Raw genomic sequence first — 113,905 nt, forward strand, 5'->3', positions numbered from 1 at the left:
CTGCACGCGCCGGATATCGATGCCGCCCTGGACGAGTCGCGAAGCGCAGGTGTGGCGCAGGATATGCGGCACCACCTGCTCATCGGCGCCGAGACCGACTTCGGCCTTCGCCTCGTTCCAGATGGCGCGGTACTGCGCCTGCGTGAGCTTGGTGAACGGACCCTTTGGCCGGCGGCCTTCGGTGGTCGGCGGCAGCTTGATCACCTCTTTGACCCGTTCGGTCATCGGGATGGTGCGGCTGCGGCCCGACTTTGTGATCCAGAAGCTGACGCGGTGTTCCTGGATGTCGTTCCAGATCAGGCCGAGCGCCTCGCCGAGACGGCAGCCGGTGTCGACCAGGAAGACCGAAAGTCTGTAAGCATCCTCGCTGCGGCTCTTGATGGCGGCGAACAGCCTTGTCTCTTCGTCCCTTTCGAGGAAACGAATCCGTCCCGCCCGCTCCTTCTGGCGGCGGAACTCGGGCAGGCTGTGGATATCTCCCATCTTATGAGCCTTGCGCAGCAGCTTGCTGAGTGCAGCCATCTTGCGATTGATGGTTGCGTTGCTGTTCCCGCGCTGGCGCAAGGTACCGATAAGACTGTCCAGGGTGTTCTGGTCAAAGGTGCTGAAACGCTCTCCCAGTAGGATCTCGTCTATTTCACCAATGAATGAGCTGACATTGTATTTATGCCGCCCATCATCCCAGAGTATATCCCGGTATGCTGTAAAGAGCTCACTGACCCTGTACGATTTTACTTCCCGGATCTTGTTATAGGTGTACCTAAACTTCGAATTCTGAGAAGAAAATACCGCAAAATGACCAGAGGGCTCCCCCTCTTGAATCGCTTCATTCGACATTTTTAGCCACACCCCCTGTGGTTAAGGGACCAGCCCTAACCGCTCGGGAGCATCCTTTCAAGAGTTTTCGAGTCTGGCCTCCGACCCCATCCGCCGCCGGCGGATCCCACAAAGTCGCTCTACAGACCCGATCAGCTTACCGTATCACCCCCATCCTTTCGTTGCGTTGATCCATCGCGAAAAGCAAAACGGCCCGGGCGTAGAGATGCCCGGGCCGGATTTCAGTTGCAGCAGTCCAGCCCTTAGAAGGAGCGCTGGAAGCGGACAATACCACCCCAGCTGTTTTCCTTTTCGGCGCTGGTCCAGTTGGAGTCCGGGAAGCTGCCGGCATGGTTATAGTCAACTTCGGCCGTGACCGTGAAGCCTGGAACCACGTCATAGGCAATGTTAGCAGCAACGCCCACGTTCTTGTCGTCGTCAGCCGACACCTGGAGGTTGAACGAGGTCTTCTCGTTGAACTTGTAGGTGCCGCCGCCCCAGACCGCCCAGTTGCCGCCCCACAGCTTGTACATGCCGCGGCCACCAGCGGGCAGGAAGAAGCCCGGATCATTGTAATTGTCATCGGTACCGTAGCCGGCCATGATGAACAGCGAGATCGCGTCAGTGGCATTCACGTCCAAGCGGACCTTGCCGGCGACTTCTTCGTAGTTGCTGTCATAGGCGACGACACCGGTGATGGCACCCCAACCCTGCGTCCACTTCACGCCACCAACGACATGCGGGACGTAGCTGTCGATCGTGAAGGGACCGTAGCCTTCTTCGAGCGAGACCACTGCCGAGAAGCCGTTGCCAGCATCGAAGTAGTACTGCACGACATTGGTGTCGAAACCACCGTACGGGACCAGCGTATCCTGGATGACGTTGCCGGCATAGCCGATGAACGTGTCGAAGGCCGACTCATCCTTACCGACGCGGAGACCGCCGAGCTGGATCCAGGCGAAATTTAGCGAGACCCCCTTATTGTACGCCCCATTGCCAAAGGCGAATTCATCGGCGGCCGTAGCCGGATCATCCGGAGTATAACGACCGCTGAACCGCGTGTTGCCGAAGTTGAAGCGGGTCTCGGTGTACGTCTTCAACGTGCCGAGCTCGGTTTCCTGGCCGGTCCAGGTCTTCAGCGTGAAGCGGGCATTCTTCAGCCAAGTGCCATTGTCGCTGCCGTCCTCGACGTCAGTCGCACGAGCGCCATCGAACGAGCCGACATCGCCAAAGCCAATGTCGTAGCGGACATAGCCGCCGATGCGCAGGCAGGTTTCGGTGCCAGGGATGTAGAAGTAGCCCGAACCGTACACGTCGCAGATCTTGACGTATTCAGCCGGTTCCGGCTCGGCGACGGTCACCGCGTCGGCGGCGCGAGCACCGGAAACTGCGATCAGGGCCGCAGCTGAGCCGAGAAGAAGGCTCTTGATGTTCATTTTCTGACCTCCAGTCAAAAGTTAAAAAACGGGTCTGGGTATTTTTTGCTGAAGGACAGCGTTCCCTGCCCCATCCCCACTTACCGAAAAAGATGCGCACCGCGCCGCTCCTTCGAACGTGACCTTTACCCAGGCGGCGGCGGCGTTCAACCATGATCGTATCGGCGAAAGCCCAGTCCGGACGCTATCGCCGAACGTTGTTGCACAAATGACACGATTTGGCCTCACTCCGAAAGTTCTCATTAACCATTACGGCCTTGCGACCGGTCGAATCCGGCGATGAGCGGCCGAAATTGCGGCGCCAGCGTGCGAGTCGCCGGGCAGGGAATCGCCATGGAATCGCCGCATGGGAACACTCATCCTGCTGCCCCGCGCGGAATTTTCAGTGATTACGGCGCGGGAATGTTGATTGTGCCGATGCTTTTCTTTATCCAGCGGCGCGACGGAGAGGTGGCCGAGTGGTCGAAGGCGCTCCCCTGCTAAGGGAGTAGAGGTCAAAAGCTTCTCGTGGGTTCGAATCCCATCCTCTCCGCCATCCTGCTTCGCGCTGCGCGCTTCGCAGGACAAGCCCTACAGTTCGTGCGAAGCAGGATGGCGGAGAGGATGCCCTCCGAAGCCTTGGCGAAGGAGGGCCGGTCCGTGTGGTGCGTATACCCGATTGAGAGCGAGGCTTTCGTAGGCGAGCGTTATATCGGCATAACATCGGACCTGCGGCGACGAATTGCTGAGCATAACGCCGGAAAGTCCAGTCACACTTCCAAATTTCTCCCGTGGCGAATCGTGACCTACATGGCCTTTTCAAGCCGAGCAAAGGCGACTTCGTTCGAGCGCTATCTCAAATCGGGATCCGGGCACGCGTTCGCCAGCAAACGTCTGTGGTAGCGGCCACTCGGCAAAAAAATACAGCAATAACAAAGCACTGACACCGGTGACAGTCGAGTGAAATCGACGCTGCCGTTCGATTCTGACTGGAGGTCAGAAAATGAACATCAAGAGCCTTCTTCTCGGCTCAGCTGCGGCCCTGATCGCAGTTTCCGGTGCTCGCGCCGCCGACGCGGTGACCGTCGCCGAGCCGGAACCGGCTGAATACGTCAAGATCTGCGACGTGTACGGTTCGGGCTACTTCTACATCCCCGGCACCGAAACCTGCCTGCGCATCGGCGGCTATATCCGCTATGACGCCGCTGGTGGCGACCTCGGCTCGTTCGACGGCGCCCGCACGAGCGATGTCGTAACCGGCAAGGACCAGGGCACCTGGCTGAAGAACACCCGCTTCACGCTGAAGACCTGGACCGGCCAGGAAACCGAGCTCGGCACGTTGAAGACCTACACCGAAATGCGCATGAACTTCGGCAACCGCAACGCAGATCTGGGCGGATATGACCCCGTTTCAGGCAGCTACCTGCACAACGACGCCGGCAACAAGACCTTCGACCTGCACTTCGCCTGGATCCAGCTCGGCGGCCTGCGCGTCGGTCTCGACGAATCGGCCTTCGACACCTTCGTCGGGTATGCCGGCAACGTCATCAACGACACGCTGGTCCCCTACGGTGGTTTCCAGACCAATGAAATCCAGTACTACTTCGATGCTGGCAACGGCTTCTCGGCAGTGGTCTCGCTTGAAGAAGGTTCGGGTGGTTCCATGACCAATTACAATGGTTATGGTCAGGGCACGATCGACAGCTATGTCCCGCATGTCGTCGGCGGCGTGAAGTACACGCAGGGTTGGGGCGACATCGTCGGTGTGGTTGCCTATGACAGCAACTACGAAAACGTGTCCGGCAAGGTTCGCCTGGATGTGAACGTGACCAATGAACTGTCGCTGTTCGGCATGTTCGGTTACGGCAGCGACGGCAAGCTTGGCGATGTTGGGCTCGCTCGCTCCTTCTACAAGCCATGGGGCGGCCATTGGGCCTTCTGGGCCGGCGGCACTTACAAGTTCAGCGACAAGGCCTCCTTCAACCTCCAGGTGTCGGGCGATCAGTTCAAGAACTACGGCATTGCAGCTAACGTTGCCTACACCGTCGTTCCCGGCCTCACGGTCACGCCCGAAATTGACTTCCTGCACGATGGCAGGTTCGGCGATCTGGACAATTCCAACTGGACCGGTGCCACCAAGAAGAACAGCGTCGGCGGTATCATCCGTTTCCAGCGCGACTTCTAAAACCAAACATTTCTGGGGAGACAGGAAAACCCGGCGGGGGCTACCGCCGGGTTTTTTCTGTTTTGAGTGCCTGTCGAGGTCCCAATCGCTGCGCAGTTTGGGTGTTGCAGCAATGTCCGAGGCGCCTTTGGCGTTCGACACGATATAGGTAGCGGCGGTGGAGAGCTTGTAGATTCCGGCGGGACAGCCGCCCCTGTCCTGCCCGACATCTCTCCAATTGAATCGAGATCGAATTTCACCGCCGCATATGCCAATCGCCAGCATCGCAGCATGGAACGGGATGTCGAAGCTGCCAATCTCGCGACTTGTGGGAAAATGTTCAGTGCGGCCCGCAGTTGCTGCCGAAGGTCCGGCAGGACAAAGGGGGCGCGAACGGTCATAACCGATCCGCCTTTGCGTCGCCGCATTTCCTCGACCAAAGCGACCAAGCCGTCAGTATCTCCCGATCGAGCAACTGGCTCGCCGGGAGCGGCTGCGCCCAGCGATCGAACTCAAACCTCGGCAAGGTCACCCAAGGCTTCAATCAGGGGGGTGATCTCGGCTTCGAAATTCTTCCAGCGTCTCACAGACGAATTGTAGATCGGCTGACGAACCTGCCAGCGGCTGGGGGTGGTAACCGCCCCTTCCCTATCGAAGAAGCGTAGGCATGCGTCATCCCAAGGCAGGCCGAGATAATCGATGAGCCGCCGCGACTGTGCCTCCTGGTTCTCCACAAGTGTCTCATATCGATTCTCGAAGATACGGCCTGGGAACACCTCGTTCCAGTGACGCATCAAACGGTCGTATTCGCGATAGTAGAGGCCTAGCGCCTGCAGGTCCGTATTGTAGCTGTGTGCGGAGCTGAACGGCAGGACATAGCAGGATACGCAGTTGTCGATTGCGTCGCGGCGACAGTGAATGATTCGCGCCTTGGGGAAGAGAAGGCTGAGGAGGCCGATCAATTCGAAATTGTGCGGCATCTTGTCGATGATGCGCTGCGCCGTCGGAGCGCGCTCCCGCAGATAGGAAAGATGCTCTTCTGCCAACGTCTTGGACAAGTCCTCGGTGATTGTCGTGATCGATTTGCTGAAATCGGAGGCAGAGGTTTGCAGACCGATTGCATTCGCCACCCGCCTTAGTTTGCTCAACTCTCCCGCCCCGTGAATCTCGGGATGACTGGCGCATATCTGTTCGGTAAGCGTGGTGCCCGAGCGCGGCATGCCCACCACGAATACCGGCGCTTCGGACGGATTGCCGTAACCGGACCTTGCGGCAAAGACATTTGGCGTGAAAGTTTCAATCGTCAGGTCTATGAAACGACGATACTGATCGATGTCGAATTTGTAACCTTCCGCTTGCTTCGCCTTCTTGAAGTGGTCGAAGGCTTGCGCATAACGCTTGAGGTCGTTCTCCACCTTACCGGCCGCGTAGTTAAGACTCGCTTTAGCCTCCGGCTTAAGCCCCGGACTGTTCAGCTCGCGAAGGATCGACTGGAGTTCGGCGGGCTCCTCAGTGAACTTTCGGGTTTGCATCAGATCGTAGTACGCGGCCGCCACATCGATGCGGCGTTCGATCGCTTCTTCGAGATAGGAAGCGGCCTCATCCATGCGCCCGAGGCCAGCGAGCGCGGCCGCTATTCCGATCCGCGCCTTGGGATGGTCGCGGTTGATCTTCAGCGCCTTTTCGTACAGCGGCAAAGCCAGATCAGGTTTGTCGAACTGTGTGTAGACGCGCCCCAGGGCACAAAGCGCCTCTACGAGATCCGGCTGCACTTCCAAGGCATACTGAATATGATTGATCGCTGCCGAATATTCACTCAGCTTGCTATAGGCCTCGCCGAGGCTGAGATGGTAGTAGGGGTTCTTGGGCTCCTCAGCGATCGCACGTCCGAAATAGCGTAACGCCGCCTCGTCGTCGTAGCCGAGACAAACGGTGCCCATGATGTAGAGAGCCAACGGATGGTTTGGCGTTCGAGCCAGCACCTGGAAGCACAGATCCTGTGCTTCATTGAGTCGTTTGGCTTGTTGACACTCATAGGCTTTCTTCAGCAAAGCGTCGTCGGCCTGTACGCGGGCAAGCGAATTTATCTTCTGGAGGCTCGGCTGCGGCGGACTTGCCTGGGGCCATCGGGGTTTGGGCGTAACGCCAGATTTGAGGTGTTTGGACCAGGCCGGCGGCAGACGATTGTTCATGGCGTCTGCTAGCAAAAAGCACCGACGGAATCCAGTCCAAGCGCTATGTGCGGACGGCGGCTTGCACCCACCCCTCGCTCAAGCTAGCAAGAAGCCTCCTCTCAACCGAGCCATCGCCATGCTTAGTCGCCCTTCCCTTACGCCGATCGTCGGCGCGCTTCCAACCACGGTGCCGTTCGTCGGGCCGGAGGCGCAAGAGCGCGAGCGCGGGCGGCCTTTCCGCGCCCGCATCGGCGCCAATGAAAGCAGCTTTGGGCCCTCGCCGCGCGTGATTGCCCGCATGGAGAGCGTCGCGCGCGACCAGTGGATGTATTGCGACCCCGACAATTTCGAGCTGAAGGTCGCGGCGGCCGCGCATCACAATGTCGGCGTCGAGAACGTGGTGGTCGGCGAAGGCATTGACGGACTGCTCGGCCTTGTCGCGCGCATGTATGTCGCGCCGGGCGACGCGGTGGTGACCTCGCTTGGCGCCTATCCCACCTTCAACTTCCACATCGCCGGCGTCGGCGGCCGGCTGGTGACGGTTCCCTACACCAACGACAAGGAGGACCTCGACGGGCTGGTTGCCGCTGTCGCCAGGGAAAGAGCGCCGCTCGTCTATCTCTCCAATCCGGACAATCCGATGGGAAGCTGGTGGGAAGCGCCGGACGTCGTCGGCTTCATCGAGGCGCTGCCGGAAACCACCATGCTGGTGCTGGACGAGGCCTATGGTGAGCTCGGACCGGCCTCGGCGCTACCGCCGATCGACGTCGCGCGGCCGAACGTCGTGCGCATGCGCACCTTCTCCAAGGCCTACGGGCTTGCCGGCATTCGCTGCGGCTATGCGGTGGCCGAACGGGAAGTGATCCGCGACTTCGAAAAGATCCGCAACCATTACGGCGTCAGCCGCATGGCGCAGATCGCCGGGCTCGAGGCGCTGGCCGATCAGGACTATCTGAATTCGGTGGTGGCGCGCGTGGCCGCGGGGCGCCGGCGCATTGCGGCCATCGCCGAGGAAAACGGGCTGAAGCCGCTGCCCTCGGCGACCAATTTCGTCACCATAGACTGCGGCCGCGACGGCGCCTTCGCGCTGAAGGTGATGCAGGCGCTGCTCTCGCGCGACGTCTTCATCCGCAAGCCGATGGCGCCGCGGCTCGACCGCTGCATCCGGGTCAGCGTCGGCCTCGACCATGAGCTCGACATCTTCGCCGAGGAATTGCCTGGCGCGCTGGCGACGGCGCGGGGGAACTAACGGCGATCCACAGCCGTTGCGTTTGCGCGGCGCCGAGCCGGATTCCGTAAGGCTTCGAAGGCGGAGACGAGCATGGTCGAGCAGAGGAGAACCGTTCGGGCGCGCATCTCCGGCAAGGTGCAAGGGGTCAGCTACCGGGTTTGGGCGCGGGACGAAGCCGTGCGCCTCGGACTGACGGGCTGGGTGCGAAACGAGCACGACGGTTCGGTCACGGCGCTCATCGCCGGCGCCGACGCAGCGATCGACTCGATGGTTGATCGGCTGTGGCGGGGGCCTAGGGGCGCGACGGTCATCAGGATCGAGATCGAAGAACGCACGGACGACAGTGCACCTATCGACTTCAGGATCATCGCCTAGGCAAGTCCGCCGAAATCAGCTTCCATCCACCGATCGGCAAACCGTCCGACATTGCTTCTGGTGCGATACGCACACGATATATGTGCGTATATTCCGATTTGTTACTTTAGCGCCGCATGATGAACATATTTGCTCCATAGCCGGAAAGGCGGGTGACGGAGATCAGGGGGCTCACCAAACAATATCAACGGGGATATCCGATGCCGCAGCACAGTGCCAACGAGCAGTATCTGCTCGAGCTCATCAATGCTGAGCGCGCCAAGACCGGCGCCCAGCCCCTGGCCTTCGACAACGATCTCAGCGAAGCCGCCGAGGGCCACGACAAGTGGATGCTGGCCACCGACACATTCTCCCACACCGGCTCCGGGGGTTCGTCGCCGACGACGCGCATGACGAATGCCGGTTATACGCTGAGCGGCTCATGGGCCACGGGCGAGAACATCGCCTGGGCAACGACCCGCGCGCCGACCGGCTATGTCGACGAGGTCAAGCTTCTCCACACCAATCTGATGAATTCTCCCGGGCATCGGGCCAACATCCTCAATTCCAACTTCCGTGAAGTTGGGCTCGCCTTCGAGGTCGGCGACTACAAGGGCCGCAGCAGCGCCTTCGTCACCGAGGATTTCGCCAAGAGCGGCACGGATCTCTTCCTCACCGGCGTCGCTTTCGACGACAAGGACGGCGACCGTTTCTACGATCCGGGCGAAGGGCTGGGCACCATCACTGTGACCGCCAGGAACTCAGCCGGCCAGACCTTTAAGACCACGACCTCGGCCGCCGGCGGCTATGATCTAGCGCTGAAGCCCGGCACCTATAACGTCACTTTTTCGGGCGCCAATATCGCCACTTCGACGCAGACGGCGACAATCGGCACCAAGAACGTCAAGCGCGACCTGATCGACCCGGCAATGAAATCGGGCACGCTCGCGGCGACGGCATCGGCAGAAGATTCAGGATCCGATTCAAGCCACGCCCCGGCCGCGCCGACCAGCGGACCGAACACGGGCAACGGCACCAAAAACTGGCTCGCCGACTTCTTCGGCAAGCATCCTGTTGGCGACCGGGGCACGCCTGGTCTCACCGACTCCGACGCGCCCAAGCATGATGCGGTGGCCTTGGACAGCGACCAATTCTTGTTCCGTCACGCCTCGCACGCCAATCCGGACAACGCGCCGGATCCGTCGGACCATGTCCAGCAGGCTGTGGAACGGGCAGCAGCGGGGCTGCACGACCACCTGCCGGCCGACAATCCGGTCTTTGCCAACGCGGCCGATGCGGCGCAGTCCGCGATCACCAAGATCCTGGCGCAGATTGCCGGCCATTCCGACCATCAAACGACGGCACTCGTCGGCTGATCTTGACCGCGGGCCGCGCCTCGATCGCGGCCCGCCAACCCGCCTCAAGCCGGGCGCGGTTTTTTCGGGGGTAACCATCTGACACGCTCGCCTTTAGCTGACCTGAAACCTTCCGAGCTTCGCAAGGCGCTCGCCTCCTTCCGCGGCCCGTATGCGGCCGTCGCCGGCCTCAGCGGCCTCATCAACGTGCTGATGCTGTCCGGTTCGCTGTTCATGCTGCAGGTCTATGACCGCGTTCTGCCTAGCCGCAGCGTGCCGACGCTGGTGGCGCTGATCATTCTGGTCGCCGTGCTTTATGCCTTCCAGGGCGTCCTCGAAGCGATCCGTGCGCGCGTGCTGACACGCATCGGCGCCGGCATCGACGAGCTCATCGCCGGCCGCGTCTTCAACTGCCTCGTGCGGCTGCCGCTCAGAACGCCTGATCGCGGCGAAGGCCTGCAGGCGCTGCGCGACCTCGACCAGGTCAGCGGCTTCCTTTCCAGCCCCGGCCCGGGTGCGCTGTTCGATCTGCCATGGATGCCCCTCTATGTTGTGATCTGCTTTCTTTTCCATCCGTGGATCGGCGTCGCGGCGCTCATCGGCGCGCTGCTGCTGATCGCGCTGACGGCACTCACCGATCGCCTGGTCCGCGCCCCGACCAAGGCAATGTCCGGCTTCGGCACAAGGCGCGGCGCGATCGCGCAGGCGAGCGCCCGCAACGCCGAAGTGCTGGCCGCCATGGGTATGGGCGAGAGGCTGGCCGGGCGCTGGAGCCAAGCAAACAACGCCTTCCGCGAGGCGCAGGCGCAGGCGAGCGACCTGACGAGCGGATTGGGTGCGGCTTCGCGCATCATGCGCATGATGCTGCAGTCGATGGTCCTGGCGCTCGGCGCCTATCTGGTCATTTACCAGCAGGCCACGCCCGGCATCATCATCGCCAGTTCCATCCTGACATCGCGGGCGCTGGCACCGATCGAGCTCGCCACCGCGTATTGGAAGCACTTCCTCAGCGCGCGCCAGAGCTGGCAGAGGCTGGTCGATCTGTTTGCCGCCTTTCCGGTCGACGATGGCGGCATGGAGCTTCCGGCGCCAAACGCGACACTCGCTGTGGAAACCGTCGGGGTGACGGCGCCTGGTGGACGGCGCATCCTGCTGGAGGATATCGACTTTTCGCTCGACGCCGGCTCCGGCATGGGCCTGATCGGCCCGAGCGGCTCCGGAAAATCCTCGCTCGTGCGCGTGCTCGTCGGCGTATGGCCCACGATGCGCGGCAAGATCCGTCTCGACGGCGCTGCAATCGAGCAGTGGCCGGCGCAGGCGCTTGGCCGCCATATCGGCTATCTGCCGCAGGATGTCGAATTGTTCGCCGGTACGGTCGCCCAGAACATCAGCCGCTTCGACGAGAACGCCATGCCGGAGGCGATCATCGAGGCCTCCCAGGCTGCCGGCGTGCACGACATGATCCTGCGCCTGCCCGAAGGCTATCAAACCGAGATCGGCGAGAGCGGCGCGGCACTTTCCGCCGGACAGCGTCAGCGTGTAGGCCTGGCGCGCGCGCTGTTCGGCAATCCGTTCCTCGTCGTGCTCGACGAGCCGAATTCCAACCTCGATGCCGCGGGCGACCAAGCGCTGACGCGTGCCATCGAAGGCATCAAAGCGCGCGGCGGCATCGTCATCGTGGTCGCGCATCGTCCCAGCGCCCTCGCCGCGCTCGACCACTTGCTGGTGCTGAATGGCGGCAGGCAGCAGGCATTCGGGCTGAAGAGCGAGATCGCACGGCAGGCTTTGCAGCCGGTGACAAAACCGCTGCATGCGGTCGGATCGGCGGGCTGAGATGAGGTCGGCAACGCCCGATTTCAAAGCCGATGCGTTGCGCGTGGTGCGCGACATCGCATTGTCCGCCAGGGCGCGCGCGATCGCGCTGCTCGACCGCGGTTCGAAGCCGATCGAAGGTGCTTCGCCCCAGCAGCAGCGCTTGCGTCAGGCCATTCGCAGGAACGTCCGGGCGGGAGCGATCGCAGCGGCGCTGCTTGTCGGCGGGCTCGGCCTTTGGGCGGCATCAAGCAGTCTTGCCGGAGCCGTGGTCGCAGGCGGCCATCTGGTCGTCGGCTCGAACGTGAAGTCCGTCCAGCATCCGCAAGGCGGCGTCGTCGGCGCTCTCAACGTGCAGAACGGCAGCACGGTCGAGGCGGGCGACGTCCTGGTGCGGCTGGACGACACGGTGGCGCGTGCCAATCTCGCCATCGTCGACAACGGTCTCGACGAGCTCTCTGCCCGCCGCGCCCGGCTGATTGCCGAACGCGACGGCGCCCAGGCGGTGCTCTATCCCGAGCAGCTGTCGGGAAACGCGCATGCCCCTCAGATCGGTCATCTCATCGACGGCGAGAACAGGCTGTTCGCGCTGCGGCGGCAGGCGCGCGAGGGCAAGATTTCACAGCTACGCGAGCGCATCGTGCAGTTCCGTCAGGAGATCGCGGGTATCGAGGCCCAGCTTAGGAGCAAGCAGCAGGAGATATCCCTCACCAAGATCGAGCTCGAGGGCATGCGGGACCTCTGGAAAAAGAAGCTGGTGCCGATCTCGCGTCTGGCCGATCGCGAACGCGCCGAGGCAAGGCTCGACGGCGAAAACGGGCAGTTGATCGCCGCCGCCGCGCAGACGCGCGGGCGCATCAGCGAGATGGAACTGGCGATCATCCAGATCGATCAGGACCTGCGCAGCGAAGTGGCGGGCGAACTGAGGGAGATCGACGGCAAGATGAGCGAACTGCGCGAGCGTCAGATCGCGGCCGAGCAAACGCTGAAGCAGATCGATATCCGCGCCCCGCAATCGGGCCGGGTGCATCAGCTGGCCGTGCACACGATCGGCGGCGTGATCGCGCCCGGCGAGGCGATCATGCAGATCGTGCCGAGCGCCGACGCGCTGGTGGTCGAGGCGCGCGTCGCGCCGCAGGACATCGACCAGGTGCGCATCGGACAGAACGCCACGCTTCGCCTTTCGGCCTTCAGCCAGCAGATCACGCCGGAAGTCGAGGGCCAGGTTGACCGTATCTCGCCCGACCTCATCGAAGACCAGAAAGCCGGGGTCGCCTATTACGCGGTGCGCATCGTGCTGACGCAAAGCAGCCTCAAACAGGCGGGATCGCTGGAACTGAAGCCGGGAATGCCGGCGGAGGCGTTCCTGAGAACCGGCGACCGCACGGTGCTTTCCTATCTGCTTAAGCCCCTGACCGATCAGGCGAGCCGCGCTTTCCGCGGCGACTAAGTCGCTCCGCTCTACAGATCCAGCCGAGGCTTGCGTCAGACCGATTGCAGGCCATTGCCCTTCGGCCTGAACACCATCGCTTGCCCGCTTGAATTAATTGAACGTTCGTTTTATTATCTGCTTCGCAGAGGCAAACATGGCACGCACCACGGGTTCAGACGGAGAAAAAACCGAGGCGGCCGTTCGCGAGGCGGCGGTCGGGCTGATCGCGCGGCTCGGCTATGAGGCGATGTCGATGCGCCAGCTGGCGACCGAAGTCGGCGTGCAGGCCGCCGCGCTCTATCGCTATTTTCCCACCAAGGAGGATCTGCTGTTCACGCTGATGCGCGAGCATATGGAAGGCCTGCTCAAGGCCTGGGATGACGCGCGCCCGGCACCGGCCGATCCGGCGGCGCGGCTCGCCGCCTATGTCGAGAACCACATTGCCTTCCATATCGAGCGGCGCCGCGCCACCCATGTCTCCAACATGGAATTGCGCAGCCTCTCGCATGAGCGGCTGACGCAGATCCTCAAGATGCGCACGGCCTATGAGAAGGAATTGCGCGCGATCCTGCGCGACGGCGCCGACGCCGGCATCTTCGAGATCGACGATGTCGGCCTGACCGCCATGGCGCTGATCCAGATGATGACCGGCGTCATCGTCTGGTTCCGTCCGGGCGAGCGGCTGTCGATCTCTGAAGTCACGGAGACATATCTTTCGATGACAAGGCGGCTCGTCGGCGCGAAGATCGGCGCCGGCAGCGCAACGCGTCCCGTCCGACGCGCAAAGGAGGCCACGGCACTTTGATTTCGCGCATTATCCTTATCGAAGTCGATTTCGGGGTCATGCGCCGGGAGGAACGCCATGTACACGAATACGCTGAACTTCGGGCTTGATGCCGACATTGAGGCGTTGCGCGATACCGTAAGGCGCTTCGCACAAGACAGGATCGCGCCGATCGCGGCCGATATCGACCGCTCCAACGAATTCCCGGCACATCTGTGGGGGGAGCTCGGCGCGCTCGGCCTGCTCGGCATCACCGCCGATGCCGAGTTCGGCGGCAGCGGTATGGGCTATCTCGCGCATGTCGTGGCGATGGAGGAGATTTCCCGCGCATCCGCCTCGGTCGGCCTCTCCTACGGCGCGCATTCCAATCTCTGCGTTAACCAGATCAACCGCTGGGCAACGCCGGCACAGAAGGAGAAATACCTCCCTGCGCTCTGCTCGGGCGAAAAGGTCGGCGCGCTGGCAATGTCGGAGTCCGGATCAGGCTCGGACGTCGTGTCGCTGCGGCTGCGCGCCGAAAAGCGCAACGACCGCTATGTGCTCAACGGTTCGAAAATGTGGATCACCAACGGACCCGATGCCGAGACCTTGGTGGTCTATGCCAAGACCGATCCGGAGCGCAATTCGCGCGGCATCACCGCCTTCATCATCGAAAAAACCTTTGCCGGGTTTTCGGTGGCCCAAAAACTCGACAAGCTCGGCATGCGCGGCTCGAACACCGGCGAGCTCGTCTTCGAGAATGTCGAGGTGCCGTTCGAGAATGTGCTGCATGAGGAAGGGCGCGGCGTCGAGGTGCTGATGTCGGGCCTCGACTATGAGCGCGCCGTGCTCTCCGGCGGGCCGATCGGGCTGATGGCGGCCTGCCTCGACGTGGCGGTGCCTTACGTGCATGAGCGCAAGCAGTTCGGCCAGCCGATCGGCAGTTTTCAGCTGGTGCAGGGCAAGCTTGCCGACATGTATTCGACGATGAACGCGGCGCGCGCCTATGTCTACGCCGTGGCCGGTGCCTGCGACCGCGGCGAGACCACGCGCAAGGACGCCGCCGGCTGCGTGCTCTTCGCGGCCGAAAAGGCGACGCAGATGGCGCTCGATGCCATCCAGCTGCTCGGCGGCAACGGCTATATCAACGATTATCCGACCGGGCGGCTTCTGCGCGACGCCAAGCTCTACGAGATCGGCGCCGGCACCAGCGAGATCCGCCGCTGGCTGATCGGCCGCGAGATCATGGCGGAGGGAGTGTGATGTCTCCCTCCGTCACCTCAGCCGAACGCCTTGGGCAGGTCGTCGGTCGGCTTGGCGACGATCTGATGCTCATCGCGCCACAGAACCTCACGCTGGCGCCGGGACGTGATCGAGCGCACAGGCAAGCCGCCCTCCTCGATCAGCCAGGCGCAATAGCGCGCACGGCTGATGGCTTCCTTGGCGTTCGGGTGGAACCAGCAGACGCCCCAAATCGACTCACGGCGCTTGAAATGCCGCCCAACCCGGCCAGGAATGGGCAAATGCCGATTGAACCAGTCGAACTGATCCTCCAGTTCGCCATGGATCCAGTCCGGGCAGCCATTCCGGTACAAGTACCAGGACGCATGGAAAAAGCCGCTCTCTACCCGGCTCTTCGGATGGATCAGCGGCGTTACAAACCGCACATACATAGTGACACCCACAGCGCTTGCAGGCGCCGTGTTCCTTTTGCTCGAATCCGGGACGTGGAAAGCCGCCCTTCGGCGGCGTCAGGCCATGGCCGAGGGGAGACATTTGGTGAAACGCATATCGATGCCTTTCATCGTCGCCTCCTGAGGTGTCATTCGTACAAAAGATGCCGCGCTGCGCACGCAGCATCCGGGTGCGGGCTGTTACACTGGTTGCGTTGCGGCATCAAGAGGTGTGAGGAATAACGTGGCCACACTCCAAACCCAAATCTCCCCCTCCTCGGAAAGCTTCGGCGCCAATGCCGAGCGCATGCGGGGGCTGGTCGACGATATCGCCGAGAAGGCGGCGGGCATCGAGCGCGGCGGCTCGGACGAGGCGCGCGAGCGCCACCAAAGCCGCGGCAAGCTGCTGCCGCGCGAAAGATTGGCGCAACTGCTCGACACCGGCTCGCCTTTTCTCGAGATCGGCCAGTTCGCGGCATGGTCGATGTATGGCGAGGATATTCCGTCGGCCGGCATCATCACCGGCATCGGCCGTGTCGAAGGCCGGGAGGTCATGGTCGTCGTCAACGACGCGACGGTGAAAGGCGGCACCTATTATCCGGTGACGGTGAAGAAGCATCTGCGCGCGCAGGAGATCGCGCTGCAGAACAAGCTGCCTTGCGTCTACCTGGTCGACAGCGGTGGCGCCAACCTGCCCAACCAGGACGAGGTCTTCCCCGACCGTGAGCATTTCGGCCGCATCTTCTACAACCAGGCCAACATGTCGGCAGCCGGCATCCCGCAGATCGCTTGCGTCATGGGCTCCTGCACGGCGGGCGGGGCCTATGTGCCGGCGATGTCGGACGAAACGATCATGGTGCGCAACCAGGCGACCATTTTTCTTGGCGGCCCGCCGCTGGTGAAGGCTGCCACCGGCGAGGATGTCAGCGCCGAGGAGCTCGGCGGCGCCGAGGTCCACACCAGGCTTTCCGGCGTCGCCGACCACTATGCCATGGATGACGAGCACGCGCTGGCCATTTGCCGACGCATCGTCAAGAACCTGAATCGGAACAAGGCCGTAAGCCTGAACTTACAGAAACCGGTATCGCCGCTTCACGATCCGCATGAACTCTACGGCATCGTGCCGACGGATTTGCGCCAGCCCTACGACGTTCGCGAGGTGATCGCGCGTCTGGTCGACGGTTCCGAGTTCGACGAGTTCAAGCAGAATTACGGCACCACCTTGGTCACCGGTTTTGCGCATCTGCACGGCATGCCGGTCGGCATCCTCGGCAACAATGGGGTGCTGTTCTCGGAAAGCGCGCTGAAGGGCGCGCATTTCATCGAGCTCTGCTGCCAGCGCGGCATTCCGCTGATCTTCCTGCAGAACATCACCGGCTTCATGGTCGGGCGAAAGTATGAGGCCGGCGGCATCGCCAAGGACGGCGCCAAGCTGGTCACGGCGGTCGCCACGGCACGCGTGCCGAAGCTTACGGTGATCATCGGCGGTTCGTTCGGCGCCGGCAATTACGGCATGTGCGGCCGCGCCTATTCGCCCCGCTTCCTGTGGATGTGGCCGAATGCGCGCATTTCGGTGATGGGCGGCGAGCAGGCGGCAACGGTGCTCGCCATGGTCAAGCGCGAGGGCATCGAGCGCAAGGGCGGTGAGTGGAGCGCCGAGGAGGAAGCGAAATTCAGGAAGCCGATCCTGATGAAATACGAGCATGAGGGTCACCCGCTCTATTCTTCGGCAAGGCTTTGGGACGACGGCATCATCGATCCGGCCAAAACACGCGAGGTGCTGGCGCTCAGCCTCTCGGCGGCGCTCAATACCGGGGTCGAGGAAACGAAGTTCGGCGTGTTCAGGATGTGACGATGAGCGGCGTCAGCGATAGGATCCGCGTGCATACCGGCGACATCACCAGGCTTAAGGTCGATGCCATCGTCAATGCCGCCAATTCCTCGCTGCTCGGCGGCGGTGGTGTCGACGGCGCTATCCACCGCGCCGCCGGGCCGGAGCTGGTCGCCGAATGCCGCACGCTGAACGGCTGCAGGACCGGGGATGCCAAACTGACGAAAGGCTACCGGCTGCCGGCGCGCTATGTCATTCACACTGTCGGCCCGGTCTGGCACGGCGGGGGCGAGAGCGAGGCGGAGTTGCTCGCCTCCTGCTATCGGCGCTCGCTGGAGATTGCCACCGGTAAGGACTGTCGAACGATAGCATTTCCGGCGATCTCGACCGGCATCTACGGCTATCCGAAAGATCAGGCTACCGAAATAGCCGTCGGCACGGTTGCTGTTTTTCTAGGCGAAAACGCCATCCCCGAGACCGTGACTTTCTGCTGCTTCGACGATCTGACTGCCAAACTATACAGCTCAACCGTTGCTGCGATTGGGGGAGCCTGAACTTTATGACAAAGACGTTCCACCCGTTCACGAGATCGAGATTCTTGAGTGACCATCTAGCGACGCCGGCAAATATTCGATATTGCTCATCCTGCATTGTCTCATGGGGATTGGGTAAAAATGACACGAGAATATCTGCGGAAAGCTTCCGCGTCGATACTTGCAGGAATGCTTATATTCGCCTCGTGCGGCGCTGTCGTCGCCGGGTCGCTGGCTGGAAGCGAGGGGGACAAGCGCTTTCCACCTTACATCCCACGCAATCCCAAGGATCCGTGCAACAGGGCGTACAAGGCCTATCTGGCGGCGAGCGGCCATTCAGCCTACGCGACCACGCCTTATGCCCGGATCATGTCGTCTTATATCATCTGTGGTGGACACCTGAATGCGCCGTCCCAAAAGGTTGCGGAAGAGCTGGCGATGAAATCCTGCCTGGCCACGCGCGCGCACTACAAGGTGACTACGGGCGGCGCCTGCGAGATCGCCGCATCGAAGTAGGCCCGCGCCTGCCGAATTGGCGCTGCCCGTCGCAAACTCGGGAGGCTCCATGTTCGGCAAGATCCTGATCGCCAATCGAGGCGAGATCGCTTGCCGCGTCATCCGCACCGCGAGCAAGCTCGGCGCGCGAACAGTCGCCGTCTATTCGGATGCCGACGCGCGAGCGCTGCATGTCGAGATGGCCGACGAGGCGGTGCATATCGGCCCCTCGCCGGTCGGTGACAGCTATCTGCGCGGCGACAGGATCATTGCCGCGGCGCTTGCCACAGGCGCCGAGGCTATCCACCCCGGCTACGGCCTCCTTTCGGAGAACCCCGACTTCGTCGACCAGGTGACGGCAGCGGGCCTCATCTTCATCGGCCCGTCCGCCGCCTCGATCCGCGCCATGGGGCTGAAGGACGCCGCCAAGCGGTTGATGGAAAAGGCCGGCGTTCCGGTGGTGCCCGGCTATCACGGCGAAGCGCAGGAGATTGTGCTGCTTGCCACAAAAGCGCGCGAGATCGGCTACCCGGTGCTGATCAAGGCGCGCGCCGGCGGCGGCGGCAAGGGCATGCGGCGCGTCGACCATCCGGACGACTTCTCCGAGGCGCTGTCCGGAGCGCGGCGCGAGGCCAAGGCTGCCTTCGGCGACGACCGCGTTCTGGTCGAAAAATATGTCGACAAGCCGCGCCACATCGAAGTCCAGGTGTTCGGTGACAATTTCGGCAATGTCGTGCATCTTTTCGAGCGCGACTGCTCGGCGCAGCGCCGCCACCAGAAGGTGATCGAGGAGGCGCCCGCCCCCGGCATGACGCCGGCGCTGCGCAAGGCGATGACGGAAGCGGCGGTGAAGGCCGCCAAGGCAATCAGCTATTCGGGCGCCGGCACGATCGAGTTCATCGTCGATGCTTCCGAGGCCCTCAAAGCCGACCGCTTCTGGTTCATGGAGATGAACACACGGCTGCAGGTCGAGCATCCCGTCACCGAGATGGTCACCGGCGTCGATCTGGTCGAATGGCAGCTTCGTGTCGCCGCCGGCGAAAAACTGCCGAAGGCGCAGAACGAGATCGCCCTTGCCGGACATGCTTTCGAGGCGCGCATCTACGCCGAGGACGCGGCCAAGGGATTCCTGCCGGCGACGGGCACGCTTTATCATCTCAAATTCCCCGACACGCCGCCGGAGGATGCCGCCATGCGCATCGAGACCGGCGTGCGGTCCGGCGATGCGATCTCGCCCTTCTACGATCCGATGATCGCCAAGCTGGTGGTGCACGCCAGGGACAGAACCACCGCGCTTGGCGCGCTGCGCAAGGCGCTGGCCCGAACCGAAGTTGCCGGCTCGACGGTCAACACAGCCTTCCTTGCAGCACTCGCCGCCGACGCCGATTTCGCGGCGGGCGATATCGACACCGGCCTGATCGGCCGGCATCAGGACGCTCTTGTCGCTGTTCCCGCGCCAAGCGATGAAGCGATCGCCGCGGCGGCGCTGGCAGCGACCGACGCAAGCACGGCGGGTCCGGCCGCCGATCCGTGGTGCTCGCTCGCCGGCTATGCGCATTTCCATACGCTGGCGCGCCGCACCCGGCTGCGTTACGGCGAGGAGAACATCCTGGCCCGGGTTTCGGCGCGGCCAGACGGCCGCTTCCAGGTGGCGCTGGAGGCGCCGCATGACGCGCTCAACGCGCACGACCTCAGGAGCATGCCGCGCAGCGCGCGCTGGCCGGGCCATGTCACGGTGTTCGAAGGAGCGGTCGGATATACATTCACGGTGCCGGATCCGCTGGCCAAGGCGGATGAGGCCGCGGCCGCGTCGGACAGCCTGCGCGCGCCGATGCCGGGATTGGTCAAGCTGGTGCGCGCGGCAGCGGGCGATGCCGTGATCAAGGGCCAGCCGCTCCTGATCCTCGAGGCGATGAAGATGGAACATACGATCGCCGCACCCCATGACGGGGTGATTGCCGAGATCGCGGCCGAAGGCGCGCAAGTGAGCGACGGCACGGTGCTGGTGCGGTTCGAGGACGCACGGGGCTGAGCTGCCGGTCGCCTTGGATCGGCAACGGGACAAACTGGCTGGGGCGGCAGGACTCCAGGGGGACGCCGTAGAGCGCCGAACTGGCCTCCAAATCAGTGCCAAGGCACATACGAAAACGGCCGAGACAAATCCCGGCCATTTCCAATCGATCTGCAGAACGAATTACGGCTTGATCGGCGCGTATTTGCCGTCGTGCCACTGGTTGATGTCGTAGCTGGCGTTCTTCAGGTCGCCCTTCTCGTCGAAGATCACATCGCCGACCACGGTGCTGATCGGCTTGCCGTCCTTCAGCGCCTCGGCGACCTTGGCCGGGTCGTCGGTGCCGGCGCGCTTGACGCCTTCGGCCACCGCCTGGATCACTGCATAGGAGAACAGCGTGAAACCTTCCGGTGTGAAGCCGCCTTGCTTGATCTTGGCCACGGCCTCCTTCGCTTCCGGCTTCGACTGCGGATCCGAGGGGAAGACGAACATCGTGCCTTCACCGGCCGGGCCGGCGATCTGCCAGAATTCCGGCGAGGCGATCGAGTCCGGCATGATCAGCTGGAACTTGACGTTCTGCTCCGCTGCCTGGCGCAGGATCAAGCCGGCCTCCGGATGGTAGCCGCCGAAATAGACGACGTCGGCCTTGAGCTCTTTCAGCTTGGTGACCAAAGCCGAATAGTCCTTCTCGCCGGCATTGATGCCTTCATAGTCGACCTCCTTGAGGCCGCCGGCATTCATGGTCGCCTTGACAGCATCGGCAACGCCCTGACCGTAGGCGCTCTTGTCGTGCAGGACGACGACGTTCTTGCCGGCATATTTCTTGGCGATCCATGGACCGATGAAAGCGCCCTGCGCATCGTCACGCGTGTAGAGGCGCATGATCGTCGGCCAGCCGGCCTTGGCCGCGGCGTCGGTCAGTTCCGGATTAGACGAGGCCGGGCTCATCATCAGGGTGCCGGCTTCGGCGTAGACGGCGGAAGCGGGAATGCTCGAGCCCGAGCAGGCATGGCCGTCGACGAACTTGACGCCGTTGGCAACGATGCGATTGGCAACCGACACCGCCTGCTTCGGATCGCATTGGTCGTCCTGGATGTCGATCTTGATCTTGTTGCCATTGACACCTCCGGCGGCATTGATGGCATCCGCCGCGGCCTGCGCGCCCTGCTTGAACTGGTCGCCGATGTTGGCGAGCTGCCCGGTCATCGGGCCGACCACCGAAATCGTGATGTCGTCGGCGAAGGCAACCGATGCGCTCATCGTCAGGCCCAATGCGGCCGCGCTCAAAATACCCAATCTTTTCATGACAATAGAACTCCTCCACTTGCGCGCGGCCGTTCCGGCCACGCTTCTTCCAGAGAGCCGGGACAATTTCACCCTTCGCCGGAACTGTCGAGAGCACAATGTATCGGGATTTGGTTCATTCCGACGGGGAGTTCTTGGGCCAAGCCGCCGTTCCCATACAGCCGGAGACTGCGCAAATGCAAAAGCCGCGCCGGCCTTGTCCCGGCCGGTCGCGGCTTTTGCAGTCGAGCTTCCCGGCACCCCGCGCGCCTGAACCCGCTCGCTTCCCTGTGTTGTCGCACGGCTTGAGTTCGTTGACCTGCCGCGTTCTTGGTCTGGTTAACCGGCCGTCTTTTTGCGGCCTTGTCCCTTAAGAGCTTTCGGGCCTTACCCCGCAAAATCAGTGCATCGTCATCCATTCGCGCGCTTCGCGCAGCGCCTTGGCGATCTCGGCCTTCGACATCGATGCCGACAATTCCGAGCGCAGCTCGGCGGCGCGGAGCGATCCCTTGATCGCGGCGATGTTGAACCATTTGTGGGCGGCAATGACGTCGGTCTCGCAATCGCGGCCGGTCGCATACATCATGCCCAGTTCGAAAAGAATGTCGGCCTGGGCAGTTGCCCCCATGGCGCCGAAGCCGGCTTCAAGCATTTCAAAACGTGCCATTTCAATCCCCTGTCTGCTCCCGAGAGCTGCCTCCTTCTGTCCCTGGAAGTCCCCGGGCGGGCCGCTCTTTCGATGCTTTCGAGGATGACGGCTCGCCTTGAATCCGTCGTTAAATGGCTTGCTTAATTTGAAGAAAACAAAGCTAAAACAAGAGGTAAACGCGAAGAACCGTTAAGCATAGGAATCCAGCAATTCAGCCGATCTGCGCCAAATTCGTCGAAAATTTGAGGCGCGGGAATCAAGACTTCGCTAACCACGGAAACCGAAGCCTTTTTCGCCATCCGTTCATTTCCAGCGACCGACGCGGCCGAAATCCTTGCAAGCTTCCGTCGCGGCACGGCTTTCGTTTTGGCGATGGCTGGATTAGCTTTACGTTTGCGTAAGGGACAGAAAGGCGGAACGAGGCCCGCCGGAACCCTAAAGGGAGGACAAGCATGTTTCGAAAAGTCAGCCTGGCCCTGGCGGCCACCTTGATAATGGCAGGCGCCGCGTCGGCCGACCCGATCGAGGGCAATTGGAAGACGCAGGCCGGATCGACAGCGGCGATCGCCGGCGGCGGGGCGTTTTCCATCACGCTCAAGTCCGGCAAATATGCCGGCAAGACGATCGGCTCCTTCAAGGCGGCCGGCGACAACAAGTACACCGGCACCATAACAGACCCGGAAACCGACAAGACCTATTCCGGCAAGGCGACGCTTTCCGGCACCTCGCTAAAGATGAGCGGCTGCGTTCTGGGCGGACTGATCTGCAAGACCCAGACCTGGCACAAGCTCTGACAGTCGAACGGATGACGATGCAAAAACGGGGCCCGGCGCCCCGTTTTCTTTTTGAGCGCCGTTTCTGAGCGCAACGCTGGACAAGGCATTTCGCAGGCCTTGGCCGGGTCATGACCCCATCAGCCAATTTGAACCGCAGATGAATACCGGTCTCAGAACCGGTTCAGAGGCGCTCGGGCATTCTCCTCGCATTGAAGGAGAGACCAATGCTTGTCCGCCGCTTCACCATCGTGTGCCTGCTGATGAGCCTGTTCGGCATGTTCTTCGCCATCCTCGTGGCCGAAGCCGGCCGTCCGGCGCGCTCACCGCGAATGGCCGATACCTGCCGGCTGGACTGCATGAACCATTTCGGCCGCTGAAACGACCAATACTCGAAACCGGAACGACCACCATGAACCGCATCGCTGCCTCCACCCTCAAAGCTCTTCGGCTCCTGCCGCGGGCGATGCTCATCCTGATGGTGCTTGCCGCTCCTGTGCTGGCGGTGCCGATGATGCGCGCCGACGCCGGTTCGGTCATCGAGGCGCCGGCGCCGAAGAAGGCAGGCATCGGCTTCGTGCTGCTGGTCAGCCTGCAGCGTGGCTGACACGGCCAGAGAAAAATACTCCGCAAGGCGGGCTTCGCGCCCGCCTCCCCCTCCCAAGCGCTCTTCCAAATCCCTATATTGGGCCATGGAAAAGCGAATCTACCCCCAAGCCATCGAATCGGTCGTCATGCCGGAGCCTTTCGGCAGGCAGAGTTTTGACGACGCCAAGAAGGCGGTCGCGGCGCTGGAGGCGCTCTACGACCGCAACACCAAATTCCTGCGCGATTCCTTCGCCAAGCTCGCCGCCGGCGGCGACGAGAGCAGGCGCTACCGGGCCTTTTATCCGCAGATCGGCGTCACCACCACCTCGTTCACGCAGATCGACTCGCGCCAAGCCTACGGCCATATGCCGACGCCCGGGCATTTTGCCACCACCATCACCCAGCCAAAGCTGTTCGAGAACTATCTCGTCGAGCAGCTTCGGCTCATCATGCGCAATCACGGCGTCCAGGTCACGGTGTCGGAATCGACGACGCCGATCCCGCTGCATTTCGCCTTCCTGGAGGGCACCTATGTCGACGGCACGGCTGCCGAGCGCATCAGGCGACCGATCCGCGACCTGTTCGACGTGCCGGATCTCGACGGCACCGACGACCAGATCGCCAACGGCACATTCGAGGTGGCGTTCGGCGAGCCGAGGCCGCTGGCGCCGTTCACGGCCCAGCGCATCGACTATTCGCTGCACCGCATGACGCACTACACGGCTACCAGCCCGCAGCATTTCCAGAATTTCGTGCTGTTCACCAATTACCAGTTCTACATCGACGAGTTCGTGGCGCGGGCCCGCGAACTGATGGAGAGCGGCGGCGGCGGTTACAGCGAATTCGTCGAGCCGGGCAATCTCGTGACCAAGGCCGGGGCCGGCGCGGCGAGCGAAGGCACCCCGCCACAGCGCCTGCCGCAAATGCCGGCCTACCATCTGAAGAAGTCGGGCCATGGCGGCATCACCATGGTCAATATCGGCGTCGGCCCGTCCAACGCCAAGACCATCACCGACCATATCGCGGTTCTTCGGCCACATGCCTGGGTGATGCTCGGCCACTGCGCCGGCCTGCGCAACACGCAGGCGCTGGGCGACTATGTGCTGGCCCATGCTTATGTGCGCGAGGATCATGTGCTCGACGACGACCTGCCGGTCTGGGTGCCCATCCCGCCGCTGGCCGAGATCCAGGTAGCGCTGCAGGAAGCGGTCGCCGAAGTAACGGGACTTTCCGGCTACGATCTCAAGCGCATCATGCGCACCGGCACCGTCGCCACCATCGACAACCGCAACTGGGAACTGCGCGACCAGCGCGGACCGGTGCAGCGCCTTTCGCAGTCGCGCGCCATCGCGCTCGACATGGAATCGGCGACGATCGCCGCCAACGGCTTCCGCTTCCGCGTGCCCTACGGCACGCTGCTGTGCGTCTCCGACAAGCCTTTGCATGGCGAACTGAAACTGCCCGGCATGGCGACGGAATTCTACAAGCGGCAGGTGGCGCAGCACCTCACCATCGGCATCAGGGCGATGGAGAAGCTGGCCGAAATGCCGATGGAGCGGCTGCATTCGCGCAAGTTGAGAAGCTTCTCCGAGACTGCTTTCCAGTAGCCGAGGCAACTCATCGTCTTGCCCGGGCCGCAATTTTGCCGATAAGCAGGCCTGAGCGAGACTATGTCGCTGCAAAAAGATGCCGGCGACATTCGGCAGAACACGACTGACATGACAACAGGCGGCGCGCGCTCAAACATGACGGCTGGGGTGGCATTCCTGGCGATGACGGCACTCACGGCCGCGCTGCTGGCCGGATTCCTCGGCGCGCTGCATCCAGCCCTCGATTCGTTCTCGCATTTTCGTATTCATCTGAGCGTGCTCACGGCGCTGCTGGCGGTGGCGCTGCTTGCCAGTTCGTACCGGCTGCAAGCGGCAGCAGCGCTGCTCTTCGCCCTAGCCTGCCTCGCCACGACGGCCAGCGCGCTGCCCAGGTTGTGGCCGCAGCAGGCGGTCGCCAAACCTGCCGACCGTATCGTCTACAGCCTGCTGCAGATCAATCTTCGCTTCGACAATCCGACGCCCAAGAAGGTGCTGTCGCTGATCGGCCGCACCAACCCTGATGTGATCACCCTCGACGAGGTGTCGGGAATGTGGACGAGAGAGCTCGGCTATATCACCGGCGCCTATCCGTACCGCATCCTCTGCCCCTACCCCAACGGCGTATTCGGGGTCGCGCTGCTCTCGCGGCGGCCTTTTGCCGCCGGCACGGCGCCGCATTGCGAGCCGCGCGGTGCGATGGCTACCGCCACGGTCGATTTCGGCGGCACCGGCGTCGATGTCGCGGCAATCCATTTGAGCTGGCCGTGGCCGCGCGAGCAGTACTGGCAGATCGGCGAGCTGGCGGAGCCGCTTGCCGCGCTCGGCGAAACCGCCATCATGGCCGGCGACTGCAACGCCGCGCCGTGGAGCGCTGCGGTGCGTCGTGTCGCCTCGCTCGGCGGACTGAGCGTGATGCCGTCGGCCGGGCCGACCTGGATTCACCGGAAGCTGCCGGATTTCATCCGGCGCTTCGCCGGCCTGCCGATCGACCAGGTGTTCAGCAAGGGGGCCGTGACAATCCATTCGGCGACGCGGCTGGAAGACGCCGGCTCCGACCACTTGCCGGTGCTGGTCGAGTTCTCGTTGCGGTCCGACGGCCGAGAGCCCGAGCACGAGCATCAGTCGGCGCTGGCGGCAAACGCACAACTTGGCAAGACGGGCAGTTAGCGTCGCATTGCTTCCCGCCGCATCGCCGGTTTCTGCTTGTGCCGCTAGGGCCTGATCAAAGCAGCGACCAGGTGCTCGACATGACCGCCTTCGCGGTGCTCGCGGGCATCGAAGGCATTTTGCCTGGCCTCGTATTCGGCATAGACAGCCTGGATGCGCCGGCGCGCCTCGCTGCGCGCCTTGTAGCAATAGGGGTCGTTAGCGACCCTAAGACCGGTGATCGAGCGATCGGTGACGCGCATCATTTCCCGGGCAATGCGGCCATGGGTTCCCTCGTGGGCGCGCACGCCGGCGAAGAACCGGTTCCAGCGCTTCTTCAATGCAGGCGTGGCTGGCGACGCCAAGCGGGGGAAAGTGTAGAAGAGACTGAGCGTTCCGTTTGCCTGCCGTATCCGGCACGAGCCCTTGTCCTGGATAACGCCAAGCTCCCAGTCGGCCGTATAGGCGGTCTGGGCGATGGCATGCGTCATGAAGCCGTGCTTGGGACCTTTGCTGCCCATCGCCTCGATGAGCGCCGCGCCCGAATTGCCGGCAATGTCATAGGTGCGCGTCTGGACCAGCACCCTGGTGCCGGCCGAAGCCTGCGGCGCGCAGAGCGCGCCGAGAGCGACAAGGCATGTCAGAACCGCCATGCGCATAACCGTCTCCTCCCTATCCTTAGGGAAAGGGAACACAAGCAGGCAGCGGATTCAACAGCCTTGAGGTTGCGCCGTCGCAACCGGTATTGCTCGTAGGTGCCGCCTGTTACCCGGCTCTCGCCAGCCGCAGGATGGCGGCTGTCGAGCCGGCCCGGCCAGACGTGGGGCTCACATGCCTTGGTAGACCGGCCCCTCTCCGCCTTGCGGGGGCACCCAATTGATGTTCCGGTTCGGGTCCTTGATGTCGCAAGTCTTGCAGTGGACGCAGTTCTGCGCGTTGATGACGAAGCGCACGTCCTTGGCGGACGGATCGGCAGCGGCATTGCCGTCCTTGTCCAGCCACTCATAGACGCCGGCCGGGCAGTAGCGGGTCGATGGCCCGGCGAACACGTCGTGCTCGGAACGCTGCTGCAGCGCCATGTCGCCGACGATGAGGTGCACGGGCTCATTTTCCTCATGGTTGGTGTTGGACAAAAACACCGAGGAGAGCCGGTCGAAGGTCAAGACGCCATCCGCCTTCGGATAAGCGATTTTCTGGTGCTTGGAGGCGGGCTCGAGCGTCGCATAGTCGGCCTTGCCGTGCTTCAGCGTGCCGAAGGGCGAGAAGCCGAACAGCGTGTTCAGCCACATGTCGAGACCACCGATGCCGACACCGACGATGGTGCCGAAGCGCGACCACAGCGGCTTGACGTTGCGCACCTTCTTCAGATCCCTGCCGATGTCGCTGCCGCGCCAGGCGTCTTCATAGGAGGCGAGCTCGTCATTGGCCCGGCCGGCGGCAATGGCGTCCGCGACATGCTCGGCGGCCAGCATGCCGGACAGCACCGCATTGTGCGAGCCCTTGATGCGGGGCACGTTGACGAAGCCGGCCGCGCAGCCCATCAGCACGCCGCCGGGGAAGGAGAGTTTCGGCACCGACTGCCAGCCGCCCTCGGTAATGGCGCGCGCGCCATAGCCGATCCGCTTGGCGCCCTCGAAGGTGCCTCTGATCGCCGGATGAGTCTTGAAGCGCTGGAATTCCTCGAAGGGGGAGAGCCAAGGATTCTTATAGTTCAGATGGACGACGAAGCCGACCGCCACCTGGTTGTCTTCGAGATGGTAGAGGAAGGAGCCGCCGCCGGTTTTCATGTCGAGCGGCCAGCCGAAGGAGTGCTGCACCAGCCCCGGCTTGTGGTTCTCAGGCTTGACCTGCCAGAGTTCCTTGAGGCCGATGCCGAATTTGGCGGGCTCGCGGCCGTCGGCAAGCTGGTATCTGGCGATCAGCTGCTTGGCCAGAGAGCCGCGCGCGCCCTCGCCGATCAGCACGTATTTGCCCATCAGCGCCATGCCCGGAGCGTAGGCCGGGCCATGCGTGCCGTCCTTCTCGACGCCCATGTCGCCAGTGATCACGCCGGTCACGGCGCCGGCGTCGTTGTAGACAAGGCTCGCCGCGGCAAAGCCCGGATAAATCTCGACGCCGAGCGCCTCGGCCTTGGTCGCCAGCCAGCGGCAGACATTGCCAAGCGAGACGATGTAGTTGCCGTGGTTGTTCATCAGCGGCGGCATCAGGAAGTTGGGCAGGCGGAAGGACCCGGCGGGGCCCAGCACCAGGAAATGATCGTCGGTGACAGGCGTCTTGAAAGGGTGCCCTTCCTCCTCGCGCCAGCCCGGCAAAAGGCGGTCGATGCCGATCGGGTCGACGACGGCGCCGGACAGGATATGGGCGCCGACCTCGCCGCCTTTTTCCAGCACGACGACGGAAAGGTCGGGGTTGAGCTGCTTCAGACGGATCGCCGCGGCAAGGCCGGCCGGACCGGCGCCGACGATGACCACGTCGAATTCCATGCTCTCGCGTTCGATTTCGCTCATCTGCCCCTCGCTGGCTTGCCCTATTCTCGCATTTTGCTGGCTCACGCGCTGCATAGCGCATCAATTCGCGACGCGAAACCGGCGCTGACGTGACAAAGCCGATTTCGACAAAAAGTCGCGGTGTTCCATACGAAACGGCCATCGGACAGGCGACGGCGAAGCATAGGCCAGGGCCATGCAGTTGGAAGGCCAGGCCCGTCCGGCACGTTTTTAATTGTTCGACGGCTTGCTTATCGGCAATACTTGGCCCCATGCGCACTCCCGAGCCAACCGGCTTTTCATTGAAGCGCTTACTCTTCACGCCCGGCGTGCTCTGCCGCGCGGTTCTTCCGCTCCTCTTTTCGCTCGGCGCGGCCCAGGCCGATCCGCAGAAAGTCTGGGCGGCCGGCGCCTACTCCTTTTCCGACGAGCTCGGCGGCTTCCGCATCACCGGCGCTTCCGGAATCGGCACCAAGGATGACCCGCTGGTCATCACCGAGGAGCTGAATTCGGCGACGCCAGTGACGCTGACCATCCGCGCGATCAGGCCGATCGAAGCCTTCGGCAGGGCCGGCAACGTGGCCAATGGGGTTATGTACATGCGCATCGACGTGCTCAACAACAGCTCCCTGCCCTGGGTCGAGTTCCAGTTCGAGCTGCAGGAAATCCTCGACCAGCCGAGCGTGTTCGGCGACGGTCTCTCCTTCGACCAGCGCAACAAGAGTCCCGACAACATCGTCTCGAGCAACTTCGCCGATTTCGACCGCCAGTTCGAACCCTATGACCGGCTCTTGTTCAAGAACGGCAAGGTCGACCCGCTGAAGACGGCGACGTTCGAGTTCCTGATCACCGACTACACGCCGCGCTGGACATTTTTCCTGGTGCAGGATCCGCGCATACCGACGGGCTGACAGACATTGCGCTGAATGGCGAATTCCGAGCGGTTGCAAATCTTTGCCGCGCGGACGATGGTGGCGCCATGACTGCCGCCTCCCCCAACAACCCGATCGATATCGCAGAGCTGCTGGCCTTCTATGCCAGCGCCGGCGGTGACGAGGCGCTGGAAGACACGCCTGTCAACCGCTTCGCCGAGGCCAAGCCGAAGCAAGCCGAGCGCGCGCCTGCGCAGGCCGCGATCGCGCGTGAAAGCATGCCCCTGGAGCGGCCGGCATCGGAGCCCGGATTGGAGGCAGGCCGGGCGGCGGAACGGCCGGCGGCATCGATGGGACTTGACGCAAGCCAAGTGCCCGATGCGCCGCGGCGCCCGACGCTCACCACCGCCACGGTCCCCGACGAGGGGCAGATCAAGCTTGCACGGCAGCTGGCGGCGAGCGCCTCGACGCTTGACGAGCTGCGCCAGCAGATGGCGGCGTTCGACGGCTGCAATCTCAAATTCACCGCCAAGAACCTGGTCTTCGCCGACGGCAACCCGAATGCCGACCTGATGCTCGTCGGCGAGGCGCCGGGCCGCGACGAGGACCTCGAAGGGCTGCCCTTCGTCGGCCGCTCCGGACGGCTGCTCGACAGCATGCTGGCAGCGATCGGCCTCGACCGGACATCGGCCTATATTGCCAACGTCATCCCGTGGCGCCCGCCGGGCAACCGCACGCCGACGCCGCACGAGACGGAGATCTGCCGCCCGTTCATCGAAAGGCAGATCGAGCTGATCAATCCGAAGGTGCTGGTCAATCTCGGCGGCCCTTCCGCCAAGACGCTGCTCAACACGACCGAGGGCATCCTGCGCCTGCGCGGCAATTGGCGCGTCCACACCACCCAGTCGGGCATTGCCATTCCAGCGATGCCGACGCTGCATCCGGCGTATCTGCTTCGCACGCCTGCACACAAGAAGCTGGCGTGGCGGGATTTTCTCGAGGTGAAGGCGAAGCTGAGGGCGTTGGGGTGAAGCACCTCCCCTTCTCCCACAGCAAGGGAGAAGGGGAGCGATAACCTCCCAGGTAATTGAATTACTCCGCTCGCCGGCCTACTCATCCCCCATGACAACACCCGACGTCTCCGCCGGCAGCCTCATTCGCGAGTGGCGCACGCGCCGGCGCATGAGCCAGCTCGACCTCGCCATGGAAGCCGATATCTCGCAGCGGCATCTCTCCTTCGTCGAAAGCGGCCGCGCCCAGCCTTCGCGCGAGATGGTGATGCATCTGGCCGAGCAGCTTGCCATTCCTCTACGCCAGCGCAACCAGCTTTTGCTCGCGGCCGGCTTCGCGCCGAGCTTCAGCGAAAGGCCGCTGACCGATACGACGCTGGCGCCGGCGATGGCTGCGGTCGAGACGGTGCTCAAGGGCCACGAGCCCTTCCCGGCGCTGGCGGTCGACCGGCACTGGAACCTCGTTTGCGCCAACGCGGCGATCGGCCCGTTCCTGGCCGACGTCTCGGAGCCGTGGCTGCTCAAGCCGCCGGTCAATGTGCTGAGGCTCAGCCTGCATCCCGGTGGCGTCGCGCCGCGCATCGTCAACCTCGCGGAATGGCGCGCGCATCTGCTCGAGCGCCTCAAGCACCAGAACGACGCCACCGGCGACTCCATGCTGATCGAGTTGGAGAAGGAATTGCGCGGCTATCCGTCCGGGCTGAGGAGCAGCCGGCCGGCGCCGGTCGAGCCAAGCGGCATCGTCCATCCGCTCAGGCTCGCGCATGGCGATCAGGTGCTGTCCTTCATCAGCACGATCACCGTCTTCGGTACGCCGCTCGACGTGACGCTGTCGGAGCTGGCGATCGAATCCTTCTTCCCCGCCGACGAGCAGACGCGGACCGTGCTGGTGCGGCTGGCGAAGGAGCGGACGGCCGCTTCGTAGGCTTACCCCTGCGGCGGCGTCGCCCTTCGGGTGCGCGTGCGCTCGAGGCCAAGTTGCCTTTCGCGCCAGATGATGAAGATGCCGGCGGCAACCACAATCACGCCGCCGATCAGCGTGTTGAGCGACGTCACATCGCCGAACACAAGATAGCCGATGACGACGCCGAGAATCATCGAGCTATATTCGAAAGGCGCCACGACCGAAGCCTCGGCGTGGCGGTAGGCGGCCGTCATCAGGATCTGACCGAGCCCGCCGCAGAAGCCGGCCATGACAAGCAGCGCGGCTTGCATCGGCGTCAGCATCTGCCAGCCGAAAGGCAGGGTGAGCAGCGCCAGCACGCTCGCCGTCGAGGAAAACCACAGCACGATGGTCGCCGTCTTCTCGGTCTGCACGAGATTGCGCACCAGAAGCATGGCGACGGCCGAGATCGCCGCGGCGATCAGCGCCGCCATGACGCCAAGCACCTCCTGGTCGTCGAGCGCCTCGTCGGAATTCAACAGCGTCAGTTCCGGCCAGGAAACGATCAACAGGCCGACGAGGCCGAAGGCGACCGCGCTCCAGCGATAGACGCGGATCGTCTCGCCCAGGAAGATCGAAGAGAACACCACGACCAGCAGCGGCTGGGCATAATTCAGCGTGATCGCTTCGGGAAGTGGCAACCTGGTCAGCGCGAAGAAGCCGAGCCCCATGGCGCCGACGCCGACGACGCCGCGCGCGATGTGGTTGAACGGCCGTTTCGTGGTGAATGCGGTGGCGAGCTGTCCCTTGAAGGCCAGAAAGGCGATGATCGGCAAGATGGCGAAGAAGGAGCGGAAGAAGACGATCTGTCCGGCGGGCACGGCGCCGGCCGCCTTGATACAGGTCTGCATGCCGACAAAGACCGCCACGGAGACGATCTTCAGCGCAATGCCGCGCAGCATATTGTGGCCGACGGCATGATCGACGGTCATCTTGCCTCGTGACGATGGTCGGAAAACGAAGCCCAGAAATAGACCTTGGCGCAGTTTTGTCGAGTGACCGTTTGGTGTAAAGAGCGCGGACTTTAGAATTCCCCCACCAGCAAAGCCTGCTGCCCACCCGAATTGATAGGAAAAACGACGGAATGCGCACAGATACCGGCCATGTCTTCAAGCTCGAAGACTACCGCCCCAGCGACTATCTCATTCCGCGGACCAGCCTCGATTTCCGTCTGTCTCCGGATGCCACCCGCGTCACTGCCGTGCTCACCGTCGAGCGACGCCAGGGGGTCGCCGCTTCCACGCCGCTGGTGCTCGACGGCGACGGGCTGAAGCTGCTCGGCGTTGCCATCGACGGGCAGGTTCTCCCGGAAGCCGACTATCAGGCTACGCCCGACCAACTGACCATTCCGACGCCGCCGGCGGCACGGCGCTTCGAGCTTCGTCTCGAGACCGAGATCGCGCCGTCCAGCAACGAGTCGCTGATGGGCCTTTATCGCTCCAACAATGTCTATTGCACCCAATGCGAAGCGGAGGGGTTTCGCCGCATTACCTATTTCCTCGACCGTCCAGACGTCCTCTCGGTCTACACCGTGCGCATCGAGGCGCCGCACGCCGAGGCGCCGCTGCTGCTGTCCAATGGCAACCCCGTAGAAAGCGGGGCGCTCGCGGATGGCCGGCACTATGCCGTCTGGCACGACCCCTTCCCGAAGCCTTCCTATCTCTTTGCGCTGGTGGCTGGCGCGCTCGGCAAGGTCGCGGGAAGCTTCACCACCCTATCCGGCCGCAAGGTCGAGCTCGGCATCTATGTCGAGCCCGGCAAGGAGCGGCTCGCCGGCTACGCGATGGATGCGCTGAAGCGCTCGATGAAATGGGACGAGGAAGCCTTCGGCCGCGAATACGACCTCGACGTCTTCAACATCGTCGCCGTGTCAGACTTCAACATGGGCGCCATGGAGAACAAGGGCCTCAACATCTTCAACGACAAATATGTGCTGGCCGACGAGGAGACGGCGACCGATGCCGATTTCGCCAACATCGAGGCGATCATCGCGCATGAATATTTCCACAATTGGACCGGCAACAGAATCACTTGCCGCGACTGGTTCCAGCTCTGCCTGAAGGAAGGGCTGACGGTTTACCGCGACCACGAATTCTCGGCCGACCAGCGCTCGCGCGCGGTAAAGCGCATCGCCGAGGTGCGCACGCTGCGCGCGCATCAGTTCCCCGAGGACCAGGGGCCATTGGCGCATCCGGTCAGGCCGCGCCGCTACCGCGAGATCAACAACTTCTACACTGCAACAGTCTACGAGAAGGGCTCGGAAGTGGTGCGCATGATCCGCACCATCCTCGGCGCGGAGACCTTCCGCGCCGGCATGGACCTCTATTTCGAGCGGCATGACGGCGAAGCGGCGACGATCGAGGACTTCCTCAAAGTGTTCGAGGACGTTTCTGGCCGAGACCTCACGCAGTTCGCTCTCTGGTACCATCAGGCCGGCACGCCGAACCTGACGGTGAGTTCCTCCTACAATGCGGCGGCCAAGGCATTGACGCTGGAGATCGAGCAGTCGGTGCCGCCAACGCCGTCTGAAAGCCGCAAGCGACTGATGCATATTCCCCTAGCCTTCGGCCTAGTCGGCGCCGGCGGCAAGCCTGTCGCCTGGACAGCCGTCGATGGCGCCACCGTCGAGGACGGCATCATCCATGTCCGAAAGCGGCGGCACACGGTGCGCTTCTCGGGGGTTTCGGAGCGGCCTTCGGTGTCGCTCAACCGCGACTTCTCGGCGCCAATCACGCTCTCGGTGCAGCAGAAGGCCGACGACCAGTTCTTCCTGGCCAGCCATGACAGCGATCCTTTCTCGCGCTGGCAGGCCTTCAACACGCTGCTCACCGACGCGCTCATAGCAGCGTTCCGCCAGCTGCTGGGCGGCAAAGAGTCGGCCTTCGACGCAAAGCTCGCCGAGCTTGCCGGAAGCATTGCCCGCGACGAGACGCTGGAGCCGGCCTACCGGGCGCTGGCTCTGTCGCTGCCCGGCGAGGCCGATATTGCGCGCGACATCGGCCAGGGCATCGATCCCGACGCCATTTTCGCCGCCCGCGAGGCGCTGGCGCGGACGATTGCCATGGCGAACCGCGAGATCTTCTCGGCCCTTTACGCCAGCCTGGCCGACAACGGTCCGTTCACGCCCGACTCGGCAAGCGCTGGGCGCCGCGCGCTGCGCAACATCCTGCTCGATTACCTGTCGCTCCTGCCCGAAGGCACGGCGCTTGCCGCGCGGCATTTCAACGCCGCCACCAACATGACCGACCGCGCCGCGGCGCTGACCGTGCTGGCACACCGTCATGCCGGCTCCGCGCAAGCGGAGGAGGCACTGTCGGCCTTCGAGATGAGATACCGCGGCGATGCGCTGGTGCTCGACAAATGGTTCCAGATCCAGGCCGGAGTGCCGGGACCGCTGACCGTCGAAAACGTGCGCGCGCTGATGCAGCACCCTGCCTTCTCGATCGCAAATCCGAACCGGGTGCGCTCGCTGATCGGCACCTTCTCCAGCGCCAACCAGACCGGCTTCCATCTCGCCGACGGTCAGGGCTACCGCTTCTTCGCCGAGACCGTGCTGGAGGTCGAGAAGCGCAACCCGCAAGTGGCAGCACGGCTGGCGACGGCGCTCAGGTCCTGGCGCTCGCTGGAACCGGTCCGGCAGAACAAGGCAAGGCAGGCACTGCTGCACATCGCGAACGCCGACAACCTGTCGGCCGACCTGCGCGACATCGTGGAGCGGACGCTGGTGTGATTAGCACTCTTCCCCCCTGGTGGGGGAGATCAGCAGTTTCGACGAATTTCAATCAACTTTTAATCTTTTTTGGCCGCGCCTCTGGACAAGGCGAATCACCTTTGATTCCTTATTGACGATTCGGACGTGCGGCGTAGCCGGATCGTCAAGTATGCGGCAAATCGGGGAGTGCCATTTATGGCGAAGACGGACGCGTGGGGCGCGCCCGGAGGGAGAGCTTTTGCGCGTCGCGAGGCAAGGAGCGGCGGGCCTGCCGGCAATGCGCGTCTGATCGCCGAACCCGCCTACCAGCGGCTGCTGGCGGCGGAACCGCTGCTGCGCCGCTCCATCCCCGCACTGATCATCATCTTCCTGATTGTCATCGCCGCACTGCGCTTCCTGTCGCTGGTGAACGACCGCGACGAGGTCGAACGCGACGCCAAGTCGGTGCTGGCGTTAGCCGCCGGCCAGATGGCACAGGCGATTGCGGCCGACCCGAACGCAGCCGGCGTGAATGCGACGGACCTTCTGGAGAAGACCAGCCGCCAGGGCGCCATGGGCCGCAGCCACGTGCTGGCCATCACCGACGGCGCTTTCAAGATCGTCGCGGTATCGCCATTGTCGACCGGCTGGCAGGGACGCTCGCTGGACAGCCTGGTGCTCGGCGGCCAGCCGCTGTTCATGTTCGGCGACCGCGCCGGCGTTATGGATGTCAGCATCGGCGGCAAGGACTGGTTCGCCGCCGTCAGCCTCACCGGCGACCGCAACAACGCCGCGGCGGTGCTGGTGCCCAAGGAGGCGGTGTTCGACAGCTGGCGCAAGACGGTGTCGCTCAACGTCACGTTGTTCGTGCTGACGGCCGGCGTGCTGATCGTCATCCTTTACGCCTATTTCGGCCAGGCGGCGCGCGCCCAGGCGGCCGACCGCATCTATCTCGAAGCGCATCAGCGCATCGACATGGCGCTGGTGCGCGGCCGCTGCGGGTTGTGGGACTGGGACATGGTGCGCGGCAAGATGTACTGGTCGCGCTCGATGTACGACATGCTGGGCTACGAGCCTTGCGATACGATGCTGTCCTTCGGCGAGGTCGACGAGATCATCCATCCCGACGACGGCGACCTCTTCGAGCTCGCCAACCGCATCGTCGAGCGCGAGATCGACCATATCGACCAGGTGTTCCGCATGCGCCACGCCGACGGGCAGTGGGTGTGGATGCGCGCCCGCGCCCAGGTGATCGACCCGGAAGCGCCCGAGATCCAGCTGATCGGCATCGCCGTCGACGTCACCGAGCAGCGGCATCTCGCGCTGCGCTCGGAAGCGGCGGACATGCGGCTGCGCACGGCGATCGAGAACATCAACGAATCCTTCGTGCTATGGGATGCCGCCGAACGGCTGATCATGTGCAACTCCAAATTCCAGCAGGACAACGGGCTCTCGGACCGCGACGTGATGCCGGGCGCAACCCGCGACATGCTGGAGGAGCGCATGCTCGCCTTCGCCTCGGAGCGCAGGCTGGCCAACGCCAACGGGCCGCATGGCGGTGTGACGCTGGAGCGCCAGCTCGCCGACGGACGCTGGCTGCAGGTCAACGAGCTCAGGACCAGAGACGGCGGCATCGTCTCGGTCGGCTCCGACATCACCCAGATCAAGCTGCATCAGGAAAAGCTGGTCGACAGCGAGCGCCGCCTGATGGCGACCATCCACGATCTTAGCCTCGCCCGCCGGGCCGAGGAGGAACGCGCCAAGGAGCTGGTCGAGCTCAATCGCAAATACATGAAGGAAACCGAGCGCGCCGAGGCCGCCAACCGGGCGAAGTCCGAATTCCTCGCCAATATGTCGCATGAACTGCGCACACCGCTCAACGCCATCATCGGCTTCTCCGAGCTGATGCAGCAAGGCCTGTTCGGACCGCTGGGTTCCGAGCGCTACGAGGAATATGCCAGCGACATCAACGGCAGCGGCAAATACCTGCTCGGCGTCATCAACGACATTCTCGACATGTCGAAGATCGAGGCCGGCCAGTTCTCGCTTGACCGCGAGGAAATCGACCTCTGCCCGCTGATCAGGGAAACGGTTCGCGTCATCTCGCTGCAGGCGGCGGAGAAGTCGATCACGGTAGAGACGCGCATCGCCGATGCGATGCGGCTCTACGCCGACCGCCGCGCGATCAAGCAGATCGCCATCAATCTGCTCTCCAACGCGGTGAAGTTCACCGGACAGGGCGGCAAGATCACGGTCAGGGCGCGCAGCGCCTCAGGCGCGCTGGTGCTCACCATCGAGGACAATGGCTGCGGTATCCCGAAGCAGGCGCTGAGCAAGCTCGGGCGGCCGTTCGAGCAGGTGCAAAACCAGTTCTCCAAGAACCACACCGGTTCCGGCCTGGGCCTCGCCATCTCGCGTTCGCTCGCCGAATTGCAGGGGGGCGCGCTGAAGATTCGCTCCACCGAAGGCGTCGGCACCATCGTTTCGGTGCGCATCCCGCTGAAGAAGGCGCCGCCCATGGTCAAGGTGGCGGCTTAATTGGCGCGCTGAAATTCGAAACGCCGGCGCCAAGGAATGACGCGTGAATTAACCTCGCGAGATCGACGCTCCCGCGCGAAGCAGAAGCTCGAAATCCTTCCGAACCTTCTGCGACGTCTCCTTGAGATGCGCTTCGAGCACACCGAAATCCGGCAGGTCGGTGGCCGCCAGAAGCAGATCAGAAAGCCCCGGCGGAACATCGTCGCGCTGGAACTCGCCGGTAAGGCAGAGCCTGATCATCTGGGTCAGCGCGAGATAGAGTCTCCAGGCCTCGCAAAGCTCCTGCCGAACATCAGGCGCCGCGTAACCGGGGGCCAGCCGCGCCAGCACTTCCGCCGTCGCGGTTGCCCGCCTGCCAGCCTCGACCGCGCCGGTGATGACCGCGACCTGGGCGATGAATTCAAGATCGATCAGGCCGCCGGGGATCAGCTTGATGTCCCAGAGATCGCGCGGCGGCTTTTCCGTGTCGATCAGCGCCCGCATCTCGGAGGCATCCGCCTTCACCTTGGCGCTTTCGCGCGGCTGGGCGAGAACCGCCGCAACCTCGTCCTGGACCTCGGCGCAAAGCGCTGCGTCACCGCCGATGGCGCGTGCTCGTGCCAGCGCCATATGCTCCCAGGTCCAGGCATCCTGCCGCTGATATTTCTTATAGGCGTCGACATGGGTGGCGACGGGCCCCTTGTTGCCGGAGGGGCGCAAGCGGAGATCGAGTTCGTAAAGCACTCCCTCGGCCGTCGGCGCCGAGACGGCGGCGATCAGCCGCTGCGTCATGCGGGTGTAGTAGTGTGAGGGCGCCAGCGGCTTCTCGCCATCGGAGTCTTCCGCATCCGCGTCGTGGTCATAAAGCAGGATCAGATCGACATCCGAGCCGGCAGTGAGCTCGCGGCTGCCCAGCTTGCCCATGCCGAGGAGCGCGACCCTGCCCCCGGCAATCCTGCCATGGCGCAACGCGAACTCGGCGATGACTGCGTTGAGCGCCGCTTCGATCGTGAGGTCGGCCAGGTCCGAGAAGGCGCGACCGGCGCGCCCGGGATCGATGGAGCCCGCAAGCAACCGCACGCCGATCAGGAATTTCTGCTCGGAGGCGAAGATGCGCAGCCGGTCAAGCACATCCTCATAGGCGCGGTCTCCGTCGATGAAAGCCGCAAGCCGCGCCGACAGATAGGCACGGTCGGGCAGTTCCGCGAGCAACGCCGGATCGAGCAGACCGTCGAACACATGCGGGCGGCGCGTGATGATGGCGGCGAGCCGCGGCGCGGCGCCCATGATCGTCGCCATCAGCTTGAGCAGTGCCGGATTGGACTGCAAAAGCGAGAAGAGCTGGATGCCAGCCGGCAGGCCGGCGAGGAACTCGTCGAAGCGGATCAGCGCCTCGTCGGCGCGGCGCGTCTGGCCGAAGGCTTTCAGCAGCGCCGGCGTCAGTTCCGTCAGCCGCTCGCGCGCCTCCGCCGACTGGGTGACGCGGTAGCGGCCGAAATGCCAGCCGCGAATGACACGGCAGATGTCGCTCGGCCGCTGAAAGCCGAGGCGATGCAAGGTCTGCAGCGTGTCGGGATCGTCGACATCACCGGTGAAGACCAGATTGCCGACGCCGGCCGACAGTTCGGGTGCCGTCTCGAACAGCGCCGCATAATGGCGTTCGACCTGCTGCAGCGAGGCGCGGAAAGCTTCCGCGAATTCCGCCTCGCCGGTGAAGCCGAGCATCAGCGCAATACGCTCCAGCTCCTCGTCCTCTTCCGGCAGGACATGCGTCTGCTCGTCGGCCACCATCTGGACGGCATGCTCGACACGGCGCAGGAACCAGTATTGCCGGGTGAGCGCATCGCGCGCATCGGCGGTGATCCAGCCGCGCACGGCGAGCGCGTCCAGCATCGGCACCGTTTCGCGGCCGCGCAGTTCCGGGAAGCGGCCGCCGGCAATCAGCTGCTGCGTCTGGACGAAGAACTCGATCTCGCGGATGCCGCCGCGGCCGAGCTTGACGTTGTGGCCTTTCACCGCGATCTCGCCGTGACCCTTGTGGGCATGGATCTGGCGCTTGATCGAATGGACGTCGGCGATCGCGGCGTAATCCATGTATTTCCGCCAGACATAGGGCTGCAATTCCTTGAGGAAGGCCGAGCCCGCGGCAAGGTCTCCGGCCACTGGCCGCGCCTTGATCATGGCGGCGCGCTCCCAGTTCTGGCCGCGGGCCTCATAATAACGAAGCGCCGCCTCGACCGGGATCGCCAGCGGGGTCGAGCCGGGATCGGGGCGCAGCCTCAGATCGGTGCGGAAGACATAGCCATGCTCCGTGCGGTCCTGCAGGATGCGCACGAGACGGCGGGTGAGGCGCGAGAACAGCTCCGTCGCATCGAGCGGATCGACCACCGCCGGCGCCTCCGGATCGAAGAAGACGACGAGGTCTATGTCGGAGGAAAAATTCAGCTCATGCGCGCCGAGCTTGCCCATGCCGAGCACAATCCAGCCCGAGCCGCGCGCCGGGTCTTCCGGATGGGGCAGCTTGAGCTTGCCCTGCCCGTGCGCGTCGAGCAGCAGGAAATCGACGGCGGCGCGTGTGCAAGCATCCGCCAAGTCGCTCAGACGGCGCACCGTCAGCGCGGTTTCGGCCTCGCCGGACAGATCGGCCAGCGCGATCAGGAAATGCGCTTCGGCCTTGAACTGCCTGAGTTCCATCATCAGGCTCGATTCCGAGACATTATCGGCCCGCGCAGCGCGATCGACCGCCTCGCCGATCTCGTTGAGACGCGCTTCGATGGTCTGGTCGAACAGCGTGTCGAGAATGGCCGGCCGGCGGCGGGCCGTATCACGCAGGAACGGCGACAGGTCGAAGATGGCGGCGAGCAATTCCTGCAGTGCTCCCTTGCCGGCGAGGAACGCGGCCAGACGCGGAAGGCCGTCTTGCTCGGCCGCGTCAGCGATCTCGGACAATTCCCTCCGGGCATGGTCGCCGCCGAGCGGGCGAAGCGCCAGCGTCGGTCGGAGTTGCCATTCCGTATCGATCTTCTTTTTTGCCATCCTTGCCGCCATCAATGCGTCTCCCGGGCCGGGAAACTCATGACTACGGACAATCCGGGATTGGCGGGCAGAAGATCAAGCCTGCCGTTATGGAAAGTCATGATCGCCTTGGCGAGGCTAAGGCCCAGACCCGAACCCGGCTGCGAACGGCTCTTCTCCAGCCGCACGAAACGCTCGGTGACCCTGGCGCGGTCGGCATCGTCGGGAATGCCAAGGCCATTGTCGGAAACGGCGAGCTTGACCTCGCCGCCGATGCGCTCCAGCGTGACGCGCACTTTCGGGCTCTCGGCGGCGCCGGTCGAGTATTTGATGGCGTTGTCGACGATGTTCGACAGTGCCTGGCCGATCAGCTCGCGATTGCCGTTGATGGTCACCGCTTCCGGCACCGAGGTTTCCAGCACGACGCCCGCCTCTTCCGCCACCGGCTCGTAGAGCTCGACGACATCGCTCACCGTGGCGGCGAGGTCGACCGGGCCGGTTGTCTCGGAGGAATAGCCGGCCTCCAGCCGCGAGATCATCAGGATGGCGTTGAAGGTCTTGATGAGCTGGTCGGACTCGGCGATCGTTCCCTCCAGCGCCTGACGGTAGTCCGTCGTCTTGCGCTTGCCGGCAAGGGTGGCTTCGGCGCGGTTGCGCAGCCTGGTCAGCGGCGTCTTCAGATCGTGAGCGATGTTGTCGGAGACCTGCTTCAGCCCCTCGTTCAGCATGGCGATACGGGCAAGCATCGTGTTGAGGTTTTCGGACAGGCGGTCGAATTCGTCACCGGCGCCGGTCACCGGCAGCCGTCCGCTAAGGTCGCCGCCCATGATGCGGCGGCTTGCGTCGGAGACGCTGTCGATGCGTTTCAGCGCGGCGCGCCCGACGAAGAACCAGATCAAGAGGCCGCCGAGCCCCATCATGCCTAGCGCCAGCATCAGCGCGCGGCGGATTACGGCGCGGAAGCGCTCGGGCTCGCCAAGATCGCGGCCGACCAGCAAGATCATCTGATTGGGCAGTCGCAGCACCAGCGCGATAGCGTTGTGGCCTTCCTCGCCTTCCGACTGAGCGCTGCTGTCGCCCGGGGACGGCGGGCTCTGATCGGTGCCACCGCCACGCAATCGGTCGAGTTCGCCCTCACCGAAGCGATGGTACGAAAAGGGTTCCGTCGTCCAGCCCTCGGTTTCGATGATTCCCGGCTCCAGGCTCTGCACATTGCCGGTCAGGATCTGGCCGTTGGCGTCGGCGATCAGATAGAGGTTGGCGCCAGGCTGGCGCGAGCGGGCTTCAACCACGCGCACCAGCAACGGCAGGCCGCCATTTTTGTATGCGCGAGCCAAGCCGAGGATCTCGTCATTGATCGTGTCCTGGGTCTGCGCCGTCAGCATGCGCGCCGAGAGCGACGTCATGTAAAAGACGAGCAGCACGGCGCAGAGCGCGAAAAGCAGAAGATAAAGCGCCGAGAGCCGGGCCGCCGTCGTCTTCATGATGGCCGGCAGGGAAAGAGCCATGTTCGCCTAGATCAGGATGACGATTGGCTGCACGGTAACCCCTTGTTGCAGCATCTTTTCCGAAACGTTCCCTGACTTTCGGTTTGGGATCATGCTCTAGCCGCCTTTCAGCATGTAGCCGGCGCCGCGGATGGTGTGCAGGATCGGTTTGTCGAAACCCTTTTCGATCTTGCCGCGCAGGCGCGAGACATGAACGTCGATGACGTTGGTCTGCGGATCGAAATGATAGTCCCAGACATTTTCCAGCAGCATGGTGCGTGTCACCACCTGGCCGGCGTGGCGCATCAGATATTCCAGCAGGCGGAACTCGCGCGGCTGCAGCGTGATCTCGCGGCCGGCGCGCTTGACCGAATGCGACAGACGGTCGAGCTCGAGATCGCCGACGCGGTAGACGGTCTCGGTTTCCCGGGCGCCGGCGCGACGGTTCAACACCTCGACGCGGGCAAGCAATTCGGAAAAAGCGTAGGGTTTGGTGAGATAATCGTCGCCGCCGGCGCGCAGCCCGGTGACGCGGTCGTCGACCTCGCCCAGCGCCGACAGGATCAGCACCGGCGTGGTGTTGCCGCGCGAGCGGAGCGCTGCGATCACCGACAGCCCGTCGCGGCGCGGCATCATGCGGTCGACCACCATCACGTCGTAGTCGCCGGCGTCGGCAAGCGCGAAGCCGGTCTCGCCGTCCCCGGCGACATGGGCGGTGTGGCCCGCCTCGGCGAAGGCTTTCTGCAGGTAGTCCGCAGCCTCGCGGTCGTCTTCCATGACGAGAATCTTCATGGAGCCGTTATACGCGATTTCACTGGAAGGTTGAGGGGCAGCCATGACTCAGCGCCTTTGCGTTCGCCAGCCGCATGTCGTGATCCCAGACCGGTACCCACTTGCGGGCACCGTGCTTGGCAAGCGGCAGCGGGTGATGGGAAACCCGCTGCCGCAGGAGCGAAACACGGTGACTGACTGACGTGCTCGGCCCCATGTTTTCCCGGCGGCGGCTCGGGGGTGTTGAAACCGCCGCAAGGAAAAGTCGCTGAGCAATTCCAGGAAAGGCGTGAAGCGGGTTGCCGTCCGGAATTGCGTCAAACAGAGAGTTAGAGCGGTTCTGCGTTCTCGAGGAGCGATTGAACCGCTCTATCAGATCAGCCCTTACCGACCGGCAGCGCGACGAAGCGGTTGCTATCGTCGCGGGTGATCTGCATCAGCACGGCCTTGCGGCCCGACTTGGAGGCATCGGTCATGGCCTTGGAAACGTCGTCGGTAGTGTTCACCTCGTTCGAATTGATCGAGGTGATGACGTCGCCGGGCTGAATGCCGCGGTCGGCCGCATCGCTGTCCGGATCGACATCGGTGACCACCAGGCCCTTGCCGTTTTCCGACTTGGTGACGGTGAGGCCGAGATCGGCAAGCGTATCGGCCTTGGCGGGAGCCGCCTGCTTGTTGCTGCCTTCGTTCGAGGCCTGCTTGTCGCTCGAAGGCAACGTGCCGAGGTCCACCTTGACCGTCTCGTTCTTGCCGTTGCGCCAGACAGTGACATCAACCGACTTGCCCGGCGCATAAGCGCCGATCATGCGGGCGAGTTCCTTCGGCGAGGCGACGTCCTTGCCGTCGACCTGGGTGATGACATCGCCGGCGACGATGCCGGCCTTCTTGCCGGGACCAGCGTCCTGCGCGCTCGAAACCAGCGCGCCCTTGTCCGACTTCAGGCCGAGCGACTCGGCAATGTCGGAGGTGACCGGCTGGATCTCGACGCCGAGCCAGCCGCGCTGGACTGAGCCGTTCTTCATCAGGTCTTCGACCACCTGCTTGGCGGTCGAGGCCGGAATGTCGAAGGCGATGCCGACACTGCCGCCCGACGGCGAGAAGATGGCGGTGTTGATGCCGATCACCTGGCCGTTGAGATTGAAGGTCGGACCGCCCGAATTGCCGCGGTTGACCGAGGCGTCGATCTGGATGAAGTCGTCATAGGGGCCGGCGCCGATGTCGCGGCCGCGGGCCGAAACGATGCCTGCGGTGACGGTGCCGCCGAGGCCGAACGGGTTACCGACCGCGACGACCCAGTCGCCGATGCGGATCTTGGAGTCGTCGGCGAAGTCGACATAGGTGAACTTGCCGCCGCCATCGACCTTCAGCACGGCGAGGTCGGTGCGCGGATCGGTGCCGATCAGCTTGGCGTCGAGCTCCTTGCCGTCATTGGTGACGACGGTGAAGTCGGAGCCTTCCGAAACCACGTGATTGTTGGTGACGAGGTAGCCGTCCTCGGAAATGAAGAAGCCCGAACCTTGAGCCACGGGGCGCGGCTCGCCATTGCCGTGGTTGCGGTGGTTGAAGCGGGGCATGCCGAACTGGCCGCCCTGATCGCCGAAGCCGCGGAACTCCCTGAAGAAGCGACGCAGCTGCGGATTGTCGGGCAGGTTGTCGAAGCCGTTCTGATCGTCGGAGCCGTCATCGGCCGTCGGCTGGATCTTGGCCTTCACCTTGACGCTGACCACCGCCGGCGAGACGCGCTCGACGACGTCGGCGAAGCTCGGAACCTGCGGAGCCTCGACACGCACAGCATCGGCCAGCACGGGCGCAGTGCCGGTGGCAAGCGCGCCTGCGCCGACCGCACCAATGACGGCCAGGGACGCGACAGCCGCCATCAGGCGCTTGCGGGTGCTTGAATATGAATCGGGGGCAATATTCATGGGTCTCGTTTCCTCTTTCGAAGTGGATGCGCTCAGGAGAGCATCCTCGGAAAAGAGACTTAGTGAGGCGCACATTACGGCGCCATTTCCGATATATGAAAATTTTGTAATGTTGGCGCTTTAATCGCGCAGCAGCTTGTCCAGCGCCGCCTGTTCCTCGGCGCTGAGCGTGCTGCCCGGCGCGCGGCGGCGCGAACGGGTGCTGAGCACGATGAAGATGCCGCCGGCCAGAAGCAAAAGCGCCGGGGTGCCCCACAAAAGCGCGTTGCGCAGGCTGAAGCGCGGCTTCAAGAGCACGAACTCGCCGTAGCGTGAGACGATGTAATCCATCACCTGCTGGTCGGTATCGCCGGCGACGAGGCGCTGGCGCACGAGGATGCGCAGGTCGCGGGCCAGATCGGCGTCGGATTCGTCGATCGACTGGTTCTGGCAAACCATGCAGCGCAGGCCTTCGGAAAGCGCGCGTGCGCGAGCCTCCAGCGCCGGATCGGGCAGCACCTCATCGGGCTTCACCGCCTGTGCCGTGCCGGCGAAGACCAACGCCAGCAGGAGGATCAGCGGGGCGAGCGAAAACTTCGCTTTCATGTCGGGCTCGCGGGTAAGGCAGCGGCAGCCGGCTTGCGGCGCCTCGCGGGGGCGCCAACGCGCAGGCGGCGGTCGAGCAGCGACATGGCGGCGCCCGCCATCATCACCAGTCCGCCGCCCCAGATCAGCGTCACCAACGGCTTCCACCACAGGCGCACGACGACCGAGCCGTCCTTGCCCTCATCGCCGAGCGACAGATAGAGCTGGTTCAAACCCAGCGTCCTGATGCCGGACTCGGTCGTTACCGTCTGCCGCACCGGATAGAAGCGTTTAGCCGAGGTGATCTCGCCATCGGCGTTGCCATCGGCGCCAATCAGCAGGAAGCGGCCGCGCTCCTCAGTGAAGTTTGGGCCTTTCTGAGGAAACAGTCCTTCGAAGCGCAGCGTGTGGCCGGAAAGTTCCACCGTCTCGCCCGCGCGCATGGTGAGAATCTTCTCGGTGCCGAACGAAAGCGTGCCGACGATGCCGAGCAAGGTGAGCCCGAGGCCGAGATGGGCAAGCGCGGTGCCGAAGACCGAGCGCGGCAGGCCGGCAAAGCGTCTCAGCATGACGGCCGGCGCCACCGAGCCTATGCCCGACTTGACGGCAAGGTCGGTCAGCGCGCCGGCAACAAGCCAGACGGCGAGGCCGACGCCAAGCGCAGCGAAGACCGAGGCGCCATCGACGAACAGGCCGGTGACCAGCATCGCGGCGATCGCCAGCCCGAAGGCCGCCATCAGGCGCTGCGAGGCGGCAAGGACGTCGCCGCGCTTCCAGGCAAGCAGCGGACCGAACGGCACTATGGCGAGCAGCGGCAGCATCAGCGGGCCGAAGGTCAGGTCGAAGAAGGGCGCGCCGACCGAGATCTTGCCGCCGGTGATGGCCTCAAGCGCCAGCGGGTAGAGCGTGCCGACGAGCACCGTCGCGGTCGCCGTGGTCAGGAACAGATTGTTGAGCACGAGCGCGCCTTCGCGCGAGATCGGCTGGAACAAGCCACCTGCGGTCAGGGTGGAAGCGCGCAGCGCAAACAGCGCCAGCGAGCCGCCGATGAACAGCGTCAGGATGCAGAGGATAAAGACGCCACGCGCCGGATCGGTGGCGAAGGCATGCACGGAAGTCAGCACGCCAGAGCGGACAAGAAAGGTGCCGAGCAGCGACAGCGAGAAGGTGAGGATGGCCAGCAGCAGCGTCCAGATCTTCAGCGCCGAGCGCTTTTCCATTACGATTGCCGAATGGAGGAGCGCCGTGCCGGCCAGCCAGGGCATGAAGGAGGCGTTCTCGACCGGGTCCCAGAACCAGAAGCCGCCCCAGCCAAGCTCGTAATAGGCCCAGTAGGAGCCCATGGCGATGCCGCCGGTCAAAAACATCAAGGCGACCAGCGTCCAGGGCCGCACCCAGCGCGCCCAAGAGGCGTCGATGCGGCCTTCGATCAGGGCTGCGACCGAGAAGGAGAAGCAGATCGAGAAACCGACATAGCCGAGATAGAGCAGCGGCGGATGGATGGCGAGACCGAGGTCCTGCAGGATCGGGTTGAGATCGCGGCCCTCGATCGGCGCCGGGTTCAGCCGGATGAAGGGATTGGACGTCGCCAGGATAAACAGGAAGAAGGCGGCGCCGATCATGCCCTGCACGGCCAGAACATTGGCTTTGAGCGTCGCCGGCAAGTTGGAACCGAAGACAGCGACGAGCGCGCCGAAGAAGGTCAGGATCAGCACCCAGAGCAGCATCGAGCCTTCGTGGTTTCCCCAGGTGCCGGTGATCTTGTAGATCATCGGCTGCAGCGAATGGGAGTTTTCCCAAACGCACGCCACCGAGAAATCGGAGCCGGCATAGGCGGTGGCAAGAGCGGTGAAGGACAGCGCGGTGAGCGCAAAGCCGGTGACCGCGACCGGGCCGCCGACCGCCATCAGCCGCTGGTTGCCGGCGCGGGCGCCGACCAATGGCACCAGCATCTGCACCAGCGACAGCGCGAAGGCGAGGACGAGCGCGAAATGTCCGGTCTCAACCATTATTGGCTCTTGCTCTCCTGCCAGACGCCCTTGGCTTTCAAGCCGTCGGCGACCTCCTTGGGCATATAGCGCTCGTCGTGCTTGGCTAAAACGCTATCGGCGACGAAGACGCCGTCCGGGCCGAAAGCGCCCTCGGTGATGACGCCCTGCTCCTCGCGGAAGAGGTCGGGCAAGATGCCGGTATAGGTGACCTTGACCGATTTCTGCTCATCGGTGACCGAGAAGGCGACGGTCGCGCCCTGACCGCGAACGATGGTGCCTTTTTCGACGAGCCCGCCAAGACGAATGCGCTGTCCGGGCTGGACGGTTGCGGCGGCGAGGTCGGCGGGCATGTAGAAATACGAAGCCTTCTGGCCGAGCGCGTAGAAGGTAAGACCGGCAGCAGCGCCGAGGAAGGCCAGCCCTGCGAGGATCACCGACAATCGCTTCTGCTTGCGCGTCATGGCCTACTCCGTCGCCGTCACGCCGAGGGAGGCGGCAAAGGCGGTGAATTTCTTGGCCTGCTCGCTGTCGGCGCCGAAGACGGCAACCGCGCGACCGAGCGCGTCGCGCGCCCGGTCGGCCTTGCCGAGCACAACATAGGAACGAATGAGCCGCATCCACCCTTCCTCGTCGCGCGGATTTTGTTTCAGCCGGTCGTCGAGGCTGGCGACCATGGTCTCGATCATTGCCTGCCGGTCCTGCGGCGCCATCTGCTGCGCCGCCTCGACCTGCCCGGCATCCGGGCCGGTCGCCGGCTTGCCTGCCGCCGCCGGCGGCTCGGCCGTTTCGGCGAGCGCCTGCTGGACGGCGCTGCGCCAGGGCGAATCGGGCGCAAGCTGACCGAGCATCTTTTGCCAGGCGGCGGCGGCTTCCGCCTTCCTGCCTTCCTGGGCCAGGCCCATCGCCAGATAGAAATTGGCCTTGGCGTTGGCGGGATCGAGCTTCAAGGCCGCGTCGAAGGCGCCCTGAGCCTCGGCCGTGACGATCCCGCCGGCAGCGTTGGCGATCGCCTCGCCAAGGCCGGCCTGGCGCACGGCGCTGTCGCCGTCGAGGCGGATGGCGTTGCGATAGGCGGTCACCGCGTCGGCGTAGCGCTGCAGGCGCAGATAAACCGGCGCAAGCACGTCCCAGCCCTTGCCGTCCGAAGGGTTGGCGGCGAGATGCGCCTCGGCGCGGGCAACCAGCTCGTCGACCGAGGACTCGGCAGGGTTCTTGGCCAGCCGTTCGGCCAGCGGCTGGGAGGGCAGATCAGGCGAGCCGAGTGAGCCGTAGAGCCCCCAACTGACCAGCGGCACCGCCAGCACGGCGGCGGTGGCGACCAGCCTTGCGGCGCGCGAAGGGCGCGGCGCTCGCGCGCTTGGCTGGCTGTCCGAGCCGAGACGCAGAATGCGGCGGCCGATCTCGGCGCGCGCTTCCTCCGCCTCACCCGGCTGGATGAGACCGCGCGCCATGTCGCGGTCGAGTTCCGAAAGCTGGTCGCGATAGACTTCGAGATCGTGATCGCCGGCGGTCGATGCGGCTTTCGTGCCGCCGGCCAGCGGCAAAAGCACCGCCAGGCTGGCGCCCAGCGTAAGGATTGCAGCTATGACCCAGAACAGCATGGCTATTCCAATAAAGGCAGAGCCCTGCCCTGCCAACACGGACGCCCTGCGACGCTTTGGCGGCAGACGCGCCGGCCGTCCTTGATCAATGTCAAATTGCGCCGATCGTTGCTAATTCAGGTCAGCGGCGTCCAGCTGCCGTCGGCATTGCGGCAGGCGGTGCCGCGCGCCGTGACGCCCGAACCGCTCGTGTAAACGGTGTGGGTGTATTGGCGGCAGTCCTGCGAGCCGACCCGGTAGGGCTGGGCGGCAACGACCTCGCCATAATGGGTCGAGCTGTCGCCCTTCCACGTCACCTTCTGGCCGCTGGCGTTGTATTCCAGCGCCTTGTACTCGGCCTCGAGGCCTTTGCGCTTTTCGGCCTCGCTCAGACCCGAACCGATCGATCCGCCGATGAGCCCGCCATTCATGGCCGCGACGATGCCGACTCCCACCTTACCGGCGGCCGGCGGCGTGGCGACGGGCGTGACCGGAGAGGTCGGGCCGGTCCTGCCCAGCGTGGTGCAGCCCGACACGGCCATCAGGGCGGAAACGAGCGCAACGCGAATCTTCATGCCAGCAACCGGTTCTCTTGAGCGGGATGGGCTTCTTGGGCGAAAAGCACTTCTGGAGCGAGATGGATCGGGAACCGCGCCAGCGGGAAGGATAGCGAGCCCATAGTATTGATATTTGTCGGAAATTTGGCCGCAAGCGGCCGCACGGAAACCGATAAAGACATTATTGAAGGCTCCGCAATCTTACCACCGCCCTCAAGCCGCCCATGCTGGACCGTTCCAGCGCCAGGGCGCCTCCATACTCGTTGACGAGGTCGGCGACAATGGCCAATCCAAGCCCCGTTCCCGGCTTCGTCTCGTCGAGTCTCTTGCCGCGTTTCAACACTTCCCGCGCGCTGTCCTCGGGAATGCCGGGGCCGTCGTCCTCTATGACGATTTCAAACAGGTTGGGGCTTCCGGCAACGGTGGCGACCGAGACGGCAACGGCGCTTTTCGCCCATTTCATGGCATTGTCGAGGAGATTGCCGAGCAATTCTTCAAGATCCTCGCGCTCGCCGGCAAAGACGATCCCGGCGGCCGGCGGCGACAGCGAAAGCTGTGTCTGCGGGTTGAGCTTGCGCAGCACGCGCACCATGCGCTCGACCAGCGGCGCCACCGGCGTGCGGAAGACGACGCTGTCGCGCTGGGCGGCGACGCGGGCGCGCTGCAGATAGTGGTCGACCTGCTTTTGCATCGAGGCAGCCTGCTCGGCGATGAGCTCGCCCTTGGCGCCGCCGAGCGCGCGGCCCTCGTTGATCAGCACGGCAAGCGGCGTCTTCAGGGAATGGGCGAGGTTGCCGACCTGGGTGCGCGAGCGCTCGACGATGCGCCTGTTGTTCTCGATCAGCGCATTGGTCTCGCTGGCCAGAGGCTCGATCTCGGCCGGGAAGCGCCCGTCGAGCCGCTGCGCCGTGCCCTCGCGCACCATGGCCAGCGCGTTGCGCACGCGGCGCAAAGGCTGCAAGCCGAAAAGGATGGCGATGGCGTTGATGGCGATCATGCCGACGCCGAACAGTGACAGATAGGTGAGCAGCCGGCGCTGGAAGCTCGCGATCTCCTGCTCGAGCTCGCTGTGATTGCCCATGACGCGGAAGCGCGCGGCGCGGTTCTTGGCATCGAGCACGAACTCGCTCTCGAAAACCTCCAACTCCTCGCCCTTGATGCCCTCGGTCGAATAGCTGCGCTGGAAGTTCGCGTTGAACGGCACCTCGGCGACGCTCGGCGACAGGATCGAGGAGGTCATCGAGGAGGAATGGAGTTCGCCGTGAACGTCTTCGGAGGCCGGCTCGACCGACCAGTACCAGCCGGAATTCGGCTCCGAGAAGCGCAGATCGCCAAGGTCGGGCGAGCCGATGAGCGCGCCAGTGTCGGAAATGCCGACGGAGCCGATCAGGTTGAACAGATGCGCCGAAAGCAGACTGTCGAAGCCGCGCTCGCTGGCCTGGCGGTAGAGCGTGGTTATGAGCGTGAAGATGACGACGAGCGTCAGGATCGCCCAAATCGTGGAAAAGGCGATGACGCGGAAGGTCAGCGAGCGCGGCCAGAGCCGCAGCTTTGAAAGCCACGTTCTCATCGTCGGCTTCAGCGGTTCCGCGTCACGCCTCCGGCTCTCGCATGCGATAGCCCATGCCTCGCACGGTTTCGATCATATCGATGCCCATCTTCTTGCGAAGCCGTCCGACGAACACCTCGATGGTGTTGGAGTCGCGGTCGAAGTCCTGGTCGTAGAGATGTTCGACCAATTCGGTGCGCGATACCACCTCGCCCATATGATGCATCAGATAGGCAAGCAGCCGAAACTCGTGGGAAGTGAGCTTCAGCGGCACGCCGTTGACGTCGGCCTTGGAGGCCTTGGTGTCGAGCCTCAGCGGCCCGCAGGTGAGCTCGGACGAGGCATGGCCGGCGGCGCGGCGGATCAGCGCCCTCACTCTGGCCAACACCTCCTCGATGTGAAAAGGCTTGGTGACGTAGTCGTCGGCGCCCGCATCGATGCCGGCAACCTTGTCGCTCCAGCGGTCGCGCGCGGTCAGGATCAGCACAGGCATCTTGCGACCGCCGCGGCGCCAGCGCTCGACGACGCTGATGCCGTCCATCTGCGGCAGGCCGATGTCGAGGACGACAGCGTCGTAAGGCTCGGTGTCGCCGAGGAAATGCCCCTCTTCGCCGTCATAGGCGCGGTCGACCACATAGCCGGCATCGACCAGCGCATCCGTAAGCTGCCGGTTGAGATCCTTGTCATCCTCGACGACGAGCACGCGCATGGTTCGTAGCCTGTTGAAGGGTGGAGGTATAGGCCGATTCCGCCGGCCAGGAAACTTAAGCCTGTTAAAGGGAATTGGGCGTCAGTCCAGCGGCACCACGATCTCGGTACGGCGCGGCCGCTGGCCCTCCTTGCCCGGGACCAGTACCACGATCACGCAGACCTGCTGTCCGCCGCGCGTGGCCTGCGAGGCCTTGGCGAGCGTGCCGCCGTTCTGCGCGGCGATCTGTTGGCCGATTGCATAGCAGTCGCTGGCAGCAAGCACGAGCGGCTGATCGACCGATGGCTCGACGAGCGGCATCGCCGTCGCCTGCGACGCAAAAATCCCGGCTGCGGCAAGCGCCAGCGTCGCGGCGCGAGTAAGGGAGCGGAACGTTTTCATGATCACGGTACTAACGCATTTGTGCTGAACATGAAATGAACGGTGAACGGCCGAAAATCCATGCCCGCCATACCCCCTACCCGCGAGACGAACAAATGCGAGTCCAACTGCCTGGGCTCATCAGGACCAGCATGGATTGATAGCCGGAAAATCACGGGCGCGGCTACGGTTTTCGCGGCTAGCATATGCTCTAATTTGCGCCGTAAAGCAGTTGAGGACGGGGAGAATGCCATGAGCCATGACGACCTTGCCAGTCTCTACAAGGGCTACATTGCCTGCCTCAACGAACAGGATTGGGACAATCTCGGCCAGTTTGTCGGCGAGGAGGTGCAGTATAATGGCGAGACGGTGGGGCTTTCGGGCTATCGCCGCATGCTGGAAGGCGATTTTCAGGCCATTCCCGATCTGCGTTTCAACATCGAGCTTCTGGTTTCAGAGCCACCACGCGTGGCGGCCCGTCTGCATTTCGACTGCAGGCCCAAGGGCATGCTGTTCGGCCTGGCGGTGAACGGCAGGCGAGTCACCTTCGCGGAGAACGTCTTTTATGAAATCCAGGACGGGCGAATACGCGAGGTCTGGTCTGTCATCGACAAGGCCGCCATCCAGGGCCAGCTCTAGAGAAGTCCAGCGTTTCAAGGAAACGCGGAATTGCTCTAACTCTTTGTTTTTTTCGTACTTCCGGACGGAAAACCGCTACGCACCTTTCCTGGAATTGCTGAAGAAAAAGCTGGTCTCTCAGGCACCTTCTTGCGTCAGCGCGCGGAAGCGCAGCAGCCCGTGGTGCACCGCGAGATCGTCGTCATAGCGCGCCTCGGCGAATTCCAGCGACAGCCGCGTCTGGCCACGCGGGCCGATCGAGAGGGCCGCGCCGTCGAGGCGCGCCTTGATGCTGTCCATGATGAGCCGCGTCTCGGCCTCGCCCTGCGCCTTCGACCAGATGTGGAGCGTGATGAGTTGGTCGTCGTTGTCGTCGGCGCCGGTGTCCAGGTCGAAGGCGCTGGTGCGACCGTAGGTGACGTGCGGAAATGCGGCCTTGGCGTCGGCGCGCTCGAGCAGGCCGGCGCCGCCCAAGAGCGCCGACAGCGACGCGGTCTTCAGTCGCAGGAACAAGGCCTGCATCAAATCGCCAGGCGCCGTCATATGTGCTTCCTCTCGCCTGCCTTGTCCTCATCGCAGCGTAGCCGCCTTGCACCCGTTTCGCCAGATCGTCAGGCGGCGGCTTGAGGCAATGCCATCAAGCCTGATCACCGTTGCCTGATCCCTGATCACCACAGTTACGAAACGGATGACGGCGCACAGGCGCCTCATCACCGATCTCGCGGCGATAGACAAGCAAAACCGGGCGGCTGCCGAGAGTTTCGGGGGCGAGCCGCACCATCCGCGGTTCCGGTTCGGCGGGCATGCAGGGCATCACGCGTGTCACGATGTGGGGCGACACGGTTTTTGAGGAAGGCGCCGCGCAGGGTCTGGTGGAGCAATGCGACTACGTCTACACAAGGCTGCTGCCCGGCTGGGGCGCCGGTCGCTTTCGCCGCAGGGCGCAAGCCTGGCTGACGAGCGGGGCAGACTGGCCAGGGAGGCCGGAGATGAAACTTCTGATCTTTGGCGCCTCGGGCGCGACCGGCCGCGCTCTCGTCTCGGGGGCGCTGGCGGAAGACCATCTGGTCACCGCCTTCGTCCGCACGCCGCGCAAGCTCGCCATCAGCCACGACCGTCTGAGCGTGACCGTCGGAGACGTCGCCGACTGCAAGGCGGTGGAGGGCGCGATTGCGGGTCACGACGCGGTGTTGAGCTGCCTCGGTGTCGGCGTGCCATTGAAGCACGACGCGGCGGTGATTGCCGGTATCGGCTTCATCGTCGAGGCGATGCAACGGAGCGGGCCAACCCGGCTCATTTATCAGTCCTTCCTCGGCGTCCGCGACAGCCGGCGGCAATTGGGGCCGCTGCTCGGCGGCATCGTCGTGCCGCTCGTGCTGCGCCATGAAGCGGCGGATCACGAAGCGAAGGAAAGGCTCATCACGCAGTCCGGCCTCGACTGGACGATCGTGCGACCGCCAAAGCTCGGCAACGGTCCAGCCACCGGCCGGTTCCGCCACGGCCACGGCATCCGGGCCAGATCCTTGTTGCCGACGCTGGCGCGCGCCGACGTGGCGGCCTTCATGCTCGATCAAGTCAGCGACAAGACCTATTCGCGTACAGCGGTTGCCCTACTGCCTTGACCTCACGACACCGGTGCCGCGCCGCCCTCTTCGGTGCGACGTGCGATGAACTCGTCGAGCACGCCGGCGGTGGCGGCAGCGGATGCGGGCGGCTGGAAATCGGAAAGAATCCGCTTCCAGATGCCGGTGGCGCGCTCCGTCGCGGTCTTGCCGCCGGATTGCGTCCAGTTGCCGAAATTCGACCAGTCGGCCACCAGCGGTTCATAAAAGGCGGTACGGTAGCGGGCCATGGTGTGGGCGGCCGAGAAGAAATGGCCGCCGGGCTGCACCTCGGCAATAGCGTCGAAACCGATGGCGTCGGCATCACCCGGTGTCGTGGCGCAAAGCTCGGCGACGGTCTGCAGCGCCTCGATGTCAGTGATCAGCTTTTCGAAGGAGACGCTCAAGCCGCCTTCCAGCCAGCCTGCGGCATGGATGCAGACCGTGGCGCCGGCAAGCACCGAGGCCCATAGCGCGAACTGCGTCTCATGCGCTGCCTGCGCGTCGGAGACATTGGCGGCGCTGCCGCCGCCGGAGCGCCAAGGCAAGCCGGTGAAGCGCGCGAGCTGGCCGGCGCCCAAGGTCGCCTTGATGTGCTCCGGCGTGCCGAAGGCCGGCGCGCCCGACTTCATGTCGACATTGGAGGAAAACGAGCCATAGACCACCGGAGCGCCGGGGCGCACGATCTGGGCGAGCGTCAGCCCCGCCAGCGCCTCCGCATGCTGCAGGGTCAGCGCGCCGGCGACCGTGATCGGCGCCATGGCGCCCGCCAGGCAGAAGGGCGTGATGATCGACACCTGGCCGAACCTGGCGAAGTCGATGATGCCTTGCGCCATCGGGATATCGAGCTGGCGCGGCGAATTGGTGTTGATGACGGTGTAGCAGTAGGCGCCGTTACGAAATTCCTCCTGCGAGAGGCCGCGCGCCAGCCGGACCATCTCGAAGCTGTCCTCGACCTGCGGTGTGCCGCGGGCGAAGACGAAGGGGAACTTGTCGGACAAGGTGAGCTGCGCGCGGCCGGTGGCAAAATGGCGAAAGCGCGTGTCGACGTCCTGCGGCTCGATGCAGGGGCCGAGCATATGCAGCACGTCGAAATGCTGCAGGAGCTTCATGAATTCCTCGAAGGCGGCGAGCGTGCCGGGCCGCCTTCCGCGCTCGAGATCAGTGACGTTGGGCGCGCCGGAGCCGGCGAGGAATGTCATGGACCCAAGCTCGAGGATAAGGTCACGGGAGCGGGCGCCGCCATAGGCGGGGATTGAGCGCGGCGCGGACGCCAAGCCTGCCTCGACCATGTCGCGGCCGATCCGCACCATCTGGCTGTCCTCGTCGACTAGGGCGCCGGCCTTGGCAAGAATGGCGCGCGCCTCCGGCAGCAGCACCTTGATGCCGAGTTCTTCCAGCACGCGCAGCGCCGTGTCGTGGATCGCGGCGGCCTGATCGTCGGAAAAGACCGGCTGCGGCAGGAACGGATTCTTCAGCGAACGATAGTTCGGGCGGCGGCTGGACTCGCTGCCGGCCTCGCCGGTACGTCCGCGCCGGCGTTCGCGCCTCAGATCGCGTGCGGCCTCATCAATCATGCCCAATCCTCCCTATTGCCGCATTGCCTCGCCCTTGGGGTCATAGGGCGAGGCCGCGATGACGCGCGCCGGCCGTTCGACGCCGACAATGTGTACGGAAAGTTGCGTCCCCTCCCCGGCGAAATCGTCATCGAGCAACGCCAGGGCGACGCTCTTGCCAACCGTGTAGCCATACCCGCCGGAAGTGACGAAGCCGACGCGGCGTCCCTTGCGCCAGACAGGCTCGAAACCGCTGGCGTCGGCATCGGCGGCATCGACTTCCAGGGTCACGATCCGCCGGGCGACGCCCGCCTTGCGCTCCTTGAGAGCTGCTTCGCGGCCGACGAAATCGCCCTTTTCGAAGGCGACGAACCGATCGATCCCGGTCTGGCCGGGCGTGTAGCCTTGGGTAAATTCGCGCGACCAGATGCCGAAACTCTTCTCCAGCCGCAGCACATTGAGCGCGTAGTAGCCGATCTCGGCCAGACCAAGATCTTCGCCGGCGGCGAGCAGCGTCTCGCGCAGCGTCCCATGCAGGGTGGCCGGGCAATTGATTTCGAAGCCGAGCTCACCGGCGATCGACAGCCGGGCGACCCGGGCGCGAACCATACCGATGTCGAACTCGGCGCAGGCCATGAACGGCAGGGTTTTGGCGGAGACGTCCTGGTGCGTGGTGCGTTCGACGACCTTCCTTGCATTCGGCCCGGTCACCAGGAAGCCGGACATCGCGTCCGAGATGTCGCTAACCGAGACGCCGTCCGCCATGTGCCTCTCGAACCAGCGCATGTGGAATTCGCGCAGGTAATAGGAGCCCATGATCCAGTAGTCGCCGCCGCCCCAGTTGAGCACGGTAAGGTCGCCCTTCAGCCTGCCGTCATGGCCGAGCATCGGGGCAAGCTTCGCGCGCCCAGGCTTCGGCAGTTTGCAGGCAAGCAGCCGGTCGAGCCAGGCCTCGGCGCCGGGACCGGACACGGCGTAGCGCGAGAAGGCCGTGGTGTCGACGAGGCCGGCGGCGCGGCGCACCTGCAGCACCTCATCGCCGACGATGTCGAAGGCGTTGGAGCGCTTCAGCGTCGTCTCCTCGCGAAAACCCATCGGCGCGAAATAGGCCGGGACTTCCAGCCCCCATGAGGCCGTCCACTCGGCGCCGGCCGCGCTCATGCCGTCATGGGCGCCGGGCCGCTTCAGCGGCCGGCCCGCCGGCAGCCGCTCGTTGGGGAAGGTCATGACGAAGCGCCGGGCGTAGAACTGGCGCGTGGTTTGCCTGAGATACTCGCGGTTGGCGGCGAAGGCGCCGTAGCGGGCGATGTCCATGCCGAAGATGTCGGCCTGCGGCTCGCCGTAGATCATCCATTCGGCCAGCGACTTGCCGACGCCGCCACCCTGGCTGAAGCCGGCCATGACGCCGCAGGCGACCCAGTAGTTCATCAAGCCCCGCACCGGGCCAACCAGCGGATTGCCGTCGGGGGTGAAGGTGAAGGCGCCATTGACCCATTTGCGGATGCCCGCCTTGGCCAGGCAGGGGAATCGCTGATAGGCCTTCGAAAGCTCCGGGCTGATGCGGTCGATGTCCTCGGGAATCAGCTCGATGCCGTAGTCCCAGGGCGCACCGTCCATGTTCCAATGTTTTGGGTTCTGCTCGTAGACACCGAGCAGCACGCCTTTGCGCTCCTGCCGAAGATAGGAGAAGCCGTCGAGATCGACGGCAAGGCCGAGCTCCTTGTCGAGGGCAGCGACCTCCGGAATGTCCTCGGTGACGAAATAATGGTGCTCCATCGGCGTCACCGGCAGGCCGACGCCTGCCATGAGGCCGACCTGCTTGGCCCATAGGCCGCCGGCGTTGACGACATGCTCGGCGACAATCGCGCCCTTCTCCGTAACCACATCCCAGCCGCCGTCGGCGCGCTGGCTGAGCTCGATCACGCGGTTGCGCAGGATCACATCGGCGCCGCGCTTCTTTGCGGCGCCCGCATAGGCGTGCGTCGTGCCGTAAGGGTCGAGATGGCCTTCGTTGGAATCGTAAAGGCCACCCAGCACATCGCTGACGTCGACGATCGGGCAGATCTCCTTGATCTCCTCGGGCGTCACCAGGCGGGCCGTCTCGATGCCGACCGACTGGAACACCGCCCAGGCCGATTTCAGCCATTCCCAGCGCTGCGGATCGCTTGCCATGTTGACGCCACCGGTCATGTGCAACCCGGCATCCTGGCCGGACTCGGCCTCGATCTCGCGGTAGAGCTTGATCGTGTAGTCCTGCAGCGCCGCGACATTGGGGTCTGCGTTCAGCGCATGGAAGCCGGCCGCCGCGTGCCAGGTCGAGCCGGCCGTCAGCTCGGCGCGCTCGATGAGCGCCACGTCGCTCCAGCCGAAGCGCGTCAGGTGATAGAGCACCGAGGCGCCGACCACGCCTCCCCCGATGACGACTGCCCGGTAATGCGATTTCACGAGCCTCTCCCTCTCGTTGGAGAGCCTTACGATACACATCCTGTACACAAGTGTCTAGACACAAGTGTACAGGTCGCTTGCGCGCCGCTTCCCGCCATGCCTATTGTGCGGCCATGATCATGACCGCCCCGCAGGCCGAACCGGTTCTCGGCAACATCAAGGTCACGCGCTCGGACTGGATCAATCTGGCGCTTGAGACGCTGGTTTCAGACGGTATCGAGAGCGTGCGTGTGCTCCCCCTCGGCCAGAAGCTCGGCGTGTCGCGCTCGAGCTTCTACTGGTATTTCGAAAGCCGGCAGGATCTGCTCGACCAGTTGCTCAAGCATTGGCACGACACCAACACCACTGCGATCGTCGAGCGCGCCCAGCGCCCCGCCGAAACCATCATTATGGGCGTGATGAACGTATTCGAATGCTGGGCCGACGAGCGCCTTTTCGACCCAAGGCTCGATTTCGCCGTGCGCGAATGGGCGAGGCGCTCGGCAGACGTGCGGCAGATGATCGACCAGGCCGACGACGAGCGCCTCAGCGCGATCCGTGACATGTACCGCCGGCACGGCTACGACGACGAGGACGCCTTCATCCGAGCGCGTGTGCTCTACTACATGCAGATTGGCTATTACGTGCTCGACCTCAAGGAACCGGTCGAGGCCCGCGTCAGCCATCTCGCCGCCTATCTGCGCTCCTTCACCGGCCAGGAGCCGACCGAAGCGGATGTGGCGCATTTCATGCGCTTCATCGCGGCGCGGTGATAACCACCCGCCGTTCACGGCCGATTGACCTCCATTCAACAAAGCTTGTGCTGTGGCTTCGCTGCCCTTGTGAGCAGTGATAAAATGGTCGAATAGTTTGGCAGGGTGCCACCTGAAACTGCCCGCATGCTGTTTTCGGGCGAAAGCGCATTGGGGCGGAAGTCTGGAATGCCAACTCCTTCGAAACCACGCAAGAGAAGAGGCCGGATCGCCTCGGCGGCTCTTGCCGTCGATGCGTGGCTCGATTCCTCGCTCTACGAGATCAGCTTCAAAGCGCGCGAATTCTGGGAGGCGGCAACCATCTTTTCCCGCCGCTTCCGCCTGCATGGCTGGCGACGCGCCATCATCGAGGTGCTGAGCGAAGGGTTCACCATGGGAGCCGGCGGCTTCGTGGTGTTGTTGGCGCTGGCTTTGCCGGCGTTTGAGATCACCGCCGGCGATTGGCGCAATCAGGGCGATTTCGCCGTCACCTTCCTCGACCGCTACGGCAACGAGATCGGCCAGCGCGGCATCATCCAGCGCGATTCCGTGCCGGTCGACGAGATGCCGGACATCGTTATCAAGGCGGTGCTGGCGACCGAGGACCGCCGCTTCTTCGATCATTACGGCATCGACGTTCTCGGCCTGTCGCGCGCGATCTTCGAGAATGTGCGCGCCAATTCGGTGGTCCAGGGCGGCTCCAGCATCACCCAGCAGTTGGCCAAGAACCTGTTCCTGTCCAACGAGCGCACCTTGGAGCGCAAGATCAAGGAAGCTTTCCTGTCGCTCTGGCTGGAGGCCAATCTCTCCAAGAAGGAGATCCTTCAGCTCTATCTCGACCGCGCCTATATGGGCGGCGGCACGTTCGGCATCGAGGCGGCGGCGGATTTCTATTTCGGCAAGAGCGTCAAGGACCTGAACCTCGCCGAGGCGGCAATGCTGGCCGGCCTGTTCAAGGCGCCCACCAAATACGCCCCGCACATCAACCTGCCGGCCGCCCGTGCGCGCGCCAATGTGGTGCTCTCCAACCTTGTCGACGCCGGCTTCATGACCGAGGGCCAGGTGCTGCAGGCGCGGCTGCATCCGGCAGATGTCGTCGACCGCGGCGAGCAGAAGAGCCCTGACTATTTTCTCGACTGGGCCTTCGACGAGGTCAAGAAGATCGCCAAGCCCGGCCAACACTCGCTGGTCGCCCATACGACCTTCGACGCCAATATCCAGAAAGCGGCCGAAGAGTCGGTTGAATTCCATCTCCGCCAGTTCGGCAAGGAATACAACGTTACCGAGGGCGCGGTGGTGGTGATCGAGACCAACGGCGCGGTGCGCGCCATCGTCGGCGGCCGCGACTATGGCGCCAGCCAGTTCAACCGCGCCACCAAGGCGCTGCGGCAGACCGGGTCGTCGTTCAAGCCTTATGTCTATGCCACCGCGATGGAGCACGGCTTCACGCCGGACTCGGTGGTTTCCGGCGGCGCCGTCAGTTGGGGCAGTTGGTCGCCACACAATTACAATGGCGGCTCGGCCGGAAACGTCACGCTGCTCACGGCAATCGCCAAGTCGATCAACACCGTGCCGGTGCGGCTTGCCAAGGACTATCTCGGTATCGGCCCGATCAAGGCGATGGCCGAATCCATGGGTGTCGAATCGCCGCTGGAATCGCACAAGACCATGGTGCTCGGCACGTCCCTCATGACGGTGATGGACCAGGCGACAGGCTACAGCGTCTTCGCGCAGAACGGCTTCGTCGGCTCCCGGCACGGCATCACGCAACTCGTCACCCGCACCGGCGACGTCGTCTATGACTGGGCCAAGGACGCGCCGCCGCCGCGCCGTGTGCTGTCGGAAAAAGCTCTGAAATACATGAACACCATGCTGGCGGCGGTGCCGGCGATCGGCACGGCGCGGCGCGCGCAGCTTCCCAACATCGTCGTCGCCGGCAAGACCGGCACCACGCAGTCCTACCGAGACGCCTGGTTCGTCGGTTTCACCGGAAACTACACGGCCGCCGTCTGGCTCGGCAATGACGATTTCACGCCGACCAACAAAATGACCGGCGGGTCGCTGCCGGCGATGGTCTGGCAGCGGCTGATGGCCTATGCACACCAGAACATCGATCTGAAGCCGATCCCTGGCCTCGATCATCCCTGGGTCGACCCGGAGGTCGCGGCCAAGGCCGAGGAAGAGGCGAAGAAGGAGGCCGCGGATGCCGCGGCGCAGGCAGAGGCCGAGCGCCCGCCGGTGCTTTCCAGCCGCACCACGCAGACTCTGAGGACAATGACCAAAGCCTTCCAGGCGGCGCCGGTTCTCAACGCTCCTACCCTGCCGGAGACGCTGTCCGCGCTTTGAGCCTTCGTTCGACGCATGCGCTTGCCCCGAAACCGGTCCCACTTTCGCGGGAAAGCTTAGCGGAGACTAGGCAATTTGAGCCCGACCCATTCGCCGGGTGGGATCTCGGCCCCGACACGGAAGTTGAACGACAAGACCCTTGTCGCATCGGCGTCGACCTCGCACCGGAAGCTTAGGCGGTACCATGTGGTTGCCGTGCTGAAGGCGGCCACCGAAGGGTTAAGGACATTGCCCACCTTCAGCGGAATGGATGGCAGCCACTTGGGTGAATAGGAGGCGCCCTGCAATTCCTCGTTCAAAACGCTGCCGCAAAGATTGGCGACCCGCTGGTCGCGAGGCACCTCGCTCATAGAGCTTGTGGCCAGCGCATCGCCGGTAGCGCCCTGCGAATAGAGCTTTCGAACACCCGGAAGGCCGGAATAGATCGGCGACGCAGCAACGGCGGCGCCGCTAGAACCTGGGGTCCCGGCGCTCTTGCTTCGGGACTTCGAGATCTTTGCGGGCCTGAACTTCAGCGCATTTGTGGGCTTGGGCTTTTGCTTTTCGGCCGGCGCCGGAAGATCGACTTTACCACCGCTCTTGGCATCCAACGGCGCCGGCGCCACTCCTGCTTGCTTTTCGGCGGTTGGCGCTCCTGCCTCTTGCTTGGCAGCCTGCCGTTTGTCCGTGTCCTGGGCTGCCTTCTCGTCACTTTGGGCGGGCTCGGTGTCCGTCGCGGCGATTACCGGCTTCTCGTCAGCCGTGCTGTGATCCGCCGGCTGATCGGCATCGGCCGGCGCGGCAGATTGCTTCTGTGCAGGCTTCGCCACGGCAGGCGGCGTGGTATCGTTGTCCTTGGCCGGCGACGGCGTGTTGTCCCGGTTGCCGGCTCCATCCAGGGATTTCCTGGGGCCGGTGTCCTTGTTGCCGTACTGGAAAACGGGCTTTAGCACCGCGATCGGCGGTGGCTTCGGCGGCTGCTTTTCCGGCACTGGAGGCTTTTCGACTTTTTGCTCGGGCGGTTTTTCAGCCTTGGGTTCCGGGGGCTTCTCGGCCTTGAGTTCCTTTGGCTGCGGTGCGGGCGGAGGCTTCGGCTTAGGTTGCTCGGGCGGAGGCACAAGCGCGACATTGACCGGCTGTTCCTCATCCGGCTGTTGGGCGGGCTTGGGCAAGGTATAGACCAGAAACGCTGCGATCAGCGCATGCAGCATCAGCGATGCGGGCAAAGCCCACGCCAAATTCCGACGCCGCTCTCCTGTCTCGCCCTTCATCCCGACCGATGTGGAACGAAATGGCGGCGGCTGCAAGCACAGGCATCGGATCGGCGCCTGACAAGTCAGTGATTGGATGGCCACGTGCAGCGCCGCCGAGAATCAGAAGGGGCGCGGTCCGGACTTGTCCGTGACAGGCCGGTCACCGACATGGGAACGTCATACTACTGCAGGCCGCAACCACCTGAATATCGCCATGCCCAAGGCAAGCCGGCTTGCCACGAGGCCCCGCGCCGCGATATCCCGGGCAACCTCCTCAGTTCCGGCCTTCCATGCTCAAGACCGTCTCCCTCACGCTGCTTTCGCTTGCCATGGCCATCGGCCTTGGCGGCGGCAGCGTCTGGTACGCGCTCAACGCGCAGGACGGCGTCGGCGCGATCCGCATCGGCCAATGGACAGCTTTTCCTGAAATCGGCACGGAAGGCTCCGACCCCTATTCCAAGGCGCGCGTGGCGCGTGAGGGCGTGCTGGCGCTCGGCCGGGCGGAAGGGTTGTCCTTCGTCGCCGAGCGCGACGCAGCCGGCCAGCCGCTGAAGCGGGAATGCGCCTATTCGATCGAAGGCGGCTACCCGACGGCCCGGTTCTGGACGCTTTATGCCGCCGACCAGTCGCTCGGCGTCATCGACACCGGCAAGGCGAGACAGGCGGCCCTGCAATCCTACGAAGTGCTACGCCGGCCCGACAATTCGGTCGTCATCTCCGTCGGCGACCGCCCTGCCCCGGGCAACTGGCTGCTGACGGCCGGCTTCGGCAGGATGTATTTCGTGCTGACCTTCTACGACACGCCGATCGCGAGCAGCACCGGGCTTTCCGACGTGACGCTGCCGCGCATTCTGAAGGCGGGCTGCCATGCGTAGCCTGCTGCACGCCCTGGTCCTCGGTCTGCTCGGCGCCGGCATCGTGCATATCGCGGTGCTGTTTTTGGTGCCGGAATTTTCCGAGCGCGATGCCTGGTCGCGGCTGGCAATGGCCTCCGACCTCTACAAGATGACGCGCCTGGACGCGGAGGCCGGCGGTGCACCTGTGGTGAAGTCGGTCGACCCCATGTTCTACGCGGCCGCCTGCCGCTTCAATCTCGCCGACGGGCTGGTGCGGATCCGGGCGCCCGGCAACGTGCCGTTCTGGTCGGCCTCGGTCTATGACCGCAGCGGCCATAACATCTATTCCTTCAACGACCACAATGCGAACAGCGAAAAGCTCGATGCCGTGGTGCTGACACCGGCGCAGATGATCGACGTGCGGCGCGATCTTCCCGAGGACTTGCAGGGCGCGATCTTTGTCGAGGCGCCGATCGAAGAGGGAATCTTTGTCGTCCGCGCCTTCGTGCCGGACGATAGCTGGAAGCCGATCGTGTCGCGCTTTCTCGAACAGAGTGCCTGCGAGCTGCAGGAATACTGAAGAGTCAGCTCAGTGATGCGGCACTAGTGGCCGTGACGACCCAGGCTTGTCCGGGCCGTCCGGACGCGCCGCGCCGACCTGCGGCTGTGGCTCATAGCGGACGCCGGGGAAGATGATGACAGCCGCTGCCGTGTCGGTGTCGTGGGTTACTCGATTGACGGGTGCCGCTCGCGGCACGAAAGACAAGACCATGCCCATGGTTCGCGTATTCCTCTCGGTTTGACCGGAGCACAACGCAACGCCTCCAAAGTCGATTAAGGCGGGCAGAGGGTTAACGGAGCGCTAACGGATCGCGGCTAATTTGATGTTTGTTCCCTGGAGACGCGAAACCGGCCCGGCCGGAGGCGCGGGGCCGGGTCTGTGTCGAGTATCGGGCGTATCCTCCGTGTCTTCTTCGGATTTCAGGCACATCGCTATCCGGACCGAAGCGGGAAAAGCCGAAAGGCTGTTCCGCGCCGCCGTGTCGGCCTTCTGCTCGCTGACGCGCCCGTCGCGGCGCGAAATCGCCCAACTCGAGGATCTGACGCTGCCGCTGTTCGATGAAGTCTCGGTCGAATCGCGCCGCTACGTCGCCGCCGCCCTTTCCGAATGCGAATATGCGCCGGCCGCGTTGGTGCGGCGGCTGGCCGAGGAGCCGGTCGAGATCGCGGCGCCGCTGCTTACCCGCTCGACCGCGCTGAGCGACATCGACCTCATCGCGCTGATCGGCCGCCATGGCCTGCCGCACGCGCGCGCAATCGCTCGCCGCAAGGAACTCAACGCAACCATCGCCCACCTGATCCGCGCGCTGGAGAAGCCGACGCTGGTCAACACGCGGCCGCCGGAGACGGTCACGAAACTCGCGCCGGTGAAACCGGCCGCTTCCGCAACAGAAGACAGCCGCCCGGATCCCGGCGTGTCTGAGGAAAGCGCGCGGCGACGCCTGCGCTCGATGATGCGGCCCGCCGGCGAAAGTGCCGCTGTCAACCCATTCCTCGGACAGCCGACTTATCTAAAGCTGCGCGAGACGGCGCTGACGGGCAACCTTGCTTTCTTCCAGACGGCGCTTGCCGATGCGCTCGACATCGATTTTGCCGCGGCCCGCTCAATTACCGAGCAATCGGGCTACGCAGCGCTGCTTGCGGCACTCAAGGCGCTCGACCTCAGCGAAGACAGGGCCTTCCTGATCGCGGTCGCGATCTATCCCGGCGAGTTCCCGCATCCCCAGGCAATCCGTCTGTTCCTCGACCGCTATCGGCTGCTGCATCGCGAGGCAGCGCTCGACATGGTGCGGGCCTGGAAGGCCGAAACGATGTCTCGGGCGATCCGCGGCAACGCCATCGAGACAGGGCGCCACGCATCGAACAGCGATGACAAGGCCGCCGGCCGCAAGGCGTCCTGACCCAATTCCAGGGAAGTGCACAGCGTTTCCGTGGCCGGTCGGGACGCCGGGCCGCCGCCTCTATTCCGCCTTCACGGACACAAGCTCCTCGACCGGAACGGAGCCGGCCTCGATCTCGACCACCCAGATGTCGGGATCGAATCTCTTTTCCTTTTCCAGCCTTGCATCGAATGCCGAGCTATCGTCGCCAGAATCGAGCAAGGTGAAGAAGCGCTCGTCGGGCTTGGCCGAATCGTAGCTCGTTTGCGGCGCCGGTCCGTACAGAGCCACCTCGCCCAGCCGGCCGCGCGACAACACGAAGACGGCGCCAGCCTCGGTCGCGCCGCGCTTGACCACGGCAGCAAAACCGCCGGCGATGAAGACACGGCGCAGAAGGGCCGATACCCACAGATCGGTAGTCACGCGCATGGCAGGGTTCCGGATGGCATGCGCGGTTCCTTACAGCATCGGCAATGGAACCGAAAAGCCGGCAGCCCTCAGTTTGTCAGGCCGATCTCGCGCATCTTGGCATAGACCACTTCGTCCGGCTCACCGGTTTCGGGCAGGCCGAACAGCGCCTGGAACTCCTTGATCGCAGACTTGGTCCGGGCGCCTACGACGCCGTCGAGCTGCATATCGTCATTGCCGAAGGCCTTCAGGCCAGCCTGGATCTTGACGATGCGGGCGTCGGGGGCCTGCGTTGCGCCGCTGGCCTGGGCGGAGACCGGAATGGCCGCCGGTCCGGCGGCCTGGGCCGCAGCCCTGTCGGCCGGTCTCGGGGCCGGATGCGGAATGGCCGCAGTCGTTTGCCTGGCGCCAAGCTGATCGAGCAGCGCGCCGTCGATATCGCCGGAGGCGGGCAGCCCGACCTTGAGCTGATAGGCCTGGATGGCCTTGCGCGTGGCTGGGCCCGTGAGGCCGTCGACGGTGCCGTCGTAGAAATTGAGGTCCTTCAATATGCCCTGCACCTGCTGGACGACCGGATCGGGCTTGGGAGTGGGCTGCGCCTGCCGCACGATGTTGATGGTGGTCTCCGGCTCATCCGAGACGGCATGCGGGAAATTCTCGATGCTCCTGGTGGCGAAGAAGGCGCTCGTGTGTGGAAAAGGCTGGTACCAGAGCGCGTTGGCCGAAACGTAGAATAGCGTCACCAGGAAGGCGGTCGAGCCGCCGACCAGAACCGGGTTGCGCGAGATCATCTGGCCAACCGCCGCAGCGCTCTCGGCAAGCAAGCCACGCTCGGGTTCGACCACTTTAGGCCGTCTTGCGGAGCGAGCCATTGCTGTCCCCATTTGCATCCCCCTTCGGCTTTGCAATCGGCACCGGCAGCACGTCGGCCGGCGCGCCCGAGCGCCGCTTCGGTCCGTTCACCGGCAGGCTGATCGTCACCGTCGTGCCTTCGCCCGGGGCGCTCTCGATCGACATCGTGCCCTCATGCAGCGCCACCAGCCCCTTGACCAGCGACAGGCCGAGCCCGGTTCCCTCGAAGCGGCGCGTATAGTCGTTCTGGATCTGCATGAACGGCTTGCCGAGGTTGGCCATATCCTCGTCGGCGATGCCGATGCCGGTGTCGCTCACCCAGAAATGCAGCCGCGAGCCGACCCGCTTGGCGCCGATCACCACGCTGCCGCCGTCAGGCGTGAACTTCACGGCGTTCGAAACGAGATTGATCAAGATCTGCTGCACGGCGCGGCGATCGGCATTGATCTCGCCGGCGTCAGGCGCGATCTGGGCGCCGAGCGCGATGCTCTTGGCCTCCGCCAGCGGCCGCATCATCGAGCGGCACATGTCGGCCGCATCGGCGAAGCGGAACGGCTCGAGCTCGGTGGCATAGGCGCCTGCCTCTATGCGCGAGACATCGAGGATCGAGGTGACGACGGACAAAAGATGCTGGCCGGACTCCCTGACCAGGGCGACATATTCCTTCTGGCGCGGATCGCGGAAGGCGCCGAACATCTCGTGCAGCAGCATGTCGGAGAAGCCGATGATGGCATTGAGCGGCGTGCGCAGCTCGTGGCTGACCACCGCCAGGAAACGCCCCTTGGCCACTTCGGCGGCAGCCGCAGCCTCCCTCGCCGTGGCAAGCTCTTCGCGGAGCGCAGCGACCTCGTCGTTCTCACGAAGGACGAAGGTCAAGATGTCCTGCTCCCGCGCGCCGCGCAGCAATTCAAGGCGGAACGGGCGGAAATTGTCGGCCGAGCCGCCACCGTCGCGCGGCAAGCGGATGCGCAGGTCGAGCCGGCGCTTCGGCGCGCCGTCGCGCATGTCCGCGAGGGCGGTGAGATAGGCGACGCGATCGGAAAGATGGACGCGCTCGAACAAGCCGGTACCGAGCAGGAGTTCCGGCGCCAGCTTCAGAATGGAACGCGCCTTGGCCGAAGCGTCGAGTACCTCGCCCTGGCGGCCGACGCGCAGCACGACGGCATCGATCGTCTCTTCGAGACGGTCCACCGCAGGCTCAACCTGACGCGCATCGGCGGGATTGGCGAAGGCCGCCGCGCGCGGCAGGAGCGTAAGCGCCCAGGCAAGCGGCAGCAGCCAGTGCCAACCGGCGATCGCGGCCTCGCCGAGCGGCAGGAACTGGTTTGCGAAAGGCTGCAGCAGGATGGCGCCGAATGCCGCCAGCGCGCCCGAAATTGCTGCGCGGCGCGACCCGGCGATCCACCAAGACTCGACCGGCAAAGCCACGGCAAGCAGCGCGACGGGCGACGCCAGACCACCCGCCGCGGCAATTGCGCCGGCAAGCGCGAGGCCGCCCGTCGCCACCGAGGCACGGCCGGCGAGCGTCATGCGGCCGGTGGCGGCAACCAGAAGCGCTGCGAACCAGCACAGACCGAAAGCGCCGAAGATCGCAGCCACGGTAACGGCGGCACCCAGGCTTGAGGTGACCAGCGTCACCGCCGCACCCGCGGCGAGGAAGGGAGCAGCGAGCATGACGCCGATGAAGCGGCGCTGGCGCTGGCGCTCAGCCTCGTCCGTGACGGTCGGATGAACCATGCGTTCGCAGCCGGCGGCAACCGCGCCAGGCAGAGGAACGTATCTGGCCGTAATCGAACTCAACGCACTCGGACCCGGTCGTGAATTGCCCTGCTTCTGCAGGTGACTCTTGATTGGATTGAAAGTCGCATCCAGCGTTTAAGGAATGGATAAGGCAGGGAAGGCGAGCGCCCTGCCCGCGGCAAATATCGGGACGCCGGGACCCCAAAGCCCGTCGATCTGCCGCCATGGTAAATGGAGCGTTAGCCACAGCCCGCCTCGCCGAGCCTCCCGAAAACCCAGTGCCGATGCTCGCCCTTTCCAGAATTGTTCTTTTGAAACAGCCACATAGATGGTTGTTTCAAAATTAATACAGTCGATCAGATTTGAGTTAGATCAATTGCGAAACCAATCCTTTCGACTTTATCTAAAATTTGAAGAAAATTCGCGGCTTCGGCGCAAGCCACGCTTCGCGCCTTCGTGCCATTGTCATGTCCATAAAAAGAGGTCATGCCGATGGATGCATGATCCGATCACGACGAGGCATCGAGATGGGCTTTCTGATCAGGATGGCTTTCTGGTTTTCGCTGGTGCTCTTGGCGCTGCCGCTCAGCGTCGGCCCCGACGAGGATGGCCGCGAGGCGGTCGGGCCGATCCAGGCGCTGTTTGCGGCGCGCGAGGCGGTCGGCGACATTGCCGGCATCTGCGAGCGCAAGCCGGATGTTTGCGAGACCGGCAAATCGGCCATGCACACCATCACCGTGCGCGCCAAGGAGACAGCCAAGATCGCTGCCGCCATGCTTGATGACCAGCAGTCGGAAAAGACGGCCGCGCCCGCTGCGAAGGTAGCGGAGACGTCTGGCGAGACCACCGGCAGCGTCGCCGAGGACATCGTCCTGCCCGCCAAAGTCAACATCCCGGTGATGCTGACGGCGAAGAACTGAGATTCCTTTTTCTGGAAATGCTCTAACGCCGCGGGCCCGCCCGGCCTCTCGACGCCCGCGGCGTCTTTCTTTTTCCGTGACGTGGCGGCGCCGGGTCACTATATGCGGGCAATGACGACCTCGATCGAAACGATCCGCGACGATTTCTCCCTGCTCGACGAGTGGGAGGACCGCTACCGCTATGTGATCGAGCTCGGCGAGGCGCTGCCTCCGTTTCCCGAGGCGGAACGCACACCGGCCAACAAGGTGCCGGGCTGCGTCAGCCAGGTGTGGCTGACCACCGAGCAGGGAGAAGGCGTCGATCCGGTGGTCAGCTTTCGCGGCGATTCCGACGCCCACATCGTGCGCGGCCTTGTCGCCATCATGCTGGCGCTGTTCTCGGGCCGGCCGGCCAGTGAAATCCAGAACACCGATGCGGAAGTGACGCTGAAAGAGCTCGGCCTCGATGAGCATCTGTCGCCACAGCGCGCCAACGGCCTTCGCTCAATGGTCAAGCGCATCAAGCGCGACGCCGAAGCCGCCTTGAAGCAAACCGCCTGACTCTGCCCCAAGCCCGGCAACAAGCCGCACTGCGGCGGGTTCACCCGTTCGCAGCAAGACATCCCTGAAATACCTCAAAAGCAAAACGGCGCCCCGCGGGCGCCGTCGCTTTTGCCGACTTGCGGAAGCTGCTACCGGCGACCTTTGGGCTTGCGGCCGAGGCCCATCTTCTTGGCCAACTGCGAACGAGCGGCTGCGTAGTTGGGAGCAACCATCGGATAGTTGGCGTCCAGGCCCCACTTCTCGCGGTATTCTTCCGGGGTCAGATTGTAATGCGTCATAAGGTGGCGCTTCAGCGACTTGAACTTCTTGCCGTCTTCGAGACAGACGATGTAGTCGTCATGCACGGAGCGCTTCGGGTTGACGGCCGGCTTCTGCTTCTCGGCCGAAGGCAGCTCCGTCGTGCCGCCGACGCGGCCGAGCGCGGCATGGACGTCGGCAATCAGGTTCGGCAGTTCGCCGACCGGCACCGGGTTGTTGCTGACATAGGCCGCGACGACATCGGCAGTCAGCTCGATTAGCGCGTCCCCATTCCTTGAAGGTGTTTCGACGATATCCATTGTGCTCAGGCCCCAACGAGAGTTTGTTTTCTAGACTGCGCCCTTTTTCTGGATCGGGCATCGCGCGAAATTCATGCAGGCAAGCCCTGCGATTCGCGTCGCGTCATCTTAATGACCCTGTGCTGCAAGTAAGTCAATTCACCTATTGAATTATATTCGGCGATATTCATCAAATATTGCCCGTTCAGCTTCAAAAATTCGTGTGCCGTGTAACTTAGCGAGATTTTTTTGGCCGGACCAGTGCAGCCTGACGTGGCGCCAAGCACGCTTTTACACCTCTGGTCGCGTCAAAACAGGTTCTTTATGCTTGGCTAAACTAATGTTTGGCCGCCCGGTGGGCGAAGAATCCTATGGATCATGGCGCGGACATTCATCCTCGCGTCAAACAGCCAAGTCGCCTCGACGAACCTCTCAGTGGGGTTTGATGTACTTGCCGTAGACCCAGCCGGTAACAAAATCACCGTTCTGCGCCGGATCGTGCCAGACCTCGCACCAGCGGTAGCGGATCGCCTGCCGCTGCTTCCAGTGCGGTTGGCCGGCAATGTCGAGCAGATCTATCCCGCCCGTGCAACGGCCGGTCATCTGCAAGACAGTGCCATTCGGATAGGCCGCCTGTCTTTGCGATGTGTTTGACGGATACTTGCGCGCGTTGAGCGTGTCGCCGAACGGCACGCCAGCCACTTGCCAGGCCGCGAACACGGTTGCATGAGACTGGCCGGAAAAGGCCAGGACCGCCGAAGCGACAGCAAAAGCCACGGCGGCTCGAACATAGGATTTCATCTTTTCCCCTTTCGACTTACCTTGTGTAGACCACCTTAAACCCCGCCCTTTGAACCGCTGCTGAGCGACGCGTTCATTCGCCATTCAAGCAAATTTCAGGCAATTCCATAGCGAGACGCAATGACCAGAACCTCCGTCTTCCCGACCGCCATCCCGCCGCGGCCCGAGAAACGCCCCATCTTCGACGTTCATCACGGCATCACCCGCACCGATGACTACGCCTGGATGCGGGCCGCCAACTGGCAGGCGATGTTCAGGGACCCTGCACTGCTCGACGGCGCGATCCGCGCTCATCTCGAGGCCGAGAATGCCTACCAGGCAACGCTGATGGCCGACACGGCCGAGCTGCGCCGCCAGCTGTTCGCCGAGATGAAGGGGCGCATCAAGGAGGACGACTCCACCGTGCCGATGAAGGACGGTCCCTACGCCTATGGCTCGTCGTTCAAGCTCGGCGGCGAGCAACCGCGCTACTTCCGCACGCCGCGCGATGGCGGCATTGAAGAGATCCTGCTCGACGGCGATGCGGAAGCCGAAGGCAAGCCCTATTTCCGTCTTGGCGGATTCGACCATTCGGCCGACCATCGCAAGCTGCTCTGGGCTTTCGACGACAAGGGCTCGGAGTTCTTCGCGCTGCGCGTGCGGGACATCGCCAGCGGCAAGGAACTCACCGATCAGATCCCGGATACAGGTGGCGGCGGCGTGTGGAATGCCGGAGACGACGGCTTTTTCTACACCCGCCTCGACGACAGCCACCGCCCGTCAAAAGTGTTCTTCCACGCGCTTGGCGACAGTCCGGACAACGACCGGCTGATTTACGAAGAGACGGATGCCGGCTTCTTCATGGATGTCAGCGGCACGCGTTCCAACGACTGGATCATGATCGGCATCAACGATCATGAAACCTCCGAATACCGGCTTCTGCGCGCCGACGAGCCGTTCGCCGAGCCGAAGCTGGTGGCAGCGCGCGAGACCGGCCTGCAATATGACCTGGAGGAAGGTGGTGACGTCTTTTTCATCCTCACCAATGCCGACGGCGCCAAGGACTTCAAGATCATGACCGCGCCGGTCGAAGATCCGGTGCAGGCCAACTGGAAGGAACTGGTGCCGCACGAGCCCGGCCGGCTGATCCTGTCGGTGCTCGGATTCAGGCACCACATGGTCAGGCTGGAACGCAAGGAGGGCCTGCCGCGCATCGTCGTGCGCGATCGGGCAAACGGCGAGGAGCACCTCATTTCCTTCGACGAGGAGGCCTTCTCGCTCGGCCTTTCCGGCTCCTACGAATACGACACCGAAGTCATGCGCTTCACCTATTCGTCGATGACGACACCGGCACAGGTATTCGACTACAACATGCGCAGCCGCGAGCGCGTTCTCTTGAAGACGCAGGAGGTGCCATCGGGCCACGATCCGGAGCATTATGTCACGCGCCGGCTGATGGCGCCGGCTGCCGACGGCGAGTTGGTGCCGATCTCGCTGATCCACCATCGCGACACGCCGCTTGATGGCTCGGCGCCCTGCCTGCTCTACGGCTATGGCTCCTATGGCATCACGGTTCCTGCCGCCTTCAACACCAATTGCCTGTCGCTGGTCGACCGCGGCTTCGTCTACGCCATTGCCCATGTGCGCGGCGGCAAGGACAAGGGCTACGGCTGGTATGACGACGGCAAGCGTCGGCACAAGATGAACACCTTCACCGATTTCATCGCCTCAGCGCGCCATCTCGTGGCCGAGCGCTACACGTCGCACGATCGCATCGTCGCGCAGGGCGGCTCGGCCGGCGGCATGCTGATGGGGGCGATCGCCAACATGGCACCCGAAAGCTTCGGCGGCATCGTCGCCGAGGTGCCGTTCGTCGACGTGCTCACCACCATGCTCGACGCCAGCCTGCCGCTGACGCCGCCGGAATGGCCCGAATGGGGCAATCCGATCGCCTCGGCCGAGGACTACGCGACGATCGCTGCCTATTCGCCCTACGACAATGTCGCGGCGCTCGACTATCCGCCGATCCTGGCGCTGGCAGGTCTGACCGACCCGCGCGTCACCTATTGGGAGCCGGCCAAATGGGTGGCGCGGCTGCGCGACCGCAAGGCGGGCGACAAGCCGGTGCTGTTCAAGATCAACATGGAGTCCGGCCATGCCGGCGCCTCGGGCCGGTTCTCGCGCCTGGAGGAGATCGCGTATATCTACGCCTTTGCGTTGAAAGTGACCGGCAAGGCCTGATTTTTCCCTCGCAATCGCGAGCACCTCGCGCTACGCAATGCGCCTCGTTTTTGGTCGCGGCCGGTTCGGGCCGCGCCATCCGTCATTCGCAGGGTTCGTCATGCTGCTCGTCGACGTCTATCTCGACAAATCGCCCATCCAGGGCATCGGTGTCTTCGCCAAACACCGCATTCCAAAGGGCACGTTGATTTGGAAGCTCGATCCAAGATTCGACCGCCGCATTTCGGTCGACACTTATGAGAACGAAAGCGGCCCGGTGAAGTCCTACCTCGATCGGTACTCCTATCCGGACAGGCGCGACCGGAATTATATCGTCTTCGAGGCGGACGATGCGCGCTACATGAACCATGCCGACGAGCCGAACTGCGACGTCTCCTCGCCGGAGGAAACCTACGCGCTGCGCGACATCGCGCCCGGCGAGGAACTGACCTGCGACTACAACCACTTCTTCGAAAACGGCTTCGATTTTTTGGGCGACCGCCACGCGTAATCGGAGCGACCGTGATCGAAGCGTCTCACGCCGAGAGCAATTCCGGCAAGCGCTCCATGGCCAATCTGCCGCGCAGGTGTCGGATGGCGGCCAAGGCTTTGCCGGCGATGACGCCTAAAGCGACGCCGCCGGCGATCGCAAGCAGTTGGAAGCCTGGAGCCGGGAGCCAGCCTGCGACAGGTGCCATCAAAAGCTCCGGGACGAAGCGATGGACCAAGTAGATCGGGAAAGCCGCGACGGCGACCTGCGTAACCGCCCGCCCCACCCCACCAGGCAGGCGAACACGCGGCAGGTAAAGAAGAGCCGAGAGCGCCGCGAAGATCGTCAAATACTTGACCGTCGTCCCCAGCCAGACCGACTCCCAAAAGGCTAGATACCCCAATACGGCAGTGGCAAATGCGGTCACGAGGAGTTTTCTGGCGGGAGTGTCGGCCAAACCGGCGCACCAGCCGAAGACCGCAAGGTGGAAGACCCAGTAGATCGCGAAGATCTGGCGGCTGCCTAAGTCCACGAACAATGGGACTGCAAAGCGCGCAGCGGTGGCAAACGCCAATAGTCCGATCGAGAAGGCAAAGGGTCGAGCCTGGGCGAGCTTGCGTAGAACCGGAACGGCAAAGGCGAGGGCGAAGACCAACAGCGTCTGCGCATAGGCCTCGATGAACCAGTAGAGATACGGGATCATCTCGTGACGCTCCGGTTCGGCATAGCCGAAGTTGCCGGTAAGGGTCATCGAGGCCCAGGGCGCCGCCTGCCAGGCGAGGGAGTAAGCGGCGACTATGAGAAAATAAGGGATCAGGACGCCGATCGCAGGTTTCAGCGCGTACCGGATCCGACCGGCAAGCAAATGGACCGACTGAAACCGCGCAAGGCTGTAGCCGACAAGCAGCATCATGATGCCGGAGCCGCCTGGGATAGGCCACAGCGTCTCGTGATGCACGACCACCAGCAGGATGGCGAAGGCCCTCAGCACGATATCGACAGGCGTCTCGTTTGCCTGGTCCGGCATGAAAGACCGTTTCGCCGAATGAAGATTTGTCAGGTCTCCAAGGCTTAGTCGTTCCCAGCCGTCCGGCAGTTCCAAGCCGAGCGGTTCGAGTTCCAGAGCCAATTGCAAAAAGCGAAGAGAATCTCCGCCGAGCGAGACAAAACTGTCAGCGCGGCCGACCGGAAGCGGATAGAACACGCGGGCATAGGCTCCGGGCACGCCGCCACGTTCGGAGCGGATTTCCGCCCGTCCCAGCAACATCTCGCGTTGCAGGCAGCTATAGTCGATCTTGCCCGAGGCTAGCCTGGGAAAGTCGCCGCGCGTCGAAACTCGAACCAGATTGGCGGGCAAGCGGCTGACTTCGGCCAGGATACGCTGTGCCCTGCCTGCCGAGCCGACGCCGGTCACATAGGCTTCTAGGCCTCGATCGTCGCCGAGCACCGCGGCCGCAATGCCCGCCCGCTCCAGGGCCCGCTCCATGATATCGAAGCCGATCCTGAGGCCGGCAATCTTGGCAAAGCGGCTCTTGCGCCCGACGATGCGGAAGAAACCTTGCTCGTCCTGGACGGCAATATCGCCGGTGTTCAGGATCTCGACCTCAGCCCCGCGCGCCAGATCACAACGCTGCTCGGCGTAACCCATCATGACGTTCGGGCCGCGATAGACAAGTTCTCCAGGGATGCCCGAGCGGCTGACCGGCTCCCCCCTGTCGTCGACAAGGCCGAGGCTGCCGCCTGGGATCGCGACGCCGATCCGCTCCTCCCGGTCGGAGAGGCTCTCCGGCGGCACGAAAGCGATACGCGCCGTCGCCTCGGTTTGACCATACATGACGAAGAAACGCCCGCCCACGGCGCGCAAATGATCCCTGTACAGGCGGATGACGTCGGGGCTGAGCTGTCCACCCGCCACCGTCATCATGCGCAAACCCTTGAGCTTAGCGTCGCGGAAACGCATCCGTTCCAGGAGTTCGTAGGAATACGGGACGCCGGACAGATTGGTGCAGCCACCGTCGGCGATTATCTGGAGGAAATCGCCGTCCATCGCGGAAACACCGGGGAAGAGGATGCTGCCGCCGGCAATCAGATGCGAATTGAGAACCGACAGTCCGTAGGAATAGTGCAGCGGCAGCATGAGAGCGGCCCTGTCGGCGGACGAGAGTTCGAGATAGGTCGTGATCGCGCGCGCATTGGCTTCGAGATTGGCATAGGAGAGCCTGACCGCCTTGGCGGCGCCCGAGCTGCCGGACGTCATCATCAGCAGCGCGAGATCGGGATGCAGCGGCTCAATGTTTCTCGCGGGCCAGGCTTCCTTCACGAGACGCCAGCGGCCATCGGCTCGGCGATAGGTGAAATCCGGCTGGAAGGCCGCCAGGAAATCGTCCCAGACCCTTTTGTCGCAAGGCGGCAGCATGGCCACCGCATGACCCGCCCGCAGGGCTCCAAGATAGGCGACGACCGCATGCTCGGAGGGTTCCGCTGAGATAGCCACGAGCTGCTTTCCCTCATCCCCCAGCCGCGTGGCGAAGTGCTGCGCAAGGTCGTCAAGCTCCGCATAAGACAGGCTGCGCCCGTCGGCGAAGAGAAGTGCTGCGCGCTGCTCGCCACAGGCGAATTCAGACACAAGGTCGAGAGAGTGCATGGGCAAGGCTTCGGTCCGCCTGGAAACTGGCCGAAGCGCGTATGATACATGACTATTAAAGTCAACTAATATGGACTTGAGACATCACAGGCAGATCGCATCGATGGTGTCGCGCAGCCGATATGCATCGGTCAGTTCGCCGGCTTGCGCGCCGGATAGCCGTTGGGATGCGGCGGGACGGCCTTCAGATAGGCCGCGATCGCGGCGCGGTCATCGGCCGTCAACTGAGCTATGTTGCGCTGCACGTCGACCATGGCACCGCCGACGGAATCGAAATCCGGCGTGAAGCCGGTTTCGAGATAGTTGGCGATGTCGGCCTCCGACCAGTCCTTCGTGCCGCCCTGCGGGGTGATATTGGGCACCACGCCCGAGCCCTCGGCGGCCACGGCTCCCGCCAACCATTCGGCCTTCTTGACGCCGCCGGCAAAGTCGCGCGGCGTGTGGCATTCGCCGCAATGCCCGGGGCCCTCGACCAGATAGCGGCCGGCCAGCACCTTGTCGGGCGCGCCCCCGGGCAAGGCAATGACCGGTTCAGGGCTGACATAGAGCCGCTTCCAAAGACCAATGCCGCGACGGATGTTGAAGGGGAAGGAGAGTTTGTGGCCGGGCGCCTTGCCGGCGACCGCCGGCAGCGTCTTCATAAAAGCATAGAGGTCGGCGATATCGGCCGGCTTCATGCGAGCATAAGAGGCATAAGGGAAGGCCGGATAAAAATGCTCGCCGGAGGGCGAAACGCCTTTCAGCATCGCATTGGCGAAGTCCTCCTCGCTCCAGGCGCCGATGCCGTCCTTTTGATCCTGTGAGATGTTGGGCGGTACGAAGGTACCGAACGGCGTCTTCAGCTCCAGCCCGCCGGCAAGCTCTAGGCGGGCATCACCCTTGGACCCCGGTTTGGCGTGGCAGGATGTGCAGCCGCCGGCAAAGAAGATGCGCTTGCCTTTCGCAGCATCACCGGGGCTAAGCTGCGCGACGGCCGCGGCATCAAGCCTAACGGGCGCTGACAACGCCCAGCCGGCGACCGCGCCGGCGCCGCCCAGCACGATGACGGCGCCGACGAGCTTCTTCAGCCACGCCATATCAGGCGATCAGCCCTTCTTGATCCTGTAGGTCTCATGACAGGCGCCGCAGTCGCCGCCGATGGTGTTGAGCTGCGCCTTGAGCGCATCGACATCGGCCGGCGGCGAAGCCACTGCCGCCTTGACGTCGGCCAGGAACTTGTCCCCGGCCGCCTTGAAGCCCGGCATGTCTTCCCAGATCTTCGGCGCCGCCGTGGTGTCGCCCTTGTCGCTGCCGGCCGGGAAAAGTTTCTCGGCATCGAATTTTTCGGCGTTCGCCTCCAACGCCTTTAGCGCCGTCAGCACAGCGGCGGCGTCGAAAGCCTCCTCGCCTTTGACGACCTTGGACAACTGGCCGGCGAGCTTGCCGCGTTCCTTCATCAGGGCCTGGCGATCCTTGATCGGGTCGGCATAAGCGGCCGAACCGGCAAAAGCGAGCAAAGAGATGGCGATGACAAGCTTTCTCATTCAATTGGCTCCATGGTGAAGAGAGTTCGCGACTAGACGTTAACGGGCGTTGCAGTGGAATTATTCCCTCCGCGCCGCAACGATTTTCTTGACTGGAATTGCCCTCCTGCGCCGGCAAAAGAAAAGCCCCGGTCATGCCGGGGCTTTTGTCGAGATGGTCAGCCTTTCGCCTTCTCGTAGAGTTCCAGGACATAATCCCAGTTGATCAGGCTGTCGACGAATGCTTCGAGATATTTCGGCCGCGCGTTGCGGTAGTCGATGTAATAGGAGTGCTCCCACACGTCGACGCCGAGGATCGGCGAAGCGCCATGGACCAGCGGGTTCTCGCCATTGGGGGTCTTCGAGATCGTGAGCTTGCCGTCCTTGACCGAAAGCCAGGCCCAGCCGGAGCCGAACTGGGTGGTGCCGGCGGCGACGAAGTCCGCCTTGAACTTGTCGTAGCCGCCGAGATCGGCATCGACGGCCTTCTGCAGCGCGCCCGGCAGCTTGTTGCCGCCGCCGCCCTTCTTCATCCATTTCCAGAAATGGATATGGTTGTAGTGCTGGGCGGCATTGTTGAAGAGCCCGGCATTCTTGCCGAAGGACTGTTTCACGACCTCTTCGACCGACAGGTCGCCCATTCCAGCCTCGGCGGCCAGCTTGTTGCCGTTGTCGACATAGGCTTTGTGGTGCTTGTCGTGGTGATACTCCAGCGTCTCCTTCGACATGTAAGGCTGCAAGGCCTCGTAGTCGTAGGGCAAAGCGGGCAACTCAAAAGCCATGGATGGTACTCCCTCAGGAAAAGTCCGGTGAAACTACCGGACTAAGATAGGTCTGGAATGGGTTGGGACAACTCCGGAACGAAGCGCCAATCGCCTTTTTATCCGCTCAGGCGGCGGAAGTCGAATGCGCCCAATCCCAATAGAGCTCGCGCGCCTTCTTGGCGACCGGTCCAGGCTGAAGGCTGCGGTCCTCGATGCGCGTGATTGGCACCACCTTGGAATGGTTGCCGGTCGAGAAGATCTCGTCCGCCTCGAGGAAATCGCGGATCGACAGCGTCTTCTCGGTGGTCCTGAAACCATAGTCGCCGAGCAGGTTGATCGTGCGCGAGCGGGTGATGCCGGAAAGGAAGGTGCCGTTCGCGGCAGGCGTCATCACATGGCCGTCCTTGACCAGGAAGATGTTGGAGGTGCCGGTCTCGGCGACATTGCCCAGCATATCGAGCACCAGCGCGTTGTCGAAGCCGCGCATCTTGGCCTCGAGGATGGCGCGGCCATTGTTGGGATAAAGGCAGCCGGCCTTGGCGTTGGTCGGCATGGTCTCGATGGTCGGCCGCCGGAACGGCGAGACGCCGATCGAAAAGCCCGAAGGCGGAATCATCGGTGACTCGTAAAGGCAGAGACAGAAGCGGGTCGAGGACGGGTCGGCCGGCACGCCCATATAGCCGCCATGCTCGGCCCAGTACATCGGCCTGATATAGACGGCGGTCTTGCCGTCGAATTTCTTCAGGCCGTCCCAGGTCAGCCCGACGATTAGCTCCGTCGTCATGGAAGGCTTCAGGCCGAGCGCGATCGCCGAGGCGTTGACGCGCGCCGCGTGACGATCGAGATCGGGCGCCACGCCTTCGAACCAGCGGGCGCCGTCGAAGACGCTGGTGCCCAGCCACATGGCGTGGCTGCGCGGTCCCAGAATGGCGACATTGCCCTCGTACCAGTCGCCGTCCACATAGGTCCATGTCGCGGACTGCGCCGCCGCCGCCAGTGTCATCGTTTGCCGTCCGTATGGATGAGTTCCGGCCGCCATAGGACGATGCTTTGACGGCCGGCGTCAACCGACATCGGAAAAAATCCTTGAGGCCAGAGGCACTTAAAGCACGGCGCACGGAAAGGGATGGGCCATGTGTGTTGGGTTTTTGTGTTATGCGATCCTTTCCGAAAACCGCTGCCCACTTTTGGGCGACATGCATTAACCGCAATCAGCGCTTGCGCGGCAAGGCCGGGCGCCGCAAAACTCTTCCTATGCATCATGCAGCCTATGTCTTCGACGCCTATGGCACGTTGTTCGACGTGCACGCCGCGGTACGCCGCCATGCCGGCGAGATCGGGCCGGACGGCCAGCTTCTCTCCGAAATCTGGCGCGCCAAGCAGCTCGAATACTCCTGGGTGCGGACGCTGATGGGCGCCTATGCCGATTTCTGGCAACTGACCGAGCAGGCGCTGGACTTCGCGCTGCGCAAGGTGCCGTCGGCCGATCCGGCGCTCAGGGCAAGGCTGCTGGAAGCCTATTGGCGGCTCGACTGCTATCCGGAAGTGCCGACGGTATTGAAGGCGCTGAAAGCAGCGGGAGCGAAGCTCGCGATCCTGTCCAACGGGTCGCCGGAAATGCTGCGGGCGGCGGTGAAATCGGCCGCCCTCGACCAGATCCTCGACGACGTCTTCTCGGTTGACGAGATCAAGCGCTTCAAGACCGATCCTTCGGTCTACGACATGGTGGTCACCGGCTGGCGGCTCTATCCGGGGGCGGTGTCGTTCCAGTCCTCCAACCGCTGGGACGTCGCGGGCGCCGCCAGGTTCGGCTTCCGCACCGTCTGGATCAATCGCGCCAATCAGCCCGACGAATACCGGGACTTTCCGCCGGGGCTGATCCTGCCCTCGCTCGAAGGCCTTCTGGCAGGGGTTTGAGGGTGCTGTTGCTGCAGTGCAACAGATGTGTCGCAGTCACAGCTTCGCCTTTGTTTGTCCACCCTGAGGCCAGAATTGGAACCGCCTATCACCGCCGACTGTTAACAGCTGCCGGCGGCCGGCCCGCGGATTCATGCATTCTTGCGATTAAGACCTAGAAAAGGCAACCATGTCAGACGCTTCCTTCCGCATCAGCCGCCGTGGCTTCCTCAATCTCACGGCTCTTGGAGCTGCTTCGGCGGTTTCCGCCTGCTCGACCACCGGTCCTCGCCCGGCAGCCGTGCAGCCGCCACCGCCGGCCTCTGTCGAGCCGCCGCTCGGCGACTACGCCACCATGTATGGGCCGATGTCCGACAACGGCTTCGACCTGCCGGCCATCCCGGTAAACAAGATCGACCACAGATATTTGCGCCAGATCGTTCCCGATCCGACCGGACAGCGCCCGGGCACCATCGTCGTCGATACCACCAACCACTTCCTCTATCTGGTGCGTGAGGGTGGCCAGGCGATCCGCTACGGCGTCGGTCTCGGCCGCGCCGGCTTCGAATGGTCGGGCGATGCGGTCGTGCAATGGAAGCAGAAGTGGCCGAAATGGACGCCGCCGGACGAGATGGTCGCCCGCCAGCCGGAACTGACGGAATACAGCGCCAAGAACGGCGGTATGCCCGGCGGGCTCAAGAACCCGCTCGGGGCGCGTGCGCTCTACCTCTTCAAAGGCAACCAGGACACGCTCTATCGTCTGCACGGGTCGCCGGAATGGTGGTCGATCGGCAAGTCGGTCTCGTCGGGCTGCGTGCGCCTGATCAATCAGGACATCATCGACCTCTATGACCGCGTGCCCAACAAGACGCCGGTCGTGGTCACAGCAGATGTCGGCCAGCCGATGGCCGATATGCCCGAACGCCGGGCCATTCCGATCGACAACGGCGTGCCGGACGACTCTGTCCTGCTGGGGCCGGTGCCGCAGGAGAGCAACGAGGTCTTTTGATCCGGCGTTCGTCAGCGGTGCCTGGCGAGGATGTCCGCCAGCACCGCAACGCCGCGTCGCAACGCCTCCGCGTCGAGACCAGCATATCCCATGATGAAGCCCGTCGTTTCGGGCCGCGGCTCGGCCGGATCATAGAGCGGCGATACCGGATAGAGGCCGATCCCCGCAGCACGTGCGTCGGCGACGATCGCCGGCTCGCATCCAGGATCGATGCCGTTCAACCAGGCCACGAGGTGCAGGCCCGTGTCGGCCCCAGCAACAGTCACCTTTGGCCCGATATGATCGGCCAGCGCCCGCAGCAGGACCTCTCGGCGCTCGGCATTTTTCCTGCGGATGCTGCGGACGTGGCGCTCGTAAGCGCCGCTCGTCAGCAGGTCGGCCAACACATCCTGCTCCAGCATCGGAGCATGCCGGTCGGTCAGGCGCTTTGCCTCGCTGAAGGCCCGACGCAGGCCGGCGGGGACGACGAGATAACCGAGCCGCAAGGTGGGCGAGAGTGTTTTGGACAGCGTGCCGACATAGATGACCGAGCCTGGATCGAGCGTCTGCAGAGGCGGGATGGGGGCTATGTCGTGGCGGTATTCGCCGTCGTAGTCGTCTTCGACGACATAGGCGCCTGATGCCGTGGCCCAGGCCAGGAGGGAATGCCGCCGCGTCGCCGAAAGCACGCCGCCGAGCGGAAACTGGTGCGATGGCGTGACGTAAGCCAGACGGGCCGGCGGCAGCGCATCCGTCCTTATCCCGTCAGCGTCGACCGCAACTGGCACGGCGACGCCGCCCGCAGCCGTGAAGGCATGGCGGGCCAGCAGATAGCCCGGATTCTCGATCACGAACGGATCGCCGGGGTCGAGCAGCAGCCGCGCGCAGAGGTCGAGCCCCTGCTGGGAGCCGTTGACGACGGCGATCTGGTCTGGCGCGCAGCTGATGCCGCGTGCGCGCCAGAGATAGGTTTGCAGGGCGCTGCGAAGAACAAGCGATCCCTGCGGGTCGCCATAGCGCAGCCGCGCGCCGCGCCGCAGAATGGCTTTGTTCGAGGCCCGTCGCCAAGCCAGGACCGGGAAGTCCGCCCCGGACAGGTCGCCATAGCGGAAATCCGCAACCTTGGCCGGCTGCTGTTCCACCGGCGAAGGCAGAGCCAGCAGCCTGCGCGCGAACGTCGAGAGGTTGCGTGGCGAGGCAGCCGCGATGGAAGCCGCCCCTGACGGCCTCTCCAGTCCCGGAGCCACAATGGCACGCGCGCCCTGCCGAATGATCAGATAGCCTTCGGCGTCGAGCTGGTTGTAGGCCGCCGTCACCGTGGTTCGCGACGCGCCCCATTCGGCGGCAAAGGCCCGCGATGACGGCAGCCGATCGCCGGGCCGGTAAACGCCGCTGTGGATCTGCGCCTTGATCGCCGCGATGATCCGGCGCGCCACGCCTTCCTGCTCCAACTGGACCATCGAAAACCTGCAAAACTGGATGTTCCAAGCAAGCCAGCTTTCCTGCATCTTTAAATGCAATGCAAGGAGTTTCCGCCATGTACATTCCGCCCGCCTTCCGCGATGACGACAGGGAGAGCCTCATGGCGACGATCCGCGCGGCACGGCTGGCGACGCTGGTCACCGCCACGGCGGAAGGACCGCAGGCGACGCCATTGCCGCTTTTGCTCAACGAGAGCGAGGGCGAGCATGGCACGATCTACGGCCATGTTGCGAAGGCAAATCCGCAGTGGCGCGCACCGGTTCTGGGCGATGGCCTGGCGATCTTCATGGGGCCCGACGCCTACGTGACGCCGGCCTGGTACCAGACCAAGCAGGAGACCGGAAAGGTAGTGCCGACTTGGAACTACCTCGCCGTTCATGCCTATGGGCCGATCGAATTCTTCGAGGATGCCGACAGGCTGCTCGAGATCGTTACGCGCCTGACCAATCTGCATGAAGGCGGACGCCCCTCGCCTTGGTCCGTATCGGATGCGCCGCCGGATTTCATCCAGGCGCAACTCAAAGGCATTGTCGGCTTGCGCATGCCGATCACGCGGCTCCAAGGCAAGCGCAAGATGAGCCAGAACCGCAACGCGGCCGATCGCGCCGGTGTCGCCACCGGTCTAGCAGCGAGCGACCGGCCTTCGGATCGCGACGTCGCCCGACTCATCCCGTCATGAGATACGATCCAGTCCAATTGCCAGCGAGCCGATCATGCCGGACCTGACACAATTCGCCTTGTACTTCGCCGCGGCGCTGCTGCTCGCCATCACGCCCGGACCGGGCATCTTCTATGTCGCCGCGCGCACCCTGGCCGGAGGCCGCGCTGAAGGCATCGCCTCCAGTTTCGGGACGGGCCTGGGCGGCATGGTTCATGTGCTTGCCGGAAGCCTGGGCGTTTCCGCCCTCGTGCTCGCGAGCGCCGAACTCTTTACGGCGCTGAAGCTGATCGGCGCCGTCTACCTCGTCTGGCTCGGCTTGCGCACCTTCCAGTCCGCCCGCCGCGAGGCAAAGGCAATGCTGGAAGGTGGCGCGCCGACGCCTGCGGTCGGCGCTGGCCGAGCGTTTCGCGAAGGGGTGCTGGTCGAGGCTCTGAACCCGAAGACGGCCGCCTTCTTCCTGGCCTTCATTCCGCAATTCGTGGATCTCGGCGCCGGCCACGTCGCCTTGCAGTTCATGGTGCTCGGCTTCGTGTCGGTGACGCTCAACACGCTGGCCGATATCGTGGTCGCCTTCGCGGCCGGCCGCATCAGCGATGGCGCGGCAGGCCGGTCCGGCATGGTACGTCGGCTCCGGGAGGCGTCCGGCGGCGCGATGATCGCGCTGGGCATCGGCCTTGCCGTAGCCAAGCGCCCTGTCCTCTGATCGCCGCGCCTCAGTTGGGCGCTACCGCCCGCGCGCCAGGCTGCCTAGTATCCCGCGCACGATCGCGCGGCCGACGGAAGAGCCCACCGAACGCACCACCGACTTGATCGCGGCTTCCGCCACTGTCTGACGGTTGGAGGACCGGCGGCCCGACCCTCCCAACACATCGTCGAAGCCCGGAATTGTCCAGCGCGATCCGCCGGTGCCCGCCTGCTGCGCCTGCGCTTCGGCTTCCTGCGCCTCCCTGGTCTTCTTCTGCAGTATCTCGAAGGCCGAGTCGCGATCGACCGCTTGATCGTACTGCCCAGCGACCGGGCTCTCGGCAAGGACCTTGCGGCGCTCGTCGGGTGTGATCGGCCCGAGCCGCGACGACGGCGGACGAATCAATGTGCGCTGGACCATGGCCGGCACGCCCTTGTCCTCCAGCATCGAGACCAGCGCCTCGCCGGTGGCGAGCTGGGTGATCGCGGTGGCGCAGTCGAAATCCGGGTTGGGCCGGAAGGTTTCGGCCGCCGTCCGCACCGCCTGCTGCTCGCGCGGCGTATAGGCGCGCAACGCGTGCTGCACGCGGTTGCCGAGCTGGGCCAAAACCTTTTCCGGAATGTCGAGCGGGTTCTGGGTGACGAAATAGACGCCGACACCCTTGGAGCGGATCAGCCGCACCACCTGCTCGACGCGATCAACCAGCACCTTCGGCGCGTCCTCGAACAAAAGATGCGCCTCGTCGAAAAAGAAGACCAGCTTCGGCCGCTCGAGATCGCCGACCTCGGGCAGTTCCTCAAACAGCTCCGACATCAGCCATAGCAGGAAAGTGGCGTAGAGCCTGGGATTCATCATCAGCTTGTCGGCGGCCAGAACGCTGATCGCGCCGCGGCCGTCGCGGGTGGTGCGCATCAAATCGGCGATGCGCAGCGCCGGCTCGCCGAAGAAGTTCGCGGCGCCCTGCTGCTCAAGCACCAGAAGCGTGCGCTGGATGGCGCCGACGGAAGGCTTGGTGACATTGCCGTAGCGTGCGCTGAGCTCGTCGGCACGCTCGGCGATGTTGGCGAGCAGCGCCTGCAGATCTTTGAGATCAAGCAGCAGCAGGCCCTCTTCGTCAGCGATGCGGAAGGCGATGTTCATGACACCTTCCTGCGCTTCGGTGAGGTTCATCAGCCGCGACAAAAGCAGCGGCCCCATTTCCGAGATGGTGGCACGGATCGGGTGACCCTGCTCGCCGAACAGATCCCAGAAGATGACCGGGTATTCCTGAAACTGATAGGGATCGAGCTTCACCTGCTCTGCACGCTTGACCAGGAAATCCTTGGCCTCGCCCATCATGGCGATGCCGGAAAGGTCGCCCTTGATGTCGGCGCAGAAGACCGGGACGCCGGCATTTGAAAAGCCCTCGGCCAAGACCTGCAGGCTGACCGTCTTGCCGGTGCCTGTGGCGCCGGTAATCAGGCCGTGGCGGTTGCCGTAGCGCAGCAGGAGTTCCTCGGCGCGCTGGTAGGAATCATCAGGCTTGCGGCTGGCGCCGATGAAGATGCTGTTGTGGTCAGCCATATGTCTGGTCTCCGCAATCTCTTCCGCCAAAAAACGCCCGGTCTCATGGAGGATAGTAACGCGATCGGCGGGCGACAATGCCCATCATCAATTTTGGCGCTATTCGAATTTGACGCTGGCATCGAAATCACCTTACTGAGCTTGCGGATTTTGCGCATGTTTGGCAATCGGTTAGCGGCTGCCGGAACAACCGCGACGGATGTCGCATTGTGATATGCGGCGGGGGACCATAGACTGGTGGCTGATGCGGCCGAGAGACGAGGAGTGCGATGGGCGCCGGCGCCTTGACTAGGGATGTCGACCTTCCCAACCCGGACGCCAGGCGCTGGCTGGCGCTGGCGGAAAAAGCGCTTGCCGGCGGCGCTTTCGAAGAGAAGCTTGTTTCGCACACGGATGACGGCATCCGCATCGAGCCGCTCAGCGAGCGTTCGACGACAGCCGAGCCGCTGGTGCGCACCAATCCGAAGTCGCCATGGATCGTCAGCCAGCGCATCGACGATCCCGATCTCGCCCGCGCCAGCGCCCAGGCGCTGCAGGACATCGCCGAGGGCGCGACCGGCCTGTCGCTGGTTTTCGAGGGTGCGCCGAATGCGTTCGGCTACGGGCTGCCGAGAACCGCGGAGGCGCTGGAAACGGTGCTCGACGGCGTGCCGCTCAACCGGGTCCAGGTGCGCATCGATGCGCATCCGTGGAGCCGCGCCGTGGCGGATTGGCTGCTCGCCTTCCTGACCCGGCGCCGCTCCGATCCGGCGAAGCTCAACCTTTCCTTCGGCATCGACCCGGCGGCGATCTTCGCCGGCACCGGACGGCTGCGCACCTCGATCGAGGCGCTGCAGGAGTCAATGCCGCAATCGCTGGCGCATTTCTTCTCGATGGGCGTGCCCGGCGTGCTGCTCGAAGCGGACGGCCGCGTCTTCCACAATGCCGGCGCCACCGAAGCGCAGGAGCTCGGCACGATGATGGCTTCCGCCGTGTCCTATCTCAGGATGTTCGAGAAGGCGCGCCAGCCGCTGGTCTATGCCGCGCCCTATATCGGCTTTGCCCTCAGCGTCGACCAGGACCAGTTCCTGTCGATGGCCAAGGTGCGGGCGTTGCGCAAGCTCTGGGCGCGGATCCAGGAAGCCTGCTCGATCCCGGCCTCGACGGCGAACGTCCACGCCGAGACCTCCTATCGCATGATGGCGATGGCGGATCCGGAAACCAACATCCTGCGCACCGCGATTGCCGCTTTTGCCGCGGCGACCGGCGGCGCTGATTCCGTCTCGATCCTGCCGCATACCATCGCGCATGGACTGCCGGCCGGTTTTGCGCGCCGCGTCGCCCGCAACGCGCAGCTGATCCTGGCGCATGAGAGCCATCTCCATCACGTGGCCGATCCGGCCAGCGGCTCCGGAGCGGTCGAGGCGCTGACCGACGGTCTTTGCGCGGCGGCCTGGGAAGAATTCCAGCGCATCGAGGCCGAGGGCGGCGTGCTCAACAGCCTGCAGCAGGGCTATATCCAGAACCGTGTGCAGACGGCCGCCGCGAAGCGCAATGCCGTCTATCGGGCCGGCGAACGCGGCATCATCGGCACCACCTTGTTCCGCACCGGCAGCGAGCGCCCCGTCGAGACATTGAAAGCCGAACGCCGGCCCGCGCTGACAGAGGGCGTGGCGACCTGCGAGCCGCTGTTTCCAGTTCGCATCGATCAGTCGATCGGAGCCGGCTCATGATCCCGGATTTCAGCCAGATCGGCTGGTCGGCGCCGCGCCGCGCGCCGCTCGAGCTCAAGGGCCAGCGGATGACGCCGGAAGGCATCGCCGTGAAACACCTCTACGCGCAGGGCGACCTCAAGGGCCTGGCTAATCTCGACAGCTATCCGGGCCTGCCGCCCTTCGTGCGCGGCCCCTACCCGACCATGTATGTCCAGCAGCCCTGGACGATCCGGCAATATGCCGGCTTCTCGACGGCGGAGGAATCCAACGCTTTCTACCGGCGCAACCTCGCTGCCGGCCAGAAGGGCCTGTCGGTCGCCTTCGACCTCGCCACCCATCGCGGCTATGACAGCGACCATCCGCGCGTCGCCGGCGATGTCGGCATGGCGGGCGTGGCGATCGATTCCATCCTCGACATGCGCCAGCTGTTCGACGGCATTCCGCTGAACGAGATGACGGTGTCGATGACCATGAACGGCGCCGTGCTGCCGATCATGGCGCTCTATATCGTGGCGGCGGAGGAACAGGGTGTCGCGCAGAAGGACCTTGCCGGGACCATTCAGAACGACATTCTGAAGGAGTTCATGGTCCGCAACACCTACATCTATCCGCCGAAGCCTTCGATGCGGATCGTGTCGGACATCTTCGCCTATACCTCGCGGCACATGCCGAAATTCAATTCGATCTCGATCTCCGGCTATCATATGCAGGAGGCGGGCGCGACGGCCGACCTCGAGCTCGCCTACACGATCGCCGACGGCATCGAATATGCGCGCGCCGGCGTCGCCGCGGGTCTCGACATCGACCGGTTCGCGCCGCGCCTTTCCTTCTTCTGGGCGATCGGCATGAACTTCTTCATGGAGGTCGCCAAGCTCAGGGCCGCGCGGCTGCTCTGGTCGAGCCTGATGAAGAAGAATTTTGCGCCGAAGGACGAGCGCTCGCTGTCGCTGCGCACCCATTGCCAGACGTCGGGCTGGTCGCTGACGGCGCAGGATCCCTACAACAACATCACCCGCACGATGATCGAGGCGATGGCGGCAACGCAGGGACATACCCAGTCGCTGCACACCAATTCCTTCGACGAGGCGATGGCGCTGCCGACCGACCATTCGGCCCGCATTGCCCGCAACACGCAGCTCATCCTGCAAAAGGAATCCGGCACCACGCGCATGATCGACCCGTGGGGCGGCTCGGCCTATGTCGAGCGGCTGACGCATGATCTGGCGGCCCGCGCGCTGGCTCATATCGAGGAGGTCGAAAACCTCGGCGGCATGGCGGCGGCGATCGAGAAAGGCATTCCGAAGCTGCGCATCGAGGAAGCGGCGGCGCGCACCCAGGCACGCATCGATTCCGGCGAGCAGGTGCTGGTCGGCGTCAATGCGCATCGCCCGGAAGCCGATATCGAGGTCGATGTGCTGAAGATCGATAATGCCGAGGTCAAGGCCCGGCAATTGGCGAAGCTGCAGCGGCTCAAAGGCACGCGCGACGTCGCGGCCCTGGAGGATGCGCTAACCGCCCTCACCCGCGCGGCTGAAAGCGGCGAGAACCTGCTCGAATTCGCGATCCGCGCGGCGCGGGCCAATGCGACCGTCGGCGAGATCTCGCTGGCGCTGGAGAAGGTGTTCGGGCGCCATGCAGCCACCGTGCAGACCATCTCCGGCGTCTATCGCGACGCGCTCGGCGACAATCCGGCGGTCGATCGGCTCAAGGAAAAGCTCGAAGCCTTCGAGAAGAAGTTCGGTGCAAAGCCGCGCATCCTGGTCGCCAAGATGGGCCAGGACGGCCATGATCGCGGCCAGAAGGTGATCGCCAGCGCCTTTGCCGATCTCGGCTTCGAGGTCACCGTCGGACCGATGTTCCAGACGCCGGAGGAGATCGCAAAGCTGGCGGTGCAGCATGATGTCGACATCATCGGCGCGTCCTCGCTCGCGGCCGGACATCTGACGCTGATCCCCGAGCTCAAGGAGGCGCTGAGGAAGCTCGGCCATGGCGACATCCTGATCGTCGCCGGCGGCGTCATCCCGCCACAGGACTACGATGCGGTGCTGAAGGCGGGAGCGGCCGAAATCTTCCCGCCGGGCACCGTCATCCCGCAAGCGGCGGACAGGCTGATGGATCGATTGCTGGCGGTTGGATAGCCTACATCTTCGGCATCGCCAGGAACCGTGCCTTTGTGGACGGGAACAAGCGTACGGCGATGGTCGCTGCCGGTGCTGCATCAACGGCTACCACCTTACAGCTGATAACGGCACGATCTACGAATTCGTGATGGATGTCGCGGCAGGTGAAATGAGATCGGAGCCGCGGCGTTTTTCCGCGACTGTACAGTCAAGCTCAAGGTCTAGTTCTCGGCCTTGTCCGACAGCTTGACGATCTCCCACTCCTTGCCGTTGACGGCAACGACCTCGCCGACCTTCTTGCCGAACAGGGCCATCGCCATCGGCGAGACATGGGAGATGCTGCCTTTCGACGGGTTGGCCTCGTCCTCGCCGACGATGCGCCAATGGACCTTCTTGCCGTCGCCGTTTTCCAATGTGACGCCCATGCCGAAGCGGACCACATTGCTGCCGGACTCCGGCACCGAAAGCTCCGCGCTCTCGCGCCGCGCGGTCCAGTAGCGCAGGTCGCGGGACACTATTGCGAGGCGCTCGCGATCGCCGCGTCTTTCGGCCTTGGCCATTTGATCTCGCAATTCGGAGAGATTCTCTTCGATCATCGCGAGTCCCCGCTCCGTTACCAAATTGCGGTGCGGACTGATCGGCCGTTCGCCGACACCGGCAATGGCGTTTTCGCTGTCTTCCTCGCGGGTGAAAGCTCTACTCATAACATGAACTTAAGCTTGGTCAGGCAACTGCACAAGCGGTTTGCCTGCGAGCTGGCCTTGGCACGATTCCTGCGACGGAGCGGTTGAAACGCCAGGACCTGTGCCGATGTTGAACAGACGAACGCTGCTTGCCCGCACCACCGGCCTCGCCGCTGCCGGCCTCTTTGCCGGCAAGGCATCGGCGAAGATGCTGCCCGGCATCGAGAAGGCCACGATGCGCGGCTCGATCAATGCAATCGAAATCGGCTTGCAGCCGGGCGCGCTGGACGACCAGAGCAAGGCCTTCGCCAAGATGCTCGGCGACGCCAGCGACCGCGATGCGCCGGTGTTTCTGCCGCCCGGGACCTATCTTGTCTCCAACCTGAAGCTGCCTGCCCGCGTGCGCCTTTCGGGCGTCCCGGGCGCGACCCGCATCGTCTATGGCGGCAACGGCCACCTGATGATGGCCGACCAGGCCGAACATATCGAGCTCAGCGGGCTGGTGCTGGACGGCAGCAACCGCTGGCTGGCCGACTATACGCAAGGGCTGCTCGATCTGCGCCGCGTCGCGCATCTCGCCATCGACAATTGCCAGGTCACAGGCAGCGGCAAGAACGGGCTGGCGCTGGAACATGTTTCAGGCCGCATCGGGCGCTGCGATGTTTCGGGCGCGGCAGACGCCGGCATCTATTCGGTCGAGGCCGGCGGGCTGGAGATCTCGGGCAATACCGTCTCAGATTGCGCCAATGGCGGCATTCTGGTGCATCGCTGGCAGCAGGCGGAGGACGGCACCATCGTCAGCGGCAACCGCGTTCAGCGCATCGGCGCGAGGAGCGGCGGCACCGGCCAGAACGGCAACGGTATCAACGCCTTCCGCGCCGGCAATGTCATTATCTCCGCCAACGTCGTGTCGGACTGCGCCTTCTCGGCGATCCGCGCCAACAGCTCCAGCAATTTGCAGATCACCGGCAACACCTGCTCGCGCTCGGGCGAGACGGGGATTTATTCGGAATTCTCCTTCGAGGGCGCGATCCTCAGCAACAATCTGGTCGACGGTGCCGCCAACGGCATCTCGATCGTAAACTTCAACGAAGGCGGCCGCATCGCCGTGTGCTCGAACAATATCGTGCGCAACCTCTCGACGGTCGGCCCCTACACCGCCGACCCGCCGGGCTTCGGCGTCGGCATCAGCGCCGAGGCCGAGACCTCCGTCTGCGGCAATGTCGTGGAGAACGCGCCCCTCTACGGCATGCAGCTCGGCTGGGGACCTTATCTGCGCAACGTGGTTGCAACGGGCAACATCATCCGCAAGTCCGGCACGGGCATCGTCGTCAGCGTCGTCGAGGGTTCCGGCAGCGCCGTCATTTCGGACAATATCATCGACGCCGCGCAGAACGGCGCCATCATCGGCCAGCGCTGGGCCAATCCGGTGACGGGCGATCTGGCAAGATCAACCTTTACCGGCTACGCGCATCTGACCGTCGAGCGGAACAAGGTCAGTTAGGCCAGCGCCGCCGTCGGCCGCAGCAAGCCCACCTTGGCGCCGATACGGCTTTCGACCGGCGGATGGGCGAGTTCGGCAAGCTTTGCCGCGAGCGCTTCGTCGCTGCGCAGCAGCTTGGCCAGCACGGCGGCGATCATCACCTCGGAGGCGCGGCTGGCGCCGTCATCGCATTTCAAGGCGATGCCGAGACCGTGCTCGGGCAAGGCCGCGCAATAAACACCCTCGGCGCCGGTCTTGACGAAGATGCGGCCGGGGGCCGCCCGCATCAGCGCGAGGTCCGCCTTACCGGTGCCGGCCACCAGGAACGGTTCGGCCATGCAGGCCGAGAGCAGGCGCTTCGCCGCCTTAGCGCGTTCGGGCGCAAAGCCCCCGCCCGTCGCCATACGCGCAAAGCCCAGCGCAAAGCTCTTCAGCGGCACGGCATAGGTCGGGATCGAGCAGCCGTCGGTGCCGCAATGGTCGACATCATGCGCGGCGCCGGTCACCGATTGCATCGCGTCGCGCACCATCTCCTGCAGCGCATGGCCGGCCTTGACGTAGCCGCCATGGGCAATGCCGGAATAAACGCAGGTACAGAGGAAACCGGCATGCTTGCCGGAGCAATTGTTGTGGAGCGGGTTGGGCGCGCTGCCGGTGCGCGCCAGCGCGATCGTCGCAACGTGGCTCGACGGCCAGTGCGCGCCGCATTCGAGCGCCGTCTTGTCGAGACCGGCCTTGGCGAGCATTGCTTGCGCCAGTTCGACATGCGCCGGCTCGCCTGAGTGCGAGGCGCAGGCCAGCGCCAATTCGCGATCGCCGAAGCCGTAGGCGTCGGCAGCACCGGATTCGAGCAGCGGCAGCGCCTGGATCGCCTTCACCGCCGAGCGCGGAAACACCGGTCGCGCCGTATCGCCGATCTCCCAGACGGGCTTGCCGTCGGCGTCGAAGACAGAAACCGCGCCCCGATGGGCGCTTTCGACCACCGCGCCGCGCGTGACTTCGACCAGAACCGGATTTGCCATGCTGCCTCCCGCACGCGCGCGCCGGCGGCGGCGCTTTGATGCGGGCCGCTTCTACCTGATCCGATCGAGGATGGAAACGTAGTTGGCCACCGCAGCACCGCCCATGTTGAAGATGCCGCCGAGTTTTGCCCCAGGCACCTGAATACCGCCGGCCTCGCCGGTCAACTGCATGGCGGTGAGCACATGCATGGAGACGCCGGTGGCGCCGATCGGATGGCCCTTGGCCTTCAGCCCGCCGGACGGATTGACCGGCAGCCGGCCGTCCTTGGCCGTGACGCCCTCCAGCGCGAGCTTCGCGCCCTCGCCGGGCTTCGCCAGGCCCATCGCCTCGTATTCGATAAGCTCGGCGATGGTGAAGCAGTCATGCGTCTCGACAAAGGAGAGGTCGTCGAGCGTGACGCCGGCCTTCTTCAGCGCCTGTTCCCAGGCCCGCTCGCAGCCCTCGAAGGCAAGGATGTCGCGCTTCGACATCGGCAGGAAATCCTGGACGTGCTCATTGGCGCGGAAGGTCACGGCGCGCCGCATCTTCAGCGCCGTCGCGGTGTCGGTGAGGACGAGCGCCGCAGCGCCATCCGAGACCAGCGAGCAGTCGGTGCGCTTCAGCGGACCGGCGACGAAGGGGTTCTTCTCACTTTCCTGACGGCAGAACTCGTAGCCGAAATCCTTGCGCATTTGGGCATAGGGATTTTCGACGCCGTTTTTGTGGTTCTTGGCGGCAATCATGGCGAGCGCATCCGACTGGTCGCCATAGCGCTGAAAATAGGCCTGAGCGATCTTGCCGAAGACGCCGGCAAAGCCGGCCGGCGTTTCGCCATCCTCGGGCAGATAGGAGGCTTTCAGCAGGTTTTTGCCGATCTCGGGCCCAGGTGTGGTGGTCATCTGCTCGGCGCCGACCACCAATACGACGCGGGCGGCGCTGGAATCGATGGCGCGGACGCCTTGTCTCACCGCAGCCGAACCGGTGGCGCAGGCATTCTCCACGCGCGTCGCCGGCTTGAAGCGCAGCCGGTCGTCGGCCTGCAGCACCAGGCTCGCGGTGAAATCCTGCGGTGAGAAGCCGGCGTTGAAATGGCCGAGCACGATCTCGTCGACATCGTCAGGGCCGATGCCGGCATGATCGAGCGCGTCCACGGCGACCTTGGTGATCAAGCTCTCCAGGGTCTCGCCTTCGAGCTTGCCGAAACGCGAATGCGCCCAGCCGACGATGCATGCGGTCATGACAGCCTCCATCTGCCGCGCAGCCTAGCACGTCCGATCGCGGCATGACATTCAATATTGTTCAATAGTGAACCGTTTTCCAGTCCAAGGGATGGGGCCAGAGCGATACGATCGATTGATCCGATGGCGATTTTTTATTGATTGATGCGTCAATAAAAAATAATCTCGCTTCGAACCGGACCCCTCGCATGCCGAAAATCGGAATGGAACCGCTGCGCCGCAAGGCGCTGATCGACGCGACGATCTCGGCAATCGGCGAGCGCGGTTCGCTGGACGTCACCATGTCGGAGATCGCCGGCCGCGCCGGCGTGTCGTCGGCGCTCGCCCATCACTATTTCGGCGCCAAGGACGAGCTGCTCTTCGCCACGATGCGGCACATCCTTGCCGAGCTCAACATCGATACAAGACGAGCGCTTCGCGTCGCCGCGACACCGCGCCAGCGCGTCTCGGCCGTCGTTGCGGTCAGTTTCTCCGACGAGCAGTTCCAGCCGGAGATCATCGCGGCCTGGCTCGCCTTCTATGTCGAGGCGCAGAAATCGACCGAGTTGCGGCGGCTGCTTCGTATCTATGCGCGGCGGCTCAATTCCAACCTGATGAGCGGGCTGACCGGCATTCTGCCGAGGGCCGAAGCGGACCGCGCTGCGGAAGCGACGGCGGCGCTGATCGACGGACTCTACATTCGGCGCGCGCTGAAGGACGGCGTGCCCGATGCGCAGACAGCGATCGCGCTCGTCGAAGATTATCTCGAAACCAAGCTCAGCGGACGGAGCCTGCCTTGACCACCGAACGACCCAATTTCCTGATCGTCATGGTCGATCAGCTCAACGGCACGCTCTTCCCCGACGGCCCGGCGGATTTCCTGCACGTGCCGCATCTCAAGGCGCTCGCCGCTCGCTCGGCGCGTTTCGCCAACAACTACACCGCCTCGCCGCTTTGCGCGCCCGGCCGGGCCTCGTTCATGAGCGGCCAGCTGCCGTCGCGCACCGGGGTCTATGACAACGCCGCCGAATTCTCCTCCTCGATCCCGACCTTCGCGCATCATCTGCGCTCCGCCGGCTATTACACCTGCCTGTCCGGCAAGATGCATTTCGTCGGACCGGACCAGTTGCACGGCTTCGAGGAGCGGCTGACCACCGATATCTATCCGGCCGATTTCGGCTGGACGCCGGATTACCGCAAGCCCGGCGAGCGCATCGACTGGTGGTATCACAATCTCGGCTCGGTCACCGGCGCCGGCGTTGCCGAGACCACCAACCAGATGGAGTATGACGACGAGGTGGTGTTTCTGGCCGAGCAAAAGCTGTACCAGCTTTCGCGCGAGCAGGACGATGCGGGACATCGGCCCTGGTGCCTTACCGTTTCGCTATCGCACCCGCACGATCCCTATGTCGCGCGCAGGCAGTACTGGGATCTTTACGAGAACTGCCAGGCGCTCGATCCCGAAATGCCGTTCATCCCGCATGACGAACAGGACACGCATTCGCAGCGTCTTTACCGGGCAAGCGACTATCAGTCCTTCGAAATCACGCCCGAGCAGGTGCGCCGTTCCCGGCGCGGCTATTTCGCCAACATTTCCTATGTCGACGATAAGCTCGGCGAGCTTCTGGACGTCCACAAGCGCACCCGCATGCTTGACGACACCATCATCCTGTTCTGCTCGGATCACGGCGACATGCTGGGCGAGCGCGGCCTGTGGTTCAAAATGAGCTTCTTCGAGGGCTCGGCGCGCGTGCCGCTGATGATCGCCGGCAACGGCGTGCCAGCCGGCCTCATCGAGGCGCCCGTCTCCAATCTCGACGTGACGCCGACGCTCTGTGACCTCGCCGGCATTGATATCGCTGCAATCGCGCCGTGGACCGACGGCCAGTCGCTGCTGCCGCTGCTCGGCGGCAAGCCGCGCACCGCACCCGTTCTCATGGAATATGCCGCCGAAGGATCCTATGCGCCGCTGGCCGCGATCCGCGACGGCAAATACAAATTCGTCCATTGCGAGCTCGACGCGCCGCAGCTGTTCGACCTGGAGGCCGACCCGCTCGAACGGAACAACCTCGCTGACGAGCCGGCGAACGCTGCCCTGGTGGCGGCGTTCATGGAAAAGGTCCGGGCGCGATGGGACATGGCCGCATTCGATGCCGCGGTGCGCGAAAGCCAGGCGCGCCGCTGGGTCGTCTACCCGGCCCTGCGCAACGGCGCCTATTACCCCTGGGATTTCCAGCCGCTGCAGAAAGCCTCGGAGCGCTACATGCGCAATCACATGAATCTCGACAACCTCGAAGAGAGCAAACGGTATCCGCGAGGCGAATGATGGAAGACGTTCTGGTTCCCACCCTCGACCGCCTGAAGCAGGCCTATGCGGTGACCTCGACGGCGACGCAAGTCACGCCGCTGTTGGACTCGGCCGCACTTGCCCGGGAAGCCGGCGCCGCGCGGGTGTTCGTCAAGCCGGAATCGCTGCAATGGGCGGGGTCCTTCAAGGTGCGCGGCGCCTATTGGCGCCTTAAGCGGCTGTCACCGGACGAAGCGAGGAAGGGCGTGGTCGCCTATTCCTCCGGCAATTTCGCGCAAGGGCTTGCGGCTGCCGGCCAGGCGCTCGGCATTCCCGTCACCATCGTCATGCCGATCGACGCGCCTGCCGCCAAGCGCGACGCGACCGCCGGCTATGGCGCGCGCGTGGTGCTAACCGATCATGGCGAGCGTGCCCGCGAGGAAGTCGCCGCCGCCAAGGCGCGCGAGATCGCCGAGACCGAGCAGCTCACCTTGCTGCATCCCTTCGACGATCCCGAGATCGTCGCCGGCCAGGCAGGGGCCGGGCTGGAAGCGCTCGACCAGTTGGCGGCGAAGAAAGCCCACGCCGATCTGGTGTTCTGCTCGGTCGGCGGCGGCGGGCTGATCGGCGGCGTTTCGCTCGCCTTCCATTATCTGTCGCCGAACACCGAGATCATCGCCGTCGAGCCGGAAGGCTTCAACGGCATGGGCTCGTCGCTGGCGCATGGCGCGATCGAGACGATGCCGATCGGGCCGAGATCGATCTGCGACGGGCTGATGGCGCGCAAGCCAGGCGAGGCGCCCTTCGCGGCGGTGAGTGCTGCCGGGGTTCGCGGCGTCACCGTCGAGGATGCCGCGGTGAGGGGTGCAATGAAGATCGCGTTCGAGCGGCTGAAGCTGGTGCTGGAGCCTTCGGGCGCGGCCTCGCTTGCCGCGCTGCTCGGCGGCAAGGTGGATGTGGCGGGCAAAACCGTCCTTGTGGTGGCTACCGGCGGCAATGTCTCGCTCGCCGACTTTATGGCGCATATGAACAATGCTTGAAGCGGATTTCGTCATCATCGGATCCGGCTCCGCCGGCTCGGCCATGGCCTACCGGCTGTCGGAAGACGGCAAGCATTCGGTGATCGTCATCGAGTTCGGCGGCACCGATATGGGGCCGCTGATCCAGATGCCGTCGGCGTTGTCGATCCCGCTCAACATGAGCCTTTACGACTGGGGCTTCGCCAGCGAGCCGGAGCCGCATCTCGGCGGCCGCGTGCTCGCCACCCCGCGCGGCAAGGTGATCGGCGGTTCGTCCTCCATCAACGGGATGGTCTATGTTCGCGGCCATGCGCGCGACTTCGACCATTGGGCCGAACAGGGTGCTGCCGGATGGGGCTTCGCCGACGTGCTTCCCTATTTCAAGCGCATGGAGGATTCCGACGGCGGCGAGGACGGCTGGCGCGGTCAGGGCGGCCCGCTGCATGTGCAGCGCGGCACGCGCAAGAACCCGCTTTACGGCGCCTTCCTCGAGGCGGGCCGGCAGGCCGGCTTCGAGCTCACCGACGACTATAACGGATCGAAGCAGGAAGGCTTCGGGCCGATGGAGCAGACCATCTGGCGCGGCCGCCGCTGGTCCGCGGCCAATGCCTATCTGAAGCCGGCGCTCAAACGAAAAAATGTTAGCCTGCTCAAAGGTTTCGCGCGGCGCGTGGTGATCGAGAATCAACGTGCCGTCGGCGTCGAGATCGAAGCTCACAAACAGATTCAGGTCGTTAAGGCGCGACGTGAGGTGATTGTGGCGGCGTCGTCGATCAATTCGCCGAAGATCCTTATGCTGTCCGGCATCGGTCCGGGCGCACATCTGCAGGAAAACGGCATAGAGGTCATTGCCGACCGGCAGGGTGTCGGCCGCAATCTGCAGGACCATCTGGAGCTTTATATCCAGCAGGAAGCGACCAGACCGATCACGCTGAATTCGGTGCTCAACCCGTTCTCCAAGGCAATGATCGGCGCGCAGTGGCTGTTCTTCAAGACCGGCCTCGGCGCCACCAACCATTTCGAGGCGGCGGCCTTCGTGCGTTCGCAGGCCGGTGTAGACTACCCCGATATCCAGTATCACTTCATCCCAGCAGCGGTGCGCTATGACGGCAAGGCGGCGGCGAAGTCGCATGGCTTCCAGGCGCATGTCGGGCCGATGCGGTCGAAGTCGCGCGGCTCGGTGAGCCTGCGCTCGCCCGATCCGAAAGCGAAACCGGTGATCCGCTTCAATTACATGTCGCATCCCGACGACTGGAGCGAGTTCCGCCACTGCATCCGGCTGACGCGCGAGATTTTTGGCCAGAAGGCCTTCGACGGCTTCCGCGGCAAGGAGATTTCGCCGGGCGCCCATGTGCGGACCGACGACGAGCTCGACGCCTTCATCCGCGATCACGCCGAGAGCGCCTATCACCCTTGCGGCACCTGCAGGATGGGCCGCGCCGACGACCTGACCAGCGTCGTCGATCCGGAATGCCGGGTGATCGGCGTCGAGGGGCTGCGCGTTGCCGATTCCTCGATCTTCCCGCGGGTGACCAACGGCAACCTGAACGCGCCGTCGATCATGACCGGCGAGAAGGCGTCCGACCACATCCTTGGCCGCACGCCGCTCGCGCCATCCAACCAGGAACCCTGGATCAATCCGCGCTGGCAGGTGGCAGACAGATAGCGCATGATCCGGCGGGCGCCCTCCCCCGCCCCGGCGATTACGAACGGAGAAGACCATGCGCGCCCAGCCAACGGCATCGCACTACGTCAACGGCCGCTACATCGAGGACGAAGGCGGCGCGCCACTGCCGGTGATCTATCCGGCGACGGGCGAGACCATCGCCACGCTGCATTCGGCGACGCCGAACGTGCTGGAGTTGGCGATCGAGGCCGCGCGCGCGGCGCAGCCGGCCTGGGCACGGATGAAGCCGGTCGAGCGCGGCCGCGTCCTGCGCCGCGCCGCTGATATCCTGCGCGCCCGCAATGCCGACCTGGCGCGCATCGAGACGCTGGACACCGGCAAGGCGATCCAGGAGACGCTGGTGGCGGACGCGCCTTCGGCTGCCGATTGCCTCGAATATTTCGCCGGCGCAGTGGCGGCCTTCAACGGCGAGATGATCGATCTCGGCGGACCGTTTGCTTACACAAGACGCGAGCCGCTTGGTGTGTGCGTCGGCATCGGCGCCTGGAACTATCCGATCCAGATCGCCGGCTGGAAGTCGGCGCCGGCTTTAGCCATGGGCAACGCCATGGTGTTCAAGCCGTCGGAGAACACGCCGCTCTCGGCACTAGCGCTGGCCGAGATCTACAGCGAGGCGGGCCTGCCCGACGGGCTGTTCAACGTCGTGCAGGGCTATGGCGATGTCGGCGCCGGCCTCGTCGGCCATGATGTCGTGGCCAAGGTCTCGGTGACCGGCTCGGTGCCGACCGGCCGCAAGGTGCTGTCGCTTGCCGGTTCGAAAATGAAGCACGCCACAATGGAGCTCGGCGGCAAGTCGCCGCTGATCGTCTTCGACGATGCCGATCTCGAAAACGCCATCGGCGGCGCCATGCTCGGCAATTTCTATTCGACCGGCCAGATCTGCTCCAACGGCACGCGCGTCTTCGTGCAGAAGGGCCTGCATGACCGCTTCGTCGAGCGGCTGACCGAGCGCACCAAAAAAATCCGCATCGGCGATCCGCTCGATCCGGAAACGCAAATGGGGCCGCTGGTCAACAAGGCGCAGCAGGAAAAGGTTGTTTCCTACATCGCCGCCGGCAGAGAGGAGGGTGCGACGCTTGCCTGCGGCGGCAACGTGCCGTCGCTGCAGGGCTTCGAAGGTGGCTTCTTCATCGAACCCACCGTGTTCACCGGCGTGACCGATGGCATGCGTATCGCGCGCGAGGAAATCTTCGGACCGGTGATGAGCGTGCTGAAATTCGACAGCGAGGACGAGGTGATCGAACGCGCCAACAATACCGAATTCGGCCTCGCTGCAGGCGTCTTCACCCGCGACCTGGCACGCGCCCATCAGGTGATCGCCGAGCTGCAGGCAGGCACCTGCTGGATCAACGCCTACAATCTGACGCCGGTGGAAATGCCCTTCGGCGGCGTCAAGCAGTCCGGCATCGGCCGCGAGAACTCGCTGGCGGCGCTGGCGCACTATTCGCAGCTGAAGGCGGTCTATGTCGAGACGGGGGATGTGGCGAGCCCGTATTGACTTGGCGATTGGCCAAAAGCCCGCAGTGACAGCAATCTCCTCTGCAAGGGTGAGAGATTGGCAGCTTCTGCGTTGCCGCCAGTTGCCCCCTCACCCCTTCTCGGCCGTCCCGTCCAGATACTGCGTCAGCGCGCAAACCAGATGGTAGAAGATGCTGGCTGGCACGTCGCTCGCCAATGACCGGCCGCGCTCATCGATTCGGTCAATCCAGAGGCCGAGCGGCGCCGGGTCGATGTGCCAGCGGAACAGGTGGCCGACGCGCGCCTCGATCTCCGGCTTGAGGTCCGGCCCACCCGAGCCGTCGAGCGCGATCGCAGCCTTGATCGCCTCGGCCTGCGGCCAGCTGCGCGAGACCGTGTCGAGCGGAAGGCCCTGGCGCGAGACGGCGCCATAGGCAAGGCCGGTGGCGCGGTTGAGGCCGTTGGCGACAGCCGAGGCATAGAGCTTGCGGGCGAAGCCGGTGAGTTCGGCCTGGCCGCTGCGGGCGGCGAAATCGACGAGCAGCGAGGCCCATTCGAAATGGTGGCCGGGTTCGGTCCATGTTCCTTTCTCGCCCGCCACGGGCTTCCAGCCGTCGTCGAAATACTCGCCCAGCGTCCAGCTTTCGGCATCGAAGAAATGACTGCGGAAGAGATCTATGACGCGCGCCGCGCGGCGCAGGTAGGCGCGCTCGCCAGTGGCTCTGTGCCAAGCGAGAAAGGCTTCGAGCAGATGCATGTGCGGGTTGGAGCGACGCTCGCCCTCGCCGTCGGAGGTTTCGAGGAAACCTGTCATGCGGCTGTCCTCGAGATGAGCATCGAGGAAAGCAAAGGTTTCCTCGGCGAGCCGCAACGCATCGGGATGACCCGACATATGCGCGTGCGCCAGCGCCAACAGCACGCAGGAATGGTCGTAGGCATCCTCGACCGGATCGGCGACCGAGCCGTCGATATTGAGCGTGCGCACCCAGCCGCCTTTGTCGGTGCGGCCCCGGCCTGCCATGAAGTCAAGGCCATGAGCGATCAGCCGATCCGCCGGTCCATCCCAGCCGCGCTCCTTGGCGACGGCGAAGGCATAGATCTGACGCGCCTGGGTGCGCATGCGTTTCGGCTTCATCAACGGCGCGGCGTCGAAGCCCAGCGCCTCGTGGAAGCCGCCATGGCGCTCATCGACGCCTGACCTCGACCACAGCGGCAGCGTCTCCTCGAACAGCCAGTGCCGAACGCGGCGCCGCCAGGCGCCGCTCTCGATGACGCGGTCATGCGCCGGCGTGAACCTCGTCTCCAGCCGGCCGGATTTCTCCAGTTGCTCGACGATCTTCTTGACGTGCTGGCTGTGGCTGACCGGCGCCACGAAGGTGGCGTCTGCCGTCGAGACGATGGCCACGTCCTTCATGCCGATGGCCGACAGCAGCCGGCCGTCGCCGCGGATGTAGGAGTTCTCGCAATCGATGGCGACGACATCGCCGAGGATGACGTTACCGTGGCTGTCGGACGGGCCTACATCGAGCAGCGACTGCCACGAACCGAGATCGTTCCAGCGGAATCCGGCCGCCACCATGGCGATGTCCTTGGCCCGCTCCATGATAGCGTAGTCGATCGAGGTCGACGGGATCGCCGAGTAAAGTTCCAGCGGCATGTAGAGCCCGGAAAGATCGTTGGTCGCCGCGTGATACGCGGCTTCCGTCGCCTGCCAGATCCTGGGCTCGAACGCGGCGAAGGCAGCGCGCATGGCGCCGGCGCGAAACAGGAAAATGCCGGTATTCCAGTAGAAACTGCCGGCGTCGAGATAAGCCCGCGCGGTGGCGAGGTCGGGCTTCTCGACGAAGCGAGAGACGTCGAACACGCCGTCGCGGTCGGCCGCGACCTCGATATAGCCATAGCCGGTTTCGGGCTGCGTCGGCTTGATCCCGAACACCACCAGGCGACCGGCTCTCGCCGCCGCAGCACCCGCTTCAACGCTCTGCCAGAACTGGCGCGCGGTGGAGATTTCGTGGTCGGAGGGCACCACGAGAACAAGCTCGTCGCCAAATTCGGAGAGGGTGCGCAGGCTGGCAAGCGCCACGGCAGCGGCGGTGTTGCGCCCGGTGGGCTCGAACAGCGGCCCGCCGCCGGCGAGATCAATGCCGGCAAGATCGGCATGGACGCGCTCGGCATGGCGCTCCGATGTGATGAGAAAGATCGGTGTCTGCCCTTCAGGCCGCGCGGCCAGCCGGCGCAAGGTCTTGGCCAGCATCGAGCCGTCGCCGGAAAGGTCGTGGAATTGCTTGGGATTGTCCTCGCGCGACAGGGGCCATAACCGCGAGCCGACGCCGCCGCTCATGACGAAACTGACGATGCGCTGGCTCATGGCTGCCCTGTCAGAAGGTCTGGTTGTAGGCGCCGACTTCGGGACTGCGGCGCAGCACGGCGTCGACGGCTTCGAACATCTGCCGGCGCCGCTCGGACGATACCGGGCTCTCGACCACCACGACAAGCTCGGGCTTGTTCGAGGAGGCGCGCACCAGGCCCCAGGTGCCGTCCTCCGCAACGACGCGCACGCCGTTGACGGTGATGAGCTTTACGATCTTCTGGCCGGCAAAGTCAGCACCTTCGCGGTGCATCGTCTGAAAATCCGCCACGACGCGGTCGACCACGCCGTACTTCACCTCGTCGGGACAGTGCGATGACATGGTCGGCGTACCGTAGGTCAGCGGCAACGCGCGGCAGAGATCGGCCATCGAGCTCCGCGGATTGCGGTCGAGCATCTGGCAGACGACGATCGCAGTGATCAGCCCATCGTCATAGCCGCGGCCGATAGGCGGGTTGAAGAAGAAATGCCCGGATTTCTCGAAGCCGGCGACGGCACCGAGCCCGGCAACGCGGCGCTTGATGTAGGAATGGCCAGTTTTCCAATAGTCAGTTGTGGCGCCGTTCGCCCTGAGCACATGATCGGTAGCGAAAAGCCCCGTCGACTTGACGTCGACGACGAAGGCCGAGCCCGGATGGAACGATGAAATATCGCGCGCGAGCATAAGCCCGACCTTGTCGGCGAAGATCTCGTTGCCCTCGTTGTCGACGACGCCGCAGCGGTCGCCGTCGCCATCGAAGCCCAGTCCGACATCTGCGCCCGTCTCCAGCACCTTCTCGCTGATGGCACGCAGCATCTGCATGTCCTCGGGATTGGGATTGTAGCGCGGGAACGCATGGTCGAGCTCGACGTCGAGCGGGATCACCTCGCAGCCGACACGCGCCAGCGCTTCCGGCGCGAAGGCGCCGGCCGTGCCGTTGCCGCAGGCGCAAACGACCTTGAGCTTTTTCGAGATGTGTTTGCCCTTGGTAAGATCATCGAAATAGAACTCTCGGAAACCGGAGATGAACTCGTAGGCACCGCCGCCGCGGAGGTCGAAGTCGGCTTCGAGCACGATCTTCTTCAACGCGCTCATCTCTTCCGGACCGAAGGTGAGCGGCCGCGCCGCCCCCATCTTGACGCCGGTCCAGCCATTCTCGTTATGCGAGGCGGTGACCATGGCGACCGAGGGTGTATCGAGCGCGAACTGCGCGAAATAGGCCATGGGGGACAAAGCCAGGCCGATATCCTTCACCCGGGCGCCCGCCGCCATCAGGCCGGAGACCAGCGCCAGCTTGATCGACAGCGAATAGGAGCGGAAATCATGGCCGGTGACGATATCCGGCCCAACGCCCAAGCGCCGGATCAGCGTGCCCAGACCCATGCCGAGCGCCTGGACGCCGATCAAATTGAGCTCCGGCGCCTTGGTCGAGCCGGGATGGCCGACCCACCAGCGCGCGTCGTACTCGCGAAAGCCCGACGCCTTGATCAGCGCCGAGGTCTCGAATTCGAAGCTGTTGGGCCGGGCTTCGCCAACAATCGTGAAGGTCAATGGTCGAAACTCCAGAGAGCCGGAATGCCGATCTGTAAAGGGCGCGGCTTATCACGTAAGCCTTTAAGCCGGTCTTTATCCGACGGCTAAATCGCATGCCATCCGGGCAAGCTGGGTGAAAGCCGAGAAATGCGACACAAGTGCAGCCATTGACGCTTGCAGGATCGGAAAGTGGCGGCTATAAGCCCGCCGTCTGGTCACGGAGTGTAGCGCAGTCTGGTAGCGCACATCGTTCGGGACGATGGGGTCGCAGGTTCAAATCCTGCCACTCCGACCAGAACGAAATCTCCCGAAAGTCTTTAGTTTCCCTGATTATTCAAACCTTTCGGCTTCGCGCAGAGAACCGTATCGCTGCGTGACGCTTCAAGACGCGACGCGCTTGCCGCATGTCAATACTCAAGCCGAACTGATGATCCCCTACGGCGCCAGGAAGGAAGGGCTTGCCGTCGCGCGCACCGGCTCGGAACGAGCATAACCGTCACGCCTGATGCCGCCATGGTCGATCAGGCGAGCGATCACGGCGCGCCGTGCGTGATACGGCGTCAGCGTGTGGTCGGCATTCGGCAGCGAGACCCTGGTCACGCCGCGAATGCTATCGAGCCGCTCTTCCTCCGAGCCAAAATGGCGGGCGATCTCCTTCAGGCTCAGATCGCCTTCCGAGGTTACCAGGAGGACCCGCACGCCGCGGCCGCATAGGTCGCGCATCCAGCGTTCCACCCGCCGCTGTCCAAGCAGCGCGGCCGGATGCAGCATCGACAATGTGGACTTGATCGCCTCCAGCCCGCGCCGGACGATCAGCCGGGCGCATCGCGAAGCGATCCCGCGCCATGCGGCGTCGGCCGGCTCGCGGCTCTCCTGCCTGGCGGCAGCGTTCTGCCCGAGCACGGCCTTGGACGTCTCGTAAGTCTTCCAGACCGCCATCTCCAGCGCGTAGGAACTGTTCCAGGCGAAGCAGAGCGGGTTGACCATGGTCAGCATCCGTACCCGCCGATCGGCCCGCGCGGCGTGAAAAGCCTGAAATGCGCCGGCGCAGGTGCCGACCAGGCTGACCCCGGGGTAGCCGGCTCGCTCCATCCAGTTGATCGCACGACTTACATCATGGCGCGTGCGCCGGTCATAAAGGAACAGGCGCCCTTCCTCGGTCGGATCGCTGAGGCCAAGTCCGGGCAGGTCGACGCGCAGCGAGGCTACGCCTTCCGCCGCCAGAGCTCGCGCCGCTTCCACCGTGCCGCGCGCCCAGCCGACATGCGGCACGCCACCGGCATTGAGGAAGATCACCGGCTCAGCCTCGGTCTGGCGTTCGCGCGGTCGGCAAAGCACACCGCAGATCATCGGCGCCGGTCCAATCAGCACCGGGCTTTCCGTGTAATGCGGACCGTCCAGTATCTCCGACGCAGCGCGCGGCATGGCCTTTCCCGCTGCCGCTTCGCCGGTCTGGTCGGCGATCCAGGCGGCGCAGCGATCTAGAGCGGCGGCCGGAATCCGGTTGGCGGTCGGGTCGCACATCAAGAGAGGATAGCCATCGAACTCGGCCGTCGCGATTTCCGCAGCGCCAGCCGTGTCGCCGCGCACCTCTTCCGCAGCCAGCGGCTTGCCGTTTGTAAGCACCAGCATCGGCAGGGATGGAAGGCCAGCCGCGGCATGCCGCCAATCGAGCGCCGAGAGATCAGCCAGCGTTTCATGCGAAATTCGGAAGCCGGCGGCCTCGCGCCCCTCGGTGAAAACCCCTTCGCCCGCCGAGCGGCTGGCCAGCGGCGCGTCGATCATGCGCGACATGGCTGTGATCTCGCGAACATAGGCCTTGCCGGAGGACGGCGGCGCGAGCAGCACGAGACCCGCCACGTCGTCGCGTCCGGCCGCCGCCAGCGGGGCCAGCAGGGCACCAAGCCGGAAGCCGACCAAAATGACGTCCGCCACGCCGCAATCCTGCCTCAGCCGATCGATCGCCGCGCCTATGCTCGCCGTCCACCGTTGCACCTGACCGGGCGTTGAATGGTCCCCGGCGGCATTGCCGCAGCCGGGATAGTCGAATTGCAGCGCCGGCAGACCGTTTTCGGCCAGCTTGTCAGCCAGAAGCCGCAGGAAACGCCGGCTGCACAGGTCCTCGTGGCCATGCGCCCCGGCGATCACGACACCCCGGCCGCGCCGCCCGGTGCCCCTGCCTCCATGAAGCCAGCCGATCGTGTCGGCGAAGACGACCCCCTTCATGCCACGCTCCCGGCAGGCCGCAACGACTGCATGCTCTCCACCCTGGTCTCTACAGTGTCGGCTTGCGGCGCATCGTAGGCCACCTCGCGATCGCCATTCAGCGCCGTCACGACGCCGGCCGGAGTGGCATAGGCCGGCCCATCCAGGCCAATTTCCTTCACCGCGCCCGGCATCAGGTGGAAGCCGTTCTCGCGCGGGAAAAACAGCCCATCCTTGATGGCGACGTGATAGGCGGCGCGTCTGCAGGCGAGCCGCAGGCGCCAGCCGTCTCGTCCGCGCATCAGCCCTGCCGACAGGCCGACATCGCGTCGCGTGGTCATGACGCCGGGAAGCACATGAAAGGCTTCGGCCAGGATCTCGCCGTCGTGGCCTTCCAGCCTTGCCACGGTTACCTCGTGCCCCGCCGGACCGAAGCGATAGGCGTAAGACAGATCAAAGAAGGCGCCAAGCAGCGAGAATGCCGACAGCGACTGCGCCCCGCGCGCCTGCAGAGTGACCGGCCGGCGCGCCGCCACCACCGGGGTGACGCCGTCGCGCAGGCAGGCAAGCGATAGCGTCGCCTCGACTGCCCTTGCCGTGTCATTGACGAGATGGGCGCTCAGCCCGTTGACGCCCTCATCGCTCAGCGTCAGCCGGAGCGGCGCGAAGGCGCGTCTCAGCGCATGCCAGACCGATTTCGGCCGAGCGGCAGAATCGACGACGCCCCACCCTGCTCCCGGGAGCAGATCCTTCCAGAAGAACACCAGCGCGCCCGCCGTCGGGGAGGCCGGTCTGCGCCATTCATCGATCGTGCGCTCAACCACCTCGGCAATGACGGCGCGCGAGAGGTCGAGGTAGCGCGCTGGATCCTCCATGCGCAGCCGGCGAGCGTCGACGCCGAACAGCGTCTCCAGATAATGCTCGCGCACGTCCTCGAAATCCCACGACGCACCTGCATCGCGCGGCACGCCGGCCTTCCAGCGCGGGTCGTGGCCGGGCGGAACGGGCAGATGCTCATCGAGCGTCGCCTGTTCCGGCACGTTGGCGAAGGCGAGGCATTCGCTGGCGAAACGCACCTCCGCGCGGCGCGCGTCCTCCAGCGGCCGGCAATAGGCGCCGACGCCATAGTAGTGCGTCGGGCCGCCATCCGCGGCAAAGGGCAGGCTGCCGCCGGAGGGCGAGGAGGACGCGAGCGCCAGATCGGGCAGGATCGCCTGCGCGGCCGGACGCACGACATCGTCGAACCAGGGTGTCGGATCCATCGCCACCGGCATGCCGAGCATCGCGGCCTGCTGCGCCACCTCGCTGCCGCCGCACAGCACCGCCAGCGACGGCGAATGCCGAAGCCGCCTCAACAGGTTCTCCACCTCGCGCGACAGCGCCGCCCGCCAGGCCTCGCTCTTCGCCGGATAGTCGAAATTGGCGAGCATCAGGTCCTGCCAGACCAGAACGCCCATCTCGTCGCACAGCTCGTGGAAGGCATCGCTTTCATAAGCGAAGGTGCCGCCGACCCGCAGCATGTTGACGCCGGCTTGGCGCACGAGATCGAGGTCGGGCTGGATTTCGCCTCGCTCGCAGGGCAGTCGCACGGGATCGGAGGGCGTCCAGACCGCGCCGCGGCAGAACACCGGCACGCCGTTGACGACCAGGCGAAAATCGCGTCCGTCGGCGCCGCGATCGATCTCGATGCGGCGGAATCCGACCCGGCCCAGCCGGCTGCGCACCGTGCCGAGCGTCGCCATCACTTCGTGCAGCGCCGGCTCGCCATGACTGTTCGGCCACCATGGGGCGACATCGGCAATGGCCAATTCCGCCGTCAGCCGGGTGGGTGTCTCGAACTTGAGGGGCCCGCGCACTCCGGCACAGCTGACATGCGCCGTTTGCGCATTGTCGAAGGGTTCGGCGAGGGTGATCGCAACGGCAAGATGCCCGGTCGTGCCGTCGAGCCTGGCGCGCATGTCGGCATCGAGGATGCGCTGCCCGCCATTTTCGTGGATCAGCTTGACGGGACGCCACGGCCCGACGACATCGAAGCTCGGGCACCAGCCCGGCATATGGCCGATCAGGGTCGTGCGCACCAGCCGCAGCCGCTGATCGTCGATCATGCGAGGGCGCCAGCGGGCGCGCGGACCGATCGCCGTTTCCAGATGGCGGTCGAGACTGCGAAAGACGATGGCGAGCTGCTCGCCCCCTGAAAGGCTTGCCGCAGCCTCATGGCGCTCGAACATCGAGGTCGAGGTGAGCAGCAGCCGCTCGCCAAGCCAGACCTCGGCGACAGTCGCCAGCCCCTCGAACACCAGCCGCACCGGGCCGGTCGCGTCGAGCCTGCGGGTGTACCAGACATCGCGGTCGTGCAGCCGGGTTGGCTGCTTGCGGTCCCAGCGGCCATGCTTTTCCAGCGTGGCGGCCGCCGTGCTGGGGCAGGCCGCGTCCAGCCATTCGGCATTTGCGTCGATGTCATTCGGCGAAGCCCAGGCACCGGCCGCCGAGATGGCCATCCGCCAACCCCGATCCGGCAATCCGGCAGTGCCGGCGATCGACATCGTGGCGTCCATTCCCCCACCCATCATCAAATGCGCCTCGGCCGGCCCGCTAGGCCACCTTGGAGGCGACACCGGCCATGCGGGCGTCCAGCACGTTCATCACCGTTTCGTAGGCCTGCGCCATCGGCGCAATTGCTTCGGTCAAGCCGTCGAAGCGCTGCCGCGCCATCGCGCGGGCGAGCTTGAACTGCATGACCTTGGCGCCCTCGGCAATGTTGCCGGCGGCTTGCACCGCCTCTGCCAGGCAGGTTTCGCCGTGCTGCCCCAGCCATTCGAGATGACTGCCAAGAAGTTCGAAATTCGCGCCGACCTGCCGCAGCGTGTTGAAGGCATAGGTGTGGAAATAGGTAGGCGACTTCGTCGCCAGCCTTTCAGCGTGGCGGCCGAACGCGGCCGCATAGGCGCCGAGCGGATTGCGCTTCGGCCGCCGCTTCAGGTGATGCGCGAGCAGTGCCGCCGCGGTCCCGACCGCGTCGCGGGCCGGGCGCGTGGCGTCGAGCTTCACGAATTCCGCGTAAGGAAACAGCGGCAGGTCGCCTGCCGACACACCATCCCCTTGGCCGAAGATGCCGTCATAGTCTTGGCCCTCGAGCGCGAAGTAGCCGTCATTGTGGAAGTAGCGCATCTGCCGCGCCTCGGGATCGAGCGCATTGATGCCGACCGTGGTCTTGGAATGGCCGTTGCGGTAGGTGATGCCTTTGGTGTCGGGCAGGTAGAAGGCATCGACCTCGACTAGCGGCAGCCGGCCGAGCTCGACTTGCGTCAGCACATGCGTCTCCAGCCGGTCGAAGACCGCCAGCTCCTGGATGTCCAGCCCCGCCAGCCTCTGCAGGTCGGCGGTCGGGAACTTGAAGAACGTGAACTGATCACCTTCGAAATCCTGCGCCGCGGTGAAACCGAGCGCTGCGACCGGATCGTGCCCGGTCGCGTGCAGAACCTCGATCAGGAGATCCACGTAGCAGTTGGTCTGCGGCCAGCGCCTTTGCGGATCGTGCAGCCAGTGCGGCCGGTAGCTGGCCGGATCGAGGCCGGCGATCGCTCTCAGCATCTCACACGCCCCACAGCACGTCGCGGACCGCCGCCGGCCAGGCTTCCGTGTCCGGCCCGTGGTGGCGGAACAGCGCCAGCGCCACGCGCTCCAGCCCGAAGCCGACGCAGGCCGAATGGCAGAACTCCCCGTAGGCGAACTTCAGGCCCCAGGTCTGGCCAAAATGGTCCTGGTGATAATTGAAGCTCAAGCAGGCGGTCGGCTTCTCGATGCTGGTCACCGGAATCAGCAGCTCGAATTTCAAGCCCTGATCGCGCTGGTTGTTGGCCATCATCCTGCCGCCTCGGCCGAAGAACGGATCGTTGGCAAGATCGACCTCGCAGGGCAGGTCGAGCGACTCGATCATGGCCCTGCCGCGCTTCAGCCAGCTTTCGCGGAACGAGCGCACCTGCTCGGCCGTACCGATCTTGACGAACTCGCGCATGCGGAAGAGCTGCATGCGCGCCGGGTCTTTCGACGGCTCGTGGCGGAAGCAGTAGGAGGAGAGCTCGAAAAGCAAGCCCTGCGCCGGCACCGGGCCGCGCGCGGCGATGGTGGGATAGAGCGGATAACAGGCGGCGGGTGTCAGCGCGAGGTCCGTCGCCTTCTGCAGCTCTGTCCAGTCTCCGCCGTCAGCCATCATGCCGAGCAGCTGCGCATGCTCCCGCTCGCCGCCCATGAAGGAATGCACGCAGCCGGCAAGCTGCGGAAAGCTCTTCATGTAGCCGCTCTTCTCCAGCGTCGCGCGGCTCATGCCCGGCGGAAAATGGATGCGGGTGGCCTTGTCGGGCGCGCCGAGGCGGCTGACGAGACGCTCGAACCGCTCGATCACGTCCTCGAATGCGCCCGAACGGCCATAAAGGCCGTCGACGCCGGATTCGAACAGGATGCCGTTCTCGAACAGGCTGTCCAGCAGCGACTTGGAGTCGAATGTCTTGGCGTCCATCTCAGCTCCCCAGGCCGGTGTCGAAGCGGCTCATCAGCATGAGCGTCGCGGTATTGGAAAGGATGCGGTCGTTGGAGATCATCACCGGCGCCGAGGTCACATCGCGCAGGTGCCGGCCGACGCTGAACGGGGTACCGTTCTTGTAGCCAAGAATGCCGTTGACCAGCATGGCGAGACGCACCACGGCGCCGGCCTTCTCGCTGGCCGCGACCTTCAGCGCGTTGATCTCGGCGGCGAAGCCGATCGAAGACAGCGCGTCGTCGTCGCCCGCGGCCGCTTCGAAGCGGTGGATGGCGGCCGCAAGGTGGCCTTTCATCTCCTGCAAAAGGGCGGCTGCTTCGGCCAGCCTCAGCGCGCCCGGCGGCATGGAGTCGGGCTGCTTGCGCGCCGCCGCCTTGACGAAGGCCTGCGCCCGATTGAAGGCGTCGGCGGTGATGCCGAACCAGGTCGCCGCCCAGAAGATGTGCGAGCTGGCCAGCATCGACTGCGCCGCGATCTCGGAGAACGGCTTCGGGAATATCTGCGCCGCGTCACCCGTGGCGACCAGATGAAAGCCGTCGGAGCAGGTGCCGCGCATGCCGAGCGTGTCCCACACCGACGTGCGCTCAAGCGTGCGGTTGGCATCGGCCGGGATCACCACCATCACCTGATCGGAGCTGGCCGCATCAGGGGCGCGACGCGCCGTGGCGAGGATGGCGTCGGCATAGTTGCCATAGGAGATGACGGTGGCTTCCTTGGTCAGCGCGAAGCGCCCGCCGGCGACCTCGACCGCACAGATCGAATTGCGCAAATTGCCGCCGATGCCGGCCTCCGTCGTCGCCGAAGCCATCAAAAGCTGCTCGTCGGCGATGCGCCGCATATAGGCGCGGTGCCAGTCGCTGGCGCCTCCGTGGGTGACGAAGCTCGACGTCTTGATCTGATGCATGGCATAGATCATCGCGCTCGAGCCGCAGGCCTGGCCGAGCTGCACGATGAGGTCGGCGATCTGCATCGTGCCAAGCCCCTCGCCGCCATGCTCGATCGGGATCGCCACGCCGAGCAGGCGCTCGCGCTTCAGCGCCTCGATCGTCTCCGCCGGGAAACGCCCCTCCTTGTCGACGGGGTCGGCATGGCCGGCGGCGATCTCGGCGACGCGGCGCATGCGCTCGGTCGCGGCTTCGGGCGCCTCCGCGAGCGAGGCCGCCTCTATCTTTCTCAACACGTTCATGGCTACGCCGCCTTGCGCGTCAACTGCGAAACCGCATCCGCGATGCTGGCCAGCGAAGAGAAGGTGCGCCGCGTCAGCATCGTCTCGGGGAATTCGATGTCGAACTCCTCTTCGAGCGCCAGCATCATCTGCACTGAGGCGAAGGAGGTCAGCCCCGCGTCATAGAGATTGGCGTCGTCGGCGAGCGCGCCGAAATTCAGCGGAATCATCGGATGCTGCTCGAGCAGCGAGCGTATCTGGTCAATCATGGAGGCCCCACCTTGCGTTGTGCAGCCGGCAATATCGCAGACGCAACGCAACCGTGGCGTTAACGCCGCAGAGCAGTTTCAACCATGCCTAAGGATCGGTAACGGACCGCAATACAATTTTACGGCTCTCGATTCGGAGGGGCCTCTGTCCGGGATTTTTTGTGGCTGCGTGTCCGCATCGATATCACGCCACGGCCCCTCCGCCGCCGCCGCGACCTGGCAAAAGCCTGCCGTCAATCAATCGATCAGATAAATGGTCGACAATGGGCCCTCACTTTGGCCTAATGGTTGCCGCTATCCCATTCGAGAGCTGCTGGACGATTTTTGGAACGGCGAGACCGGGGTAAGAGTATGAAGTTCACGCTGCGGGCTCTCTTGCCGTTGACCTTGATCGCAGGCTGCTCGTCGAGTGTTGCGTCGATCAATCCGGCGAAATACGACGGGATGAGCTGCGCCGAGCTCAACAGCGCGCTCGGCGACACCGCCACCGATATTTCGCGGACCGCAATCAGCCGCGGCAAGGTCGCCAATACCAGCGTGCCGACTTGGCTGCTCGGCGGCGAGCGCGTGAAGACGGTCGTGGCCAATCGCGATACCGCCAGGATCGAGCGGCTGCAGCAACAGCAGCAGGCGATCATCGCTGCCAGGAAGAGCCGCTGCTCGTCCTCGCAGTGAGCAGGGCGTCGCCGAGCGGCGGAAATCTCAAGCGCTGATGCGGAACCTGGTCGTATCGATCGCCGCCTTCATCAGTGTCTGCGTGTAGGCTTCGCGCGGATTGCCGAAAATCTCCTCGGCCGGCCCTTCCTCGACGATCTTTCCCTGCTTCATGACGATGATGTAGTCGGCCATGGCGCGCACCACTGCGAGGTCGTGGCTGATGAAGAGGTAGGACAGTCCGTGGTCCGACTGCAGCTTGCGCAATAGCTCGACGATCTGCTTCTGCACCGAGCGGTCGAGCGCCGAGGTCGGCTCATCAAGCACCACCACTTTCGGCTTCAGGATCATAGCGCGGGCAATGGCGATGCGCTGGCGCTGGCCGCCGGAGAACTCATGCGGGTAGCGGTTGCGCGCGTTGGGGTCGAGGCCGACCTCGCGCAACGCCTCGAC

General features: G+C 64.3%; 99 protein-coding genes and 2 tRNA genes (2 of these 101 running past the window's edge). 50 read left to right on the forward strand and 51 right to left on the reverse strand.

The genetic code is table 11. The features are described from left to right. Positions 1-837, reverse strand: partial view of a site-specific integrase gene (locus CK215_RS05405; protein ID WP_095830333.1) — the 5' portion only. 237 nt of this gene lie to the left of the window's left edge; only the first 837 of its 1,074 coding nucleotides appear in the window; the start codon lies at positions 835-837; its stop codon lies off the left edge, out of view. A gap of 242 nt (positions 838-1,079) precedes the next feature. Beyond that, on the reverse strand, positions 1,080-2,252 hold the full coding sequence (locus CK215_RS05410; protein WP_095830334.1) for a porin: 1,173 nt from the start codon (positions 2,250-2,252) through the stop codon (positions 1,080-1,082). A 444-nt stretch (positions 2,253-2,696) separates the two neighbouring features. On the opposite strand from CK215_RS05410, the gene CK215_RS05415 reads away from it, so the two are divergent. The 3 genes from CK215_RS05415 to CK215_RS05425 all read left to right on the forward strand — a co-directional run bounded on the left by CK215_RS05415 (position 2,697) and on the right by CK215_RS05425 (position 4,416). Next, positions 2,697-2,787, forward strand: a tRNA-Ser gene (locus tag CK215_RS05415). 104 nt (positions 2,788-2,891) lie between these two features. Next, positions 2,892-3,134, forward strand: coding sequence for a GIY-YIG nuclease family protein (locus tag CK215_RS05420; RefSeq protein ID WP_095830586.1), 243 nt, complete (start codon positions 2,892-2,894; stop codon positions 3,132-3,134). 100 nt (positions 3,135-3,234) lie between these two features. Continuing rightward, positions 3,235-4,416: a porin gene (locus tag CK215_RS05425; protein WP_095830335.1), complete on the forward strand. Its 1,182-nt coding sequence runs from the start codon at positions 3,235-3,237 to the stop codon at positions 4,414-4,416. A gap of 491 nt (positions 4,417-4,907) precedes the next feature. Here the strand turns inward: CK215_RS05425 and CK215_RS05430 are convergent, their stop codons facing one another. Beyond that, a complete protein-coding gene (locus CK215_RS05430) occupies positions 4,908-6,587 on the reverse strand; it encodes a sulfotransferase (RefSeq protein WP_095830336.1) in 1,680 nt (559 codons plus the stop codon). Positions 6,588-6,705: 118 nt separating this feature from the next. Here CK215_RS05430 and CK215_RS05435 point away from each other — a divergent pair, with 118 nt between their 5' ends. The 7 genes from CK215_RS05435 to CK215_RS05465 all read left to right on the forward strand — a co-directional run bounded on the left by CK215_RS05435 (position 6,706) and on the right by CK215_RS05465 (position 14,779). Next, entirely contained in the window at positions 6,706-7,818 is a 1,113-nt protein-coding gene (locus CK215_RS05435) for a pyridoxal phosphate-dependent aminotransferase (RefSeq protein WP_095830337.1), read from the forward strand. 72 nt (positions 7,819-7,890) lie between these two features. Then, the gene (locus CK215_RS05440; RefSeq protein ID WP_095830338.1) at positions 7,891-8,175 is read left to right on the forward strand and encodes an acylphosphatase; all 285 of its coding nucleotides are present in this window, start codon (positions 7,891-7,893) and stop codon (positions 8,173-8,175) included. 200 nt (positions 8,176-8,375) lie between these two features. Continuing rightward, positions 8,376-9,530 (forward strand): CAP domain-containing protein, encoded by a 1,155-nt coding sequence (locus CK215_RS05445; RefSeq protein ID WP_095830587.1) that lies wholly within the window; start codon positions 8,376-8,378, stop codon positions 9,528-9,530. Positions 9,531-9,632: 102 nt separating this feature from the next. Beyond that, positions 9,633-11,342: a type I secretion system permease/ATPase gene (locus tag CK215_RS05450; RefSeq protein ID WP_280953074.1), complete on the forward strand. Its 1,710-nt coding sequence runs from the start codon at positions 9,633-9,635 to the stop codon at positions 11,340-11,342. 1 nt (position 11,343) lies between these two features. Beyond that, positions 11,344-12,771 (forward strand): HlyD family type I secretion periplasmic adaptor subunit, encoded by a 1,428-nt coding sequence (locus CK215_RS05455; protein WP_095830340.1) that lies wholly within the window; start codon positions 11,344-11,346, stop codon positions 12,769-12,771. A gap of 136 nt (positions 12,772-12,907) precedes the next feature. Next, the gene (locus CK215_RS05460; protein WP_066997517.1) at positions 12,908-13,558 is read left to right on the forward strand and encodes a TetR/AcrR family transcriptional regulator; all 651 of its coding nucleotides are present in this window, start codon (positions 12,908-12,910) and stop codon (positions 13,556-13,558) included. Between the two features lie 57 nt (positions 13,559-13,615). After that, positions 13,616-14,779: an isovaleryl-CoA dehydrogenase gene (locus tag CK215_RS05465; protein WP_066997520.1), complete on the forward strand. Its 1,164-nt coding sequence runs from the start codon at positions 13,616-13,618 to the stop codon at positions 14,777-14,779. Positions 14,780-14,796: 17 nt separating this feature from the next. Here the strand turns inward: CK215_RS05465 and CK215_RS05470 are convergent, their stop codons facing one another. Next, entirely contained in the window at positions 14,797-15,189 is a 393-nt protein-coding gene (locus CK215_RS05470; RefSeq protein ID WP_066997523.1) for a hypothetical protein, read from the reverse strand. Positions 15,190-15,433: 244 nt separating this feature from the next. Here CK215_RS05470 and CK215_RS05475 point away from each other — a divergent pair, with 244 nt between their 5' ends. From CK215_RS05475 to CK215_RS05490, 4 genes are all read left to right on the forward strand, one after another. After that, complete coding sequence (locus tag CK215_RS05475) at positions 15,434-17,041, forward strand: carboxyl transferase domain-containing protein (RefSeq protein ID WP_095830341.1); 1,608 nt, start codon at positions 15,434-15,436, stop codon at positions 17,039-17,041. A gap of 2 nt (positions 17,042-17,043) precedes the next feature. Beyond that, entirely contained in the window at positions 17,044-17,574 is a 531-nt protein-coding gene (locus CK215_RS05480; RefSeq protein ID WP_066997529.1) for an O-acetyl-ADP-ribose deacetylase, read from the forward strand. Between the two features lie 120 nt (positions 17,575-17,694). Continuing rightward, positions 17,695-18,069: a hypothetical protein gene (locus CK215_RS05485; RefSeq protein WP_066997532.1), complete on the forward strand. Its 375-nt coding sequence runs from the start codon at positions 17,695-17,697 to the stop codon at positions 18,067-18,069. Positions 18,070-18,118: 49 nt separating this feature from the next. Next, the gene (locus CK215_RS05490) at positions 18,119-20,080 is read left to right on the forward strand and encodes an acetyl/propionyl/methylcrotonyl-CoA carboxylase subunit alpha (protein ID WP_095830342.1); all 1,962 of its coding nucleotides are present in this window, start codon (positions 18,119-18,121) and stop codon (positions 20,078-20,080) included. A 162-nt stretch (positions 20,081-20,242) separates the two neighbouring features. On the opposite strand, the gene CK215_RS05495 is transcribed toward CK215_RS05490, so the two are convergent. Together CK215_RS05495 and CK215_RS05500 are read right to left on the reverse strand one after the other, a co-directional pair. Then, entirely contained in the window at positions 20,243-21,364 is a 1,122-nt protein-coding gene (locus CK215_RS05495) for an ABC transporter substrate-binding protein (protein WP_067321025.1), read from the reverse strand. A 379-nt stretch (positions 21,365-21,743) separates the two neighbouring features. Beyond that, complete coding sequence (locus tag CK215_RS05500; RefSeq protein WP_066997543.1) at positions 21,744-22,010, reverse strand: sel1 repeat family protein; 267 nt, start codon at positions 22,008-22,010, stop codon at positions 21,744-21,746. Positions 22,011-22,444: 434 nt separating this feature from the next. On the opposite strand from CK215_RS05500, the gene CK215_RS05505 reads away from it, so the two are divergent. The 5 genes from CK215_RS05505 to CK215_RS05520 all read left to right on the forward strand — a co-directional run bounded on the left by CK215_RS05505 (position 22,445) and on the right by CK215_RS05520 (position 26,109). Then, complete coding sequence (locus tag CK215_RS05505; RefSeq protein WP_095830343.1) at positions 22,445-22,786, forward strand: DUF2147 domain-containing protein; 342 nt, start codon at positions 22,445-22,447, stop codon at positions 22,784-22,786. 206 nt (positions 22,787-22,992) lie between these two features. After that, entirely contained in the window at positions 22,993-23,145 is a 153-nt protein-coding gene (locus tag CK215_RS31245; RefSeq protein WP_164747131.1) for a hypothetical protein, read from the forward strand. Positions 23,146-23,177: 32 nt separating this feature from the next. Further along, entirely contained in the window at positions 23,178-23,372 is a 195-nt protein-coding gene (locus CK215_RS05510; RefSeq protein WP_066997549.1) for a hypothetical protein, read from the forward strand. A 127-nt stretch (positions 23,373-23,499) separates the two neighbouring features. Then, the gene (locus CK215_RS05515; protein WP_245299647.1) at positions 23,500-24,960 is read left to right on the forward strand and encodes an AMP nucleosidase; all 1,461 of its coding nucleotides are present in this window, start codon (positions 23,500-23,502) and stop codon (positions 24,958-24,960) included. 138 nt (positions 24,961-25,098) lie between these two features. Further along, entirely contained in the window at positions 25,099-26,109 is a 1,011-nt protein-coding gene (locus tag CK215_RS05520) for an endonuclease/exonuclease/phosphatase family protein (RefSeq protein ID WP_095830588.1), read from the forward strand. 44 nt (positions 26,110-26,153) lie between these two features. Here CK215_RS05520 and CK215_RS05525 read toward each other — a convergent pair whose 3' ends face one another. Continuing rightward, on the reverse strand, positions 26,154-26,747 hold the full coding sequence (locus CK215_RS05525) for a DUF922 domain-containing protein (RefSeq protein WP_066997555.1): 594 nt from the start codon (positions 26,745-26,747) through the stop codon (positions 26,154-26,156). 168 nt (positions 26,748-26,915) lie between these two features. Then, positions 26,916-28,595 (reverse strand): electron transfer flavoprotein-ubiquinone oxidoreductase, encoded by a 1,680-nt coding sequence (locus tag CK215_RS05530; protein ID WP_095830589.1) that lies wholly within the window; start codon positions 28,593-28,595, stop codon positions 26,916-26,918. Between the two features lie 251 nt (positions 28,596-28,846). On the opposite strand from CK215_RS05530, the gene CK215_RS05535 reads away from it, so the two are divergent. The 3 genes from CK215_RS05535 (at position 28,847) to CK215_RS05545 (ending at position 31,381) form a co-directional block, all read left to right on the forward strand. Next, complete coding sequence (locus tag CK215_RS05535; RefSeq protein WP_066997558.1) at positions 28,847-29,485, forward strand: hypothetical protein; 639 nt, start codon at positions 28,847-28,849, stop codon at positions 29,483-29,485. Positions 29,486-29,553: 68 nt separating this feature from the next. Further along, positions 29,554-30,477: a uracil-DNA glycosylase gene (locus CK215_RS05540; RefSeq protein ID WP_095830344.1), complete on the forward strand. Its 924-nt coding sequence runs from the start codon at positions 29,554-29,556 to the stop codon at positions 30,475-30,477. A 91-nt stretch (positions 30,478-30,568) separates the two neighbouring features. Next, the gene (locus CK215_RS05545) at positions 30,569-31,381 is read left to right on the forward strand and encodes a helix-turn-helix transcriptional regulator (protein WP_095830345.1); all 813 of its coding nucleotides are present in this window, start codon (positions 30,569-30,571) and stop codon (positions 31,379-31,381) included. A 2-nt stretch (positions 31,382-31,383) separates the two neighbouring features. On the opposite strand, the gene CK215_RS05550 is transcribed toward CK215_RS05545, so the two are convergent. Next, positions 31,384-32,331 (reverse strand): DMT family transporter, encoded by a 948-nt coding sequence (locus CK215_RS05550; protein ID WP_095827197.1) that lies wholly within the window; start codon positions 32,329-32,331, stop codon positions 31,384-31,386. Positions 32,332-32,483: 152 nt separating this feature from the next. On the opposite strand from CK215_RS05550, the gene pepN reads away from it, so the two are divergent. Beyond that, positions 32,484-35,129: an aminopeptidase N gene (pepN, locus tag CK215_RS05555; protein WP_095830346.1), complete on the forward strand. Its 2,646-nt coding sequence runs from the start codon at positions 32,484-32,486 to the stop codon at positions 35,127-35,129. Between the two features lie 177 nt (positions 35,130-35,306). Further along, positions 35,307-37,628 carry a PAS domain-containing sensor histidine kinase gene (locus CK215_RS05560; RefSeq protein WP_095781549.1) on the forward strand — a complete coding sequence of 774 codons (2,322 nt, stop codon included), beginning with the start codon at positions 35,307-35,309 and terminating at the stop codon, positions 37,626-37,628. A gap of 48 nt (positions 37,629-37,676) precedes the next feature. On the opposite strand, the gene CK215_RS05565 is transcribed toward CK215_RS05560, so the two are convergent. The 13 genes from CK215_RS05565 to CK215_RS05620 form a co-directional block, all read right to left on the reverse strand. Further along, complete coding sequence (locus CK215_RS05565) at positions 37,677-40,655, reverse strand: bifunctional [glutamine synthetase] adenylyltransferase/[glutamine synthetase]-adenylyl-L-tyrosine phosphorylase (protein ID WP_170950230.1); 2,979 nt, start codon at positions 40,653-40,655, stop codon at positions 37,677-37,679. Further along, complete coding sequence (locus CK215_RS05570) at positions 40,655-42,130, reverse strand: HAMP domain-containing sensor histidine kinase (RefSeq protein ID WP_095830348.1); 1,476 nt, start codon at positions 42,128-42,130, stop codon at positions 40,655-40,657. The genes CK215_RS05565 and CK215_RS05570 overlap by 1 nt, the downstream gene beginning before the upstream one ends. Before the next feature lie 96 nt (positions 42,131-42,226). Next, positions 42,227-42,901, reverse strand: a complete 675-nt coding sequence (locus CK215_RS05575) for a response regulator transcription factor (RefSeq protein ID WP_066997584.1) — start codon at positions 42,899-42,901, stop codon at positions 42,227-42,229. 356 nt (positions 42,902-43,257) lie between these two features. Further along, the gene (locus tag CK215_RS05580; protein ID WP_095827194.1) at positions 43,258-44,802 is read right to left on the reverse strand and encodes a Do family serine endopeptidase; all 1,545 of its coding nucleotides are present in this window, start codon (positions 44,800-44,802) and stop codon (positions 43,258-43,260) included. A gap of 120 nt (positions 44,803-44,922) precedes the next feature. Beyond that, positions 44,923-45,387, reverse strand: coding sequence for a cytochrome c-type biogenesis protein (locus tag CK215_RS05585; protein ID WP_095830349.1), 465 nt, complete (start codon positions 45,385-45,387; stop codon positions 44,923-44,925). Further along, a complete protein-coding gene (locus tag CK215_RS05590; RefSeq protein ID WP_095830350.1) occupies positions 45,384-47,375 on the reverse strand; it encodes a heme lyase CcmF/NrfE family subunit in 1,992 nt (663 codons plus the stop codon). The genes CK215_RS05585 and CK215_RS05590 overlap by 4 nt, the downstream gene beginning before the upstream one ends. Beyond that, positions 47,375-47,818: a cytochrome c maturation protein CcmE gene (gene ccmE / locus CK215_RS05595; RefSeq protein WP_066997599.1), complete on the reverse strand. Its 444-nt coding sequence runs from the start codon at positions 47,816-47,818 to the stop codon at positions 47,375-47,377. Before ccmE ends, CK215_RS05590 begins: the two co-directional genes overlap by 1 nt. A 3-nt stretch (positions 47,819-47,821) precedes the next feature. Then, the gene (gene ccmI, locus CK215_RS05600; protein WP_095830351.1) at positions 47,822-48,958 is read right to left on the reverse strand and encodes a c-type cytochrome biogenesis protein CcmI; all 1,137 of its coding nucleotides are present in this window, start codon (positions 48,956-48,958) and stop codon (positions 47,822-47,824) included. Positions 48,959-49,074: 116 nt separating this feature from the next. Continuing rightward, positions 49,075-49,512 carry a hypothetical protein gene (locus CK215_RS05605; protein WP_095781554.1) on the reverse strand — a complete coding sequence of 146 codons (438 nt, stop codon included), beginning with the start codon at positions 49,510-49,512 and terminating at the stop codon, positions 49,075-49,077. After that, on the reverse strand, positions 49,509-49,676 hold the full coding sequence (locus tag CK215_RS31250) for a hypothetical protein (RefSeq protein WP_170950231.1): 168 nt from the start codon (positions 49,674-49,676) through the stop codon (positions 49,509-49,511). The genes CK215_RS05605 and CK215_RS31250 overlap by 4 nt, the downstream gene beginning before the upstream one ends. Then, entirely contained in the window at positions 49,676-51,064 is a 1,389-nt protein-coding gene (locus CK215_RS05610) for an ATP-binding protein (protein WP_095830352.1), read from the reverse strand. Before CK215_RS05610 ends, CK215_RS31250 begins: the two co-directional genes overlap by 1 nt. A 22-nt stretch (positions 51,065-51,086) precedes the next feature. After that, entirely contained in the window at positions 51,087-51,752 is a 666-nt protein-coding gene (locus CK215_RS05615) for a response regulator transcription factor (RefSeq protein WP_067320964.1), read from the reverse strand. 81 nt (positions 51,753-51,833) lie between these two features. Next, positions 51,834-52,133 carry a hypothetical protein gene (locus CK215_RS05620; RefSeq protein WP_095777890.1) on the reverse strand — a complete coding sequence of 100 codons (300 nt, stop codon included), beginning with the start codon at positions 52,131-52,133 and terminating at the stop codon, positions 51,834-51,836. Positions 52,134-52,364: 231 nt separating this feature from the next. Between CK215_RS05620 and CK215_RS05630 the strand changes: the two genes are divergently transcribed. Continuing rightward, positions 52,365-52,751: an ester cyclase gene (locus tag CK215_RS05630; RefSeq protein ID WP_095781557.1), complete on the forward strand. Its 387-nt coding sequence runs from the start codon at positions 52,365-52,367 to the stop codon at positions 52,749-52,751. Positions 52,752-52,868: 117 nt separating this feature from the next. On the opposite strand, the gene CK215_RS05635 is transcribed toward CK215_RS05630, so the two are convergent. Next, entirely contained in the window at positions 52,869-53,273 is a 405-nt protein-coding gene (locus CK215_RS05635; RefSeq protein WP_095830353.1) for a DUF3168 domain-containing protein, read from the reverse strand. Between the two features lie 260 nt (positions 53,274-53,533). Here CK215_RS05635 and CK215_RS05640 point away from each other — a divergent pair, with 260 nt between their 5' ends. After that, on the forward strand, positions 53,534-54,352 hold the full coding sequence (locus CK215_RS05640) for an NAD(P)H-binding protein (protein ID WP_095830354.1): 819 nt from the start codon (positions 53,534-53,536) through the stop codon (positions 54,350-54,352). A gap of 2 nt (positions 54,353-54,354) precedes the next feature. Here CK215_RS05640 and CK215_RS05645 read toward each other — a convergent pair whose 3' ends face one another. Continuing rightward, a complete protein-coding gene (locus CK215_RS05645; protein WP_095830355.1) occupies positions 54,355-55,908 on the reverse strand; it encodes a trimethylamine methyltransferase family protein in 1,554 nt (517 codons plus the stop codon). A 12-nt stretch (positions 55,909-55,920) separates the two neighbouring features. After that, positions 55,921-58,332 carry an FAD-dependent oxidoreductase gene (locus CK215_RS05650; protein ID WP_095830356.1) on the reverse strand — a complete coding sequence of 804 codons (2,412 nt, stop codon included), beginning with the start codon at positions 58,330-58,332 and terminating at the stop codon, positions 55,921-55,923. A gap of 113 nt (positions 58,333-58,445) precedes the next feature. Between CK215_RS05650 and CK215_RS05655 the strand changes: the two genes are divergently transcribed. Both CK215_RS05655 and CK215_RS05660 read left to right on the forward strand, forming a co-directional pair. After that, positions 58,446-59,084 carry a TetR/AcrR family transcriptional regulator gene (locus CK215_RS05655; protein WP_095830357.1) on the forward strand — a complete coding sequence of 213 codons (639 nt, stop codon included), beginning with the start codon at positions 58,446-58,448 and terminating at the stop codon, positions 59,082-59,084. A 168-nt stretch (positions 59,085-59,252) separates the two neighbouring features. Beyond that, positions 59,253-61,409, forward strand: coding sequence for a penicillin-binding protein 1A (locus CK215_RS05660; RefSeq protein WP_095830358.1), 2,157 nt, complete (start codon positions 59,253-59,255; stop codon positions 61,407-61,409). Positions 61,410-61,465: 56 nt separating this feature from the next. Here the strand turns inward: CK215_RS05660 and CK215_RS05665 are convergent, their stop codons facing one another. Then, on the reverse strand, positions 61,466-62,659 hold the full coding sequence (locus CK215_RS05665; protein WP_095830359.1) for a DUF930 domain-containing protein: 1,194 nt from the start codon (positions 62,657-62,659) through the stop codon (positions 61,466-61,468). Positions 62,660-62,931: 272 nt separating this feature from the next. Between CK215_RS05665 and CK215_RS05670 the strand changes: the two genes are divergently transcribed. Together CK215_RS05670 and CK215_RS05675 are read left to right on the forward strand one after the other, a co-directional pair. Further along, complete coding sequence (locus CK215_RS05670; protein ID WP_095830360.1) at positions 62,932-63,516, forward strand: DUF1214 domain-containing protein; 585 nt, start codon at positions 62,932-62,934, stop codon at positions 63,514-63,516. Continuing rightward, the gene (locus CK215_RS05675; protein ID WP_095827182.1) at positions 63,509-64,057 is read left to right on the forward strand and encodes a DUF1254 domain-containing protein; all 549 of its coding nucleotides are present in this window, start codon (positions 63,509-63,511) and stop codon (positions 64,055-64,057) included. Before CK215_RS05670 ends, CK215_RS05675 begins: the two co-directional genes overlap by 8 nt. A 9-nt stretch (positions 64,058-64,066) precedes the next feature. Here the strand turns inward: CK215_RS05675 and CK215_RS05680 are convergent, their stop codons facing one another. Continuing rightward, positions 64,067-64,255, reverse strand: coding sequence for a hypothetical protein (locus CK215_RS05680; protein WP_095830361.1), 189 nt, complete (start codon positions 64,253-64,255; stop codon positions 64,067-64,069). 187 nt (positions 64,256-64,442) lie between these two features. Between CK215_RS05680 and CK215_RS05685 the strand changes: the two genes are divergently transcribed. After that, positions 64,443-65,438 carry a DUF2336 domain-containing protein gene (locus CK215_RS05685; protein ID WP_095830362.1) on the forward strand — a complete coding sequence of 332 codons (996 nt, stop codon included), beginning with the start codon at positions 64,443-64,445 and terminating at the stop codon, positions 65,436-65,438. A gap of 60 nt (positions 65,439-65,498) precedes the next feature. On the opposite strand, the gene CK215_RS05690 is transcribed toward CK215_RS05685, so the two are convergent. From CK215_RS05690 to CK215_RS05700, 3 genes are all read right to left on the reverse strand, one after another. Further along, positions 65,499-65,846, reverse strand: a complete 348-nt coding sequence (locus CK215_RS05690) for a DUF1491 family protein (RefSeq protein WP_095830363.1) — start codon at positions 65,844-65,846, stop codon at positions 65,499-65,501. 68 nt (positions 65,847-65,914) lie between these two features. Further along, a complete protein-coding gene (locus CK215_RS05695) occupies positions 65,915-66,697 on the reverse strand; it encodes a peptidoglycan-binding protein (RefSeq protein ID WP_095830364.1) in 783 nt (260 codons plus the stop codon). Beyond that, a complete protein-coding gene (locus tag CK215_RS05700; protein ID WP_066997655.1) occupies positions 66,672-68,414 on the reverse strand; it encodes a PAS domain-containing sensor histidine kinase in 1,743 nt (580 codons plus the stop codon). Before CK215_RS05700 ends, CK215_RS05695 begins: the two co-directional genes overlap by 26 nt. Positions 68,415-68,944: 530 nt before the next feature. Between CK215_RS05700 and CK215_RS05705 the strand changes: the two genes are divergently transcribed. Then, a complete protein-coding gene (locus CK215_RS05705; protein ID WP_095781564.1) occupies positions 68,945-69,337 on the forward strand; it encodes a DUF5330 domain-containing protein in 393 nt (130 codons plus the stop codon). A 111-nt stretch (positions 69,338-69,448) separates the two neighbouring features. Then, complete coding sequence (locus tag CK215_RS05710; protein ID WP_066997661.1) at positions 69,449-69,877, forward strand: SufE family protein; 429 nt, start codon at positions 69,449-69,451, stop codon at positions 69,875-69,877. A 131-nt stretch (positions 69,878-70,008) separates the two neighbouring features. On the opposite strand, the gene CK215_RS05715 is transcribed toward CK215_RS05710, so the two are convergent. Continuing rightward, on the reverse strand, positions 70,009-70,437 hold the full coding sequence (locus CK215_RS05715; RefSeq protein ID WP_066997664.1) for a MucR family transcriptional regulator: 429 nt from the start codon (positions 70,435-70,437) through the stop codon (positions 70,009-70,011). A gap of 411 nt (positions 70,438-70,848) precedes the next feature. Continuing rightward, complete coding sequence (locus CK215_RS05720; RefSeq protein ID WP_066997667.1) at positions 70,849-71,217, reverse strand: hypothetical protein; 369 nt, start codon at positions 71,215-71,217, stop codon at positions 70,849-70,851. A gap of 120 nt (positions 71,218-71,337) precedes the next feature. Between CK215_RS05720 and CK215_RS05725 the strand changes: the two genes are divergently transcribed. Continuing rightward, on the forward strand, positions 71,338-73,437 hold the full coding sequence (locus CK215_RS05725; RefSeq protein WP_095830365.1) for a S9 family peptidase: 2,100 nt from the start codon (positions 71,338-71,340) through the stop codon (positions 73,435-73,437). 100 nt (positions 73,438-73,537) lie between these two features. Further along, entirely contained in the window at positions 73,538-73,927 is a 390-nt protein-coding gene (locus CK215_RS05730) for an SET domain-containing protein-lysine N-methyltransferase (RefSeq protein ID WP_066998147.1), read from the forward strand. 25 nt (positions 73,928-73,952) lie between these two features. On the opposite strand, the gene CK215_RS05735 is transcribed toward CK215_RS05730, so the two are convergent. From CK215_RS05735 to CK215_RS05755, 5 genes are all read right to left on the reverse strand, one after another. Further along, entirely contained in the window at positions 73,953-76,550 is a 2,598-nt protein-coding gene (locus tag CK215_RS05735; protein ID WP_095830366.1) for an AMP-binding protein, read from the reverse strand. Between the two features lie 131 nt (positions 76,551-76,681). After that, on the reverse strand, positions 76,682-77,626 hold the full coding sequence (locus CK215_RS05740) for a cytochrome c (RefSeq protein ID WP_095830367.1): 945 nt from the start codon (positions 77,624-77,626) through the stop codon (positions 76,682-76,684). Between the two features lie 9 nt (positions 77,627-77,635). Next, positions 77,636-78,073, reverse strand: a complete 438-nt coding sequence (locus CK215_RS05745) for a cytochrome c (RefSeq protein WP_066997679.1) — start codon at positions 78,071-78,073, stop codon at positions 77,636-77,638. Between the two features lie 158 nt (positions 78,074-78,231). After that, positions 78,232-78,834 carry a superoxide dismutase gene (locus tag CK215_RS05750; RefSeq protein WP_095830368.1) on the reverse strand — a complete coding sequence of 201 codons (603 nt, stop codon included), beginning with the start codon at positions 78,832-78,834 and terminating at the stop codon, positions 78,232-78,234. A gap of 106 nt (positions 78,835-78,940) precedes the next feature. Beyond that, a complete protein-coding gene (locus CK215_RS05755) occupies positions 78,941-79,819 on the reverse strand; it encodes a branched-chain amino acid aminotransferase (RefSeq protein ID WP_066997686.1) in 879 nt (292 codons plus the stop codon). A 251-nt stretch (positions 79,820-80,070) separates the two neighbouring features. Here CK215_RS05755 and CK215_RS05760 point away from each other — a divergent pair, with 251 nt between their 5' ends. Beyond that, positions 80,071-80,733, forward strand: coding sequence for a haloacid dehalogenase type II (locus CK215_RS05760; protein ID WP_095830369.1), 663 nt, complete (start codon positions 80,071-80,073; stop codon positions 80,731-80,733). Positions 80,734-80,902: 169 nt separating this feature from the next. After that, positions 80,903-81,721, forward strand: a complete 819-nt coding sequence (locus CK215_RS05765; RefSeq protein ID WP_066997692.1) for a L,D-transpeptidase — start codon at positions 80,903-80,905, stop codon at positions 81,719-81,721. Between the two features lie 11 nt (positions 81,722-81,732). Here CK215_RS05765 and CK215_RS05770 read toward each other — a convergent pair whose 3' ends face one another. After that, a complete protein-coding gene (locus CK215_RS05770; protein ID WP_066998149.1) occupies positions 81,733-83,160 on the reverse strand; it encodes a PLP-dependent aminotransferase family protein in 1,428 nt (475 codons plus the stop codon). A 77-nt stretch (positions 83,161-83,237) separates the two neighbouring features. Here CK215_RS05770 and CK215_RS05775 point away from each other — a divergent pair, with 77 nt between their 5' ends. Beyond that, complete coding sequence (locus tag CK215_RS05775) at positions 83,238-83,861, forward strand: FMN-binding negative transcriptional regulator (RefSeq protein ID WP_095830370.1); 624 nt, start codon at positions 83,238-83,240, stop codon at positions 83,859-83,861. 34 nt (positions 83,862-83,895) lie between these two features. Beyond that, on the forward strand, positions 83,896-84,546 hold the full coding sequence (locus CK215_RS05780) for a LysE family translocator (protein ID WP_095827173.1): 651 nt from the start codon (positions 83,896-83,898) through the stop codon (positions 84,544-84,546). Between the two features lie 21 nt (positions 84,547-84,567). Here the strand turns inward: CK215_RS05780 and CK215_RS05785 are convergent, their stop codons facing one another. Further along, a complete protein-coding gene (locus CK215_RS05785) occupies positions 84,568-86,091 on the reverse strand; it encodes a helicase HerA-like C-terminal domain-containing protein (RefSeq protein ID WP_095827172.1) in 1,524 nt (507 codons plus the stop codon). A gap of 269 nt (positions 86,092-86,360) precedes the next feature. On the opposite strand from CK215_RS05785, the gene CK215_RS05790 reads away from it, so the two are divergent. From CK215_RS05790 to CK215_RS32390, 3 genes are read left to right on the forward strand one after another with little or no spacing between them, the layout of a single operon-like run. After that, positions 86,361-87,803 (forward strand): methylmalonyl-CoA mutase family protein, encoded by a 1,443-nt coding sequence (locus CK215_RS05790; protein ID WP_095827171.1) that lies wholly within the window; start codon positions 86,361-86,363, stop codon positions 87,801-87,803. Continuing rightward, the gene (gene scpA, locus CK215_RS05795; RefSeq protein WP_095830371.1) at positions 87,800-89,923 is read left to right on the forward strand and encodes a methylmalonyl-CoA mutase; all 2,124 of its coding nucleotides are present in this window, start codon (positions 87,800-87,802) and stop codon (positions 89,921-89,923) included. The genes CK215_RS05790 and scpA overlap by 4 nt, the downstream gene beginning before the upstream one ends. A 14-nt stretch (positions 89,924-89,937) precedes the next feature. Then, positions 89,938-90,054 carry a hypothetical protein gene (locus CK215_RS32390; RefSeq protein WP_348626996.1) on the forward strand — a complete coding sequence of 39 codons (117 nt, stop codon included), beginning with the start codon at positions 89,938-89,940 and terminating at the stop codon, positions 90,052-90,054. Positions 90,055-90,126: 72 nt separating this feature from the next. Here the strand turns inward: CK215_RS32390 and greA are convergent, their stop codons facing one another. Continuing rightward, on the reverse strand, positions 90,127-90,609 hold the full coding sequence (greA, locus tag CK215_RS05805; protein ID WP_066997710.1) for a transcription elongation factor GreA: 483 nt from the start codon (positions 90,607-90,609) through the stop codon (positions 90,127-90,129). Between the two features lie 106 nt (positions 90,610-90,715). On the opposite strand from greA, the gene CK215_RS05810 reads away from it, so the two are divergent. After that, positions 90,716-92,092, forward strand: coding sequence for a TIGR03808 family TAT-translocated repetitive protein (locus CK215_RS05810; RefSeq protein WP_095830590.1), 1,377 nt, complete (start codon positions 90,716-90,718; stop codon positions 92,090-92,092). Here CK215_RS05810 and CK215_RS05815 read toward each other — a convergent pair. Next, on the reverse strand, positions 92,089-93,093 hold the full coding sequence (locus CK215_RS05815) for an asparaginase (RefSeq protein ID WP_095830372.1): 1,005 nt from the start codon (positions 93,091-93,093) through the stop codon (positions 92,089-92,091). The two genes, CK215_RS05810 and CK215_RS05815, sit on opposite strands and share 4 nt — an antisense overlap. Positions 93,094-93,144: 51 nt before the next feature. After that, on the reverse strand, positions 93,145-94,311 hold the full coding sequence (locus CK215_RS05820; RefSeq protein ID WP_095830591.1) for an acetyl-CoA acetyltransferase: 1,167 nt from the start codon (positions 94,309-94,311) through the stop codon (positions 93,145-93,147). Between the two features lie 188 nt (positions 94,312-94,499). Between CK215_RS05820 and betI the strand changes: the two genes are divergently transcribed. The 5 genes from betI to betB are packed head-to-tail and all read left to right on the forward strand — an operon-like array spanning position 94,500 to position 100,781. After that, on the forward strand, positions 94,500-95,090 hold the full coding sequence (gene betI / locus CK215_RS05825; protein WP_067320854.1) for a transcriptional regulator BetI: 591 nt from the start codon (positions 94,500-94,502) through the stop codon (positions 95,088-95,090). Further along, positions 95,087-96,616 carry a choline-sulfatase gene (gene betC, locus CK215_RS05830; RefSeq protein ID WP_095830373.1) on the forward strand — a complete coding sequence of 510 codons (1,530 nt, stop codon included), beginning with the start codon at positions 95,087-95,089 and terminating at the stop codon, positions 96,614-96,616. The genes betI and betC overlap by 4 nt, the downstream gene beginning before the upstream one ends. Continuing rightward, positions 96,613-97,617: a threonine/serine dehydratase gene (locus CK215_RS05835; RefSeq protein WP_170950232.1), complete on the forward strand. Its 1,005-nt coding sequence runs from the start codon at positions 96,613-96,615 to the stop codon at positions 97,615-97,617. Before betC ends, CK215_RS05835 begins: the two co-directional genes overlap by 4 nt. Then, positions 97,610-99,262, forward strand: coding sequence for a choline dehydrogenase (gene betA, locus CK215_RS05840; RefSeq protein ID WP_095830375.1), 1,653 nt, complete (start codon positions 97,610-97,612; stop codon positions 99,260-99,262). Before CK215_RS05835 ends, betA begins: the two co-directional genes overlap by 8 nt. 55 nt (positions 99,263-99,317) lie before the next feature. Continuing rightward, positions 99,318-100,781 (forward strand): betaine-aldehyde dehydrogenase, encoded by a 1,464-nt coding sequence (gene betB / locus CK215_RS05845; protein ID WP_095830376.1) that lies wholly within the window; start codon positions 99,318-99,320, stop codon positions 100,779-100,781. 90 nt (positions 100,782-100,871) lie between these two features. On the opposite strand, the gene CK215_RS05850 is transcribed toward betB, so the two are convergent. Both CK215_RS05850 and CK215_RS05855 read right to left on the reverse strand, forming a co-directional pair. After that, entirely contained in the window at positions 100,872-103,109 is a 2,238-nt protein-coding gene (locus CK215_RS05850) for an AGE family epimerase/isomerase (protein WP_095830377.1), read from the reverse strand. A 10-nt stretch (positions 103,110-103,119) separates the two neighbouring features. Further along, positions 103,120-104,640 carry a phosphomannomutase/phosphoglucomutase gene (locus CK215_RS05855; RefSeq protein WP_095830378.1) on the reverse strand — a complete coding sequence of 507 codons (1,521 nt, stop codon included), beginning with the start codon at positions 104,638-104,640 and terminating at the stop codon, positions 103,120-103,122. 200 nt (positions 104,641-104,840) lie between these two features. Between CK215_RS05855 and CK215_RS05860 the strand changes: the two genes are divergently transcribed. Continuing rightward, positions 104,841-104,917 (forward strand) — tRNA-Pro (locus tag CK215_RS05860). Positions 104,918-105,057: 140 nt separating this feature from the next. Here the strand turns inward: CK215_RS05860 and CK215_RS05865 are convergent. The 6 genes from CK215_RS05865 to CK215_RS05890 form a co-directional block, all read right to left on the reverse strand. Continuing rightward, positions 105,058-106,848 carry an alpha/beta fold hydrolase gene (locus CK215_RS05865; RefSeq protein WP_095830379.1) on the reverse strand — a complete coding sequence of 597 codons (1,791 nt, stop codon included), beginning with the start codon at positions 106,846-106,848 and terminating at the stop codon, positions 105,058-105,060. Next, positions 106,845-109,382, reverse strand: a complete 2,538-nt coding sequence (locus tag CK215_RS05870) for a glycoside hydrolase family 2 protein (RefSeq protein ID WP_245418615.1) — start codon at positions 109,380-109,382, stop codon at positions 106,845-106,847. Before CK215_RS05870 ends, CK215_RS05865 begins: the two co-directional genes overlap by 4 nt. 37 nt (positions 109,383-109,419) lie before the next feature. Next, positions 109,420-110,418 carry a DUF1839 family protein gene (locus CK215_RS05875; protein ID WP_095830380.1) on the reverse strand — a complete coding sequence of 333 codons (999 nt, stop codon included), beginning with the start codon at positions 110,416-110,418 and terminating at the stop codon, positions 109,420-109,422. 1 nt (position 110,419) lies between these two features. After that, on the reverse strand, positions 110,420-111,343 hold the full coding sequence (locus tag CK215_RS05880) for an amino acid--[acyl-carrier-protein] ligase (protein ID WP_095830381.1): 924 nt from the start codon (positions 111,341-111,343) through the stop codon (positions 110,420-110,422). A gap of 1 nt (position 111,344) precedes the next feature. Beyond that, a complete protein-coding gene (locus tag CK215_RS05885) occupies positions 111,345-112,484 on the reverse strand; it encodes an acyl-CoA dehydrogenase family protein (RefSeq protein ID WP_095830592.1) in 1,140 nt (379 codons plus the stop codon). A 68-nt stretch (positions 112,485-112,552) separates the two neighbouring features. Next, positions 112,553-112,798: an acyl carrier protein gene (locus tag CK215_RS05890; RefSeq protein WP_066997751.1), complete on the reverse strand. Its 246-nt coding sequence runs from the start codon at positions 112,796-112,798 to the stop codon at positions 112,553-112,555. A gap of 351 nt (positions 112,799-113,149) precedes the next feature. Between CK215_RS05890 and CK215_RS05895 the strand changes: the two genes are divergently transcribed. Further along, entirely contained in the window at positions 113,150-113,473 is a 324-nt protein-coding gene (locus CK215_RS05895; RefSeq protein WP_095830382.1) for a hypothetical protein, read from the forward strand. A 27-nt stretch (positions 113,474-113,500) separates the two neighbouring features. On the opposite strand, the gene CK215_RS05900 is transcribed toward CK215_RS05895, so the two are convergent. Next, positions 113,501-113,905, reverse strand: partial view of an ABC transporter ATP-binding protein gene (locus CK215_RS05900; RefSeq protein ID WP_095800339.1) — the 3' portion only. It continues 1,212 nt past the right edge of the window; only the last 405 of its 1,617 coding nucleotides appear in the window; its start codon lies off the right edge, out of view — the gene reads right to left on this strand; its stop codon occupies positions 113,501-113,503.

Origin of the sequence: Mesorhizobium sp. WSM3864 (genome assembly GCF_002294955.1) — a bacterium.
Taxonomy (GTDB): domain Bacteria; phylum Pseudomonadota; class Alphaproteobacteria; order Rhizobiales; family Rhizobiaceae; genus Mesorhizobium.

What these genes read in the sequence shown, in the direction of transcription:
- CK215_RS05865 (WP_095830379.1), bottom strand. Translation starts at nt 106,848, where the DNA reads ATGAAGGGGGTCGTCTTCGCCGACACGATCGGCTGGCTTCATGGAGGC.
- CK215_RS05605 (WP_095781554.1), bottom strand. Translation starts at nt 49,512, where the DNA reads ATGAAGATTCGCGTTGCGCTCGTTTCCGCCCTGATGGCCGTGTCGGGC.
- CK215_RS05705 (WP_095781564.1), top strand. Translation starts at nt 68,945, where the DNA reads ATGGGCTTTCTGATCAGGATGGCTTTCTGGTTTTCGCTGGTGCTCTTG.
- CK215_RS05675 (WP_095827182.1), top strand. Translation starts at nt 63,509, where the DNA reads ATGCGTAGCCTGCTGCACGCCCTGGTCCTCGGTCTGCTCGGCGCCGGC.
- CK215_RS05485 (WP_066997532.1), top strand. Translation starts at nt 17,695, where the DNA reads ATGACACGAGAATATCTGCGGAAAGCTTCCGCGTCGATACTTGCAGGA.
- scpA (WP_095830371.1), top strand. Translation starts at nt 87,800, where the DNA reads ATGATCCCGGATTTCAGCCAGATCGGCTGGTCGGCGCCGCGCCGCGCG.
- CK215_RS05615 (WP_067320964.1), bottom strand. Translation starts at nt 51,752, where the DNA reads ATGCGCGTGCTCGTCGTCGAGGATGACAAGGATCTCAACCGGCAGCTT.
- CK215_RS05715 (WP_066997664.1), bottom strand. Translation starts at nt 70,437, where the DNA reads ATGGATATCGTCGAAACACCTTCAAGGAATGGGGACGCGCTAATCGAG.
- betI (WP_067320854.1), top strand. Translation starts at nt 94,500, where the DNA reads ATGCCGAAAATCGGAATGGAACCGCTGCGCCGCAAGGCGCTGATCGAC.
- CK215_RS05550 (WP_095827197.1), bottom strand. Translation starts at nt 32,331, where the DNA reads ATGACCGTCGATCATGCCGTCGGCCACAATATGCTGCGCGGCATTGCG.
- CK215_RS05460 (WP_066997517.1), top strand. Translation starts at nt 12,908, where the DNA reads ATGGCACGCACCACGGGTTCAGACGGAGAAAAAACCGAGGCGGCCGTT.
- ccmE (WP_066997599.1), bottom strand. Translation starts at nt 47,818, where the DNA reads ATGACGCGCAAGCAGAAGCGATTGTCGGTGATCCTCGCAGGGCTGGCC.
- CK215_RS05480 (WP_066997529.1), top strand. Translation starts at nt 17,044, where the DNA reads ATGAGCGGCGTCAGCGATAGGATCCGCGTGCATACCGGCGACATCACC.
- CK215_RS05885 (WP_095830592.1), bottom strand. Translation starts at nt 112,484, where the DNA reads ATGCGCCGCGTCGCCGAGATCGCCGCCGGCCATGCCGACCCCGTCGAC.
- CK215_RS05750 (WP_095830368.1), bottom strand. Translation starts at nt 78,834, where the DNA reads ATGGCTTTTGAGTTGCCCGCTTTGCCCTACGACTACGAGGCCTTGCAG.
- CK215_RS05760 (WP_095830369.1), top strand. Translation starts at nt 80,071, where the DNA reads ATGCATCATGCAGCCTATGTCTTCGACGCCTATGGCACGTTGTTCGAC.
- CK215_RS05645 (WP_095830355.1), bottom strand. Translation starts at nt 55,908, where the DNA reads ATGATTGATGAGGCCGCACGCGATCTGAGGCGCGAACGCCGGCGCGGA.
- CK215_RS05695 (WP_095830364.1), bottom strand. Translation starts at nt 66,697, where the DNA reads ATGGCTCGCTCCGCAAGACGGCCTAAAGTGGTCGAACCCGAGCGTGGC.
- CK215_RS05730 (WP_066998147.1), top strand. Translation starts at nt 73,538, where the DNA reads ATGCTGCTCGTCGACGTCTATCTCGACAAATCGCCCATCCAGGGCATC.
- CK215_RS05430 (WP_095830336.1), bottom strand. Translation starts at nt 6,587, where the DNA reads ATGAACAATCGTCTGCCGCCGGCCTGGTCCAAACACCTCAAATCTGGC.
- pepN (WP_095830346.1), top strand. Translation starts at nt 32,484, where the DNA reads ATGCGCACAGATACCGGCCATGTCTTCAAGCTCGAAGACTACCGCCCC.
- CK215_RS05720 (WP_066997667.1), bottom strand. Translation starts at nt 71,217, where the DNA reads ATGAAATCCTATGTTCGAGCCGCCGTGGCTTTTGCTGTCGCTTCGGCG.
- CK215_RS05850 (WP_095830377.1), bottom strand. Translation starts at nt 103,109, where the DNA reads ATGAGCCAGCGCATCGTCAGTTTCGTCATGAGCGGCGGCGTCGGCTCG.
- CK215_RS05660 (WP_095830358.1), top strand. Translation starts at nt 59,253, where the DNA reads ATGCCAACTCCTTCGAAACCACGCAAGAGAAGAGGCCGGATCGCCTCG.
- CK215_RS05435 (WP_095830337.1), top strand. Translation starts at nt 6,706, where the DNA reads ATGCTTAGTCGCCCTTCCCTTACGCCGATCGTCGGCGCGCTTCCAACC.
- CK215_RS05530 (WP_095830589.1), bottom strand. Translation starts at nt 28,595, where the DNA reads ATGAGCGAAATCGAACGCGAGAGCATGGAATTCGACGTGGTCATCGTC.
- CK215_RS05495 (WP_067321025.1), bottom strand. Translation starts at nt 21,364, where the DNA reads ATGAAAAGATTGGGTATTTTGAGCGCGGCCGCATTGGGCCTGACGATG.
- CK215_RS05500 (WP_066997543.1), bottom strand. Translation starts at nt 22,010, where the DNA reads ATGGCACGTTTTGAAATGCTTGAAGCCGGCTTCGGCGCCATGGGGGCA.
- CK215_RS05670 (WP_095830360.1), top strand. Translation starts at nt 62,932, where the DNA reads ATGCTCAAGACCGTCTCCCTCACGCTGCTTTCGCTTGCCATGGCCATC.
- CK215_RS05740 (WP_095830367.1), bottom strand. Translation starts at nt 77,626, where the DNA reads ATGGCGTGGCTGAAGAAGCTCGTCGGCGCCGTCATCGTGCTGGGCGGC.
- CK215_RS05560 (WP_095781549.1), top strand. Translation starts at nt 35,307, where the DNA reads ATGGCGAAGACGGACGCGTGGGGCGCGCCCGGAGGGAGAGCTTTTGCG.
- CK215_RS05790 (WP_095827171.1), top strand. Translation starts at nt 86,361, where the DNA reads ATGGGCGCCGGCGCCTTGACTAGGGATGTCGACCTTCCCAACCCGGAC.
- CK215_RS05745 (WP_066997679.1), bottom strand. Translation starts at nt 78,073, where the DNA reads ATGAGAAAGCTTGTCATCGCCATCTCTTTGCTCGCTTTTGCCGGTTCG.
- CK215_RS05780 (WP_095827173.1), top strand. Translation starts at nt 83,896, where the DNA reads ATGCCGGACCTGACACAATTCGCCTTGTACTTCGCCGCGGCGCTGCTG.
- CK215_RS05735 (WP_095830366.1), bottom strand. Translation starts at nt 76,550, where the DNA reads ATGCACTCTCTCGACCTTGTGTCTGAATTCGCCTGTGGCGAGCAGCGC.
- CK215_RS05505 (WP_095830343.1), top strand. Translation starts at nt 22,445, where the DNA reads ATGTTTCGAAAAGTCAGCCTGGCCCTGGCGGCCACCTTGATAATGGCA.
- betB (WP_095830376.1), top strand. Translation starts at nt 99,318, where the DNA reads ATGCGCGCCCAGCCAACGGCATCGCACTACGTCAACGGCCGCTACATC.
- betA (WP_095830375.1), top strand. Translation starts at nt 97,610, where the DNA reads ATGCTTGAAGCGGATTTCGTCATCATCGGATCCGGCTCCGCCGGCTCG.
- CK215_RS05770 (WP_066998149.1), bottom strand. Translation starts at nt 83,160, where the DNA reads ATGGTCCAGTTGGAGCAGGAAGGCGTGGCGCGCCGGATCATCGCGGCG.
- CK215_RS05820 (WP_095830591.1), bottom strand. Translation starts at nt 94,311, where the DNA reads ATGACCGCATGCATCGTCGGCTGGGCGCATTCGCGTTTCGGCAAGCTC.
- CK215_RS05785 (WP_095827172.1), bottom strand. Translation starts at nt 86,091, where the DNA reads ATGGCTGACCACAACAGCATCTTCATCGGCGCCAGCCGCAAGCCTGAT.
- CK215_RS05630 (WP_095781557.1), top strand. Translation starts at nt 52,365, where the DNA reads ATGAGCCATGACGACCTTGCCAGTCTCTACAAGGGCTACATTGCCTGC.
- CK215_RS05580 (WP_095827194.1), bottom strand. Translation starts at nt 44,802, where the DNA reads ATGAATATTGCCCCCGATTCATATTCAAGCACCCGCAAGCGCCTGATG.
- CK215_RS05755 (WP_066997686.1), bottom strand. Translation starts at nt 79,819, where the DNA reads ATGACACTGGCGGCGGCGGCGCAGTCCGCGACATGGACCTATGTGGAC.
- CK215_RS31250 (WP_170950231.1), bottom strand. Translation starts at nt 49,676, where the DNA reads ATGTCTTTATCGGTTTCCGTGCGGCCGCTTGCGGCCAAATTTCCGACA.
- CK215_RS05520 (WP_095830588.1), top strand. Translation starts at nt 25,099, where the DNA reads ATGACGGCTGGGGTGGCATTCCTGGCGATGACGGCACTCACGGCCGCG.
- CK215_RS05440 (WP_095830338.1), top strand. Translation starts at nt 7,891, where the DNA reads ATGGTCGAGCAGAGGAGAACCGTTCGGGCGCGCATCTCCGGCAAGGTG.
- CK215_RS05455 (WP_095830340.1), top strand. Translation starts at nt 11,344, where the DNA reads ATGAGGTCGGCAACGCCCGATTTCAAAGCCGATGCGTTGCGCGTGGTG.
- CK215_RS05585 (WP_095830349.1), bottom strand. Translation starts at nt 45,387, where the DNA reads ATGAAAGCGAAGTTTTCGCTCGCCCCGCTGATCCTCCTGCTGGCGTTG.
- CK215_RS05870 (WP_245418615.1), bottom strand. Translation starts at nt 109,382, where the DNA reads ATGGACGCCACGATGTCGATCGCCGGCACTGCCGGATTGCCGGATCGG.
- CK215_RS05565 (WP_170950230.1), bottom strand. Translation starts at nt 40,655, where the DNA reads ATGGCGGCAAGGATGGCAAAAAAGAAGATCGATACGGAATGGCAACTC.
- greA (WP_066997710.1), bottom strand. Translation starts at nt 90,609, where the DNA reads ATGAGTAGAGCTTTCACCCGCGAGGAAGACAGCGAAAACGCCATTGCC.
- CK215_RS05875 (WP_095830380.1), bottom strand. Translation starts at nt 110,418, where the DNA reads ATGCTGAGAGCGATCGCCGGCCTCGATCCGGCCAGCTACCGGCCGCAC.
- CK215_RS05635 (WP_095830353.1), bottom strand. Translation starts at nt 53,273, where the DNA reads ATGACGGCGCCTGGCGATTTGATGCAGGCCTTGTTCCTGCGACTGAAG.
- CK215_RS05525 (WP_066997555.1), bottom strand. Translation starts at nt 26,747, where the DNA reads ATGCGCATGGCGGTTCTGACATGCCTTGTCGCTCTCGGCGCGCTCTGC.
- CK215_RS05680 (WP_095830361.1), bottom strand. Translation starts at nt 64,255, where the DNA reads ATGGGCATGGTCTTGTCTTTCGTGCCGCGAGCGGCACCCGTCAATCGA.
- CK215_RS05710 (WP_066997661.1), top strand. Translation starts at nt 69,449, where the DNA reads ATGACGACCTCGATCGAAACGATCCGCGACGATTTCTCCCTGCTCGAC.
- CK215_RS05410 (WP_095830334.1), bottom strand. Translation starts at nt 2,252, where the DNA reads ATGAACATCAAGAGCCTTCTTCTCGGCTCAGCTGCGGCCCTGATCGCA.
- CK215_RS05510 (WP_066997549.1), top strand. Translation starts at nt 23,178, where the DNA reads ATGAACCGCATCGCTGCCTCCACCCTCAAAGCTCTTCGGCTCCTGCCG.
- CK215_RS05775 (WP_095830370.1), top strand. Translation starts at nt 83,238, where the DNA reads ATGTACATTCCGCCCGCCTTCCGCGATGACGACAGGGAGAGCCTCATG.
- CK215_RS05620 (WP_095777890.1), bottom strand. Translation starts at nt 52,133, where the DNA reads ATGAAAACGTTCCGCTCCCTTACTCGCGCCGCGACGCTGGCGCTTGCC.
- ccmI (WP_095830351.1), bottom strand. Translation starts at nt 48,958, where the DNA reads ATGCTGTTCTGGGTCATAGCTGCAATCCTTACGCTGGGCGCCAGCCTG.
- CK215_RS05590 (WP_095830350.1), bottom strand. Translation starts at nt 47,375, where the DNA reads ATGGTTGAGACCGGACATTTCGCGCTCGTCCTCGCCTTCGCGCTGTCG.
- CK215_RS05890 (WP_066997751.1), bottom strand. Translation starts at nt 112,798, where the DNA reads ATGATTGACCAGATACGCTCGCTGCTCGAGCAGCATCCGATGATTCCG.
- CK215_RS05490 (WP_095830342.1), top strand. Translation starts at nt 18,119, where the DNA reads ATGTTCGGCAAGATCCTGATCGCCAATCGAGGCGAGATCGCTTGCCGC.
- CK215_RS05465 (WP_066997520.1), top strand. Translation starts at nt 13,616, where the DNA reads ATGTACACGAATACGCTGAACTTCGGGCTTGATGCCGACATTGAGGCG.
- CK215_RS05425 (WP_095830335.1), top strand. Translation starts at nt 3,235, where the DNA reads ATGAACATCAAGAGCCTTCTTCTCGGCTCAGCTGCGGCCCTGATCGCA.
- CK215_RS05665 (WP_095830359.1), bottom strand. Translation starts at nt 62,659, where the DNA reads ATGAAGGGCGAGACAGGAGAGCGGCGTCGGAATTTGGCGTGGGCTTTG.
- CK215_RS05690 (WP_095830363.1), bottom strand. Translation starts at nt 65,846, where the DNA reads ATGCGCGTGACTACCGATCTGTGGGTATCGGCCCTTCTGCGCCGTGTC.
- CK215_RS05445 (WP_095830587.1), top strand. Translation starts at nt 8,376, where the DNA reads ATGCCGCAGCACAGTGCCAACGAGCAGTATCTGCTCGAGCTCATCAAT.
- CK215_RS05880 (WP_095830381.1), bottom strand. Translation starts at nt 111,343, where the DNA reads ATGGACGCCAAGACATTCGACTCCAAGTCGCTGCTGGACAGCCTGTTC.
- CK215_RS05545 (WP_095830345.1), top strand. Translation starts at nt 30,569, where the DNA reads ATGACAACACCCGACGTCTCCGCCGGCAGCCTCATTCGCGAGTGGCGC.
- CK215_RS05515 (WP_245299647.1), top strand. Translation starts at nt 23,500, where the DNA reads ATGCCGGAGCCTTTCGGCAGGCAGAGTTTTGACGACGCCAAGAAGGCG.
- CK215_RS05700 (WP_066997655.1), bottom strand. Translation starts at nt 68,414, where the DNA reads ATGGTTCATCCGACCGTCACGGACGAGGCTGAGCGCCAGCGCCAGCGC.
- CK215_RS05610 (WP_095830352.1), bottom strand. Translation starts at nt 51,064, where the DNA reads ATGAGAACGTGGCTTTCAAAGCTGCGGCTCTGGCCGCGCTCGCTGACC.
- CK215_RS05640 (WP_095830354.1), top strand. Translation starts at nt 53,534, where the DNA reads ATGCAGGGCATCACGCGTGTCACGATGTGGGGCGACACGGTTTTTGAG.
- CK215_RS05535 (WP_066997558.1), top strand. Translation starts at nt 28,847, where the DNA reads ATGCGCACTCCCGAGCCAACCGGCTTTTCATTGAAGCGCTTACTCTTC.
- CK215_RS05765 (WP_066997692.1), top strand. Translation starts at nt 80,903, where the DNA reads ATGTCAGACGCTTCCTTCCGCATCAGCCGCCGTGGCTTCCTCAATCTC.
- CK215_RS05570 (WP_095830348.1), bottom strand. Translation starts at nt 42,130, where the DNA reads ATGGCTCTTTCCCTGCCGGCCATCATGAAGACGACGGCGGCCCGGCTC.
- CK215_RS05575 (WP_066997584.1), bottom strand. Translation starts at nt 42,901, where the DNA reads ATGAAGATTCTCGTCATGGAAGACGACCGCGAGGCTGCGGACTACCTG.
- CK215_RS05540 (WP_095830344.1), top strand. Translation starts at nt 29,554, where the DNA reads ATGACTGCCGCCTCCCCCAACAACCCGATCGATATCGCAGAGCTGCTG.
- CK215_RS05895 (WP_095830382.1), top strand. Translation starts at nt 113,150, where the DNA reads ATGAAGTTCACGCTGCGGGCTCTCTTGCCGTTGACCTTGATCGCAGGC.
- CK215_RS05815 (WP_095830372.1), bottom strand. Translation starts at nt 93,093, where the DNA reads ATGGCAAATCCGGTTCTGGTCGAAGTCACGCGCGGCGCGGTGGTCGAA.
- CK215_RS05835 (WP_170950232.1), top strand. Translation starts at nt 96,613, where the DNA reads ATGATGGAAGACGTTCTGGTTCCCACCCTCGACCGCCTGAAGCAGGCC.
- CK215_RS31245 (WP_164747131.1), top strand. Translation starts at nt 22,993, where the DNA reads ATGCTTGTCCGCCGCTTCACCATCGTGTGCCTGCTGATGAGCCTGTTC.
- CK215_RS05810 (WP_095830590.1), top strand. Translation starts at nt 90,716, where the DNA reads ATGTTGAACAGACGAACGCTGCTTGCCCGCACCACCGGCCTCGCCGCT.
- CK215_RS05725 (WP_095830365.1), top strand. Translation starts at nt 71,338, where the DNA reads ATGACCAGAACCTCCGTCTTCCCGACCGCCATCCCGCCGCGGCCCGAG.
- CK215_RS05470 (WP_066997523.1), bottom strand. Translation starts at nt 15,189, where the DNA reads ATGTATGTGCGGTTTGTAACGCCGCTGATCCATCCGAAGAGCCGGGTA.
- CK215_RS05655 (WP_095830357.1), top strand. Translation starts at nt 58,446, where the DNA reads ATGATCATGACCGCCCCGCAGGCCGAACCGGTTCTCGGCAACATCAAG.